Raw genomic sequence first — 115,343 nt, 5'->3', positions numbered from 1 at the left:
TGAGCCCTACGACCAGGCCGCTCCCACCGCGCAGCCCAGCTACACCTCCCGGAACGTAGCTCCCCGGGCCGAGATGCCGGCGATCGACCCGAGCGACGTGGACGACGAACCCGCCTGGGTGGTCGAGCCCCCGGCGGCGTCCGTCATGGTTCCGGTCACCATCTCGGCGCCGATCTCGGAGAGCGCCGAAGTGGCGCAGGTGTCGTTCCAGGAACTGCTGGGCCGTCCCGGGTCCGACCAGCAGTCGTCCCGAAACCGCTTGGGTCAGGGTGGTCAGGCCCGGCACTCAGGCCGATCCAGCGCTTCGAGCCAGACCAGCGCTTCGAGCCAGACCAGCGCTTCGAGCCAGACCAGCCCTTCTGGCCAGACCGGCTCTTCGCGACAGGCCGGTGCTTCGGGACCGGCCAGCACGTCAAGGCGGCCCGGCCGCTCTGATCAGGTCTTCGACCAGGCAGCTGATATCGGCCAGGTCGCCGCCGCGACCCCGAAAAACAGTTCTGGTGGGACGGGCGGTTCCAACGGGACAGGTACCTCCAGCGAACCAGGCAGTTCCGGCCGAACCCGCCCGGCGGGTGCCCCAGCGCAGACCCGTCGCTCCGGCCCGGTGGACAGCTCCAGCCAGGCAGACACTTCAGACCGGGCAAGCGGTTCAGCCCAGGCAAGGCGCTCGGGCGAGGGAAACAGCTCGGGTCAAGTAGACGGTTCTGGCCAGGTAAAGGAGTCGGTTCAGGGAAGTGGTTCGGCTCAGGGACGTGGTTCAGGCCTGGCAAGTGGTTCGGGCCTGGCAAGTGGTTCGGGCCAGGGAAGTGGTTCGGGCCAGGCAGGCAGCCCGGGGCCGGTACAGGGTTCGGGTCAGGCCAGAGATACGGGCCCGGTAGGTGACTCACGTCAGCCGGGCAGTTCTGAGCAGGCCGGTAGTTCGGACCAGGCGAGTCAGCCGGGCCGGACCGCCGCGGCCTACAGCCAGGCCGACCTCGACCAAGCCCTGCTGAGACGGGCCAATCTCGAGCGGGCCGACCTGGACCAGCATCTGGAACAGCGTGGGTCGGATGACGAAGCAACGGATCCCGAGTCCACGCTCACCACCACCGATCTTGACGCGGCACGGCTGAGCGCCAGGGTCGCGGCAAGACGTCGGGCGCGCAGCATGACGGTGCTTCTGGTCTCGACAATGGGAGCCTGGGTCTTCGCCTTGGTGGGACCGGTGCCCCTCTTCGTTCCGATCGCTGTGACTCTCCTGCTGGCGGCCAACGGTGTCGCTTCGCGTACGGCCGCCGTGCGTAGCCGGGAGACGCTCACCATGCTCGCCGCGCACCTGTACGCCGCCGAGATGGCCCGCGAGCACGCAGAGCGCCGCCGCCAGACCGCGGCCCGACTGCGCGCCCGGGCGGAGGCTGAGGCAGAGGCCACCAAGCCGGTGCCTGAGCGGGTGGCCCGTCGCAACGCCGCGGTCACCGGCGACACCTGGGACCCGGTACCAGTACCGAAGCCCACCTACCAGCTCAAGCCCGCGGTGCACCGTAGGCCACCTCCGCCCCTGGAAGAGCCGGTGGAGAAGCCGCAGACACCGGCCGCCTCCGACCAGTCGCGCAGCACTATGCCGCGACGGGCAGCCGACATCGAGCGCATCCTCAAGCTCGACGAAAACCCGGAACGTCCTCGCGCGGTCAACGAGTAGTTCCCTGCAATGGGGCGCCGGGCGCCGTAACGGATCGAGTCGCGGAGGCTGCCCCATCGCGGTGGCCGTTCTGGGTCCGGCCAGGAAAGCGCACTGAGCAAGCACACCCGGCGGTGGATCGACAGGCCGATGAATAACAGCCCTGACCGGATCAGCGCTCTCATGAATTCTTCGTGAGGGTCGGCTCGGACGTCGAGGACGCCTTGGCAGCAATGACTTTCATAGGCATAACTATCTCCGGGTTCCGGTTCGCAGGATGACTGGTTCGCACGATGACTGCTTTGTGCGGCTGTAGATGCGGTGATGCTGCTCAGAAGGGCGGCTCGCCCGGGTCTTTTTCCTGGACTTCGGATGCAGGACGAACGCGGGGATCGACGCGCATCAGTTCCATCTCCCAATCCTCCTGACGAAGGCGGTCCCGGGTGGCGCGGTCGGGTTCGCCAGGTAGCGGTTCGGGAATCTCGATGTGTTGCTGACCCAGGCGACTACGCCATTCGATGGTTCCTTCTGGGTACGGCTCGTCGGGGCGGGTCAGACGCAAGGTCCAGGCGGCGTGTGTCTTGAGGCGATGATGGAAGCGGCACAGCGGAACAAGGTTGCAGGGGCAAGACTTTCCGCCCTGGGCGAAGGGAGTGGCATGGTCGACGTCGCATTGTGCGGCGTCGCGGCCACAGCCGGGGTGGACGCATTGCTGGAAGCGTCCCAGGACTTTGTCGATGACCGTCTGACGTGGTTTGTAGCGAGGTGAGGTCTCGGTGCAGTGGGCTTGATCGCCCGGTCCGTGAGCGTGCTGACCGAGAGTCCCGTTGACCGGGATGACGGTGACCTGGCCGGCTTGACGGGCGATCTCCCGGGCGAGGTCGGCGGAAATAGCACCGAAACGCTTGAGCTCGCCGGGCAGATCGTTGGCTCCTCGCAGGGTGTCGGCGCTGACGGTGACGACGAGGTGGGGCTTGCGGCCCTGCTGGCTGGGCAGCGATGGCGGCAGCCACCAACCGATAACGGCCAGGTTGTCCGTCGTGGCAGGGTCGGACGATTGCGAGACATCGGAGGGATTCGCCCCGTCGGACACGGTAGGCGGAACCGATGAGGTCGAGGCGTGAGGAGGAATCGGGGCATCGGACATGGCCTGAGCATCCGAAGGTTCCCGATCATTGGATGAGTGCGGGTGATTGGCCGCACTGGTTGCGTCCGAGAGGCTCCGATTGTCAGACAAGTTCGCTCTACCTGACCGGTCCTGGGCGTCTTGCTCATGAGTGGAGCCTGACGTACTGGTGGCGCCCGACCTATTGGTGGCGTCTGGCCTGCTCGTGGGGCCTGAAGAGTGTGCTCGGCCAGAGCTGCTCGGTGCGCCTGCCCTCGCGGATCCGTTGGACGGGTTTGCTTCACCGGACGAATTCGGTGCTCCAGAAAAAGTCCGGTTGGTAGGAGAAGCCTGCGTTCCCGATCCCGTTGCATTCCCGGAGGGAGCTCCATGTCCGGAAGGGGTCGCTTGCTTGGAGGGGATCGGGGCGTCGGGGTGGTCGTGTGGCACGACGCGACCACTGAAAGTGCTGAAGGTGTCGGTGGGGTCGGGTGGTAGGGGGATGAAGGGCAGGGGGTGGTTGTGGTGGATGGCATGGAAGATGGCTATGAGTGCGTCGGCTCGGCGCTCTTGGTGGGTGCGGGGGTCGGGGGTTCCGGCGCGGCGTGAGTAGTTGCGGCAGGCGTCGGCCAGGGCGTCCAGGACGGAGTGGATGAGCATGACGTGCTCGGCTGAGAGGGTGGCTTGGAGTTGGCCCATGCCGTCGGGTAGCGGGCTGGCGTAGACGCAGCGTTCTTTCATGCGCGCTTCACGACGCTTGCGGGCGGCTTCGGGGTCGACCTTCTGGATCTCCTGCTGGGCGATGTCTCGTGCCTGGCGTTGGTTCTTGCCGGCCAGACGGGCGGCCAGGGCTTTTTGGACGGCGTTCCAGGCGGGGGTGCCGGGTTGCAGGGCGATGCGCATCTGGGTGTTGACCGAGACCGCGGCCCGCCAGTCCAGGTTGCCTTCGCGGACCAGGGCCAGGATCAGTGGCAGGTCTTCGCAGATCTCGATGGAGTCCCCGACTCGTTCCATGGCGTCGCGGTTGCTCAGGCCGAGGTTCAGGGCGATCTCACTGCCGACCAGCTCGATGCCGTCGAGCGCGTCGTAGGAGGTGTTCGACGGGGTGCTCCGCGCCGCGAGAATGACCGCCCGGTGGAGGCATTCGGCCTGGGTTGCGTCGAGGTTCCGTTTGATCCGCTCGGACGCTGCGACGGATCCCAGGCAGACGCTCTCCGAACCCGTTGACCAGGAAGAGCTTTTGATGGCCTGATGCAGTTCGAGGGCGGACAGGGACCGGAGATCGACCTCCGGCCACGCCGACAGCAGAGCTTCTCCCATGACCGCGCCCCCGCACTCCTGGTTCGAACAGGTGTCCACAGCCTACGTCATTTTTGCGTAGGCAAGACCGCTCAAACCGGGAGTGACGCGTGAGGATTTCTGGGATGAGAGGTGGCTCGGGTGAATTGGAAAGAGTCATTTTGCAAGAGTTTTCGAGCTTGCGAAGCTGAGGCAAGAGTGCTGTAGTAGCCGGGACGGATTCGAACATACTTGCGAACGAGGCGGGATGCTCTGCTGAGGTGACTGGCTTGATCGGATGCTGACCGCTCGCTCGCTCGGCGGTGGCGGGACGGTGGGGTGAGGCCAGGGCTACGCGATGTCCCGCTGGCATCTGGGTTGCACTGAAGTCATTGTCAAAGCGTTAGATGCTCAGAGATTCGGCCGTATGTCCTTGCTAGTAAAATATTTTGAAAAATTTTATGTAAAATGTTTTAGTGAAATGGAATTGGAGGATTCTGATGATGGAAGGCACTCCTCGCCTGAATGGCTACCGGTCCGTTTCCTCTCATCTGTCGCTCCTGAGTGACCGGCAGGTTGGCGAGGTTGTGGCCGGGGCTACCCTGCTGGGGGCGGGTATCGGTGGCCGATGGGGGCGGGCGCGGATTCGGGGAACTATGGTCTTCATCAAAAGGGTCCCCATGACCGACCTGGAACTGCTGCCCGAGAACGTTCGATCGACTGCCAACCTCTTCGATCTGCCGATGTACTACCAGTACGGCATCGGGTCAGCGGGTTTCGGTGCCTGGCGCGAGCTGGCGGCCCACATCATCAGTACCACGTGGGTTATGACGAATCAGTTCTCAGGGTTTCCGCTGCTCTACCATTGGCGCGTCCTTCCGGACTCTGTTCCCCAGGACGTGGGGGCCGAGTTCGGTGGTATCGACGGTGCCGTCGCTCACTGGGAAGGGTCCGCGGCGGTGAGAGGGCGGTTGCAGGCCATCGCCGCCTCTACGCACAGCCTGGTGCTCTTCATGGAATACGTGCCGCAGACTCTCGCTACCTGGCTGGCTCACAATCCCGCGCCGCAGACCTGGGTGGAACAAGGCCTGGCGGAGGCAGCGGACTTCATGAGTGCCCACGGGATGGTCCATTTCGACGCTCATTTCCACAACGTCCTGACCGATGGCCGCAGCCTTTTCCTCGCCGATCTGGGTCTGGCGCTGAGCCGCGACTTCAATCTGACACCGCAGGAAAAGCATTTCCTGGCAAACCATCTGGACTACGACCGGCGCTACGTGATGAGCCACCTGTTGCTGTACCACTATCTTCCGGTTGCAAAAGTCGATGAGCCCACGGAGTTGCTACGTCGCTGGATCGCCGGGGAAGGGCGCAACGATGTCCCGCCGGAAGTGGCCGACCGCATCGACCTATATGCCCGTGACTCATTGGCACTGAGTGAGTTTCACCATCGTCTGTTACATCAGACCAAGCAGGCGCCGTACCTGCGGCGGGCGGGGGCCGTCTCGGGTGACAAAGAGGGCGATGGTGGAGACCAGACGTGAGCCGGATGAGGAGTGAGCCGGAGATGAAAGGTGAGCTGGAGATGAGAGGTGGGTCGGGGTGAGGGCTGGGCTGGGGGTGAAAGGTCGGCCGGGGTGAGGGCTGGGCTGGAGGTGAAAGGTGAGAGGTGAGAGGTGAAAGGTGAAAGGTGAAAGGTAGGCCGGGGCGGGAGCTGGGCCGGGGAGCGGAGGTGGGCTGGGGCTCAGGCTTCCAGGCTCACCCAAAGGGCCTGAGCCGGTTCCGGGCCACGGTTGACAATGCGGTGCGGCCGGGACGACAGGTAGGCAATCGAGTCGCCGGGGTTGAGGGTGTGCACGTCGCCGTCCAGCTCGACCGTGAGCTGGCCGGAGATCAGCACACCGACCTCGCGACCGTCGGAGTGCTCGGGCACCCCGGAGCTGGCGCCGCCCGGAACGTACTGCTGCACGGTCATCTCCACCCCGGCCCGCGGGTCGCGGTAGGCGATGCGGTGAACTCCGCCGGCTCCTGTGGTGGCCGTCATCTGCTCGTCGACGCGGGTGACGGGGGAGCGGGTGACCTCGTCACCGGGGCCGAACAGGTCGGACATGTGCACGCCCAGCGCGGTCGACACCGACACCAGGGTGCCCACCGATGCGCTGGCCAGGCCACGCTCCACCATGCTGAGCATCGAGACGCTGACCCCAGTGCGGTCGGCGAGCGATTTCAGCGTGAGGTTCTGCTGCTTGCGCAGCAGCCGGACGCGTGCGCCCATCATCCGGATGGTTCGTTCGGCCTCGAAACTGCCCGCCGGTCTGCTGGCCGGCACCGTGCGCGCCTGCGTGACCGACCTGACCGTTCCGGGAACCCCCGCGTCCGCCATTTTCGTGTCGTCCCATTTCTCGCAACGTTGTGGAAACCGGAAATTGTGGCTGGAACGACACGGATCGTGCCACATCCGTCCCCGTTGATGTTCTTTTCAAGGACACAGCCGGGCAACTTGCGCTCTGGGTAGGCAAATCGTCACTCAGCGCTAATAATTCCGGATCAAGCGTGAGCGATATGGAGGCAATCAAGCCGAAATTCATCGGATGAAAGGGTCATTCATGTCGAGCAAGGCGGACGACGGTTGGGCCACAAGTGGTGATCGACGTCCACTGCGGTGTACGTTCCGTGATGTCAGACCACTAACTGTGACCGATTAGCAACGGGACGCGGTTTCTGGCAGGGGAAGTCGCGGTACGGGTCTCGGAGCCCGACCGGAACGGGGGAGCGCATATGCGGAATCAGCGAGACAGATCTGATGTCAGGATGGTTCGCCGGAGGACTGGCTGCCTGGTGGCGGTCGGCCTGGCGGCCGGCTCGGTGTTCGCCGCCGGGGTGGGGCCGGCCTCGGCCTCCAGCCACCGCGAGGCGCCGCTGACGGCCGGCGACCCGAAGATCGACAACACGGATGTGTACGCGTTCGTCAGTCCGGACAAGAGCGACACGGTGACCCTGATCGGCACCTGGATCCCGTTCGAGGAGCCCAACGGAGGCCCGAACTTCTACCCGTTCCAGGACAACGCGCACTACGACATCAACATCGACAACGACGGTGACGCGGTCGCCGACCTGACCTACCGCTGGACCTTCACCACCGAAGACTCCCGCGGCACCGACACGTTCCTGTACGCGAACGGCCCGGTCACCTCGCTGGACGACGCGAACCTGCTGTTCAAGCAGACCTACACGCTGCAGAAGATCGTGGACGGCGACGTTGCCGGGGCCACCACGATCGCCTCCGGCCAGGCGGCGCCCTCGAACATCGGCAACTCGACGATCCCGAACTACGGCAAGCTGCGCACCTCCTCGTTCGAGACGGTCGACGGGGGTGGTCGCACCTTCGCGGGTCAGTCCGACGACCCGTTCTTCCTCGACCTGCGGGTCTTCGACCTGCTCTACGGCGGCAACCTGAAGAAGGTCGGCACCGACACCCTGGCCGGGTACAACGTCAACTCCATCGCCCTCCAGGTGCCCAAGTCGGCGCTGGCGATCAACGGTGACGCCACGAAGAACCCGGTGGTCGGCATCTGGAGCAGCACCGAGAAGCAGACCCTGACACTGACGCCGGGCCAGGCCGAGGCCAGCGGCGACTACGTGCAGGTCTCCCGGCTGGGTAACCCGCTGGTCAACGAGGTGGTCGTCCCGGCCGGGCTGAAGGACGCCTTCAACTCGATCAAGCCGGAGACCGACCACACCGTGACGCCGGTGGTGGATAAGGTGCTCGATCCCGAGCTGCCTCACCTGCTGAATGCGATCTACAAGCTCAAGATCCCGACCACGCCCCGCAACGACCTGGTCGAGATCTACCTCACCGGGATCGCCAAGAGCGCGCCGACGCTCGACGGCACGGCGCCGCCGATCCAGGCCGACCTGAACTCTCAGGTGCTGAACGGCGACGCGGACGCCACCAAGTTCGTCCCCTCCGAGATGCTGCGCCTGAACATGGGTGTGCCCTCGGCCAAGAACCCGAACCGGCTCGGCGTGATCGGCGGTGACTTCCAGGGCTTCCCGAACGGTCGCCGACTCACCGACGACGTCCTCGACATCTCGCTCCAGGCCGTGGCCGGTGCGGCGCAGTCCGGCAAGATCGTGGCTCCGCTGAAGGACGGCGACAAGGTCAACGCCAACGGTCAGAAGTTCGGCAAGGTCTTCCCGTACCTGCCGCTGCCGAACACGATGATGGCGAACGGCTGGAAGGCCAAGCAGGCGCAGATGGAGTCGGCTTCCGCGGTCGCGGCCCCGGGTGCGTCCGGCGGCCCCTCCGCCCAGGACCCGGCCTCGTCGCTCCTGGGCGGCCAGACCGGGCAGACCCTCGCGGGTGGGCTCGGGCTGCTGTTCGTCAGTGGCGGCGCTCTCGTGCTGGCCCGGGGGCGCAAGCTGCGCCCGGGTTCGCCGGCCCGGCGTCCCTCGGCTCAGCCGGCCTGATCCGCCCAACCTGGTGACGACCCGTTCGCTCACCCCGCTCATCGCCGCGGCCGCCGGGGTTCTCCTCCTGGCGGCCGCGGGGGTGTCCGTGCTGAGGGGCCCAGGCGATCCCGATGGCCCGGTCAGCCCGGCAAACCTCGAAAGCCCGGCAAATCTCGAAAGCCCGGCCGCCGCCCCGTTCGACGGATCACTCGCCGCGGCCGTCGCCCGCACCCAGGCCCATCTGCGGGAGTACCCGAAAGACGCGACCGGCTGGGCCACACTCGGCGCGGCCTACGTGCAGCAGGCCCGGATCAGCGGCGACCCCACCTACTACCCGAAGGCCGAGGGCGCGCTGAAGACGTCTCTGGCGCAACGGCCGCAGGAGAACGTCGCAGCGCAGACCGGTCTCGGAGCCCTGGCCAACGCCCGCCACGACTTCGCCCAGGCCCTCGACCGGGCCCACGAGGCCGAGAAGGCCGATCCGTTCGACGCCACCGCCCGAGGAGTGGAAGACGACGCGCTGACCCAGCTCGGCGACTACGCCGGTGCCCGTCAGGCGGCCCAGAAGATGCTGGACCTGGCGCCCGGCATCCCGTCGTTCACCCGGGCCTCGTACCACCTCGAGATGGCCGGCGACGTGAAGGCCGCCGAACAGGCGCTGGAGCGGGCCCTGTCCGAGGCCTCGCAGCCGGCCGACATTGCTTACTGCCGTCGCTATCTCGGCGAGCTGGCGTTCAACGAGGGAGACCCGGCCCAGGCCCTGCGGCACTATCGCGCGGGCCTGAAGGCCGATCCCACCGACGCCTCCCTGATCGCCGGCCGGGCCCGGGCGCTGGTCGCCACGGGTGACCTGGACGCCGCCCGCGCCGACTACATCACCGTGGTCGCCCGGCTGCCCCTGCCTCAGTACCTGCTGGAGTACGCCGAACTGCTCCAGCTGATGCACCGCCCCGACGAGGCCCAGCAGCAGTTCGCCCTGATCGACGCCCAGACCCGGCTCCAGGCGACCAACGGCGTGGTGGACGATTTGATGGCCTCCCAGGTCGCCGCCGACCACGGTTCGCCCGCCGAGGCGGTACGTCACGCCCGGGCCGAATGGTCGCGTCGCAAGAGCGTTCTGGTGGCCGACGCGCTGGCCTGGGCTCTGCACCGGGCCGGGAACGACCAGGAGGCCCAGCGGTACACCCAGATCGCAGGCCGGCTCGGCTGGCGGAACGCGACCTTCAGCTACCACCGCGGAATGATCGAGCTGGCTCTGGGTGACCGGACCGCCGCCCGCACCCATCTGGAACTGGCCCTGCGCATCAACCCGTACTTCTCACCGGCCGGGGCGCAGCAGGCGAGAAGCACCATCGAAAAGCTGAAATCACAGAACGGTGGACGATGAAACGCCTCCTGACGGTTCTCGCCACCGGCTTGCTCACGACCGTGCCGATCCTTCTCGGGGCCGGAGCGGCGCAGGCTCATCCCCTGGGCAATTTCACCGTGAATCACTACGACGGGCTGAGTATTTCGCCCGGAAAGATCGAGGATCGGGCGGTCGTCGACAGCGCCGAGATTCCGACGGTGCAAGAGCGGTCAATGGTGGACGCGGACCACGACGGAGTCGTGTCGGTCGCCGAACGCTCCGCCCACGCCGTCGGGTCGTGCGCGGAACTGGCCCGCGCGACCCGCGCCGAGGTGGGCGGAACGGCCGTGTCGTTCTTGGCGCGGCACAGCGGTTTCGACTATCGGCCCGGTGCCGCCGGACTGGAGACCAGCCGGCTGGAGTGCACCCTGGAGGCCGATCTCCCGGCCCTGACCGGGTCGACCCGGATCGAGTTCCGGAACACTTACCGCTCCGACCGGGTCGGCTGGCGTGAGATCACAGCCACGGCCGGGAACGGCGCGCGACTGGCCGCCTCCTCGGTGCCGGCCGCGACGGTCAGCCAGGAGCTGCGGGCCTATCCCAACGACCTGCTCAGCTCGCCCCTCTCCCTGACCACCGCCTCACTGGAGGTGGTTCCGGGATCGGGAGTCGACGCGTCCTCTGCTGTTGATCTGCCGACCACCGGAATCCTGGGCCGCTGGACCGGTGCGCTCAGCCACCGCTTCGATGAGCTGGCTGCCACCCGCCACCTGACCCCGGCAGTGGGACTGCTCGCCGTGCTGCTGTCCCTGCTGCTCGGCGCCTCCCACGCGGCCCTGCCCGGACACGGAAAGACCGTGATCGCCGCCTATCTCGCCGGCCGCAACGGCACCGTGCGCGACGCCCTCACCGTCGGCCTGACCGTGACGATCACCCACACCGCGGGCGTGATCGTGCTCGGGCTCCTGCTCAGCGCAGCGGCGGCCGTCGCGGGCGAGACCGTGCTGGCCTACCTCGGCGTGGTCAGCGGGCTGCTGATCGCGGGCGTCGGCACCGGGCTTCTCGTGGGGGCGGTCCGGGCCCGGCGGTCAATGAAGGACGCGGACGGTCACGTCATCGACCTGACCGAACGTCCCGATCAGGGAGACGAACCCGGACACGGGCACGGCCACGGACACGGCCACCCCCCTGCCAACCCCGGTCGTGATCATCCGAACCTTCCCCGGCACGAGGTGAATGTGGGGAAGGTTCGTATGATCACGGAAGAAGTGGCGGTGGTGGTCCCCGAGATTGAGCACGGACATGGCCACGGACATGGCCACGGCCACGGCCACGGCCACGGTCATGGGCACGGCCACGGGTTTTTCGAGCTCTCCACCGCCTCCCGCACCCCCCTCGGCCGGATGACCCTGATCGGCATGGGCGTGGCCGGTGGGCTCGTCCCGAGTCCGTCCGCGCTGGTCGTGCTGCTCGGCGCGATCGGGCTGGGGCGGACCTGGTTCGGCATCCTGCTGGTGATCGGTTACGGCGTGGGCATGGCCGGGCTGCTCACCGCGGTTGGGCTGCTCCTGGTGCGGTTCGCCGACCGGCTGCGTGACACCGAACGCAACAGTGCCCTGCTCAGGTTCCGGATTGCGGGAAACCTGGCAGGGCACTGGACGCGCTGGGCGCCGTGGGGAACGGCGTCCCTCGTTCTGGTGGTCGGTCTGGCTCTGACCGTGCGAGCCGCGGGACCCCTGATCTAGCTGGGGATCTTGCTCCGCAGAGTGGCCGCCGCAACCTCGGGCGCGATGTCGGTGGAGTAGGCCCCACCCATCTGCTCGGTACCGGCGATGTACTTCAGCTTGCTCTCGCTGCGGTTGGGCGGCGAGATCAGGAAGTGCAGGTGGGAGATGTCGTCCCAGCTCCCGTCCCAGCCGGCCACCGACGGGCTGCCGTTGGTGGGCGAGGAGAAGATGCCCAGCACGTACGGCAGCGGGAAACCGAACAGGTCGTCCAGGCCGGTGAAGACCCGGTGCAGCAGACGTGACAGGTCGGTGCGAGCCTCGTCGGAGACCGCGACCAGCGAGTGCGTGTGCTGCTTGGGAGAGATCCGCACCTCGTACGGGTAGCGGGCCCAGAACGGGACGTGGGCGATGAAGTGCTCGCCCTCGGCGATGATGCGGCGCCCGTCGTCCAGCTCGGCGGCGACCACGTCGCACTCCACGCAGCGACCGGTGCGCGTGCGGTACTCGGCCGCCTTCTTCAGCTTGCGCAGCGGGCGGGCCGGGATGTCGTCGTACGCGTAGATCTGGCCGTGCGGGTGGTGCAGGGTGACGCCGATGGCCTCACCGCGGTTCTCGAAGGGCAGCACGTAGGTGTGCCCCTCGGCGCCGAGCACCTGGTAGCGGTCGGCCCAGGCGTCGATCAGCAGACGGATGCGCTCGGCGCCCAGCTTGGCCAGCGTGGCGTTGTGGTCGGAGGAGTAGGCGATGACCTCGCAGCGGCCGGTCGCGGGCTCCACCTGATAAAGCTCGGTGCTCTCCACGTCGGGGGCCGGCGGGGTCGGGCTGAGAGCCGGGAAACGGTTGTCGAACACCGCGACCTCGTAGTCGGGGCGGCGGATCTCACCGTCCCACTCGTTCTTCGGGTCCGGGCACAGCGGGCACGCGTTCGCCGGCGGCAGGAAGGTGCGGTTCTGGCGGTGCGTGGCGAACGTGATCCACTCGCCGCTGGTGGGGTCGAAACGCCGTTCGCTCACTGCTCTTCACCGTCCTGCTCGACAGCTGCCGCCGCGTCAGCGGGCACCGAGGCCGGCGATCCGTAGTAATACGTGATGCGCCTGCCGTCGTCCATGGTCGTCTCGTCGCGGATCATCGCCACCGCAAACCCTCGCTAATCGCTGGTCCTGACTCTGCTGTCAAGACTCGAACATAATCTGTCATGACCGATCGGAAAGTGACAACAGATGCGTCACTCCTCCACCTCGTCGGCGCACTGCGCGACCAGGACCTCGGTCCCGGCCGCCCGGAACTGATCGATCGCGTCCCCTGCTGTGCGATCACTGGTGACCAGGTGCCCGATCTGGTCGGACGGCACCGTCTGCGCCATCGTCTCCAGGCCGATCTTGGTGTGGTCGGCCAGCACCACGATCTCCTCGGCCGCCGCGGCCATCGCCCGGTCCATCCCGGCCACCACCAGGTTGGGTGTCGACAGCCCGCGCTCCGGAGTGAGCCCGTTGCCCGACATGAACACCCGCCGTACCCGCATCCCGGCCAGGGCCTGCTCGGCCACCGACCCGACCAGCGCGTAGATCGACCCGCGCAGCGTGCCCCCGGTCATCACCACCTCGATGCCCCGGGAACGGGCCAGCTCCTGCGCCACCAGCACCGAGTTGGTCATCACGGTGAGCTCGCGGAACCCGGCCAGATGCCGTGCGAAGGCCTGCGTGGTGGTGCCGGCGCCGACGCAGATCGCGTCACCCTCCTCCACCAGGCCCGCGGCCAGCGCCCCGATCGCGACCTTCTCCCGGGCCGCCACCACGGACTTCTCCGAGTAGCTGGGCTCGTGATTCAGGCCACCGGTGGAGACGGCGCCGCCGTGCCGCCGGTCGAGCAGCCCCTGCGACTCCAGCAGCCGCAGGTCACGGCGCACCGTCACCTCGGAACTGCCCACGACCCGGGCGAGTTCACGCAGGGAGACCGCGCCGTTGGCCCGGACCAGCTCGAGAATCTTCTGGCGGCGCTCGTCGGCGAACATCCGGCGAGCATAGACCGGACAGGTGGAAGAACGGTCCTAAGTGATCAGAAGGGGCTTCAACCCGATCAGCATCCGGTTCAAGAGCAGTCATAATCTGGTGTAGCCCGAGCTCGTGGGCCACGATGTGGGCCCGAGCAGAACCGTGCCCGTTGACCGTGCACCCGTCGCCGAAGGCGTGTCGTGACCCAGAACAATGATGTCGAACCCACTCAGGCCGTCGCCGCCGCCTTCGCCGACCTCTACGGAACCGCTCCGCAGGGCATCTGGTCTTCACCCGGCCGGGTGAACCTGATCGGTGAGCACACCGACTACAACAACGGCTTCGTGATGCCCTGCGCGATCCCCGACCGGGTCACCGTCGGTGCCTCGAAGACCGAGGGCCGGGTGCTGCGCGTCGCCTCCGCCCAGCAGGAGGGCACGGCGCAGATCGACCTGGACCAGCTCGAGCCGGGTTCGGCCGAGGGCTGGGTCGCCTACGTCGCCGGTGTCGCCTGGGCGTTGCAGAGCAAGGGCTTCGCCCTGCCGGGGGCCGACCTGTTCCTGGACGGCCGGGTGCCGCTGGGCGCGGGCCTGTCCTCGTCCGCCGCGCTGGAGTGTGCCGTCGCGATCGCGCTGGTCGACCTGGCCGAGCTGTCCGACCCGCCGCAGGGCCTGGCCCTGGCGCAGCTCGCGCAGTTCGCCGAGAACGAGTACGTGGGCGCCAAGACCGGTCTGCTCGACCAGGCCGCCTCCATCCTCTGCACCGAGGGTCACGCCCTGCTCTTCGATGTGCAGGAGCTCAGCACCCAGCAGGTCCCGTTCGACCTGGCTTCCGCGGGCCTGTCCCTGGTCGTGATGGACACCCGGGTCGCGCACAGCCACGCCGGTGGCGAGTACGGCGACCGCCGCCGGTCGTGCGAGCAGGCCGCCGCCGAGCTCGGCGTGCCCGCGCTGCGCCAGGCGACCGTCGCCGACCTGGACCGGCTGACCGACCCGGTGCTGAAGAAGCGCGCCCGCCACATCGTCACCGAGAACGACCGGGTGGTGGCCGCCGGCCAGGCGATGAGTAACGACGACTGGACCACGTTCGGCCGTCTGATGGTCGAGTCGCACGCCTCGATGCGCGACGACTTCGAGATCACCTGCGAGGAGATCGACGTGACCGTGGAGGTCGCGCTGGCCAACGGGGCCGTCGGCTCGCGGATGACCGGTGGCGGTTTCGGTGGTTCGGCGATCGCGCTGGTGCCGGTCGAGAAGGTGACCGCGCTGGGTGACGCCGTTCTCGCCACCTTCGCCGAGAAGGGCTGGGTCACGCCGATCATCCGCGTGATGGAGCCCTCCCGGGGCGCGGGCCGCGACCAGTAGGTCAGCAGGTCGGCAGGTCAGCAGGCCGACTGGGCACTTCTCGTTGCCCGGACGGGCAAAAGGCACCTCACCGAAAGGGTAGGTGTCTTTTGTCCGTTTTCCTGATGTGCTGACGCCACGGCGAAGGGAGCTCGCATGCGTCAGCAGTCATTCCGGAGAGCCACATTCAAACGGGGGACGTCGGTCACGGCAGCGGTCGTCCTCGTGGTGGGCACGTTGCTGGCGGGTGGGGCCGGACCGGCCTCGGCCGCCGCCGTCTGGGAACCCAAGACCCCACCGATGACCACCCCGTGGACCGACCAGGTGTCCACCGACAAACCCCTGCCCGAGTACCCGCGTCCTCAATTGACCCGTGCGCAGTGGCAGAACCTCAACGGGATCTGGGACTTCGAGGTCACCCCGAGCAGCCGCACCACCCCGCCGGACAGTTTCAGCGAGAAGATCCGCGTGCCCTTCGTGGCCGAATCGGCGCTGTCGGGCATCCAGCGGCGCATCACCGGTGACGACAGGCTCTGGTATCAGAGGACGTTCGTGGTTCCCTCGGGCTGGCAGGACCGGGTGCGGCTGAACTTCGACGGTGTCGACAACCGCACCGACGTCTGGGTGAACGGCACCAAGGCCGGTGCCACGCACGACGGTGGCTATGACGCCTTCGGGTACGACATCACCGGCCTGCTCAAGGCCGGGGACAACACGCTGACCGTCGGGGTCTGGGACCCGGGCAACGCGGGTACGCAGGCCGTGGGCAAGCAGGAACTGCAGAGCGTGCAGCCGGAGACCGGTGGCGGCATTTTCTACACCTCTGCCTCCGGTATCTGGCAGACGGTCTGGCTGGAGCCGGTCAATGCCACGCACATCACCAAGGTCGACCTGACCCCCGATCTAACGTCGTCCACGCTGAAGGTCAAGGCGGCGGTCACGGGCCAGGGGACGTCGGTGGTCACCGTCTCCTCGAACGGCCAGAAAGTGGTCAGCGCGAGTGGGGCGGCCGGGCAGACCATTTCGCTGAAGATTCCGAAGCCTCACCTCTGGACGCCGGACGACCCCTTCCTCTACGACGTCAAGGTGGAGCTGCGCAAGGGGCAGAACACTGTCGACACGGTGGGCTCGTACGCCGGTATGCGCTCGATCGCGGTGAAGCAGGTCGACGGCAAGCAGCGACTCGTGCTCAACGGCGACTTCCTCTTTCAGTCGGGCACTCTCGACCAGGGCTACTGGCCCGACGGGATCTACACGGCGCCCACCGACGAGGCCCTGAAGTACGACCTGGAGCTGCTGAAGTCGACCGGCTTCAACATGGTGCGCAAGCACATCAAGGTCGAACCGCAGCGCTGGTACTACTGGGCCGACCGGCTGGGCCTGATGGTCTGGCAGGACATGCCCTCCATGCGCCCCGACTACAAGGCCGACGCGGCCGCGAAGGCGCAGTGGGAGAAGGAGTTCAAGGCGATCATCGACCAGCACCGCAGCTCCCCGTCGGTGGTGCTGTGGGTGGCGCAGAACGAGGGCTGGGGGCAGTACGACCAGGCCCGCATCGCCGACATGGTGAAGGCCTACGACCCGACCCGTCTCGTCGACAACATGAGCGGCGTGAACTGCTGCGGCGCGGTCGACGGCGGTAACGGCGACGTGCTCGACAACCACAACTACACCGGGCCCGGAACGGCCCGGCCGACGGCGACCCGCGCCGGGGTGGTCGGTGAGTTCGGTGGTCTGGGCCTGAAGGTCGCCGGGCACGAATGGTTCCCGGGCGGTGGCTTCAGCTACGAGGACCAGGGCACGGCGGACCGCCTGAACCGCCGTCTGGTCGGCCTGTGGACCCAGATGACCACGTCCGGCGTGCCGTCGGGACTCTCGGCCTCGGTCTACACCGAGACGACCGACGTGGAGAACGAGGTCAACGGTCTGGCCACCTACGACCGGCAGGTGGTCAAGGTGGACGTGGCCCGGCTGAAGGCGGCCAACGAGAAGCTGATCGCGGCGTCCCCCTCACCGGCTCCGGTCACGATCGAGAAGGGCAGGCACTCGATCCGGGTCACCACCGACGGGTTCGCCAACCGCTACATCCGGCACCGGGAAGGCCTCGGCTACACCGAGGTCGTCGAGACGGCCAGCTCCGACCTGCTCAAGCAGGACGCGACCTGGAACGTCGTGCCGGGTCTGGCCGACAGTTCCTGCTACTCGCTGGAGTCCGTCAACTATCCGGGAACCTACCTGCGACACCAGGCCTTCCGGGTGAAGCAGAACAAGAGTGACGGATCCGCGCTGTTCGCCGCCGATGCCACCTGGTGCGCGGAGAAGGGCACCAACGGGGTGAAACTGAGCTCCTGGAACTATCCCGGACAGTACCTGCGGCACTACAACGCCGAACTCTGGCTGGCCACCCCGGGCGGGAACTCGGCCTACGACGCCGATCCCTCGTTCGACGCCGACACCACCTGGGCCGTGGAAGCCCCCTGGGCCCCTTAACCGCACAATCCTGCTCGTGATCATGCAAAACCTCCCCGGAATTCTAGAACTCTGAGAGTGGGAGTTCTAGAACGCTGGGGAGGTTTTGCATGATCACGGCGGGTTGAAGGGGCGCATCGCTCGCAGTCAGCGATCTTGCTGCGGACGGGCTACGACTCAACTCTCCCCGTCCATCCCTCTAGAACCGGGCCGCGGCAACCGAGTGTGACTGAACCGGGGCACTTTCCCGGAACGGTCGACCCGCGGCCGGGTTCTACGGTGGGGGTGTGGGATGTCGTCGTCTCGCTCCTGGGGGACAACGGCACCCTGGCCGGCCAGGGTGCTGGTCGTCGTGCTCCTGGCCTGGGTGCTGATCCCGCTCACGGCCCAGCGCAGCGACGCCTTCGCCGGCATCGTGATAGCCGGCGCCTACGGCGGCCGGGACCTGGGCAGCGCGGCCAGCCCGGCGAACACGATCTACTCCCAGGCCAGTTATCCCGCCACCCCCAGCGCGAACCAGGGGTCGGTGGGCGGCCTGACCACCCTCGGGGCCATGAGCAGCACAGCCACGGCCGACCCCCTGACCGACACCGCCTCCTCGACCGCCAACTCCGGTGGTCTGTCCGTCGCGGGCGTTCTCAGCCTGGCCGCGGCCTCGGCGACGTGCACAGCGACACCGAGCGGGGCCACCGCCACCGTCCAGGCATCAGGGCTGACCCTGCTCGGGCTCCCGGTGAACACCGTCCCGGCCGGCAACATCCCGCCGAACACGACGATTCAGCAGACGGACCTCTTCGGCCAGAACACCGGCTACATCACGTTCAACGAGCAGACCTACACCACCTCGGGCGGCCAGTACTACATGGTCACCAATGCGGTGCACGTGGTGAACAAGACCACGGCCGGAGTGGTCACCGGCAATATCGAGCTGGCCCACGTGGAGTGCGGAACCACCGCCCCGATCACCCCGGTCATCAGCTCGATCGCCCCGAACCAGGGCCCGGGGACCGGCGGTACCACGGTGACCGTCACCGGCATCAACCTGTTCGCCATCACCAGCGTGACGTTCGGCGCGGCGAACGCCACGAGCTACGCGATGAACGTCAGTCGGACGACCCTGACCGCCGTGGCCCCGGCCGGCACCGGCATTGCCAGCATCCGGATCACCAACGTGGCCGGCACCTCGGCCGACACGGCGACGGACGACTTCTCCTACATCCCCAAACCCACCGTCACGGCCGTAAATCCGGTCATCGGGCCGACCGCGGGGGGAACCTCTGCCGTCATCACCGGGACGAACCTGGCAACCGCGACGGGGGTGAAGTTCGGGGCGAACACCGCAACCAGCTTCGTCGTGAACAGCAACACGCAGATCACGGCGGTGGCCCCGGCCCGCTCGGCGGGGCAGATCGACATCACGGTGACGGCGGTGGGCGGCACCTCGGACGCCGTGACGGCCGACCAGTACACCTACGTCGCCCCGCCCACGGTGACGAACGTGTCGCCCCCGACCGGGCCGCTCACCGCCGGTACGAACGTCACGGTCACCGGTACCGACTTCACCGGGGTCACGGCCGTGCGGTTCGGCGCCACGAACGCCGTCAGCTACACCGTCAACAGCGCCACCCAGCTCACCGCGGTCGCTCCCGCCGGCAGTGTGGGGCCGGTCGATGTCACCGTGACGGCCGTCGGCGGCGCCTCGGCCACCGGCTCCGCCGACCTCTACACCTACGCCGCGGTGCCGACCGTGACCGCCGTGGTGCCGTCCTCCGGACCCACCTCGGCGGGCACCAGCGTCGTCATCACCGGCACGGCCCTGACCGGCGCGACCGCGGTGAAGTTCGGGACCACCGCCGCGACCGGCTTCACGGTGAACTCCGCCACCCAGATCACCGCGACCGCCCCGGCCGGTACCGCGGGCCCGGCCGACGTCACCGTGACCACACCGGGCGGCACCTCCCCGGTCTCCGCCGCCGACCAGTACACCTACGTGACCGCGCCCGCCGTGACGTCCATCAGTCCCACCCGGGGCCCGCTCGCCGGGGGCACCACGGTGGTGATCACCGGCACCACCCTGGGCGGGGCGTCGGCCGTGCGGTTCGGTGCCCTGAACGCGACCTCGTTCGTGCCGAACAGCCCCACGCAGATCACCGCCGTGGCCCCGGCCGGGGCCGCCGGCACCGTCGACGTGACCGTGACGACCGTGGGCGGAACCTCGGCCACCTCGTCCGCCGGCCGGTTCACCTACGTCGCCGCCCCGGCGGTCACGAACGTCTCGCCCCCTGCGGGCCCGATCGCGGGCGGCACCGGCGTGACCGTGACGGGCACGGATTTCACCGGCGCCACGAGTGTGACCTTCGGCGGCACGGCCGCCACCTCGGTCACGGTCAGCAGCGACACCCAGATGGTCGTCACCGCCCCGGCCCGCACCGCGGGCACCGTGGACATCGTCGTGACGGCCCCCGGCGGCGTCTCGGCGACCAGCAGCGCCGACCAGTTCACCTACTACAACGCCCCCACGGTGACCGCGCTCTCCCCGGCCTCCGGCCCCACCACGGCGGGTGCCAGTGTGGTCGTCACCGGTACCGGCCTGACCGGGGCGACGGCGGTGAAGTTCGGGGCCGGCACCGCGAGCAGCTTCGTCGTCACCAGTTCCACGCAGATCACCGCGGTGGCACCCTCCGGGAGCGTGGGCCCGGTCGACGTCACGGTGACCACGCCCGGCGGCATCTCGGCCCTTACCCCGGCCGACCGGTACACCTACCTCGCGGCGCCGACCGTCTCGGCGGTGAGCCCCGGACGGGGACCGCTCGGCGGGGGCAACTCGGTGGTGATCGCCGGCGCGAACCTGACCGGCGCGTCCGTGGTGAGGTTCGGTACGTCGAACGCCGCGTCGTTCACGGTGAACAGTGCCACCCAGATCACCGCCGTGGCCCCGGCCGGCTCGCTGGGCCCGGTCGACGTGACCGTGACCACCCTGGGCGGCACCTCGCCCACGTCGTCGGCCGGCCAGTACAGCTACGTGGCAGCGCCCACGGTGACGGCCGTCTCGCCCACCACCGGCAGCACCACGGGCGGAACCACCGTCACCGTGACCGGAACGGGCTTCACCGGCGCATCCTCCGTGTCGTTCGGCGGTACCCCGGCCACCGGCGTCATCACGGTCAGCTCCGACACCCAGATCACCGCCGTCTCCCCGGCCCACGCGGCGGGCCCGGTCGACGTGACCGTGACCGCCCCGGGCGGGGTCTCGGCCACCAGCGCCGCCGACCGGTTCACCTTCGTCGCCCCGCCCGCCGTGACCGGCCTGAACCCGAGCGGCGGCGCGGCCATCGGCAGCCTGACCCAGGTGGTCACCATCACCGGAACGGGTTTCACCGGGGCCACCAGCGTGACCTTCGACGGCTACCCGACCATCCAGATCCTCAGCGTGACCCCGACCCAGATCCAGATCCGCGGTATCCCACCGCATCCCACCGGACAGGTGCACGTCCAGGTCACCAACCCCTACGGCACGAGCGATGCCATCCCCGCCGACCTGTACACCTACCAGGGTCTGCCCACGCTGACCTCGATCTCGCCGGCCAGTGGGCCGACGGCCGGGGGCAACACCGTGGTGCTGACCGGCACCGGGTTCCTGACCACCACCGACGTCTCGTTCGGGGCGAACGCGGCCACCTACACGGTGAACTCGGACAGCCAGATCACCGCGACCGTACCCGCCGGATCGGCCGGGGCCGTGAACGTGGTGGTCAGCACGCTCTACGGGCTCACCGGGGGTTCGAGCCCGTTGCAGTACACCTACGTCGTGGCGCCTGCGGTGACCTCGGTCTCGCCTGTCGCCGGTCCGGTGGGCGGGGGCACGGTGGTCACGATCAACGGCACCGGATTCAGCGGGGCGACCGGGGTTTCGTTCGGTGGGGTGGCGGCTACCGGGGTGTCGGTCAGTTCTGGCTCGCTGATCACGGTTTTCGCTCCGGCTCAGGCGGCCGGGCCGGTGGACGTCACGGTCACCACGGTCGGTGGAACTTCGGCTGTGGTGGCGGGAGACGTTTACACCTACGTTGCTGCCCCGGTGGTGACTGCTGTCGCGCCTTCGGCCGGACCGGTGAGTGGGGGCACTACCGTGGTGGTCACGGGTATCGGCTTCACCGGTGCTTCCTCCGTGTCGTTCGGCTCGACTGCTGCCACCTCGTTCACGGTCGACTCGGGCACGCGAATCACCGCCGTTGCCCCCGCCGGAACTGCTGGAGCAGTGGACGTTCGGGTCACCACGGTCGGTGGAACCTCGGGTGTGGTGGGGGGAGACGTCTACACCTACGTCGCCGCCCCGACCGTCACCTTGGTCGCTCCTTCGGCCGGACCGCTGGCCGGCGGCTCCACCGTCGTGGTGACGGGTACCGGATTCACTGGGGCTTCGGCGGTTTCGTTCGGGTCGGGGTCGGCCACCTCCTACGTGGTCAACTCGGCGACCCAGATTACTGCCGTGGCTCCCCCCGGATCCGCCGGAACAGTGGACGTCCGGGTCACCGCGGTCGGCGGCACCTCTGCCGTGGTGGTCGCCGATCGGTTCAGCTACCAGGCCGCACCCGCCATCACGGGGCTTTCGCCCACGCACGGGCCCGTCGGTGGCGGGACCCTGGTGTCCATCACCGGATCCAGCTTCACCGGCGCGACCACGGTGACGTTCGACGGGATCGCGGCGGCCGGGGTGATCGCGGTCAGCACTGACACGCTGATCATCGCCCAGGCTCCCGCCCACGTCGCGGGCCCGGTCTCCGTGGTGGTGACGGCGCCGGGCGGGACCTCGGCGGCGGCCGGCTTCCTGTATGTCGGCACACCAGTCGTTTCCGGTCTGTCACCGCTGAACGGGCCGATCGCGGGCGGCACCTCGGTCGTCATCACCGGGACGGGGTTCACCACCGGGTCCGGGGCGACGGCCGTGCAGTTCGGTGGAACGAACGCTTCGACGTATACGGTGAACAGCGATACCCAGATCACGGCTGTGACCCCGCCGCACGGGGCCGGGGCGGCCGGGGTCACGGTCACGACCGCTGACGGCGGTACCTCGGCACCCGGTACCTTCACCTACATTCCCGTGCCCACCGTCACCGGGATCTCGCCCGCCCAGGGGCCGGAGGCGGGCGGCATCAGCGTGATCGTCGGCGGAACCGGTTTCACCACGGCCAGTTCCGTGCGCTTCGACGGGAATTCGGCCTCCTTCACGGTGGACTCGGACACCCGGATCACCGCCGTCGCCCCGGCCGGTACCGGCCGGGCCGACGTCACGGTGACCACGGTCGGCGGGGCCTCGGCCACCGGCGCGGTCGATCGGTTCCGGTACGTGGGGACGCCCACCCTGACCTCGGTGAGCCCCACCAGTGGTCCGGTGGCCGGGGGAACATCGGTGACGATCACCGGCACGCAGTTCTACGGCGTCACCGGGGTGTCGTTCGGTGGTGTCGCGGCGACGTCGTACACCGTGGTGGGGCCGACGCAGATCACCGCCACCACCCCGGCGGGTAGTGCGGGGCCGGTGGATGTTCGGGTGACCACCGGTGATGGGGGGACTTCTTCGGCCGGAACATCATTCATTTACGTTGCCGACCCGGTCGTCGCGTCACTCCTGCCGGCCGGCGGTGCTACTGGCGGCGGCGCCGTCGTCGTCATCAGTGGTTCCGGGTTCAGCGGGGCGACAGCCGTGCGTTTCGGCTCGGTCCCGGCCGCGTCGTTCACCGTCAGCAGCGGCTCGCAGATCACCGCGGTGAGCCCGGCCGGTGCGGTCGGGACGGTCGACGTGACCGTGGTGGGCCCGTACGTGACCTCAGCCACCTCGTCCTCTGATCGATTCACCTACGCCGCCGGACCCACCCTGACCGGCGTGACCCCCTCGGCCGGGCCGCTGGCCGGTGGCACGGTGGTGAGCATCGCCGGAACCGGCTTCACCCTGACCTCGACCGTGACCGTCGGGGGCAACGCGGCCACCTCGGTGCAGTACGTGTCGCCGGCCCAGCTGTCGGCCGTGGTGCCGGCGGGCAGCGCCGGTCCGGCCGACGTGGTGGTGGCCACACCGTACGGTCAGGATTCGCTGACCGGTGGATACGTCTACTGCACAGCGCCTTCGGTCTCGGCCCTGACCCCGGACGCCGGCCCGGAGTCCGGCGGTACCGTCGTCACGATCACCGGCACCGGGTTCACCGATGCCACCCAGGTGCGGTTCGGGTCGTCCGTGGCCACCTTCACCGTCTCCACGGACACCCGGATCACCGCCACCGCTCCGGCCGGTACCGGCAGTGTTGATGTGACGGTGACTGGGCCGGGCGGTGTTTCGGTTCTCTCGGTGGCCGATCGCTTCCGTTATGCGCCGGTGCCGGTGGTCACGTCGCTGTCTCCTGTTTTCGGGCCGACCGCGGGTGGAACGACGCTGACCCTGACCGGTACCGGCCTGACGGATGTCAGTTCGTTAGCGGTGGGCGGTAGTTCAGTTTCTTTTACCGTGGTCAGTGATTCCGTCGTCACTCTGGTTACTCCGCCCGGGTTGCCGGGGAACGCGGCCGTGGTGGTGACGACGGCGGGTGGAACGTCCGCGCCGATCTCGTTCCGTTATGCGGATGCTCCATCGGTGAGCGGTCTTTCGCCGGATGCCGGGCCGCTCGGTGGCGGTACCGCGGTAACGGTCACCGGTACCGATTTCGCCCCGGGCTCGACGGTGACGTTCGGGGGCGTTGCTGCTGTCGTGCAGTACGTGAGCCCGACGCAGCTGATCGCGGACTCGCCGGCGCGGGGGTCGGCGGGAGCTGTGAACGTGGTGGTGGCAACGGCCTACGGAACCTCCGCCACCGGAAATCTTTTCACCTATAAAGTTTCTCCGACTTTCAGTGGGGTCTCGCCGGGTGCCGGTCCGGAGGCCGGGGGAACGCTGGTCACCGTTGACGGGTCTGGATTTACCGGGGCTTCGAATGTTTCGTTCGGTGGGGTTGCCGGGACCGGTCTGACGGTCAGTAGTGATACGCGGATCACTGTCTTCGCTCCGGCTGGTTCGGGGATTGTGGACGTGGTGGTCACCGCTCCTGGTGGAGTTTCGGCCGTGTCGGTGGCTGGCCGGTATCGGTATGCGCCGGTTCCCGTTGTTACCCGAGTGAACCCTTCGTCGGGTCCTCTGTCCGGCGGGACTTCGTTCACTGTCACGGGTTCCGGGTTCTCGGCCGCTACGGATGTCACCGTGGACGGTGTTTCCGTCGGATTCAGCCTGGTCGACGGCTCGACGCTCACCCTGACCACGCCCTCTCATGCGGCCGGGTCGGTGCCGGTGGTGGTAGTGACGCCGGGTGGGACCTCGGCTCCCGTCACCTTCACCTACGTCAACGCCCCGACCGTGACCGCCCTGACGCCGGATGCCGGGCCGCTGAGCGGCGGTACCGCGGTGACCGTGTCCGGTACCGGATTCACCCTGGCCTCCACCGTGGCGTTCGGCGGGGCGGCGGCTGCCTCGGTGCAGTTCATCAGCCCGTCCCAGCTCATTGCGGTATTGCCCGTCCGCGGTTCGGCGGGTGGGGTGAATGTCGTCGTCACCACGGCCTACGGGTCTTCGGGGCCGGGGAACACCTTTACCTACACCGATGCCCCGACCATCTCGTCCGTCTCTCCGGGAGCCGGGCCTCTCTCGGGTGGCACCACGGTCACCCTTGCGGGTTCCGGGCTGACCGGGGCTTCGGGGGTGACCTTCGACGGGGTGGCGGCCGTCTCGTACACGGTGAACAGCGACGCTTCGATCACCGCGGTCGCTCCGGCGGGTTCCCCGGGTAATGCCGTGGTGCGGGTGACGACCGTGGGTGGTTCCAGTACCGGTGTCTTCCGCTATGCGAATGTGCCGATCGTTTCCGGGGTCTCGCCGGTCGCCGGGCCGGAGGCCGGCGGAACGCTGGTCACGGTCGACGGTTCGGGCTTCTTCGGCGCGACGGTCGTGCGCTTCGGGGCGGTCGCGGCCTCGGGCTTCACCGTCAGCAGTGATTCCCGGATCTCCGTGTTCGCGCCACCCGGAACCGGGACCGTTGACGTCGTGGTGACGGCTCCCGGCGGAGTCTCCGCGTCGTCCTCTGCTGATCGTTACCGCTACGCCCCGGTGCCCTCGATCGGCACCGCGGCCCCGGACACCGGACCGCTTGCCGGCGGTACCGTGGTCACACTCTCGGGCAGCGGGTTCATCGGGACGACGGGCCTCACCATCGGCGGCGTCCCCGTGGTGTTCACCGTGCTGAACGACTCGACGATCACCTTCACCACCCCGCCGGGGTCGGCCGGTTCCGCGGACATCGTCGTGACCACGCCGGGCGGAGTCAGCGCGCCGGTGATGTTCACCTACGCCGATATCCCCTCCGTCCATGGCGTTTCACCGGACGAAGGGCCGATTGCCGGGGGCGCGATCGTCACGATCACCGGTACCGGGTTCGGTGGCGCCACGGCTGTCGCATTCGGTGGAGTGCCTGCCACCGGGTTCGCGGTGATGAGCCCCACCCAGATCACCGCGACCAGCCCGGCCCAGGCCGTGGGCGTGGTCGACGTGCGGGTGACCGGGCCGGGCGGAACCACCGCGACCAGCAGCGGCGACCGGTTCACCTATCGTGCGGTTCCGGTCATCGGTGCGCTCTCGCCCAGCTCCGGGCCGGTGACCGGTGGTACCCCGGTTACATTGTCGGGCAGCGGGTTTGACGGTGCGACCAGTGTGAGGGTCGGGGGAGTGGCCGTGCCGTTCAGCGTGGCCGACGACTTCACCATCGCCTTCACCACTCCGGCGGGCACCGGTGCGGCCGCGGTGATCATCTCGACCGCCGGTGGATCGGCCGGTTCCATCTTTACTTTCGCGGCCGCTCCGACCGTCACGGCCCTCGCTCCGGCGGCCGGTCCGCTCTCCGGCGGGACGTCGGTGACCATTGACGGCACCGGGTTCACGCTCGCGTCCACGGTCGCCTTCGGTGCCCAGCCGGCCGCGTCCGTCCAGTTCGTCGGTCCGACCCGGCTCGTGGCCGCTGCGCCCGCAGTGCCGTCGGCGTCCACCGTCAGCGTGGTCGTGACCACCGCCTACGGCAATTCCGGCGCCGTCAGCGACTTCATCTACACCGACGTTCCGGTGATCACGGGCGTTCAGCCCGCATCGGGCCCGTTGAACGGGGGGAATACGGTAGTGATCAGTGGTTTCGACTTCAACAGCGCCACCGGGGTCAGCTTCGGCCCGGTGGCGGCAGTGAGTTATTCGGTCATCAGTGACACCGAGATCTCGGCCGTGGCGCCCGCCCAGGGGGCCGGGCCGGTGGACGTGTTGATCAGCGGAACCGGTGGCACATCACCGATCACGATCGGCGGCCGCTACCTCTACCTGGCCGTGCCGGTGGTCTCGAGCCTGGCTCCGGATGCCGGCCCGACCGCCGGGGGCACCGGCGTCACGATCACCGGCACCGGCTTCACCAATAGCTCACAGGTGACATTCGACGGCACGCCCGCCGGTTCGGTGCAGTTCGTCTCGGCCACCGAGCTGGTCGCGACCAGTCCCGCGCACCCGGCTGGAATTGTGGACGTCGTGGTCACCACGGCGGGCGGGTCATCGTTGCTGGGTGGGGCTTTCGAGTACCAGGTCGCACCGGTCCTGAGCGGTGTGGCGCCGTCCTCGGGGCCGTTGGCCGGGGGGACCACCGTGACCCTGTCGGGTTCCGGTTTCACCCCGGCGTCGACGGTGAGGTTCGGTTCCCTACCGGCCTCGGTGCAGTACGTCTCGGCGAACCGCCTGGACGTGGTCAGCCCGGCGGGTTCCGCGGGGGCGGTGAACGTGGTGGTCACGACGGCGGGTGGTGACTCCGCGCCGGAGATCTTCAGCTACCTGGACATCCCGGGAATCAGCAGCGTGACACCGGCTTCCGGACCGCTGGCCGGTGGTTCCGTGGTGACCGTGCGCGGTTCGGGCTTCACCGGCGCGACCGCCCTGCGGTTCGGGGCGCTGTCCGCGACGAACTGGACGGTCAGCAACGACACCACGATCACGGCGGTGGGGCCCACCCCCCCGACCGGCGGCCCGGTGAACGTGACCGTGACGGCTCCCGGGGGACCGACACCGGCGACGTCCACCAGCACCTACGCCTACGTGGCCGCACCCGTCCTGACCGGGGTGACCCGTGTGAGCGGACCGGTGACCGGCGGCACCTCGGTGACGATCCGCGGTGCCGGTCTCACCGGCGCGACCAAGGTGCTCATCGGTGGGGTGGCGGTCACTTTCACCGTTCAGGACGACACGACGATCACGGCCGTCACCCCACCGGGATCCTCGGGTGCGGCCGATGTCGTGGTGACCACCGTCGGAGGTGACTCCGCGCCGGGAACCTTCACCTACGTCCCGGTGCCCCTGATCGTGACGCTCTCGCCGGACGCCGGCCCGACCGCGGGCGGAACCACCCTGACCATCAATGGTTCCGGCCTGGCCGGGGGCACCGTGACCGTGGACGGCGCGAGTGTCACACCGGACTCGGTGACCGATTCGTCCATCATTCTCCGCACTCCCGCCCACCCGGCCGGGACGGTGACCGTGCGGGTGGCGACCGCCGGAGGGGCGGCGGACAGCCAGTTCACCTACGTGGCGCCGCAATCCACGCCGGTGCTGTCGTCGGTCGACCCGGCGAGCGGGCCGGAGGCGGGCGGAAATACGGTCACGCTGACCGGGGTGGGATTCACCGGGGCCACCGAGGTGAAGTTCGGCGCCGGGCCGGCGAGTTTCACGGTGGTCGACGACTCCACGGTCACGGCTGTGGTCCCGGCCGGAATTGCCGGTGCGGTGCTGGTTTCCGTGACCACGCCGAACGGTACGACCGGTGGGACGGTGAGCTACTCCTACGTGGAGCCGCCGGTGGCGCCGACCGTCACCGGGGTGACACCGGCCTTCGGGCCGGTTGCCGGCGGCACGCCGATCACCATCACCGGAACCGGTTTCGACGCGGACACCACGGTGACGTTCGACGGTGTGCCGGGTTCCGGGGTGGTGGTCGGGGCCTCGACGACCCGCCTGTTCCGGGCCCTGCCGAGCGGGATCCGGGCCGCCTCGTCCACCTCGCTGACGGTACTGACTCCCGCGCACGCCGAGGGACCGGCCGCGGTCACCGTGACGAACACGGCCGGAAGCGCAGACGCGGAAATTGATTTCACCTACGTTCCGCCGCTGCTGGAGGCCACGATCAGTCTCGAGGTGGAGGTGAACGCGGCCACGGCCGTGGCTCCGCAGGGCTCGTTGTCCGCGGGCCTGAAGGTGCTGGCGTGCTCGATCCCGAACCGGGGCGCCAGCTCGGTCGCCGCCAGTGCGGCCTTCTGCCGCTACACCGCCCCGGACCAGGCGGGCACCGACGCCTTCACGATGCAGATCACCGATGCGATCGGGCAGACCGCGACGCAGGCCGTGCGGATCACGGTGGTCGAGAACGATCCCGGTGGGCAAGGTACCGGCGGGGGTGGGGGAAACGACGGCGGCGGCACCGGATCGGGTGGTGGCGGCGGTAATGACAACAGCGGTGGGTCGGGCAGCGGCAAACCGGGTAGTGGGGGAGGTTCGGGATCCGGTGGTGGCGGGGGCAACGACACCCCCGGCCGTGGGGACCCGACGATCGGCGTCCCCACGCCGACCACGTCGCCCGTCTCCCCGGTCCCGACCACATCCCCCGTACCCGAAGCCGCGACCCCGAGCCCGACCCCGGCCCCCACGGTGTTCAACGGGGCCCTGCCCAAGAGCCTGCTGATCCCGCTGATCATCGGCATCGGCGCCCTGCTGGTAGCGGTGCTGGCGGCGAGCACCTGGTACCTGTGGTGGCCCTGGCTGCTCCTGCTCCTGGCCCGTCGCCGGCGGCGGAAAAACGACGACTAGGGCGAGGCAGGGCCCCTCCTTCCTTCCGCTAGTTCCTCAGGTCCAGGTAGCGGGCTGTGAACTCGTTGGTGAACTTGCCGGCCGGGTCGGTGCGGTGCACCAGTTCCTCGAAGTCGGCCAGGCGCGGGTAGAGGGCGCGAATTCGGTCGCGGCCCAGGCCGAACACCTTGCCCCAGTGCGGGCGGGCGTCGAAGTTGGACAGGGCTCCCTCCAGCGCGGCGAGGGCGGGCGTCACCTTGCTCATGTCGTCGACCCAGGTGAAGTGCAGGGCCACGGTGGTGCGTCCGTAGCAGGGGCTGAGCCACAGGTCGTCACCCGCGATCGTGCGGATCTCGGCCACCTGGAGGGCGTCCGCGAACTGCGCCGACACCGCGTGCACGGCGGCCAGCGCGGCCCCGGCCTGCTCGACGGGCAGCAGGTACTCGGACTGCACCTCGTCACCGCGAGAGGGCGTGAACTCGAACCGGAAGTGCGGCAGTCGCTCGTGCCAGGGGCCGGGCACGCCGAGCTGCTGGGTGGCGTTCTGCGTGGGCATGCCGACGATCGGGTGGCGGGGCGAATCCGCCAGGGCGGCGCCGAAATAGCCGGCCGGGGGCTCGGGGGCCGAGGCCAGCTGCTTGCGCCAGAGCATGTCGATCACCGGGCGGCGCCAGTGGGTGAAGGCGCTGACGCTGTAGGCGCTGCCCATGATCTCGTCGAAGTCCGCGATCAGGGCGTCCAGCGGCAGGTCGTCGTACACGTACTGGCGCACGTCGAAGGTGGGCTGGGCCTTCAGGGTCAGTGCCGTCACCACCCCGGCCAGCCCCATCGCGATGACCGAACCGTGGAAGTCCTGGTCGCCGGTGTCGAGCGTGCGCAGTTCACCGTCCGGCCCGATCAGCTCGATCCCGATCACCCCGGCGGCCAGGCAGGGATTACCCGTACCCGAACCGTGGGTCCCCGTGGCCGCGGCCCCGGCCACCGAGATGTGCGGCAGCGATCCGGTGTTGTGCAGGGCCAGCCCGGCGGCGTGCAGGGCGGGCATCACGTGGGCGAAGCGGGCGCTGGCCGTGACCCGGGCACTGGAGGTGGCGGTGTCGACGTCCACGCTCAGCGGCAGGTCCTCGAGGCTGAGCAGGAGCCCGTCCGTGGCCGCGACCTCGCTGAACGAGTGGCCGCTCCCGAGCACCCGCACCCGGGGAGCCCCGGCGACGAGCTCCTGCACCTGCTCCACCCGGTCGGCCCGCACGTAGCGTTCCGGGGTGAAGACCACGTTCCCGGCCCAGTTGGTCAGCGTCATGCCGCGTTCCTCTCGATCCCTGCCACAACCGCGTGGCGCTGGGAGCGATCCTGCCACCCGTCCGGCCGGGCTCCTAGGACGGACCCCTAACTGGTCATAGCCGCTTCAGCCCTTCGAGGATCAGCATGAGGAGCCGTGGGTCACGTTCCTGGGCCGTGGTGCCCGCGGTCAGATAGTTGTTGTCCAGGAGGTCGTTGATGATGGTCTTGGCCACCGCCATCGGCAGGCCCGAGTAGGCCGCCACCTCGGCGACCGACATCGGGTTCCGGCACAGCGCCAGCACCTTGTGGTACTCGGCGTCCGGCACCTGCGGGTCGTTCAGGCCGGCGGTGGTCTCGAGCATGAGGAAGAGGTCCAGCTCGCGGTGGCTGGGCCGGGTGCGGCCCCGGACCACCGAGAACGGCCGCACCAGCTTGCCCCCGGCGTCGTCCATCCAGACGAATTCGTCATCGTCCACGGATCACGTTTCCTGCACGCCGCTCGGGGTGGCGGAAGCGCGGAAGAGCTGCGCCTGGGACACGCCCGGCATCTGGATGGCACCACTGTTCATCATCGGAAAACCACCGGTGGGAGGGCTGATCGGGGTCGGGGGCCCGACCAGCACGGACGTCGGCAGCAGCACCACGGCGATCGTGCCGCCGTAGGAGAGCGACTCCCGCAGGGTGATCCGGATGTCGTGACGGCTCGCCAGCCGGCCCACGACGAACAGGCCGAGCCGGGTGTCGGACGACAGGGCCACGTCGCCGAAGTCCGGGACCTCGATCAGCTGACGGTTCAGCTGCTCCCGCTGGTCGGCGCTCATGCCCAGGCCGCGGTCCTCGATCTCGACCACCATGCCCTTGCCGACCATCTCGCCGCTCACCTCCACGGTGGATCCGGGAGGTCCGAAACTGGTGGCGTTGTCGATGAGTTCGGCCAGGATGTGGATGACGTCGGCGGCCCGGTCGGAGGCGATGGAGACGTCCGGGATCCGGCGGGCCACCACCTGCTCGTAGTTGATCGTCTCGCCGGTCGCTCCCCGCACCACGTCGATCAGCGGCACCGGGCGGCTCCAGCGCCGGCCGGGCTGCTTGCCGCCCAGGATGACCAGGTTCTCGGCGTGCCGCCGGGCCCGGGTGGCCAGGTGATCCAGCTGGAAGAGCAGTTTCAGGTGGACCGGGTCCTCGACGTGCTCCTGGGCCTGGTCGAGGAGCTTCAGCTGCTGGTAGGCGATGCCCTGGGTCCGGCGGGCGATGTTCAGGAACACGTCACGCGTACCGGCCCGGGACTTCGCCTCCTCCGCCGCCGCCCGCACGGCCATATCCTGCGCCTCGTTGAAGGCCTGCGCCACTTCACCGATCTCGTCGTCACCGTGGCGCAGCGGCGAGATCGTGGTGCCCGGTTCCTTGCCGTGGCGCAACAGCTCGACGGCTTCCGGCAGCTTGCTGCCGGCCATCCGCCGGGTGTCGTCACGCAGGTTCCGCAGCCGCTGCGCCACCCGCCCCGACATCTGCACCGCCACCAGCACCACGAGAAGCCCCGCCATCAGCAGGATCGCGCCGACCGTCCAGGCCCGCACCTCCTCGTCGTGCACGGTCGTCGCGCTGCGGTCGGCCGCGTTCTGGGCGTGCTGCCCGTAGAGCGAGGCGAGCTGCTCACCGACCTGGGCCACAGCTGCCCGCCACTGGTCGAGCGTGACCGGGGACCAGTTCTTCGGGAGCTTGCTCCCCTCGGCCAGTTGCCGGCTCAGCGCCGTCTGGGTCTGGTCGAGCAGCCGCCAGTTCGCGCCGCTCATCAGGGTCTGCAACTGGGCGCGCTCGCTGTCGCCGAGCACTTCGCCCAGGGAGGCCAGCTGGGAGTGGTACGCGCCGAAGCGCTGCTGGAAGTCCGCGGCCAGGGTGTCCGGCAGGTTTCCGCCGAGCATCGCCACCTCGGTGAGACTCGTGCTGCGCCAGAGCGACTCGGCCCCGTAGAAGAGGTCGACCGAGGTCAGCTGGTCGTAGGCGGAGGGAGCGTTCGGGGCCTCCTGGGTGGCGGTGCGCAGACTGGCGCCGAACGCGGATATCACCTGACCGTAGGCCAGGTAGGTGGTGGGGATGTCGACCTGGCCGGAGTCGACCCCGGCCCGCAGCTTGGTCATCTGGTCGCCCTGCTGAGTCAGCGCGCCCATCTGGCGTTGCACGGAGGTGGAGTCGGAATTCGTGATCAGCGGGCCGATCACGGCAGCCAGGTCGGTCAGGGAGGTGTCCACCTGCTGCCGGGCCCCGTCGAGCCCGGCCCGTTGACCGCCGGCCAGGAGGGTCATCGACAGGCGGCGCTCCTCCTGGAGGCCGAGGATGGCCTGGGCCGCCGGTGCGGAGGCGTCCGACACCGACTTCTGCAGGGAACTACTGTTCCGGGCGTCGACGGCGAGGTAGCCCGTGACGGTCAGCGCTACCGCGATCAGGGTGATCGAGGGAACCAGCACGATGGCGAGCAACTGCCGCCGGATCGTGGGACGGCGGTGCGCGAGCAGTCGAACCATGAGGCAGCCTCTCGGGAAGCAGTGCGGCGGATCCGGCACGTCAAGTGCCTCGTGGTGCGGGGGTAAACCCCTTGTCCGCCCATGATGTTGCCGCAGCCGACTTAACCGATATGGAACGCATTGTTACAAAATGTGATTGGCAAGAGGTCTGCACGAAAAGTCCAACTTTGAATTTCTGTCTTGATTTACCGATCGGGTCACGGTAGGAGTCGGTGCTCGGGCAACGCTGTGTGATGTTTCAAGTACGCCTCTCGTAATGTTTTGAACCAGTTCGAGCCTCTGTCGCGTGATGGGAGAAAGGACCGGCGAACGACGCGGAGGGTGCTCGATGGAGGTCTCGCGATGAGCCGGGCGCAGGTAGCCCCGTACCTGGTCGAGGTCGCGCCGGTGCCCCGGGTCAGTCAGGTGCGGATCGTGCTGGTCGCGGCCGACCCGCTGAGTCAGGCCGGGGTGGAGGGCATGCTCGCGGAGCATCCTCGTCTGCGCCTGGTGCCGGTCTCCCGGGCCGGCGACGCCCACCTGATCGTGCTGGTCGCGCCCCGGCCGGATCCGCAGATCGCCGACGTCGTCCGCGCCGCCACCCGGGCCCGGCCGCTGCCGGTCCTGGCGGTGCTCGACACGCCGGGCGACGAGGCCCAGGAACGACTGTCCGCGCTGGGTGTGGTGGCCTGCCTCTGGCGCAGCGACATCTCCGCCCAGCGACTGGTCGCGGAGATCACCGACGTCCACGCCCTCGTCACGCACCCGGTCTCGCACCGGCGACTGGCGGCCCGGCTGGTGCACGACCTGGACGAGCACCGCCGTCTGCACGCCCCGGACGCGGCCGAAAGTGCCCCGCACGGGCGTGAGGCCGATGTGCTGAGACTACTCGCCGAAGGGCTTGCCATCCCCGAGATTGCCCGACGCCTGCAATATTCCGAGCGCACGGTGCAGAAGACACTGTTCGCGGTCACTTCCCGGTTGCGTCTGCGCAACCGTACCCAGGCCATGGCCTACGCCTGGCGAAAGGGCGTTCTGTGATACCCACCCCGAGCGGCACCATCACCCCGGCCCCGGGCACGTCGCTGCTGCGCATCAGTGTGCTGGCGGCTGATCAGCTCGACGAGGCCGGTGTGGTCAACCTGGTCGGCCGGCGGTCCGAGCTGATCCTGCAACCGATGAACCGTCTGGCCGAGGCGGATGTGCTGGTGGTGGTCGCCAACGCCCTCTCCGCCCAGTTGCTGCGCCAGATCCGCGATCTGGTGGCCGGTCGGGACCTGCCGATCGCCACGATCATCGAGCGTTTCGGTGAGGTCGACCTGCTCACGGCGGTGGAAGTGGGCCTGCGCGGCGTGCTCTGGCGCTCCCAGGTCACCTCCAACCGGTTCACCGCGCTGATCCGCACGATCTCCACCGGTGACAGCGACCTGCCCCGCGAGGTACAGAGCCGTCTGGTGCGCGACATGGCCGAGCTCCAGCGGGTGGTGCTGATCCCTCGCGGCCTCACCCCGTCGGGCCTGGAACGCCGTGAGGTAGAGGTGCTCGCCCTGATCGCCGACGGCCTCGACACTGCCGAGATTGCCGAGCGCATGCAGTATTCCGAGCGCACGGTGAAGAACATCCTGTCCGGCGTGATGGCCCGGCTGGGCCTGCGCAATCGATCCCACGCCGTGGCCTACGCACTGAGGGCCGGTCTGCTCTAGCAGCCGTCCTGCAGCGCGACCTTCACGTAACCCAGGGTCTGGCGCACGTACTGGTAGGTCCAGTTCAGGGGGCGAATGCTCAGCGGCGCCTCGATCATCAGCAAAGTGCCCGGGTAGCAACGGTCCACGATCGACCGGGTGCGGCTGATGTGATACTTGGCCGCCACCACGCCCACCCGGTCCCAGTCGTTCTCCTGCGCCAGGCGCCCCAGTTCGCGGGCCTCCCCCCGGGTGGTCATCGGGTCGGGGCGGAAGCAGATCAGCTGATAATCGGTCGGTTTCGAGGCACACAGATCGTGCACCGGCTGGAAATCCGGATCGTCTGTGGGGTACGGGTCGGACACGATCAGCACCGATGCCCCGCCCTGCTCCACCAGTTGCTGTGCGTAGAGGGCCGTCTCGGTGCGCCCGCCGAGGGCCAGGATCGCGTCGACCGTCTCACCGTCCGCCAGCGTGTCGGTGTGCGGGAACGAGTACAGCCGCCCGCCGGTCGGCACGATCACCAGCACCGCCACCACGAGGAAGATCGCCAGTCGCCGGGGCCAGCGGCGCGCGGGCAGACTGGTCACGGCGCCGCGAGGGGCGGTCATCTCCGGCCGGTGGTTTTCAGACATACGACCGCGCCACCCGCGCCGCCTGCTCTCCGTACGACGCCCCGAACAACACCGCATGCACCAGCAACGGGTGCACCTGGTGCAGGGACACGCGGTCCCTCCAGCCGTCCGCCGAAGGTGCTGTCTCCTGGTATCCGTCGATCACGATCTCCAGATGGGGCAGGCCGAACAGGGTGAGCATGGCCAGATCGGTCTCCGGGTGACCACCGTGGGCGGCGGGATCGATGACCACGGTGCCCGCCGACGTCCACAATATGTTGCCCGACCACAGATCTCCATGCAGCCGGGCGGGTTTCGCTTCCGGGCCGATGAGGGCCGGGTCGCCTTCGCGCAGTCGGTCGCAGAGCTTGAGGACGAGGTTGAGCCCGCTCCCACTCAGCCCTCCGGAAGCCTCCGCGGCGCGCGCGAAGGGCTCCACGCGGCAGCGCGCGTAGAAGTCACCCCAGTGCGGCGGGGGTTGGGTGAGGTGGTGCAGGGGCAGCGTGGCGATGAACCCGTCGGCGACACCGGGAGGCGCGCACCCGTGGTGCGGTGCCCCCGCGCCGTGTGTGAGGGCGAGCCGGCGGCCGAACTCGCGGGCCGCCTCGGGTGTCGGGCTCACAGTGGGGTAGCGGGGCAGAACAATGGACGAGTCGGTCACCTCGAGTACGTCGGCCACCGGGGTACCACCGGACGGGGTGGCTTCGCCGAGCCAGCGCAGCCCGGCCGCCTCGACCGGGTAGAAACCGGCCGGCGCGTTCGGGTCCTGCTTGGTGAAGACCATTTAGGCGGGGTGCCCCTGACGCTCGTCGAGGTAGTCGACGATGCCGTCGACCGCGGCCTCGATCTGCTCGATCATCTCGACGAACTCGGAGTTCTCGGCGCTGCGGTCGTAGTACGGGTCGGGCACGTCGATGCGCCGGTCGTCTTCGGGCACGTCTTCCAGGTCGAAGTCGAACGAGCGCAGCAGCCGGATCTTCGCCGCCGACTCCGCGTCGGGCGCCATCGCGTGCAGCTGCCGGAAGTGGCCGCGGTCGAGGGCGACGATCAGGTCGCGCTCGGCGAACAGACCCTCGTGGAACTGCTGGGCCACGTGCTCGCTGCCGTCGTACCCGGCCCGCTTCAGCGCCCACACCGCGCGCTCGTCGGCGCCGTCACCCACGTGATAGCTGTCGAGACCCGTCGAGTCGACCTGCGCGGCCAGCCCGGCGTCATGGATGCGGGCCCGTGCGATCACCTCGGCCGAGGGAGAACGGCAGATGTTGCCCGTGCAGACAAAACAGATCCGGTACGGCGCCATGTCCGCCATTCTCCCTCAACTCTCTCCCGGCCCTCCCGTGACCCGTGGCCCGGTCAGATCGCCGACTCGGACTCCGGGAACAGCCGCGCCAGCAGGTCCGACAGGGTGATGACCCCGACGAACTGGCCGCCGTCCGTCACCGTGGCCAGGTGACTGCGGGTCTCCCGCATCTGGTTCATCGCCTGGAACACCTTGGTCTGCGCCGGCAGCGCGTACACCGGGCGGGCCAGGGACTGCGCGGGGGCGTCGTCCGGGGCCAGCAGGGTGTCGCGCACGTGCACCACGGCGTTCATCGTGGCGCCCTCACCGATCAGGATCCGCAGGTGGCCCGACGACAGGGAGGCCTCCCGCACGGCCCGCACGTCGGCGTCCGGCAGCACGCTGGTCGTGCCCCCGTCACGTCGCACCAGGTCCCCCACGGTCAGGGTCTCCAGGTGCAGGGCGTTGTTCAGCCGGTCCGAGTACCCCGCCTCGAGCGACCCGACACTGGCCGAGTGCTCGACCAGGCTGCGCAGCGCCGCCGGGTCGCGGCCCGAGGCGACCTGCTCGGCCGGGTCGACGTTCACCTGGCTCAGGCACCAGTTGGCGATCGCGTTCAGCCCGTTCAGCAGCGGCCGGGTGAGCGCCATGAACGCCCGCATCGGCAGGGCCAGCAGCACGGCCGAGGTCTCCGGGTGCGCGATCGCCCACGACTTCGGCGCCATCTCACCCACCACCAGGTGCAGGAAGGTGACGATGATCAGGGCCAGCCCGAAGCCGGCCACGTCGGCGGGCAGCTCACCCATGCCCCAGTGCTCGAACAGCGGGGTGAGCCAGTGGTGCACGGCCGGTTTGGTGACCGCGCCGAGGGCCAGGGTGCAGGCCGTGATGCCCAGCTGCGAACCGGCCAGCAGCACGGTCAGCTCACTCGAGCTGCGCAGCGCGGCCCGGGCCGAACGGCTCGACGTGGCCAGGTCTTCGAGCCGGTGGCGGCGGGCGGCCAGCAGGGCGAACTCGATCGCCACGAAGAAGGCGGACAGGGCGATCAGCGCGAAGGTCACCGCCACGACCACGAACGGGTTGCTCATGCCTCCACCTCCTCGTCGGTCTTCTGCTCGTCGATGCGCAGGCGGAGCTCGGCCGGGACGTGCCGCTCCACCCGCATCACCTCCGCGGACATCACGAAGACGGGTGGGTCGCCGTCCAGGGCCAGCAGGGCCGGGTCGGTGGGCAGTTCCACCTCGACCACCGTGCCCACCCCGGGCAGCGAACCGTGGCGGGCGATGACCAGCCCGGCCAGGGTCTCGAAGTCGCCCCTCGGAAGTTCGCTGTCCACGGCCCGTTCCGCCTCGTCCAGCGGAGTGGAACCGGGCAGCAGCCAGGTGCCGTCGTCGGCCCGCGGGGGCCGGAGACGCTTGCCCGAATCCGCCGGGTCGTGCTCGTCGGTGATCTCACCGACCAGTTCTTCGGCCAGGTCCTCGGACGTGATCAGGCCGGCGAAACCGCCCCACTCGTCCAGCACGCAGGCCAGCTGGGCCCGCTTGGTCACCAGCAGTCGCAGCAGGGAGGTCAGCGGCATGGTGGTCGGCACCAGGGTGGCGGGGCGCATGATGTCCGTCGCCGTTCCCGGGTGGTCGGGCTTCAGCGTCAGCACGTCCTGCAGGTGCACGACGCCGAGCACGGCGTCGTCCGGGCCCAGTACCGGGTAGCGGCTGTGCCCCGTGCTCATCAGCTCACGCACCCGGGTCAGCGGGTCGTCCGAGTGCACCACCCCGACGGCGGTGCGCGGGATCATCGCGTGCTGCACATCTTGCTGCGGGAAGTCGAGAATGCGGTCGAGCAGCAGCGACAGCTCCTGGGGCAGGTCACCGCTCTGCGCCGACTCGGCCACGATGTGCTCCAGGTCGCGGGCCGTGGCCGAGTGCTCCACGTCGTGCGCCGGCTCGATGCCCAGCACCTTCAGCAGGGCGTTCGAGGACTTGTCGAAGATCTGGATCAGCCAGCCGAAGACGGTCAGGTAGGCGCTGGTCGAGCCGGCCAGCCAGAGGGCGACCGGGTCGGGCCGGGCGATGGCCAGGTTCTTCGGGAACAGCTCACCGAAGATCATCTGCACGGCGGTGGAGAACAGCAGGGCCAGAACGGTGCCGATCGCGATGCCGACACCGGTGGGAACCCCGACACCGCCGAGGGCCTCACCCAGGGCCTCACCGATCAGCGGCTCGGCCACGTAACCGACGAGCAGGCCGGTGACGGTGATGCCCAGCTGGGCGCCCGACAACATGAACGACGTGCGCTGCGTGACCTTCAGGGCCCGCTCGGCCGCCGTGTCACCGGCATCCGCCCGGGCCCTCAGGGCCGACCGGTCCACCGCCATGTACGCGAATTCCTGCGCCACGAAGTATCCGGTGACGGCAGTGATCGCCAGCACCACCAGTACACCCAGGAGCAGGGACAGGACCCACATCAGTTCGTTCCCCCCTTCACCGCGTCAGGATCGGCACAGTTCCGGGGGCATGGATAGTCGTGGTCGTCCATCGCTCGCTCTCTGGGGGGTATCTGTCTCCCGGGCACAACGTGTCGCTGCGGGTCTGGGTTCCCGGCCTGCTCATACCGGATCCTCGGCAGCTCGGGCCCCGGTGTGAACCGGGCCCGTGAACCGGCGCTCGCGGAGCATCCCGATCAGGCCCGGGGCCCCGGTGGTGGAACTCCCGTCCCGGCGCCCCGTCGCAGCGGTTCGAGATGGTCTCCACCGCCGCGAACATCGGCGGCCCAGACCCTCACCGCGAAGCTGCCCGCCGACGTGATGGTGCTGCCGGCCGGGGTCGGGGCGCTGAACCGCCGTCGGCCCTGAGCGGGCCCGGGAATGTCAGGACCTAGGCTGTCGTCCTTTCACGCCAAGGAGGCTGTAGGGATGTCCGTCGTTGTCGTCGGCAGTGTGAATCTTGACCATGTGGTTCGCGCGCCCCGGATCCCCGGGCCGGGGGAGACCATCCTCGGCACCGACGTCGCCGAGCACCCGGGCGGCAAGGGCGCCAACCAGGCCGTCGGGGCAGGTCGCAGCGGCGCGGAGACAGTTTTCGTCGGAGCCTTGGGGGACGACGCGGCGGCTGCGCGCCTGCTGTCGGAATTGCGCGGGGCCGGTGTCCGGACCCGCACCCGCACGGCCTCCGTCCCGACCGGCACGGCCTGGATCACGGTCGGCGACGACGGCGAGAACGTCATCATCGTGGTGCCCGGCGCCAACGCGTCCATCACCGCACTCACCGACCCGGAACGCGAGATCGTCGCCTCGGCGAAGATTCTGCTGATGCAGCAGGAGATCCCGGAGAGCTCGATGGTGGACGCGGCCCGCACGTCCCAGGGGCTGGTCCTCCTCAACGCGGCCCCCACCCGGGAGGTCTCTCCCGATCTGCTCGTGCTTCTCGACGTCCTCATCGTCAACGAGCACGAGGCCGCCGACCTCAACGGCGCTCCCGCCCCCGCCCCCGAACTGATCACCCGTCTGCTGGAACAGGTTCCGGCCGTGGTGCTGACCCTGGGCGCCGAGGGCTCCCTGATCGCGGTACGGGGCAGCGAACCGGTCGCGATCCCCGCCCACCGGGTCCGCGCCGTCGACACTACCGGAGCCGGCGACGCGTTCTGCGGCGCGCTCGCGGCCGAGCTCGACCGCTCCGACCCCGCTGGCGACCTGCTCGAACGCCTCACCGCCGCAGCCCGTTTCGCCACCTCGGTGAGTGCCCTGGCCGTTCAGCGGCCCGGTGCGGCCAGCGGTATCCCGACCCGCGACGAGGTGCTGAAGGCCTACCCCGCCGGACAGGGCTGAGGGCTGGACACTGCTCCGGGTACGTGCTTCCCTGGTCCGTAGGGCCACTTCGACGTGGCTCCCGGACGAGGGGTGCCGTACCCGGAGCGCGACAAGACGGCATCTGGAGGCTCGTCGTGTCGTGGCTCGTGCTCTGTCTCTCCGGTGTCCTCGAGGCCGTCTGGGCCACGGCCCTGGGCCGTTCCGAGGGATTCACCAAACCCCTTCCCACCGTGGTGTTCGCGGTCGCCATCCTCGCCAGCACGGCCGGGCTGGGCGTGGCGATGCGCTCCCTTCCGGTCGGCACGTCCTACGCCGTCTGGGTGGGCATCGGCGCCGTCCTGACCGTGGGGTACTCCATGGCCTCGGGCGAAGAACCGGTGTCGACGGTGAAGATTCTGCTGCTGCTCATGATCGTCGGCGGCGTGGTCGGCCTGAAGCTGGCCCACTAGGGCCTGTCCAGTACCACCACGATTCCTATGGCAAGGTCGCAACCGACCACCCAGTAACAGGTTTCGGCCAGCAGCTGGCGGTGGTGCAGCACTGACCGGGTCAGCACGAGAGACGCCAGGCCCGCGGTGACCAGTGGCGCGACGACCAGGCCCGCCGTGAGCAGGGCCGCGTCGAGCAGCTCGTCACCGCGGGCCCGGTCGTCCGCGGTGAGCAGGACGATCACCTCCAGGGTCACGGTGAGGGCCAGGGTGCCGACGGCCAGCAGGCCGGCCCGGAGGGCGTCGATGTACCGCCGGTAGCGCACGAGCCGGCGAGCTGTCCCCGTCTTGTTCACACGTCACCCTCAATCCCGCCGTGACCAGCTTTGATAGCGCTCAGTTTATGGTGCGTCACGGGGTGTTTCGACAAGGGCGGGGGCAGGGACGCGGCACTGCGGGCGTCCGGACCGTTCCACGCTCGCCAACCGCTGGTGGTCCGGAATCGTCCATTCGTCGCGCTTGGGCTACCGTTCGTCGTGCGGTGACCAAATCGTTGTCACTTCAGCCACATCCGTTCCGGTTTCAGAGTCGCCGAAAGACCTGGATGGCGCGGGACTAGTTAACGGTCACAAATGCGCAGCTCAGAGTGCAGTACCGGTTACAACACGAAGAGCTTTGCCCCTTTTGAGCTGCGGTTCAGTGCTTGCCAAAGGCTGCGCGCAAGGGCCGAAAGGAGTCCTTGACAGCGATGTGGCGTGTACCTCAAGCTCTCACCCCAGCGAGCGTTGTTAACGTTCACAATCTTGGTGTTTGAGTACGTCGAAGGAGACGACCATGACAGCGGTACCGCTGTTCGACGATCCGGCGGCTGTTGCCGTCGGCGTCGGCCCCGGAACCCTGTCGCGGGGCAACCGTCCGCACACCGTGGTCGAGTGCGTTCTCCCCGGTGTGAACGTCCCCGCCGCCCGTACCCCGAAAGCCGCGGCAGCTGATCCGCTGTTCCGTGAGCACACCGCGCCGCAGGACCACTTCGCGCGCGGTGGCAACGACGTACCGAAGAGATTGACGGCTCTGCGGCACCAGGTGCGCGCCGGGCAGATTGCTGGGAAGCCGTGACCATCACCGAAGACATCCGCTCCACGATCTCCTCCGTCCGCGAAGAGGTCGCCGCCCTGCACGCCGAACTGCCGGCCAACGGCCTGGTGGTCTGGACCGCCGGCAACGTGTCGGCCCGCGTGCCCGATGCCGACCTGCTCGTGATCAAGCCCTCGGGCGTGCGCTACGACGAGCTCGGCGCGGAGTCGATGGTGGTGGTCGACTTCGACGGGAACCTGGTCGAGGGCAACCACTCCCCGTCGTCCGACACCGCCGCGCACGCCTACGTGTACAAGCACATGGCGCACGTCAACGGCGTGGTGCACACGCACTCGACCTACGCCACGGCCTGGGCGGCCCGGCGCGAGTCGATCCCGTGCGTGCTGACGATGATGGCGGACGAGTTCGGCGGCGACATCCCGGTCGGCCCGTTCGCGCTGATCGGCGACGACTCGATCGGCCGCGGCATCGTCGAGACGCTGACCGGCCACAACTCCCCGGCCGTCCTGATGGCCCAGCACGGCCCGTTCACGATCGGCAAGAGCGCCAAGGCTGCGGTCAAGGCCGCGGTGATGCTGGAAGAGGTCGCGCGCACCGTGCACATCGCTCGCACGCTCGGCCCGGTGAACCGCCTCGACCAGACCGACATCGACAGCCTCTACGCCCGCTACCAGAACGTCTACGGCCGCTGACCGCGTCGGTCCCTGGGGCGTCCATCGTCGTCCCAGGGGCCTTCGCATCCTGTGATCGGCCTGCGTGACAAGGATTCTTGATATGACGACAACGACCAACCGCACCATCTGGTTCCTCACGGGCAGCCAGAACCTCTACGGCGACGACGTGCTCGACCAGGTCGCCTCCCAGTCGCAGACCATCGCCCGGGCGCTGAACGACGCGGCCGAGGTCCCGGTCGAGATCGTCTGGAAGCCGGTCCTGAAGGACTCGTCCTCGATCCGCCGCCTGATGCTCGAGGCCAACGCCGACGACAGCGTCATCGGCCTGATCGCCTGGATGCACACGTTCTCCCCGGCCAAGATGTGGATCTCCGGCCTGGACGCGCTCGACAAGCCCCTGCTGCACCTGCACACCCAGGCGAACGAGGGCCTGCCCTGGGCGCAGATCGACATGGACTTCATGAACCTGAACCAGGCCGCCCACGGCGACCGCGAGTTCGGTTACATCCAGACCCGTCTCGGCACCCCGCGCAAGACCGTCGCCGGCCACGTCAGCTCGCCGCGCACGCTGGCGAAGGTCGGGGTCTGGGCGCACGCCGCGGCCGGCCGCCACGCCATGCGCACCTTGCGCCTGGCCCGGTTCGGCGACAACATGCGGAACGTCGCGGTGACCGAGGGCGACAAGGTCGAGGCCGAGCTGAAGTTCGGTACCTCGGTGAACACCTACGGTGTCAACGACCTGGTCGAGGTCGTGGACGCGGTGGACGACGCGGCGATCACCGCGCTGGTCGCGGAGTACGAAGACCTCTACGACGTGGCCCCCGAGCTGCGGGTGGGTGGCGAGCGGCACGAGTCGCTGCGCTACGGCGCCCGCATCGAGGTCGGGCTGCGGACCTTCCTGGCCGAGGGTGACTTCAAGGCCTTCACCACGAACTTCGAAGACCTCGGCGGTCTGCGCCAGCTGCCCGGCCTGGCCGTGCAGCGGCTGATGGCTGACGGCTTCGGCTTCGGAGGCGAAGGCGACTGGAAGACCTCGGTCCTCCTCCACACCCTGAAGGCGACGGCGCAGGGCCTGCCCGGCGGCACGTCGTTCATGGAGGACTACACCTACCACCTGGTGCCTGGCCAGGAGCTCATTCTCGGTGCGCACATGCTCGAGGTCTGCCCGAGCATCGCCGTCGGCAAGCCGAGGATCGAGATCCATCCGCTGGGTATCGGAGGCCGTGAGGACCCGGTGCGCATGGTGTTCGACGCCGCGCCGGGCGAGGCGGTCACGATCGGTATCGCCGACATGGGCGACCGGTTCCGGTTCGTCGCCAACCAGATCGAGGTTGTCGAACCACTGGAAGCACTACCGAACCTCCCCGTTGCCCGGGCCGTCTGGAAGCCCCAGCCGGACCTGGCGACGTCCGCCGAGGCCTGGCTCACCGCCGGTGGCCCGCACCACACGGTGCTGTCCACGGCTCTCACCGGTGAGCACCTCGGCGACCTCGCGGACATGCTCGAGACCGAGCTCGCACTGATCGACGCCTCGACCGACGTCCGTTCGTTCGGCCGTGAACTGAGGTGGAACCAGGCGTACTACCGCCTGGCGCAAGGCTTCTGACGTAACGCTCCCCTGTATCACAAACTGCCCGGCGGCCAAGGATGGCCGTCTCAGAGCACCGGAGAGAACAGATGCAACGCAGCAGAGTTACCCGGATCGTCGCCGGCTTCACCCTGATGGCGGCCCTGGCCGCCTGTGGGTCGGCCGAGAAGACCGGTGGAGACGCTCCCAAGGCGGGCGAGGACGTCAAGGGCTCGCTGGTCGGCGTGACCATGCCGACCCGGTCGTCCGAGCGCTGGATCAATGACGGTGACAACGTCAAGGCCGCGCTCGAGAAGCTCGGTTACAAGGTCAGCCTCGAGTACGCCGAGGACAAGATCCCGACCCAGGTCGAGCAGATCGAGAACCAGATCGCCCAGGGCGCCCGTGTTCTCATCGTCGCCGCGATCGACGGCACCGCGCTGACCACGCAGCTGGAGTCGGCCAAGGAGCAGGGCATCAAGGTCATCTCCTATGACCGCCTGATCCGTGACACCGACGCTGTCGACTACTACGCCAGCTTCGACAACTACAAGGTCGGCGTCCAGCAGGCCACCTCCCTCCTCGTGGGCCTCGGCCTGAAGAAGGAGGACGGTTCCGACGGCGACGCCAAGGGCCCGTTCAACATCGAGCTGTTCGCCGGTTCGCCCGACGACAACAACGCCACGTTCTTCTACAACGGCGCGATGGACACCCTGAAGCCGTACCTCGACGACAAGACCCTCGTGGTCCAGAGCGGCGAGACGGACTTCAAGACGGTCGCCACCCTCCAGTGGAAGCCGGAGACCGCTCAGGCCCGCATGGAGAACGTCATCACCAAGGCGTACAAGGGCGACACCAAGGTTGACGGTGTGCTGTCCCCGTACGACGGCATGAGCATCGGCATCCTCTCGGCCCTGAGCAGCGCCGGTTACGGCAAGGGTGACCCCTTCCCGATCGTCACCGGCCAGGACGCCGAGGAGGCGTCGGTCAAGTCGATCATCAAGGGTGAGCAGTACGCGACCATCTACAAGGACACGCGTGAGCTCGCCGACGTCGCCGTGAACATGGCCGACAAGGTGATGAAGGGCGAAGAGCCCGAGGTGAACAACACCAAGGACTACGACAACGGCAAGAAGGTCGTGCCGTCGCAGCTCCTTGAGCCGGTCATCGTCTACAAGGACAACTACGAGAAGGTTCTCGTGGAATCGGGCTACTACAAAGAGTCTGACCTCAAGTAGCTGATACCCCCAGCTGCCGGTCCGCCCACAGGCCAGCCCTTCCGGTCGGTGGGCGGACCGGCGCATCCCTCTTGAGGAGCGCGGATGCCCAGCAATATCCTTGAAATGCGTAACATCACGAAGACCTTCCCGGGCGTGAAGGCGCTGCAGAACGTCACTTTCACGGTGGCGGAGGGCGAGATCCACGCCATCTGCGGTGAGAACGGCGCCGGGAAGTCCACCCTGATGAAGGTTCTGTCGGGGGTCTACCCGTTCGGTGAGTACGAAGGCGACATCGTCTTCGAAGGCAAGACTTGCGAGTTCTCCGGTATCCGGGACAGCGAAGAGCGCGGAATCGTCATCATCCACCAGGAACTCGCGCTGGTGCCGGAGCTGTCGATCGCCGAGAACATCTTCCTGGGCAACGAGACGGCCAAGCGGGGCCTGATCAACTGGGACGAGACGAACGCGCGCGCAGCGAAACTGCTGAAGCGCGTCGGACTGGACGAGAACCCCACCACCAAGATCATCGAGCTCGGTGTGGGTAAGCAGCAGCTCGTCGAGATCGCCAAGGCGATGTCGAAGAAGGTGCGCATGCTCATCCTCGACGAGCCCACCGCGGCTCTCAACGATGACGACTCCGCGCACCTGCTCGACCTGCTACGCGGCCTGCGTGACGAGGGCATCACCTGTGTGATCATCTCGCACAAGCTGAACGAGATCAAAGCGATTTCCGACCAGGTCACGATCATCCGTGACGGTCAGACGATCGACACCCTGCACATGAAGCGTGACGAGGTCACCGAAGACCGGATCATCTCGCTGATGGTCGGCCGCTCGCTCGAGAACCGTTACCCCGATCGCGATCCCAGCATCGAGATCGGTGAAGAGGTTCTGCGGATCGAGAACTGGACCGTACACAGCCCGACCCAGCGTGGTCGGGTGCTGATCCGGAACGCCAACCTGAACCTGCGCAAGGGCGAGGTTGTCGGCCTGGCCGGTCTGATGGGCGCCGGTCGCACCGAGCTCGCCATGAGCGTGTTCGGTCGCAGCTACGGCACGAACATCAGCGGTCAGCTCTACAAGTTCGGCAAGCCGATCGAGGCGAAGAACGTTCAGCAGGCCATTGCGCACGGCCTCGCCTACGCCACCGAGGACCGGAAGCGCTACGGCCTCAACCTGATCGACAACATCCAGCGGAACGTCTCCGCCGCGGCCCTGGGCAAGCTGGCCAAGGCCGGCTGGGTCGACGACAACCAGGAACTGTCCGTCGCCGAGGGATTCCGCAAGAGCCTGCGGATCAAGGCGCCCACCGTGGCCTCGATCACCGGCAAGCTCAGTGGTGGTAACCAGCAGAAGGTCGTGCTGGCCAAGTGGATCTACACCAACCCCGACGTGCTGATCCTCGACGAGCCGACGCGCGGTATCGACGTCGGTGCCAAGTACGAGATCTACCAGATCATCAACCAGCTTGCGGCGGAGGGAAAGGCGATCCTGGTGATCTCCTCCGAGCTGCCTGAGCTGCTGGGTATCTGCGACCGGATCTACACCCTCTCGGAGGGGCGGATCACCGGTGAGGTGCCCCGTGAAAAAGCCAACCAGGAGCTGCTCATGCAGTACATGACCAGAGGGCAGGAGTGAGCCACGATGGCCAGCACTGATTCCTCCTCCAAGCCCGACACCGAGAAGCCCGACGAGGTCACCTCCGAGGGAACACCGGTCACGGAGCCCACGGACGAGGTCACCACGAAGGTCACCCCGAAGGCCTCGGACGCCGTCACGGCCGAGGAACCGGTCAAGGTCGACGAGCCGGTCAAGACTGAGGACGCGGTCAGGACTGAGGACGCGGTCACGGTCGACGGGCCGGTCAAGACCGGGGACGCGGTCACGACGGACGACGCGGTCAAGACTGAGGACGCGGTCAAGACTGAGGACGCGGTCAAGGTCGAGGAGCCCGCGAAGGTCGAGGAGCCCGCCCTGGTGGCGGCTTCCACGTCATCCGCCCCGGCGCCCAAGGCCCCGGCTCCGGCCCCGAAGTCTCCGGCCGCCGCGCGCAGCCGGTTCTCGTTCAACGCGAACAGCCTGCGCCAGAACGGCATCTACATCGCGTTCGCGCTGATCGTGGTGCTCTTCGCGATTCTGACCGGCGGCGACCTGCTGCAGCCGCAGAACCTGTCGAACATCATCGTGCAGAAGAGCTACATCCTGATCCTGGCGATCGGGATGATCCTGATCATCATCGCGGGTCACATCGACCTGTCGGTGGGATCGGTGCTCGGTGCGACCGGTGCCTTCTCCGCCGTACTCATGGTCAATCATGATGTGCACTGGGCGATCGCGATCCCGCTCACCCTGCTGATGGGTGCTCTGATCGGCGCCTGGCAGGGCTACTGGGTGGCCTACTTCGGCATCCCGGCCTTCATCGTCACCCTGGCCGGCATGCTCGTCTTCCGGGCACTCACCCTGGTGATCCTCGGTAACCAGGGCATCGGCCCGTTCCCGGACACGGTTCGGGACATGGCCAACGGTTTCACCCCGGGCTGGCTCGGGAACGTCGCTCTGGGCTCGCTCGGTGGCGCCGACGTGATCACTCTGCTCGTCGGTGTGGCCCTGGTCGTCACGATCGTCTGGACGCAGTGGCGGGGCCGCACGGCGCGTCAGAAGCTCGGCCAGAGCGTCGAGTCGATGACCGTGTTCCTGCTCAAGATCATCGCGCCGTCCGTGGTGCTGATGTTCGTCATCGTGCAGCTCGCCCGGTTCAAGAACCTGCCGTGGGTGCTGCTCCTGCTCGGCGCGCTGGTCATCATCTACTCGCTGATCACCGCCCGGGCCGTGTTCGGCCGTCACATCTACGCCATCGGTGGCAACCTCAACGCCGCAACACTTTCCGGTGTCAAGGTCAAGTCGGTGACGTTCTGGCTGTTCGTCAACATGGGTGTGCTGTCCGCCGTCGCGGGCATCATCTTCTCCGGCCGTCTGAACCTGGCCGGCCCGACCGCCGGTAACAGCTTCGAGCTGGACGCCATCGCGGCTGCCTTCATCGGTGGTGCGGCTGTGCAGGGTGGTGTCGGCAAGGTGATCGGCGCCATCACCGGTGGTCTGATCATGGCCGTCATCGACAACGGCATGTCCCTGCTGGGCGCCGGTAGCGAGCAGGTCATGCTGGTCAAGGGTCTGGTACTGCTCGCCGCGGTCGCCTTCGACGTCTGGACCAAGCGTCGGGCGGGTGCTAGCTCACGCTAGCCAGTTCCGAAGTTTCGGGTTGAACCCCTGGCCCGTGGCGCCGTTCCGGCGTCCGGGCCGGGGTTCCTCCTCCCCACGAGCGATCCCGCGCGTGAATCCCACGACGTTAGGATCAGATTCATGACTCCTCCGTCCCGGGCGTCGGCCCAGGCCGGCAGTGATCCAGGGAACTCCGGCAGTCCGGGCAGTGTGGGGCAACGTAAACGGCCCGGGATGCACGACGTCGCCAAGCTCGCAGGGGTGTCTCACCAGACCGTCTCGCGAGTGCTCAACGGTAGCGACGGCGTCAGTTCCCGCACTCGTGCCGTCGTTCTGGCCGCCATCGACGAACTGGGTTATCGCCCGAACTCGGCGGCCCGCACACTCGTGACCGGCCGGTCGAAAGTGCTCGGCCTGGTCACCATCGGAGGCGCGCTCTACGGGCCGATGTCGATGCTCTACGGCGTCGAAGCGGCTGCCCGTGAAGAAGGCTACATCCTCACCGTGGTGAACGTCGGCTGGGGGGAGGGTGGTTCGGTCGAGAGAGCCGTCACCCGCCTGGAACGCCAGGGCGTCGAGGGCATCGTCGTGGTGGCACCTCTCACCTCGGTGGGGGAGTCGCTTGCCACGATGGCCCGGCATCTTCCCCTGGTCGCGGTCGAGAGTTCGCTGAAAAGCTCACTGCCGGTGATCTCGGTGGACCAGATCGCCGGGGCCCGGCTCGCCACGGAACATCTGCTGGGCCTCGGGCACAGCACGGTGTGGCACGTCTCCGGTCCCGGTCACTTCTACGAGGCCCAGGACCGGGTGGCCGGCTGGACCGCGGCGCTCGAGGATGCCGGGGCGGAAGTTCCGCCTCTGCTGCACGGTGACTGGAGTGCGGCGACGGGGTATGACGCCGGTCAGATCCTGAGCCGCATGCGCGACGTCACCGCGGTGTTCGTGGCCAACGACTCGATGGCCGTCGGCGTGCTGCGCGCGCTGCGGGAGAACGGCCGCGACCTGCCGGGCGACATCAGCGTGGTCGGTTTCGACGACATTCCCGAGGCCGGGTACTTCAGCCCGCCCCTCACCACCGTGCGCCAGCCGTTCGAAGAGGTCGGCCGGCGCAGTCTCAAGGCCCTGCTGGCGCAGATCGAGACCGGCGTGGGTGAACCCGCCGGCCGCACGGTCATCGGGCCGGAACTGGTGATCCGCGAGAGCACCGCGGCCCCCCGGCACTGAAGTCCTGAGGTCTGGCACGAACATAGGAGCGCGGTCCCTCCCCCGTTAGCAGGGACCGCGCCCCGGTGTCGTGCGCCGCTGCCCCTTCGGCGCCGGGCCCACCCGCAGGGCGTCCGGCATCCGCGATCTGGGGCGGTGCCGGGGACGGGTGGCGCATCTCCAGTAAGCCGGGCCGCGCCCAATCGGACAATCCGTCTTATGTGGACATCAAGGGTGTCCCCTTGAACCGGTCCCACCCGGAACCGGCGCACCACGTCCTGCAACTCCTAGGACGGGGCGTCCAGGGCCACCGCGGCGGTGATGGTGTTCCGGCCGGTGCTGATGTGGTTGATGACCTCGGAGATCTCCCCGATGGCGGCCACCGCCGCGGAGGCGTCCGTCTGGATGGCCCGCACTTTGATGGCCTGCACCTGGTGGACGATGTCCTCGGTGGTCTCGTGGGCCAGTGAGGAGTTGATCTTCCGCTACTGGATCCGGAAGGCGTCGAGCTGACGGCGCTCTCGCTTGGTCGGCCGGCCCGCCCCGCGGTCGCGCACGGCGACGTGCACGATCTCCTCCTTCGGTGGGGGAGCGGGCGTGAGGTCCTCGAAACAGGTCACGGCCACGGCCGCCCCCACCCGCTTCTGGATCAGCTTGAGCACGATCGCGATGCGCTCACCGCCGGGCGTGATGGCCTCCACCTTGTCGCCCACGCGCACCACCGTCGACGGTTTCGCCTTGTGCCCGTTGACCGACACGTGCCCGCCGCGGCAGGCGGTCGAGGCCGCCGACCGGGTCTTGAACAGCCGCACGGACGAGACCCAGACGTCCAGTCGCACCTCTGCCACATCCACGTGCCCAGCCTACGGGTGGTCTTCCTCCTAGGCATTTGTGCTAGGTTTTCCGCCCATTAGTCCGATACGGCATATATAGGTCAGCCCGAAGACCGCCATTTCGTATGGGATTTTCCTGAACGCTTGATCCGATCATCGGCGATGAAGGGTGTCCATTGACGAGCCCAGCGCGATCTCCTCGTCGTTCCCCGTCCCCGTGGCTGGTCGGGGCGCTGGTCGCGGGAGCCGCGGCCTGGGCCCGCCACCGCGGTGCGATCTCCTGGCCTCCGGCGCCGGCCTCCACGTTCGGTGCCCACGCCGCTCCCGCTCTCACGTCGGCCCCGGATCTCTCGCCGTCACGTCTCGCCGAGATCGAGGCCACGGCCGCCTTCGACCGGCAGCGCCTGGCTCAGATGCAGCACGAACTGGAACATCTGGTGAAGGTGCGGTTGCCCGCGGCCCTCGCCGGCCGGGACGTGCCGGGGGCCCGGTACACCGCGGATCTGCTGCCGGAGGCCTCGACCTCGATCGACGACCTGATCTCCCAGGTGACCTCGGCCCTGGTCGAGCGTGAGGAGTCGCGGCGCCTGGCCCTGGTCGAACTGGCCGGGCGGGTGCAGACCTCGGCCCACCGCATCCAGCAGGCGATGAGCGGTCTGGCCGAGCAGCACCCGGGCGACCCGGCCCTGCTCGAGACCACGATGCGCGTCGACCACGCCGCCACCCAGCAGGCCCGCCACGCCCAGAGCGTGAAGGTGCTGTGTGACGAGTGGCCCGGCCAGCAGTGGCCCGCCGCGCTGGCCCTGGTCGACGTGGTGCGCGCCGCCTCGGGTCGCATCGTCGCCTTCAGCCGGGTGCAGGTGACCGGCGACCAGACCGCGGCTGTCGTCCCGTCCGTCGTCGAGCCGCTCATCCACCTGGTGGCCGAGCTGCTGGCCAACGCCACCGAGTACTCCGCGCCCTCCGCCCCGGTCACCGTGGCGGTGCGCGGCGTGCAGCGCGGCGCCGTGATCGAGATCGACGACAGCGGTTTCGGTCTCGACGAGTACCGCCTGGCCGAGGCCCGGGAGATCGTCTCCGGCCGCCGTCCGCTCGGCGTCGGTGACGTCGGCGAGATCCCGCAGACCGGCTTCGCCGTCGTCGGGCGCTTCGCCCGCCGTCACGGTTTCACCGTCGACCTGGGCATCTCGCCCTACGGCGGGGTGCGGGCCGTGGTGCTGGTTCCCGCCACCCTGGTGGAGACGGTCGAACTGCCGGCCCCCGCGTCCGTCCGTGATCCGGAACCCACGACGGAAGCCGCGCTGGAACCCACGACGGAAGCCGCACCGCCCGCCGCTGCGGACCTCATCGACACCCGCGTCGACCCACCGGCCGACCCCACGCCCCCGGATGGGCTGGACGGTTCGGAAGTACGCCTGCCGCAACGACGTTCGGCCCGGCGTAAAGACGCGGGCCGTCCCGGAGGAGAAACTGCGGCCGGCCGACCCCGGCCCGTGGTCCCGTCCGCCCCCGAGGTCGCCCCCGAAGAGGCCGGCGACTGGATGGAGCGGTTCTTCGAGGGGTCCCAGCCGATCCCGGTGACCCCCGCCGCTCCGGCCGGTGCCGAACCGGCGGAGAACCTGTCGCCGGCACCCACGAGCACCCCGACCACGCATGACTCCGATCTCGGGGGGAACGTGAAACCCTCGACCGCCGGGAAGGACGCCGCCCAGGGATGAGCGACTCGCAGAACTACGGACAGCAGGATCGCGGCTGGATGATCGCCGAGGTGAGCATCGTCCCGGGCGTGCGAGACGTCGTGGTCTTCAGCGTGGACGGCCTGCTCCTGGCCGGCTCACCGGGCCTCGCGCGCGACCGGGCCGAGCGACTGGCCGCGACCTGTTCCGGGCTCCAGTCGCTGGGGCGTGCCCTCGGCCACGAGTTCGGCACCGGCGACGGCCTCGTACGCCACCAGATGATCGAGTTCGACGGTGGTTTCCTGTTCCTGCGCAGCGCCGACGGGGCCCATCTGGCCGTCGTCGCCGACCCGGTGGTCGACCCCCGCCAGGTGGCCCGCGCGATGCAGGCGCAGGTGCTCAAGATCGGTGCCGCGAACCTCAGCAGTCCGGCCCGCCAGGAACCCGTCCAGTGACGAGGTCTGGGGAACCGGACTTCTGCGCGCGGGCCCTGCGTCCCTACGTCATCACCCGGGGCCGGGCCCGCGCCACCCGCAACACCGTCGGGGTGGAGACCCTGCTCATCGCACCCGATCCCACCCGGGAGCTGCCGGTCACGGCCTCCCGGGAGGAGCGGGCCCTGGTGCAGATGTGCGCCCGCCTGATCTCCCTGGTCGAGGCCTCGGCCCATCTCGACCTACCGGTGAGCCTGGTCGGCGTGCTGGCCTCCGACCTCATCGACGCCGGATACCTCTCGGCCCGCTCGGGCACCCCGAAGCAGGCCGCTCCCGACTCCCAGCTCCTGTTGGAGGTGCTGCATGGACTCCGCGGGTTCCGCTGACCGGTATCTGCCCGACACCGTCACCCGCTCCGCGAAGATCCTCGTCGTCGGTGCGTTCGGCGTCGGCAAGACCACCCTTGTCGGCTCGGTCAGCGAGATCACCCCGCTGCGCACCGAGGAGGTGATGACCGAGGCCAGCGTCGGCGTGGACGATCTGCGCGGCCGCAGCGACAAGCGCACCACCACCGTCGCGATGGACTTCGGCCGGATCACGATCAACGCCGAACTGGTGCTCTACCTGTTCGGCGCGCCCGGCCAGCGGCGGTTCTGGGACCTCTGGACCGACCTCGCCGTGGGCGCCATCGGGGTGCTGGTGATGGTCGACGTGCGGCGGCTGGAAGAGAGTTTCGACGTCCTGGAGCAGCTGGAGGAACGGGACCTGCCGTTCGCGGTGGCGGTCAACCGCTTCCCCGACAGCCCGGACGTCACGCTGGACGAGGTCGGGGCCGCACTCGACCTGCTGCCCGGCACCCCGGTCGTCGACTGCGACGCCCGCGACCGTAAGTCGTCCGCCGGTGCCCTGCTCGCCCTGGTCGAGTACGTCGCCGCCCACGATCCGCGTTCCTCCCAGGAGTACGCCACGTGACCACGTCCCCGCCGCCCGGCTGCCCGGCCCACGCGCACACGCCCCTGATCGAGGCCACCGGTGCGCCCGACCACCGCGTCGTCTTCCGCCGTCTGCGCGACGAGCACGGCCCGGTGGTGAAGGTCGAGCTGGAGCCGGGCGTGCCGGCCTGGCTGGTGATGGGCTATCGCGAGCTGCTCACGGTCACCCGCGACGAACGCCTGTTCAGCCACGACGCCCGCAACTGGCGCGACCTGAACGACGGTGTGGTGGCACCGGACTCGGGTCTGCTGCCGATGATGGGCTGGCGTCCCAACCTCTTCCAGGCCGACGGCGAGGAACACCGCCGGCTGCGCCGCCCCGTCGACGAGGCGGTCGCGGGCATCGACCAGCGGGCGATCCGCCGCGAGGTGGAGGAGATGTGCGCCGACCTGATCGCCGGGTTCTCCGAGCGCGGTGCGGCCGACCTGATCTCCGAGTACGCCCAGGTGATCCCCACCCTGGCCCTGGCCAGCCTGTTCGGGCTCGACCGGGAGGGCGGCCAGGAGCTGCGCCGCGCCCTGATCGCGTTGTTCGGCAGCCAGACCGACTCGCAGCTCGGTGACCGCGCGTTCGACCAGATCCTCGTCGACCTGGTGCAGAGCCGTCAGGACGGCCCGGCCCGGGGCGACGTCACCAGCGTGATCGTGCGGCACGAGTCGATGACGAGCCTCGAGGAACGCGTGCAGTCGCTGGTCCCGCTGATCGGGGCCGGCAACGAGACGATGACCTCGTGGATCGCGCACACGCTGCGCCTGCTGCTCACCGACCCGCGGTTCTCGGCCCAGCTGCGCGGCGGCAGCCTGGGGGTGGACGACGCCCTGGACGAGGCGCTCTGGCGGGAACCCCCGATGAACGTCATGCCCGCTCGTTACGCCCTGCACGACACCGAACTCGGCGGCCAGAAGATTCTGAAGGGTGACGTGGTGGTGCTCGGGCTGGGCGCCGTCGTCGACGACCCGGTGATGCAGACCGGCCACGGCCCGTTCGCCGAACCGGGCAACCGCGCCCACCTGGCCTTCGCCGCCGGACCGCACTCCTGCCCGGCCCGGGTGCCGGCCCGGGTGATCGTGCGCACGGCGGTCGGAACCGTGCTGAACCTGCTGCCCGACATGCGCCTGAGCATTCCCGCGGAAGAACTCACCTGGTTCCCCTCCCCCTGGACCCGGGTTCCCACGGCCCTGCCGGTCGAGTTCTCCACGGTGGCCCTGGGCGCACCACTGGCCCGTACCTGATCGAGCTCACGGAAGAGCCCGGACCACCGAGGAATTCACCCTTGCCAGGAGGCCACTGTGTCCGAAACCGTTCCCTTGATCGAACTCGACCCGGCCGGCCGTGACCACCAGGGCGAGGCGGCCCGCCTACGGGAACTCGGCCCGGTGGTGCGGGTCAGGCTCCCCGGCGACGTGATCGCCTGGAGCATCGCCGACCACGCGTTGCTCACCGAGGTGATCAACGACCACCGGTTCAGCAAGAACTGGCAGAACTGGAACGACATCAAGTCCGGGCACGTGGGCGACGACTGGCCGCTGATCGGCATGGTCAAGGTGACGAACATGCTCACCGCCGACGGCTCCGAGCACCGCCGTCTGCGCAAGCTGGTCACCGGCACGCTCACCCCGCGCCGGGTCGAGGCGCTGCGCCCGCGCGTCGAGGAGATCGTCACCCGCCTGCTCGACGAGCTGCCCGGCCACGTCGACGAGGACGGGGTGGTCGACTTCCGCAAGTACTACTCCGACGTGGTGCCGGTACTGGTGATCTCCGAGCTGATGGGTCTGCCCGAGGAGTCCCGGCCCGCTCTGAAGGCGTTCATGGACAACGTCTTCCGGTCCGACCTCACCCCCGGGCAGGTGCTGGCCAACCAGATGGGCCTGTACCAGCTGCTGGCGGGCCAGGTGCAGTACCGGCGCGACAACCCGGGTGCCGATCTGACCAGCGCCCTGATCGCGACCCAGGCCGAAGACCCGCAGGCCGTGAGCGACGAGGAACTGGTCGGCACCCTGCTGATCATGCTCGGCGCCGGCCAGGAGACCACGGTCGCCCTGATCACCAACGCCGTGCGGGCCCTGTGCACCCACCCCGACCAGCGGAAGATCGCGGTGTCCGGAGGGCCCCGGGAATGGGCCGGGGTGGTCGAGGAGACGCTGCGGTGGGACGCGCCGATCGGCAACTTCCCGTTCCGCTATCCCCTGGAAGACGTCGAGATCGCCGGGGTCACGATCCCGAAGGGCGAGGCCGTCATGGCGCCCTACAGCGCCGTCGGCCGCGACGAGAAGCAGCACGGTGCCGACGCCGGCGAGTTCGACATCACCCGGGAACAGCGCCGGAACCTGGCCTTCGGCGGGGGCGCGCACGTCTGCGTGGGCGCCGCGCTCGGCCGGATGGAGGGAAACATCGCGATCCCCGCGGTGTTCGAGCGGTTCCCGGGTATCGAACTGGCCGTGGACGAGAACGACCTGATCCCGATCCCGTCGCTGTTCTCGAACAGCTCGTCCACCCTTCCCGTGCGCCTCAGGCAGTTCTGACGCAGCGCACCACACCCGACGTCAGGTCCCGGTAGTTCGAGTACCCGTCGTCGTAGTTCAGCGCCCAGCGTGAACCCTCCTCCGGGGCAGCCCGGTTCGCGGCCCAGTACCAGCCGCGGGCCGGGGTGTCGGGGAAGGCCTTCCGGTTGATCGCCGGGCCGACCAGTGACTCGTCGACCAGCGTGGCGAGCTCCTGAACCCCCGGCAGACGCCACTTCTCACCGCCCAGGGCGAGGTTCGAGCAGTAGCCGGAGGCCTTCGGGGCGGCCATCGCGCTCGAGCTGCTGCGCTGCCAGACCAGCCCGGTCATCGGGTCTTTCACCTGACCGTCGGCGATCGTGTACTTCGCCGCGCCGGAGCCGCCGGCGGACTGCACGCAGCGCACCGAGAACTTGCCCGACTCCTCGGCCGCGTTGCTGGTCAGTCCCTCGAAGAAGTTCACGATCCAGGCGAAGGCCGGATCGTGCTCCGTGGCCCACGGGGACGACGTCCAGAAGAAGGCCACGGGGGTGTCGGGGAAGGCCTTGGTGTCGATCGCCGGGCCGGAGCGGGTGGTGTCGATCAGCGAGGTCAGCTCGACCCGGGTCGGCACGCTCCAGTCACCGTCCGCGAGCTTCAGGTTCTTGCAGTAACTCTGGGCACCCGCATAGGTGTAGGAGTTCGCCGCGCTCGAGCGCTGCCAGACCAGACAGGTCACCTCGTCCACCACCGTGCCGTCCTGGCGCACCGTGTAGCGGTGCTGGTCCGGTAGCCCCTCACCGGAGTTCGGCATGGTCCAGCCGGCCCACACCGCGTCGGGGGCGCCCGTGCGGGCGCAGCGGTCGGTGGCCACTGCTTTCTTGCGAATGGACGTTTTCGTCGGTTCGGGTGTCGGGCTCACCGAGGTGGCGGCCGAGGTCGTGGCCGGTGCCGGGGTGGGGGAGATCGTCGACATCGCGGCGCTCACGGCCGTGGTGTCACGGGGCACCTCCTGCCGCACCGGCGGTGTCTGGCTCACGTCGTAGAGGAAGCCACCGACGAAGAGCAGCAGGGTGGCGGCGGTGGTCACGGTGGCGACCCGCCCGGCCCAGCGCACGGTGCTCCAGGCAGTGTGGTCCCCGGGCAGGTCGTGCCGGGGGTCGTCGGGGTTGTCGGGGTCGGCGGTGGAGGCGGCCACCAGTTCGGCGTCCTCCCACTGCTCCGCCGTCAGCAGGCCCTTCTCCACCAGCGCGGCGATGAGCGCGGCGGGCAGCGGCAGCAGCTGCAGCCCGGCGATCAGCCGTGAGGTCGGGACCTGGTGCTCGGCCTCCCGCAGGCACACCACGCAGGTGCGCACATGCTTGGTGATCCGCTTGCGCCACAGCGTGTTCGGATCGCCGTCCCAGTCGGTGACGATCGCGGCCAGGCCCTCGCAGAGCGGTCGGCGTTCCAGCGCGACCACCGCGACCCGGCACTGCTCCAGCTGTTCCCGCATGCGTTGCAGACGCACCGCGGTGTGGGCCTCGCCCAGGTCCAGCGAGGCGGCGATCTCGGTGCGGGTGATCCGCCCGGCGCACTCCTCCCACCAGAGGGCGAGCAGCGCGCGGTGCTCCTGGTCGAGCCATTGACCGGCCCGCACCAGATCCCGGTGCTGACCCTTGAGGTCCAGCCAGAGCACGGCGAGATCCTCGAACTCCAGAGAGATCTCGCCGCGCCCACCGACGTCCACAAGCCAGTCGTCGCTCACCGGAGCGGGCACCTCGGTGACGGGACGACGGAAGTGATCACCGATCTGGTGCACGGTGATGGTCACGAGCCACGACCGGAAACTGGCCGGGCTCTCCAGACCGGGCAGGTCGCGCACGACGCGCAGCAGGACTTCCTGTGTCACGTCGTCCACGTCGGCCGGCCGGCTCACCGACCGGCCGACGAGGTTGTAGACGAGAGGAACGTACCGGGCCAGGAGTTCCCGAAGGGCGTCGTGATCACCGGCCTGGGCATCGCGCACCAGACCCGGTTCGTCCTCTTGCATGGTCTTTTCCCTTGTGAGGCTTACTTCTGGAGGGCGTAGCTCAGGTGCGGCGGCTGGTTGTAGGCGGTGTTCTGCCAGGCCAGCGCCACCCGGTACATCGAGTCCTGGGTGAGGGTGACCAGGCGGGTGGAGGTCTCGATCGGCGTGCTGAAGATGCGCAGTGCGGTGTCGTCCGACTCCGGCAGAATCACTTCCTCACGCCAGTCACCGAGGATGTCGCCCGAGAGGGACGGCGTGGCCTTGGTGCTGTTGTTGGAGTGAACGCCCGAGGCGGTCAGCAGACGGGTCTCGCCGGTCGGCGTCCACTTGCTGATCTTGTTGCTGTCGAGCAGCTCGCGGGAGAGGTCGCCGTCCCACCACACCAGGAAGTTGGTGGAGCTGGGCTTGGAGCCGATCTTGGTGCCGCTGGTGTTGCGCACACCGTCGACGCTGGACGACCACTGCTCGGCGCCCGGGCTGCCCGCGTAGATGTCTTCCGCCACGCCGCGACCGGTGTCGCAGCCGCAGCTGGCCGACTTGCTGATGATCGCGCCGGTGGCCGCGTCGGCGATGAAGTCGGCCGGGCCGCTGTTCTTCTCCTCGCGGACCTTGAACACCTCGAGGCCGGCGCGGGTCGGGATCAGGTCACCCACGTGCAGGGTGTCGCCGTGGCCCAGCTTCGTCGTCCACAGGCCCTTGCCGGTGTCGTCGAGAGCCATCGAGCCGTAGATGATCTCGTCCTTGCCGTCGCTGTCCACGTCGGCCACGGAGAGCTGGTGATTGCCCTGACCCGCCCAGTTGGCCGGCGTGGTCTGCTTGCTCGAGTCGAACTGCCAGCGCTGGGTGAGCTTTCCGCCCTTGTAGTCCCAGGCCGTGACGACCGAGCGGGTGTAGTAACCGCGCGCCTCGATCAGGCTGGGCGTGCTGCCGCTGAGGTAGGCGGTGCCGGCCAGGAAGCGGTCGACGCGGTTGCCGTAACTGTCACCCCAGCTGGAGACCGTGCCGCGGGCGGGCGTGTAGTCGACGGTCGAGGCGGCGGCGCCGGTCTGGCCGTTGAACATGGTCAGGTACTCGGGACCGGTGAGGATGTAACCGCTGCTGTTGCGGTAGTCGGCGCTCGAGCTGCCGATCACCGTGCCCTTGCCGTCCTTGGTGCCGTCGGCCGTCTTCATCGCGACCTCGGCCTTGCCGTCACCGTCGTAGTCGTAGGCCTGGAACTGTGTGTAGTGCGCGCCGGCCCGGATGTTCCTGCCCAGGTCGATGCGCCACAGCTGGGTTCCGTCGAGCTCGTACGCGTCCACGTAGACGTTGCCCGTGTAGCCCGACTGGGAGTTGTCCTTGGAGTTGGTCGGGTCCCACTTGAGCACGATCTCGAACTCGCCGTCGCCGTCCAGGTCGGCCACCGAGGCGTCGTTGGCTGTGTAGGTGTACGCGACACCGTCCTTGGTGGTCCCGCCGGCCGGCTTCTTCAGCGGCACCCGCAGCGACCCGTCCGACAGGTTTCGCACCGTTGCCGTCTCCGAGCCGGTCTTCACCGTATAGGTGGCCGTGGCCGCAGCGCCCTTGTCCAGGTAGTTCGTGGAACCGGTGATACCCGACTTGACCAGCGTGCCGTTGCGGTAGACGTCGAACGACGCGGTCTTGGAGTCGGTGGCCAGGAGCCGCCAGCTGACCAGGTTCCCGGTGCTGGAGTGCACGCTGATCGCGCCCCGGCCCAGTGTCTCCAGCTGGTGCCCGGCGACGGTCACCTTAGTGGCGGCAGCGGAAATGGAGGACGAGGTGGAGGCTGCGGTGGTCGTGCTCGGGGAGCGCCCGACGGCGAAACTGGTGCCGGCGGCTGCGAGGCTGCCGGTCACGGCGATCCCGGCGGCGATCGCGACGGTGCGGCGCCGGTTGGGGTGACGACGTTGGCTCACGGGATTCCTTCTCTCACCGATCATCGGTTGCCACCCGGGGGCGGACGTACGGAATCACCCCGGGCAGTGATGCTGCCGGGGAGAACTTTTCGATTCCGTGGGGTGGCGTCGTGAATCCTCGTCAGCTTGATATGGCCTGTCAAACACCGAAAAGGTTGCCCGGGAACAGGTCATGGGCAGGTCCGGGGAGTGTCAAGAATGCGTTGGTGGCGATGAACCCGATGCGTGCATAACGTAAATCCGGGGGAAGATTTCCCACCGGCCCGGGCAACCTTTCGACCGCTCGTGCCCCAGCCTGGCTGATTGCCCCGGCCTGCGGATCCGAATCGGTCCCTGATCTGCGCGCGGTCACGTCGGGTGCCGGATGGGTCACCGGGGGTTGCGGGATTTCGGCCCCGAAGTGTCACCAGGGGTACGCCAGGCTCATTGCCTGGTCAAGGCCCCTTTAAATGATCGTTGTCGGCTTGAGATCGGTGGCCTGGACTGAGAACGATGGTGCCTGTCCGGCCCGATCCGCCGGTCACTCCATCCCTGACAGGAGTGCTTCACCATGCGCAAAAAGATCGTCCTCCCGCTGGCGACGACGGTCACGGCCCTGGCCGGCGTGGCTCTCGCCGGCCCGGCCAGTGCTCACGGTTACATCTCGTCCCCACCCAGCCGGCAGGCCCTGTGTGCCGGTGGCGCCGTCGCCGACTGCGGCCCGATCCAGTACGAGCCGCAGAGCGTGGAGGCCCCCAAGGGGTCGAAGAAGTGCAGCGGGGGCAATGCGAACTTCGCTGTGCTGGACGACGAGTCGCGCCACTGGCCGGCCACCGACGTCCGTGGCGACGTCACCTTCAACTGGACCCTCACCGCGCGGCACTCGACGAGTACCTGGGTGTACTACGTCGACGGTCAGCAGGTGGCCTCGTTCGACGACAAGGGGGCCAAGCCCAACGCGACGGTCTCGCACGACGTCGACCTCAGTGACTACTCCGGAGAGCACACAGTTCTCGCGGTCTGGAACATCGCCGACACCGTCAATGCCTTCTACAACTGCGTCGACGTGAACATCGGCGGCTCGGGCGGGGGTTCGACCGCACCCACCCCGAAACCCACCTCGACATCTACCCCGACGCCGGACAGGACCACCACCGCGCCCTCAGCACCGGTGCCCACTGCTACTGCTACTGCTACTGCTACTGCCACTGCCACTGCCACCAAGACGCCCACCGAGACCGGGATGCCGGCCGACGGGTCGGCGTGGAAGGACTGGACCTGGTACGACCGCGGCGACACGGTGACCTACGAGGGTGTGACCTACGAGTGCCGCCAGTCGCACACCACCCTGCCGGGCTGGGAGCCCTCCGCGGTGCTCGCGCTGTGGCTGCCGAAGTGAGGCGTCCGGCGCGGGATTCGACGGTGGCCACACTGGTGGCCGGGTGCGCGTTGCTGCTCGGGGGATGCGGCGCGCTGGACGGCGTCACGATCAGCACGGGCCCGGGCCCGGCGTCGATCTCTTCGGGTGGGCACGCGGCGCCCGCCACGGCGCCGGCCACCGAGTCCGGTGACGGAGGGGAGACCGGGCACAACGCCGCCGACGTGATGTTCCTGCAGATGATGGTCGCGCGGGAGGTGGAGACGGCGAAGCTGGCGGCCCTGGCCGGCGAGGGCACCCTGTCGAAGGAGGCCGAGGCGCTGATCGAGGCCATCAGCACCACGGAGAACGACGAGCGGGCGGAGATGTCGGGCTGGCTCAGGGCCTGGGGTGAGCCGCTCGAGGCCGGAGGCGACCTGCACGCCGAGCACGGTGGGGTCAGCACGCTGACCAAGGCCGACATCAAGGCCCTGAAGTCGGCCTCCGGCAGCACGTTCCAGACCACGTTCCTGAACCTGCTGCTCGCCCAGCAGGGCAACGGGGCCGAGATCGCCCAGTACGGCACCGGGAACGGTGAGAACGGCGGGGTGCTCGAACTGGCCGGGCGGATCGACGAGTCCCGGTCGGCCCAGGTGCAGCAGATGCTGAAGCTGCTGTCGGACGCGTCCTGACCTGAGCCGGTGACTGCGGGCCGGCGCTGGTTTCTGCTGCTCAGCAGGTGCCGGCGTCGGCCCAGGCCGTACCCCGGGTGCTCGGGTTGTCGCTGATCGTGCTGCGGGTCGCGCGCCAGACGCGGCCGTTGAACGTCACCTCGTCGTCGGGTAGATAGGTGGCTGCGGCGCTGTAGGCGTCGGGGCAGGTGGAACGGACCTGCTGCCAGATCACCAGGCCGCCCGCGATCACGGCCACGGTGACGATGGAGGCAAGGAGGCCCCGGCGGGTTGTCATCGGGCGCACGTGTCCTTTCGGCGGTGAAAGAAGAATGGCCGCACCGAAAAGCACCGGTCCGGCGGATGGGCGCTGAAAGCTACCACGCGGCTGGTGCCGGTCCGGCGGATCACCTGGCATTTTCCGGCCGGACATCGAACCGAATTCTGCGCCAGGTGTCGGTTTATCGGAACCCTAGGTAATAGCCGGGCCCGGATCTCTCGATTTGGTGACGTCCCGTGATCTTGGGGCGTGGCGCTTTTCGATGGATAACCCCTAAAGGTCAGACGTTTCGACGAGCCGGCCGAGCATGCGCAGACCGAGCCGGCTCATCCCCGGGTTGCTCGTCGCGTAGTACCAGCCCAGGCCCATGGCCTGCTCGAAGGCCCAGGCCCGGCTGCGTTCCCAGGTCAGGTCGTCGCAGTCCAGGCCCGCGCGCAGGATCGGCCGGGTCTGCGCGCTCAGCAGGCTCCAGGCGGAGATCAGGTCAAGTGCGGGATCGGCCGGTCCAAGACCACCGACGTCGAGCACCCCGGTGAGCCGCCCTTCCGGCGAGACCAGAACATTCCCGGGAATCAGGTCACCGTGATTCATGATGTCGGGCGCGGTTCTCGGTAATTCCCGCCAGAATTCCCAACGCCGCCGCCACGAGGGCACATCGAGAATGTCGCCGCTCTTCGCGAAGCACTTCTCCATCCAGTCGTCGTGGTCAGGAAGATTCCCGCCGCGCCCGGATCCGGTGAATTCCCGCCCGCCGGTGTCGATGCCGCGCAGATCCCGGACGAGTTCGACCAGATCCTCGGCGAACCCGACGCTGCCGGAGGGGTCGGCCTCGCTCGCAGTGCACCCGTCGACCCAGGTCTGCACCGCCCACGGCAGGGGATACCCCCATCCCGGCTCCCCCTGGGCAAGCTGCTGAGAAACCCGGAACCGGATGTGCTCAGCTATTTTCCGCGCAGCCTCGGCCTCCTGGGCAAACCCCTCCGCAATCTCCTGCGGGTCGCCGGGCCGTAACGGAAACCGCGCCGCCAGCCCGTCCCCGATCCGGAAGACGGCATTGACGGTGCCCTCCGTCGACAACCGCCGCACGGGCAACCCCGCCCACCGGGGAAACTGCGACGAGACCAGCCCCGAGACCTGGGCCGCTTCAATGGCGATCTGATCCGTGTGCACCCCACGATCCTGCCGCCCCCACCCCCTTTTTGTGTGGGGGGCCGCCTCCTCCTTGTTCGTGATCATGCAAAACCTCCCCGGAGTTCTAGAACTCTCGCCGCCAGAGTTCTAGAACTCCGGGGAGGTTTTGCATGATCACGGATGGGGGTTTGGGGGTTGACCGTTCCGTGGCCATGGACGTGGTCGAGGCCGTGCGATGCGTGAGCCGGAAGTCTGATCACGAATCGAGAAGTCCGGGTCGCGGTCATCGACTAGCGTCGTGGCGTGATCGGGGAGCAGCGCGCTGTCATGGAACGATGCTCCCCGAGGTAGGCCGACCGATCGGGAGACTCGATGAGCAGGGCAGCCCAGCCCCCGCAGGAGCACGTCGCCGACAGCCACGAGATCATCCGGGTGCACGGCGCCCGGGTGAACAACCTCAAGGACATCAGTGTCGAGCTGCCCAAGCGGCGTCTGACCGTGTTCACCGGCGTGTCCGGATCGGGCAAGAGTTCCCTGGTGTTCGGCACGATCGCCGCCGAGTCGCAGCGCCTGATCAACGAGACCTACTCCAGCTTCGTGCAGGGTTTCATGCCCTCGCTGGCCCGGCCCGACGTGGATGTGCTCGAGGGCCTGACCACGGCGATCATCGTCGACCAGCAGCGCATGGGGGCCGATCCGCGCTCCACCGTCGGCACCGCCACCGATGCGCACGCCATGCTGCGCATCCTGTTCAGCCGTCTGGGGAAGCCCTACATCGGTGGCCCGGGCGCCTTCTCGTTCAACGTCGCCTCGGCGTCGGGCAGTGGCGCGGTCACGGTCGAGCGGGGTGCCGCCACCCGGGCCGCGAAGGCGACCTTCACCCGGGTCGGCGGGATGTGCCCGCGTTGCGAGGGCCGGGGATCGGTCAGCGACATCGATCTGACTCAGCTCTATGACGACGAGAAGTCCTTGAGCGAAGGACCCTTCACCATCCCCGGCTACAGCATGGACGGCTGGTACGGCCGGATCTTCATCGGCAGCGGATACTTCGACCCGGACAAGCCGATCAAGAAGTTCGGCAAGCGGGAGATGCATGACCTGCTCTACCGGGAGCCGACGAAGATCAAGGTCGAGGGCATCAACCTGACCTACGAGGGCCTGATCCCGAAGCTCCAGAAGTCGTTGCTGTCCAAGGACGTCGACGCGATGCAGCCGCACATCCGCGCGTTCGTCGAGCGCGCCGTCACCTTCGCCACCTGCCCGGAGTGCGACGGTACCCGGCTGGCCGAGGGCGCCCGCTCGGTGAAGATCAAGGGCATCAGCATTGCCGACGCCGCGACGATGCAGATCAGCGATCTGGCGGTGTGGGTCAGCGGGCTGACGGAGCCGAGTGTGGCCCCGTTGCTCGGCAAGCTGCGGCACACGCTCGACTCGTTCGTCGAGATCGGGCTGGGCTACCTCAGCCTGGACCGCCCGTCCGGCACCCTCTCGGGCGGAGAATCGCAGCGCACCAAAATGATCCGGCATCTCGGATCGGCGCTCACCGACGTCACCTACGTGTTCGACGAGCCCACGATCGGCCTGCATCCGCACGACATCGAGCGGATGAACAAGCTGCTGATCGAGCTGCGCGACAAGGGCAACACCGTGCTGGTGGTGGAGCACAAGCCGGAGGCCATCGCGATCGCCGACCACGTGGTCGACCTCGGCCCGCGCGCCGGAACCGCCGGTGGTCAGGTTGTTTACGAAGGCACGGTGGAGGGTCTGCGGAGCAGTGACACGCTCACCGGCCGGCACCTCGACGACCGTTCCACGCTGAAGGAGACCGTGCGGGAGGCTTCCGAGGTTCTCCAGATCCGCGGTGCCGATGCCAACAACCTCAAAATGGTGGACGTCGATGTCCCCCTGGGTGTGCTGGTGGTGGTCACCGGGGTGGCCGGGTCGGGCAAGAGCTCACTCATTCACGGCTCGGTGGCGCCATTGGACGACGTGGTCGCCATCGACCAGAGCGCGATCCGTGGGTCGCGGCGCAGCAACCCGGCCACCTACAGTGGTGTGCTGGAACCCATCCGCAAGGCCTTCGCCAAGGCCAACGGGGTGAAACCGGCTCTCTTCAGTTCCAATTCGGAGGGTGCCTGCCCCGTCTGCAACGGCAACGGGGTGATCTACACCGACCTGGCGATGATGGCCGGCGTTGCCACACCGTGCGACGAGTGCGAGGGCCGCCGCTTCCAGGCGTCCGTGCTCGAGTACCGGCTGGGAGGTCGCAACATCAGCGAGGTGCTCACCCTGCCGGTAACCGAGGCGGAACGGTTCTTCGCCGAGGGCGAGGCGAAACTGCCCGCTGCGCACAAGATCCTGGACCGGATGGTCGACGTCGGCCTGGGCTACCTCACGCTCGGCCAGCCGCTCACCACGCTGTCGGGCGGCGAGCGCCAGCGGCTGAAACTGGCCGTGCACATGGGCGAGAAGGGCGGCGTCTACGTGCTCGACGAGCCCACCACCGGTCTGCACCTGGCCGACGTGGAGCAGTTGCTCGGCCTGCTCGACCGTCTCGTCGACGCGGGCAAGTCGGTGATCGTCATCGAGCACCACCAGGCCGTGATGGCCCACGCCGACTGGATCATCGACCTCGGCCCGGGCGCCGGTCATGACGGGGGCGCCGTCGTGTTCGAGGGCACCCCGGCCGACCTGGTGGCCGGCAGATCCACCCTGACCGGACTGCACCTGGCCGAGTACGTCGGGGCCTGAAGCCTTCTCAGGGTTCTTTGTCGGCGCGGCCCAGCACCGCGAGAGCCTGGTCGTAAATGTCGTTGCCGTCGATCCGGGCCCGTTCGGCCAGTTCCCGGTGCCCTTCGTCGGGGGTCAGGCCCCGGTCGAGCAGGAAGCCGATGGCCTGATTGATCGTGCGCAGCCGTTCGGTGGGCATCTTCGGTGGTCCGGTGATCGGGGGGTCGTCAGTGAGCAGGTGGGCCGCGGCGTCCAGGTCGCCGTCGATCACCAGCCAGTCGATTTTGCCCGTGGACGAGGCGAAGCCGCCGAGCGGGAGGGGGGTCAGGTGGCTGTACTCGGAGGGGGTCTCGGCGAGGAGGACGATCTGGTGAACGGGCTGCCCGGGGCCGGTGGCGGCGATCTGGGCGCGCAGCGAGGAACGCACCGTGGTGGCCCCGGTGCGGAGCCGGTCGTCGAGCGCGTAGAACGGCGGCTCCTGGCCGAGGCTGATGATCACCGCGACACAGGACGAACTCGAGGCCACGGCGGAGCGCACGAGATCGCGGAACTGCAGCACGAGGTCTGCACCGCTGAGCTCGGCGAGTTCGGTCAGCCGGGTCACGGTGTCGTCGGCCAGATCCATAAATTGCTCTTCCCGAGGCACGGTGGGTGCCTATTACCGGGCCGGCACCGCGGAGCACGCCGAGCCCGGTCTGTTTGCGGCGACGGGCAGGAGTGGTGCCCGTGTTCGTTCTGTATGGGAGGGGCTATTCCGGGTTCTTCCGACGGGCGCGGGCCCGGGCGAGCGCCTGGACCACGATCTGGGTGGCGAGTTCGCCGATGTCGATGCCGTCCTGCGTACTCCTCTGCCGAAGAGTCTCGTACGCCTCGTCGGCTGTCTTCCCGGTCCGGCTCATCAGGATGCCGACGGCCCGATCGATGGTCGTCCGGGCGGTCATGGCCTGCTCCAGCTGGGCCGCCACCCGCCGGCTCTCCTCCAGGAGGAGAGCCTGGGACGCCGTGACGGCCGCCGGCCGGGCGAAGGCCTCGCCGATGAAGGCCGACTGCTCGTCGAAGGCGTTGTGCGCGCGGCCGTAGACGTTCAGGGCCCCGACCGGCTGACCGGCGATGAGCAGGGGCAGTGACAGGGCACTGTGCACGCCCAGCCGGCCCGCCTGCGGCCCGAAGCTCGGCCAGCGTGACTCGCCGTCGAGCGATCCGGAACGCTGGGTGGACCGTGACTGTACGGCGAGCAGACACGGACCCTCACCGATGCCGTACTGCACGGCATCGACCGCGCGCACGAGCTCGTTGCTGGCCACGATCGTGTCGGGACCCTGGCGTTCCAGCACCGTGACACCGGCACCGTCGGCCCCCGGGATGGCGGAGACGGCGAACGTGGCCACCTGGAGCAGGGTCTGCGTCAACGGCTGGGTGCCGGTCAGGATCCGGGCCAGCCCGGCCACGCTGTCCTGCAGGTCCCGTTCGGGATCTGCTGTCATGTCGTCTCGTTCCCCTAGGGCCGGTTCTGCCTTGCTCCGGTGGCCGGCCGTCGATGCAGGTCTCCTGAGGAGACCGTAGTCCTATCAGTCACCCCGTGCCGCCGGGCCCGGGATTCTCAGCCGGGCCCGGGCCCGGGACATGGCCTGATCGACGACCTGGGCGGCGACCTCGCTGAGCTTGACGTGGTCCTGCTGGCTCTGGCGCCGCAGAACCTCGAACGCCTCGTCCGGGGTCTTGCCCGTGCGGCTCAGGACGATCCCGATGGCCTGGTCGATGGTCGCCCGGCTGGTGAGAGCCTGTTGAAGCTGAGCCGTCATCCGGCGGCTCTCTTCCAGGAGAAGGGCGTGCGAGGCGGTGACGGCCGCAGGCCGGGAGAACTTCTCGCCGATCGCCACCGACCGCTCGTCGAAGGCGTTCCGCTCGTGGGAGTAGATGTTCAGGGCTCCGACCACCTGATCGGAGAGCAGCAGGGGCACGGACAGGGCACTGTGCACGCCCATCCGCCCGGCCTGGGGCCCGAAGCGGGGCCAGCGGGCCTCCTCGCCGCCGAGCGACCCGGACCACTGGGTGGTGCGTGTCTGCACGGCGAGCAGGCAGGGACCCTCGCCGACGCCGTACTGCACGGCGTCGACCTCTTCCACGAATCCCGCGCTGGCGACGACGGTGTCGGGACGGCTCTGCTCGAGCAGCGTCAGCCCGGCACCGCCGGCCCCCGGAACGGCCATGACCGCGAGCGAAGCCACGTGCTGCAGTGTCGCGGTCAGGGGCTGGGCGCCGGTCAGGGCCCCGGCCAGGGCGGCCAGGCTTTCCCGGAGGTCGTCCTCGGGATCGTGGGTCATCGTGCGGGGCTCCCTACTCCGTCTCGGACTGGTGCAGAGATTTCAGGTGCCGGATGGCGTCGTCGGTGAGAACGGCCGTGATCGAAACGGCGGCGTACCCTTCAGCGCCCGGGAGCGGAACGGCCGGGCCTACGGCCCGGTTCAGCCGGGTGAGCAGTTCGCTCAGCGGTGACCAGCCGGAAACTCCCAGGCAGACCACGCCGATTCGGGTGCTACCGATCCTGCACAGGGTATCTCCCCGGCGGACGGCCTGGGTGAGCCGTTTCAGGTAGTGGGGCAGCAGGAGTTCGGTGAGCTTGTGCTCCAGGGGGGTGTCGTCCGGGGTCCTGACGAGCCCGACCACCAGCAGGGCGCCCTGCGTGGTGGTCTGGTCCTGCTGGTCCGGGGAATCGTCGCGCCGGTGGGCCGGGGAGGTGGGCAGGGCCATCTCGCCACGGGGTGGGGACAGCAGGGGGCCAAGGAAGGTGGTGGACATGTCGTCTCCGGAGCCAATGACACAAAGGGTCCCCGGCATTGGCGAATGCGCCCGAGGCACGGGGATTTCCCAGCGCTCTCGGCCCGGAGTGGCTGTGGCCCAGCACACACACCATAGATGATCAGCAACTGCTACGTCACCCTGAGTGGTGAAAATGGTCAGAGTGTGATCCCTGGCTACATCGTTCAGCCATCGAGGTGCTGGGTGAGGAAGAGGGCTGCCCGGTCCAGGGCGGCACCGGCCTCGTCCAGTACGTCGGTGAAGGCCTGGAACACGTGCGGTACGCCCGCGACGACGTCGAGCACCACGTCCACCCCGGCGGCCCGCGCCCGCTCCGCGACCCGGGTGGAGTCGTCGAGCAGCACCTCATTCGTGCCGGCCTGCAGCAGGAGCGGCGGCAGTCCGGTGAGGTCGCCCACGATCGCCGGGCTCAGCAGTTCCTGCTTCGGGTCCTGCCCGTTCGGGTACAGGGCTTTCATTGGGACCAGGTCGTTGCGGGTGAAGATCGGGTCGATGCCCGCCTTCGTGGTCATGCTGTCGCCGCTCATCGTGAAGTCCAGTCCCGGCGAGAAGGCCACGACGGCCGCCGGCTGGGGTAGTCCGGCGGCGCGGGCGGCCAGGCAGGTGCTGACGGCCAGACCGCCACCCGCCGAGTCGCCGGCGAAGGCGATGGACGACGCCTCCTCGCCGCGCTCGAGCAGTTCGCGGTAGGCGGCCGGACCGTCGTCGACCGCGGCCGGGAACGGGTGCTCCGGGGCCAGCCGGTAGTCCACCGACAGGGCCCGGATTCCGTTGCGCACCAACAGGTTCGCGGTGAGGCCGAGCGCGGTCGCGGGGGATCCGACCACCCACGAGCCGCCGTGGAAGTACAGGATCGTGCCCGGCCGGCTCCCGCCCTCGGGGGTCGACCGGCTGGAGACGCTCGGCTGGGTGCGGCGGGTGCCCAATCCGGCCGACCGGCGCTCGTCCCTGCTGGAGGTGACGGAGGCGGGGGAGGAGATGGTGGACCGGTCCCGTCAGATCTCCCAGGAACGACTGGACGAGCTGCTCGGCCTGGGTGGGCCCGAGCTGTCCCGGCCGGGTGAGGTTTTCTCCGGCCTGCGGCACCGGCTCGAGCGGGACGGGATCGGCAAGCCCGTCGGCTAGGCCCGGCCCAAGAACGGGACCATGATCTCCAGCAGCTCTCGCGGGCGGTCCAGCGGGAGGATGTGGCCACCGTCCGGGATCCGGAAGGCCTGTAGATCGTCGGCCAGGGGCCGCACCTGGTTCGCCGTCGCCTCGCCGACCGTGGCCCCGCCGATTACCGCGGTGGGTACGGTCAGACGCCGCTTCGACGCGAGATCGGCTATCAGGGAAGCATTCCCGGGCATGGCCCGGTAGTGTTCGAAACCACCCCGCAAACCCTCGGTGCCGCTGTAGGCGCGCACGAACGCGTCTTCAATGTGTGCCGGCAGGCCGCGTCCCAGTGTGCCCGAACGGTAGAACCAGTTCAGGTACTCGGCCTCGTGGCCGGGCAGCACGGTCTCGGCCAGGCCGGGCACCCGGTGGAAGCCGAACCACCACGGGGGCGCGAAATTCTCGGCCCCGGGCAGGGTTCCGATCAGGCCCTCGGTCAGCACCAGGCGGCTGACCCGGCCGGGATCGCGCAGGGCCGTGAAGAAGGCGATCGGTGCGCCCAGATCGATGCCCACCAGGTGCGCCGTGCGTAACCCGTGGGCATCGAGAAGGGAGAGCACATCGTCCGCCAGCGTGTTCAGGTCGTACCCGCCGGCCGGGCGGTCGCTGTCGCCCAGGCCCCGCAGGTCCGGGGCGAGCACCTGGTGGCGCCCGGCGAGCTCCGGGATCACCTCGCTCCAGACCCGCCAGGTGTGCGGCCAGCCGTGCAGCAGCACGACCGGCTCGCCCGAGCCCTCCACCGTCACGTTGATCTCGATGCCGTTCACCGGGATGCGCACAAGAGTCTCCTCGTCAGGGGCGGTTACCATCAGAGACCAGCACACCGTAGGAGACCGGGGTTGCCAAGAAGGCACTTCCGGGGAAGGTGGTGAGCCCGGTGAAACCACGGGGTGACCTGTTCAGTCCGCTCTGCCCGACACGTCATCTGCTCGACCGGATCGGCGACAAGTGGACGTCGATGATCGTGAAGGTGCTCGCCGAGGCCCATCCGGCCGAGGTGCGTTTCGCGGAACTGCGCCGCCGGGTGCCGGGGGTCTCGCAGAAGATGCTCTCGGTGACGCTGCGCGGCCTGGTGCGCGACGGACTGGTGACCCGCCGGGTGGAGGCCACCGTGCCGCCGAGCGTGCACTACGGCCTCACGGCGCGCGGTCTCTCGCTCGACGGTCCGCTGGCGGTGCTGCGGGATTGGGCCGAGACGAACATGCGCGAGATCGACGACCACGGCCAGGCCTGGGACGCTGCGAACTCTTAGGTCTTCGTCATGGACAGGTAGAGCCGGCGCGTCGGCACCGGTGCGGGCAGCGGCTGCGCGTGCTCGGCCGACAGCGACTGCAGGAAGTAGGCCGTCAGGCGGCGCCAGGCGCCCGGCGCCTGATCGATCGTGTGGCTGATCACCCCGGCGTTGGCCATGAGCATCAGCGGCATGTCGTTGGGCACGAAGTCGGCGCGGAGCTTGCCCGCGGCCTGGGCGCGTCGCGTAAGGGCGTCGAAAGTTCGGTAGGCGCGGGCCCGTTCGGCCTCGAACGCGGGTGCGGCGGGGAAGCTGCCGATCAGGACCTGGGAGAAGCCCCGGTCGCTGGCCTGTAGCTCGAACACCTCGGTGACGCACTGCTGGAAGCCCTGCCACGGATCGGGCCGGGCGGCGGCGGCCTCGGTGATGTCGGCGTAGCGGCGCATCCGGTCGCTGAACACCGTGGCGATCAGCTCGTCGCGGTGGGCGAAGTTGCGCAGCGTGGTGGCGATGCCCACGCCGGCGCGACGGGCGATCTCGTTCATCGACGCGTCCAGGCCCAGGTCGGCGAAGGCCAGGGCGGCGGCGGAGATGATCCGCTCCCGGTTGCGTACGGCGTCTGCCCTCGTCACGGAAACAGATTACCGGGGTCCGGAATATCTGGATAGGCCACTCCAGTTATGCTCGCCATCATCAACTGGAGTGGCCACTCCAGATCGCCGCCACCTCGTCCGTGAAGGAACCCGCCTGATGTTCATCGCCACCGCAGTCGTCTCGGTGCTCCTCGCCGTTCTCCTGATCGCCTCTTCCTACGGCAAGTTCACCCGCGGCGAGATGGGGCTCAAGGTCTCCCGCACGGTCGGCTGGCCGGAGAACCTGCTCTGGGTGCTCGGTCTGCTCGAGGTGGCCGGTGCCGCGGGCCTGGTCATCGGCCTGTCCTGGTGGCCGCTCGGGGTCGCCGCCGGGATCGGCGTGGTGCTCTACTTCGCCGGCGCCGTGATCGCGCACATCCGCAGCGGCGACCCGGAGTGGCAGCCGGCGGTCGTGATCGGCCTGATCGCGGTCGTGGCCGTGGTGCTGCGGGTGCTCAGCGCCTGACCGGAAACGGCCGAATCATGCTTCGACGAGGCATGATTCGGCCGTAGCGACGTCAGCGGAGGTCTTCGGGCACGGTCGGCTGGGTCGTCCGCTCGAAGGGCTCCGCCAGCAGGGCCCGGATCGTGGCGGCGTCGGTGTCGGCCCCGAACAGGGAGGTACCCGGCTGCAGTCGCACGCCCTGGGCGAGCGGGCCCACCTCGACCGGGTCGAAACCCAGGTCGTCCACCAGAGAAGCGACGGTACGCACGTCGTCCTCCAGGTCGCCCGCCAGCGCGATCGCCTTGCGGTCGGGGCTGCCGGCGGGCCGCGAACCGCCCTCCAGGTCGTGATAGCCCATGTGATTGAAGGCTTTCACCACCCTGGAGGTGGGCAGGTACGCCTGCACGACCTCACTGGAGGTGGTGCGCGGGTCGGTGAGGTCGTCCCGCACCCCGTCCACCTCCCACCAGTAGTTCATGGCGTCCACGACCAGCTTGCCGCGCAACGCGTCTGCCGGAACGGTCCGGTACTTGCCCAGAGGCAGGGCCAGCACGGCGATCTCGGCGCGCCGGGCCACCTCTTCCGAGGTGGCCGCCTGGGCGCCGGGCGCGAGGACACCGACGATGAGCGAGATCTTCGCCGGGTCGCCCGACCCGGAGATGAGCACCTCGTAGCCGGCCGCGACGGCCAGGCGGGCCAGCACGGTGCCGACCTTCCCGGCGCCCAGGATGCCGATGGTGGTCATTGTCCTAGCCTTCCAGCATGTCGCGGACCATGGGGACGACCTTGGTGCCATAAAGCTCCACGGTGCGGGAGCGGGCGCTCGCCGGCAGCGGGCCACCGGTGTAGGTCAGGTCGAAACGGCCCACGCCGAGCGCCTTGACGGAGGCGGCGATGCGGCGGGCGACGGTCTCGGGGGAGCCCAGGTAGAGGGAACCGCCCTCGACCTCGGACTCGAACTGGGCCCGGGTCACGGGCGGCCAGCCCCGGTCGGCGCCGATCTTGTCGCGCCCGGCCTTGTACGGGCCGTAGTACAGCTCCTTGGCCTGCTCGTCGGTGTCGGCGATGAAGCCGTGCGAGTGCATACCGACGGGGTGGGCGGTGGTGCCGAGCTCCTGCGCCGCCCTCTGGTACAGGTCGACGTAGGGCGCGAACCGCTCGGCCGGGCCCCCGATGATGGCGAGCATCAGCTTGAGGCCGTACTGCGCGGTGCGCACGACCGACTGCGGGGAGCCGCCGACGCCGACCCAGGTGTCCAGGCGGCCCTCGGTCTTCGGGAACACGTCGGCGTTCTTCAGGGCGGGGCGCGTGGTGCCGCTCCAGTCGACCGGCTTCTCGTCGAGGAGCTTCACGAACAGGTCGAGCTTCTCCTCGAACAGCACGTCGTAGTCGGCGAGGTCGTAGCCGAACAGGGGGAAGGACTCGGTGAAGGAGCCCCGCCCGAGGATCGCCTGCGCGCGTCCGTTGCTGAGCGCGTCGACGGTGGCGAACCGCTGGAACACGCGCACCGGGTCGTCGGAGCTGAGCACGGTCACGGCGGTGGCCAGCTTGATCCGCTCGGTGCGGGTCGCGATGCCGGCCAGCAGCGTCTCCGGGCTGGAGATCGCGTACTCGGAGCGGTGGTGCTCGCCGAGCGCGATGACGTCCACGCCGGTCTGGTCGGCGATGACCGCCTCGTCGAGGACCTGCCGGATCGCCGCGGCCTGGGAGACCAGGACCCCACGGTCGTCCACCGGCACCTCGCCGAAGGTGTCGAGACCCATGACGAGCTCGCTCATGACGCTGTCCTCCTGATGATTGAGTAATCAACTACATTGTGGCCGACGCACTCAACCATGGCTACGGCGGGGTTATGCCCGGGGGCCGAACGGGTGGATCACGGGGCTGACTGCGGCTCCGGCGGGCCCCTTGGCCGAAAAACGGGGGCCGGTTTGGCTCAGGGCCGACCGGGTGACGCCGAAGGATGCAGGAGATCCAGGCAGGGGTCCGCCCTCTTTGAGTGGAGCAGTGAGTGTTCAAGCGATCGCCCAAGAACTCGGCCGTGTCGGTCCAGCAGTCGGCCCGCGAGGCGCACGCGGATGTCGTGGCTGTTACCGACATGGTGATCAAGCTTGGTCAGGCGAGCACCCCTGAGCAGGCGGTCAAGACCTCGCTCGAGGTCGTGCGTCAGCACTTCGGATGGGCTTACGGGTCCTACTGGGTGCGTGACGCCACGGCTGAGGTGTTGCGGTTCGCGCTGGACAGCGGCGACGTCGGCCCGGAGTTCAAGTCGGTCACGCTGGAGGCGTCCTTCGCCGAGGGTGTCGGCCTCTCCGGCCGGGCCTGGCGGCAGCGTGACCTGGTGTTCGTCGAGGACCTCGGCACCATGACCGACTGCGTCCGCGCTCCCATCGCGATGAAACAGGGTGTGCGGAGCGGTATCTGCTTTCCCCTGTTCGAGCAGGGTGACGTGGTCGGCACGATGGACTTCTTCACCAACGAGGTGCTGACTCTGTCCGAGGACCGTCTGGCGGTGCTGCGGTCGATCGGCGTGCTGGTCTCGTCGGCCCTGGAGCGTCTGCACGAGGCCGTGCGTCAGGAGAAGGCGGCCCAGGACGTCGATCTGGTCTCCACGGTCATCCGGGAGCTGACCACCGCCACCAGCGACGACGATGCCCTGCGGGTGGCGATGGAGGCCGTCCGGCGTGACTTCGACTGGCAGTACGGCTCGTTCTGGCGCCTGGACGAGGAGGCGCAGGTGCTGCGATTCGCGAAGGAGTCCGGCGACGTCAACTCGGAGTTCCGCGACGTGACCATGTCGGCGTCGTTCGCCCAGGGCATCGGGCTCTCGGGCCGGGCCTGGGCCCGCAACGACTTCGTCTTCGTCGAGGACCTCGGCGAGCTGACCGACTGCGTTCGGAGTCCGGCCGCGCAACGAGCCGGAGTGAAATCGGGTGTCTGTCTCCCGATCACGGTCAACGGCCGGTTCATCGGCACCATCGACTTCTTCGCCACCCGCACCCTGATCATGGCCAAGAGCCGCGAGATGGCGCTGCGCAACACCGCCTTCCTGATCGGTCAGGCGATGGAGCGGTTCGGCGCCAGTCGGCAGCTGAAGAGCGCCGGTGCGCGGCTGATGGAGTCGATCGGCGAGGTGGAGCGCAACGTCGTCTCCGCCTCCGAGGTCGCCTCGCGGGGCGGTCAGCTCACCGAGGAGGCCAACACCCAGGTCGCCGCGCTCGGGCAGGCCAGCGCCGAGATCAACAAGGTGGTGCAGGACATCCAGACCATCGCCGCGCAGACCAAGCTGCTGGCGCTGAACGCCACCATCGAGGCCGCGCGGGCGGGTCAGTCGGGCAAGGGGTTCGCGGTCGTCGCCGAGGAGGTCAAGGACCTCTCGGGCGAGACCGAGCGGGCCACGACCAACGTCAGCGAGCGGGTCAACACCATCCAGAACCGGGTGCAGGCCGTCATCAGCTCGCTGGCCGACATCCACCACGCCGTCGACGAGATCAACCAGACCCAGCAACTGATCCAGGGCGTTCTCAGCGACCAGGCCAACATGACCCGCACCATCCTCGAATGACCTGTCCCTGAATCTTCCGACCTTTCAGGCCCGACGACCCGCCGGCCCTGTTCTCCGACTCCCGACCCTGAAGGGCGAAAAAATACATGACCCCCGCAAGCACGAAGACCGATTCGGTCAAGGGAAAGTCGGCCAAGAAGGCGGACAAGTCCAAGGCGAAGGCCAAGGGGTCGAAATCGGTTCCCGGCCCGCGGCGGGCACCGGAGCAGGCGCCGGAGCAGCAGGCTCCGGACCAGCAGCGGGCCAACGCGGCGTGGCAGCGGCTGGAGGAGGGTAACCAGCGCTGGGCCAGCGGTCTCAGTGGGGCGGCGCTCTCCCGCACCCCCGAGCGCCGGGCGAGCCTCGTGCAGGGGCAGGCCCCGTTCGCGATGGTGCTCGGCTGCGCCGACTCCCGGCTGCCCACCGAGCTGCTGTTCGACCAGGGCCTGGGGGACATCTTCGTGGTCCGCACCGCCGGTCACGCGGTCGACGACGCCGTGCTCGGATCGGTCGAGTACGCCGTGGCCGTGCTCGGGGTCGACCTGGTGGTCGTGCTCGGTCACGACAGCTGCGGCGCGGTGGCGGCCACCGCCAAGACCCTCGGTCAGGGCACGGTGCCCGGCGGCTACATCCGCGACATCGTGGAGCGCCTGTCCTGCGACATCGCCAGCGGCCAGCAGTCCGGCCTGACCAGCCTCGACGACCTGTCCCGCCACCACGCCCGCTCCACCGCGGAGCTCCTGCAGAATCGATCCGGCATCGTGCGAGACGCCGTGGAGAAGAACGGCCTCGGGATCGTTGCCGCCACCTACGAGCTGGGTAGCGGCCTGGTGCGGTCGGTTCCCGCCTCCTGAGTCCCGAACAGAATGAGGGACGCCCCACACACCCAGGTGTGTGGGGCGTCCCTCATTCTGGGGTTCGGTTCAGGACAGCGCGGACAGCCGCTGATCCACGCCCATCGCGACATCGGTGGGGGAGTACCCCTTCGCCGCGAACTCGAACACGGTGCCGCTGAGTTCCTGCCGCACAGCGGCCTTCGCGGTGGCGTCGCCGCCCGCGATCGCCGCTTCCACGCGGTCGAACAGGTCGTCGACCTGGCGGGTGTCGAAACCGCGCGCGACCACAGGGAATCTCTTAGCCATGGGGCGGAGTGTAGCTGCGGCGGCATAGGCGGAGGAAGTAGTGAACGGCATCGCTCCGGAGCTGCTTCGTCCCCGGTTCAGGCGCCGATGACGAGTTTCGGACGAAGGACGCCGGTGGTCTCCTCGGCAAAGGAAGCGGCCTTCCAGAGATGGTGGGCCAGCTCCCGGGTCTGGTGTGGTGTCATCTCGAAGAGCGCGCCCAGAGTGATCCGAGGTGCGCTCGCCCGGATGCTGACCGGCACGGCCGTCAGATCGAAATCGATGCGCTGGGCCACGCGGACCGATACCTCGTCCCCGGTGACGGCCACGACGCCGATCGTCCGCTCATGATCGATGGCCTCCTCGTCGACGACAGAAGTAGTTACCCAGCGATGCCCCTGGGGGTGCTGAATCTGGCGCATGACGGAAAGTCCTCCCGCGGAAGAAGCTATGGAGCCGGACGGCCCGGCGCTTCCCCGTTGCGGCTCCGCCCGGGAAGGGGCGGGGCGACGCCGGGCCGTCCTTCCGGCCGGCCCATCGGTCCCGATGGTTGCCGGCCTGCGTCCTACGATGCCGAGAGGGCTCTGAATCTGTCACTGTCCCATCAGGTGCCGCACCGCACGGGACGTCTTTCGCGATACGGATCCTTCTGCGCCCAATGGGGGAAATCGCGATTTTCGCCTACGCTTGATCGGCATGACGGGGATGGGAACGGGGGGCGCTGTCGAGGCAGCGGCCGTAGCGAGAAGGGTCGGGAGTGCGCGTCGAGCGCTGTCCCGGCATCTGGAGAAGGTCCGCCTGGACTCGGGGAAGACCTACGAACAACTGGCCGGGATGGGGCTGGCCCGGCGTTCCTCGTGGGACCGCTGGCGCAAGCGCCAGGCTCTGCCGAAAGATTCGACCGTGGCCTGGATCTGCCAGAAGCTCGGGGTCGAGCGGGAGCTGGCCGACCGCATGATCGATCTGGCGACCCGGGCGCATGACGGGGCCCGGCCCACCTGGTACGAGCAGGAGATCGGCAGCCTAGGGTATACGCCGGGCTTCACGACGATGCTCGAGCTCGAAGAAATCGCCTGCCGCATCCGTATCTTCGCGCCGATCCTGGTTCCGGGGCTGTTGCAGACGGCGGCCTACCAGCGGGCGATCTTCGAAGTAGCTCCGGGGCTCACGACCAGGAACGCCGAACGGCAGGCCGACGTGCGGGCCGGGCGGCAGGCCGTTCGCGAAGCGCAGAGAAAACGCTGTATCGCTGTGCTTTCGGAGGCGGCCCTTCAGCTTCAGGTCGGTGGGTCGGAAGTGATGGAAGAACAAATTGCGTACCTCCTGGCCCAGCATGCGACCGACCACACGGACGTCCTTGTCCGGCCTGCTTCGGCTGGTGCGCATCCCGGCGGGCGAGGAGAGTTCACCCTGCTCAATTTCCCGGTGGAGGCGTCGGAGCCCCCGTTCTCCTATGCCGAGGGCTACCAGGGAGCCGAGTGCAGTGAAGATCCTCAAGTGCTTTCCGACTTCGAGGAGCGGTGGGGCATCATTATGAGTAATTCTGTCCCGATCAAGGAGTTCGTGACGTGACCATGATGGATACCCCCTGGGTCAAGGCGACCGCCAGCGATGCGAACGGCAACTGCGTCGAGATGCGTCGTCATCGGGGCGCGATCGAGATCCGCGACACCAAGGACCGAGGTGAAGGGCCGACCCTGACCCTGGCTCCGCGGGCGATCGCCTCGTGGCTGGAAGGCGCTCGCCGGGGCGAGTTCACTCACCTCGCGAACCGCTGACCCGGCTCTTCGGCGAGCTGAGGGCTTACGGTCTTGCATCTGACCATGGAGGTCGTACCGTCGTTAAAACGGCAGTTAGAGCTCTAAAAGTTGTTTTAAGCGAGGTCGGGTGAAGAAGGCCAGGTCGTATCTACCGACCACCGAGCATGCTCTGGCGGCGTTCGGTGCGCAGATTGCCGTGGCCAGGCGTGAGCGTGGCTGGACGGCTGCCGACCTGGCCGAGCGGCTGGGGGTAAGCGCTCCGTTGGTCGGCAAGATCGAGCGCGGGGTTCCGGGCACCGCCATCGGCACTGTGTTCGAGGCCGCCGTGCTCTGCGGGGTCCCGCTGTTCAGCGTCGACCCAGCCGATCTGGAAGACCTGGCCATTGGCGAACGCCGGCGACTCGCTCTCCTGCCTGCCCGGATCCGCCGCGAAAGGGTCCAGATCAGTGACGACTTCTAGGTCCCGGGAGTAGCTCTTCGTCTGGGTGTGGTTGCCGGGTGCGACTGAACCGGTCGTCGCCGGCTCTGTGAACCGGAGCGGGGCGACGTTTCAAGGGCAGGAAGTGCTGCTGTTCACCTACGCGCGCAGCTATCGCGAGCGGGAGCGCGCGATCTCCCTGTTCGGCTCCGAACTACCCATAGGGACCGGCACTTTCGATCCCACAGGCAGTGGCTGGCCCCCTGCTGATGCGCTCGGGAGGCGCCGCAGTCCTCTGCCGATGCATAGCTGTCTGCGAGACGCTGCTCCGGATGCGTGGGGGCGGAGGGTCATCAACCTCAGGCTGGCGGGCAATCCGGAAGCTGAGCTCTCCGAGTTGACCTACCTGGCCGGCAGCGGGAGCGACCGTATCGGGGCCTTGGACTTCCAGGATTCGCCGACCCGGTATGAGCATCGTGGAGAGGGAGCCACACTCGATCAGCTCATCGAGGCCGCCGAGTTGATCGAAGCTGGACAGAGCCTGCCTGAAGGGCTTCTCGCGGCGGCTGGACACGGCACGTCCATCGGAGGTGCCCGTCCCAAGGCCTTGCTGTCGGACGGGGATCGACATCTGATCGCCAAGTTCTCCTCGACCACCGACACGCGACCGGTGGTCAAGGCCGAGGCCGCTTCCATGCTGATGGCGGCCCGGGTCGGTGTCGATGTCGCCCCAGTCGCCCTGCGAACGGTCAATGGCAAGGATGTGCTTCTCGTCGAGCGCTTCGACAGGCCCGGGAATGGCACCCGGCGCCTGGTCCTGTCAGCACTGACGGTCCTCGGCCTGTCCGAGATGGAGTCACGGCACAGTAGCTACGCCGAGATCGCCCGCGTGGTGCGGGCCGGTGCGTGGACGGCGCCCGACGACACCTTGCAAGAGCTGTACCTACGTCTCGTGTTCAACGTCTGTGTCGGCAATACGGATGACCATCTGCGCAACCATGCTGTCTTCTGGGACGGGGCGAACGCGACACTCACGCCGGCTTACGATCTCGCCCCACAGCCCCGCTCCACACAGGTCGCCACGCATGCCATCGGGATCACCTCGAACGGAGAGAGAGCGAGCCAGCTGCGTCTCTGTCGTCAGGTCGCACCGGAGTTCCATCTGAGCTCTTCCGACGCGGACGACATCATCGATCACACCGTCTCGACGATTGAGAAGACCTGGGACGAGGTAAGCGACGAGGCGCTACTGACCGGTGCCGAGAGGGCGAGTCTGTGGGGCCGTGAATTTCTCAACCCATACATCTTCTACGACAACGCCTGAGCCGCAGGACGCTCGGCTTCCGGTCAGGGGGCCTGCTGCTTCTCCCGCTTCTCCTTCTTCCACGACTCGTAGCCGCTCCAGAAGGCCAGGCCCGCCGTGGTGGCGGTCACGACGACCACGAGCCAGCTCCAGATGTTCGCGTCGGAGCTTCCGCTCAGCAGGTCGCTGAGGCGTACGACCGTCAGCACCGCGAAGAACGCGCCGAAGCCGAGAGTTACCTGAGCTGACATCTTGTCTGCCCTTCATGGGTGCGGTGCTGTACAAAGCCGTCAGGGGCGGCTTCCCGAGAGTGGGAAACCGCCCCTGACCTGCGGTGGAGCTATAGGGATTTGAACCCTAGACCCCCTCGATGCGAACGAGGTGCGCTACCAGACTGCGCTATAGCCCCAACGAGAAAAGACTAGCACCGCCGGACCCGATGCTCCGAATCGGCCTTCAGTGGGCTGGGACGGAGGCCTCTGACCAGCGATGTCAGCGGTGAGGGCGGTGATCTACCAGGCGGCGCATCTTGCCCACCGAGCGCTCGATGGTGTGCGGATCCATCACATCGACCTCGATCGAGACACCGATCCGGGCCTTCACCAGCCGGCGCAGGGCCTCGCCCGCGGTGGTGGCGGCCTGCGGGGTGCTGTTCTCGCGGCGTTCCACACGCACCGTCAGTGAGTCGAGGTGGCCGCGCCGGTCGAGCACGCACTGGAAGTGGGGGCTGAGGGCGGGCAGGCCGAGGATCAGCTCCTCCAGCTGGCTCGGGAAGAGGTTCACGCCGCGCAGGATGATCATGTCGTCGCTGCGGCCGGTGATCTTCTCCAGGCGGCGCATCGTGCGGGCGGTGCCGGGCAGCAGGCGGGTGAGGTCACGCGTGCGGTAGCGGACGACCGGCATGGCCTGCTTGGTCAGCGAGGTGAGGACCAGCTCGCCCTCGGCGCCGTCGGGCAGCACGTCACCGGTGACGGGGTCGACCACCTCGGGGTAGAAGTGGTCCTCCCAGACGTGCAGCCCGTCCTTGGTCTCGACGCACTCGCTGGCCACGCCGGGCCCGATCACCTCGGACAGGCCGTAGATGTCCACGGCGTGCAGGTCGAGCCGCTGCTCCATCTCGCGGCGCAGCTCGTTGGTCCACGGCTCGGCGCCGAAGATCCCGATCTTCAGCGAGGTGGAGCGGGGCCGGATGCCCTGACGTTCCATCTCGTCGATCACGTTGAGCATGTACGAGGGGGTCACCATGATGATGTCGGGCCGGAAGTCCTGGATCAGCTGCACCTGACGCTCGGTCATGCCGCCGGAGACCGGGACGACGGTGCAGCCCAGCCGTTCGGCCCCGGCGTGCGCTCCCAGACCGCCGGTGAACAGCCCGTAGCCGTAGGCGTTGTGCAGCACCATGCCGCGCCGGCCGCCCGCGGCGCGGATCGAGCGGGCCACCACGTCCGCCCACATGCCCAGGTCGTCCTTCGTGTACCCGACCACCGTGGGGCGTCCCGTGGTGCCGCTCGACGCATGCACGCGCACGACGTCCTCCCGGGGCACCGCGAACATCCCGAAGGGATAGTTCCGCCGCAGGTCCTCCTTCGTGGTGAACGGCAGTCTGGCCAGGTCGGAGAGCTCGTGCAGGTCGTCGGGATGCGCGCCCACCGCCTCGAACGCGGCCCGGTAGTGGGCCACGTGGTCGTAGGCGTGACGCATACTCCACCGCAGACGCCCGATCTGCAGGGCCCTGAGCTCGTCCACCGAGGCGGTCTCGATCGCCTCGAGGTCGCCATTGCGGGGACTCAGATCCAGCATGTGGGTTCCTCCATCACAACTCCGGGGCCCGTGCCTGATTTCGAGGGTTACATCCGGTGGCAGCCGGACCTCGGTCGCAGGTACGGAGTTCTTGACGTAGCGCCGAACGGGAGGCCGCGCAGCTCCGGCTCTCCCGCGTCGGGCACGGGGAATCATCGGGTGATCACCAGAAGCATCCGATCGCTGCCCCGCGGGGAAGAAAGTGATCCTTGCCGGGGTCACAGGCCCGGTCTTCGGTCCCGGCCGGTCGCGGGAACTGGTACGAATGGTGGCGTTTGTTCCGTGTGGTCTGTGGCGAGGGGCGAAGTCGTGTACCCGTTGGAAGCGTCCGATCCGGACTCGGTCGGTCCGTACCGTCTCGCCGGGCGTCTGGGGCAGGGCGGTATGGGCCGCGTCTATCTCGGGCGTACCGCCGGGGGCCGCCCGGTCGCGGTCAAAGTGATCGCCGGAGAATTCGAGCGTCACCCGGAGAGCCTGGCCCGCTTCCGGCGGGAGGTGGAGATCCTCGGCACGGTGCGTAACGCCTTCACCGCGGCGCTGATCGATTCCGGCGTGCAGCGGGCGCCGTACTGGCTGGCGACGGAGTACGTTCCGGGGCCGACGCTTTCCGCGGTGATCGAGGAACACGGGGCGCTGGACCCGGACGTCTGCCGGGGGCTGTTCGCGGCCCTGGCCGAAGGGCTGGCCGACATCCACGCACATCGCGTGTCTCATCGGGACCTGAAGCCGCAGAACATCATCCTCTCCGTCACCGGTCCGCAGCTGATCGACTTCGGGATCGCCCGGGACCCGGATCAGCCGGGTGTCACGCAGGTCGGCATGGCGATCGGCACGCCGGGATACACCGCCCCGGAGGCGCTGTCCGGTCACGAGACCGGACCGGCGGCCGACATCTTCGCGCTGGGCGCCACGATGGCGGCGGCCGCGACGGGCAGAGCTCCCTACGGCCGGGGCAGCGGTTTCATGATCAGTCAGCGCAGCCTGAGCGGCGACGTCGACGTGGACGGGGTACCCGGGGATCTCGCCGCCCTGATCAGGGCCTGCAGCGCCGCCGAACCCGGCTCGCGACCCGGCGCCGGGCAGATCGTGGCGCATTGCCGACCGGAGACATCGCTGATCGAGAACCCTTCCTACCAGAGCCTTCTTGCTTCCATTCCGTCCTCGTCCGGAGCTCCTGCCCAGGTGCCCGCCCGCGTCCCGGAATACACGCCGGATTACGGGCCGGACCGCACCGAGGTGATGGCTCCCGCGGCGATGCCGTACGACCGGGCCCCCCGGGCCGCCTCCCCCTCCGAGGACTGGCGGCAGACCCGTTCCCGGCCGGCGGAGTTCGAGGAGCCGAGCAGCTGGTTCCGGAACGGCCCGCTGATGGCGGTCGGCGCGGTGCTGCTGGTCATCGTCGGAGTGGTTGCCGCGATGAACCTGGTCGGTGGCAAGGAGCCGGACCTGACCCCGGTCGCGATCTCGACGCCGGACGCGGCGGCCGCCGAGGAGACGGCGGCCGAGGAGACGGCCCCGGTCGAGGAGACCGCGGAGGCCGAGGCCGAGGAAGCCGCGCGGGAGAAGGCGGCGCGGGAGAAGGCGGAGAAGCGGAAGGCGGCCCGGCAGAAGGCGAGGGAGCAGCGGGCCGCCGAGCTGAAGGCCCAGGCGGAGGCCAAGCAGAAGGCCATGCAGACCCTGACCGGCCCGGGCGATGTGTGCGTGGCGGTCCCGGGCACGCGGACGAACGGTGATCTGCCCACGATGCAGCCCTGCGACGGGTCACCGGCGCAGCGCTGGAGCTACACGGCCGAGGGGGCCCTGTCGGCGCAGGGTATGTGCCTCGACGTGGGAGCGGGTGATGTGAGCAACGGTCACCAGGTCCAGGTCTGGGGCTGTAACAGCACGCCGGCCCAGATCTTCCAGGCGAACGGGGACGACGGGTACGGGCACAGCATGCTGCAGAACGCGGCGTCGGGACGTTGCCTGACCACGCCGACCGACGTGCCGCAGAGTGGTGCCGCACTGATGCTCTGGGACTGCGCGGGCAATCAGAACCAGTCCTGGCGTATTCCGTAGGTTGTAGCGTGCGGGTCCGGGAACATCCCCTGGGTGGACGTCCGTCCCGACCCGGTCTGTGGAGGTCACCATGATGGTCATCGAGTTCGTAGCCCCGCAGGATGACGTCGTCGCCGAGGTCACGGCCCTCGTCAACGAGGTGTACGAGGCCGGTGAGAAGGGCATCTGGGCCGACGGCACACCCCGCACCGACCCCGCGCAGATCCGGTCGTTCATGGAGGCCGGCGAGATCGCCGTCGCCCACCGTGACGGAGTGTTCGTGGGATCGGTCCGCGTGCAGCAGCTCCCGACCGGCGAGGCCGAGTTCGGCATGCTCGCCGCTCACCCGGCGCACCGCGGCACGGGCATCGGCAGTGAGCTGATGACCTTCGCCGAGACCTGGGCCCGGGAGCGGGGCCTGAGCACCATGCAGCTGGAGGTGCTCTTCCCGACCGAGTGGGAGCACCCGGACAAGGCCTTCCTGCGCGCCTGGTACCTGCGCGCCGGCTACGAACTGGTGCGCACGGGCGACTTCGCCACCGACTACCCGGCCCTGGCCCCCCGTCTGGCCACCCCGTGCGACTACCTGATCTTCCACAAGCACCTGGAGGACGGGCGTCAGAGGTAGCGGACGCCCGTCAGCTCTTCGGATGCGGCCCAGAGCCGCTGTCCCACGGCCGGATCGGTGGCTTCCGGGCTGAGGCGGGCGTGCGTCACCCGACCCCGCGTCTCCCAGAGCCGGGCCGGGCCGAAGAACTGGCCACCCTGCACGCCCGGGTCGGTCGCGGCACATAGCTGCGGCCGGGCTCCCTGCTCCACCGGCTGGGTGGCCAGCAGCCCGATCCACGAGAGGACGCGGCCGGGGCGGCCGAGGTGTTCCCACGCCCGCGGGGTCAGGTTGGTACGGGTGAGACCGGGATGGGCCAGCACGCTGATGACCGGCGACCCCGCAGCCTCCAGACGGCGATGCAGTTCGAGGCCGAAGACCGTGGTGGCGAGCTTGGACCGGCCGTAGGCGGGGGAGGCCCGGAAGTCACGCTCGGACATCAGGTCGTCGAAGTCCAGGTGGGCGGTCTTGTGGGTGATCGAGCTCAGGTTCACCACCCGCGCTCCCGGCCGCAGGGTGCCCAGCAGCAGACCGGTCAGGGCGAAGTGGCCCAGCAGGTTGGTGCCGATCTGTAGCTCGAAGCCGTCGGCCGTGGTGCGGCGCTCGCCGAGCAGCACCACCCCGGCGTTGTTGACCAGCAGGTCGATCGCCGGGTGGTCAGCGGTCAGGCCCTGCGCGAAGGCCCGCACCGAGGCCAGGGAGGCCAGGTCGAGCTCGCGGACCTCGACATCCCCGCCGATCCGGCGCGCGGCCTCCTCACCGGCCCGGAGATTACGCACGGCGAGCACCACGTGGGCACCGTGCCGGGCCAGCTCAGTGGCGGTGACCAGGCCGACACCCGAGTTCGCGCCGGTCACGACGGCGATGCGGCCGTGCTGGCCGGGAATGCTTTCTGCGGTCCATCCGGACATCTGCTGCTCCTCAGAGGGGGGAGCTGACGACGTTAGGAGGGGCGCCGGCGCATTCGCTCGCACTCGGTCACCTAGGTCCACGAGACCTACCCGCCGACCCGGTCCCGGCCGCAGACTGGCGGGATGAGCCATCCGTACGCCCAGGAACTCGGCGACTTCCTGAGGGCCCGCCGCAACCGGCTGCACCCGCACGACGTCGGCCTGGAACCGGGCGGGCGGCGCAAGGTGAGCGGTCTGCGCCGCGAGGAACTGGCCCTGCTCGCCGGGCTGAGCACCGACTACTACCAGCGCATGGAGCAGGGCCGGGAGGTGCGCCCGTCCGACGACGTGCTGGATGCGCTCGCCGGTGCGCTCGGCCTGGACGACGAGGAACGCCGGCACCTGTTCGGCCTGGCCCACGCGGCCCGCCGCCCGGTGCCCACCCACCCGGACCGGGGCCCGGAGCACGTCCCGGAGAGCACCCGGCGACTGCTGCGGCTGATGGACACCCCGGCGCTCGTGCTCGGCCGGCACCTGGACCTGCTCGCCTGGAACCCGATGGCCCAGGCGCTGTTCGGCGATCCGGCCGACCACGCACCCGACCGGCTCAATATGCTCCTGCTGCTGTTCGACCACACCCTGACCCGGGAACGGACCTGCCCGGGCTGGGAACAGCAGGCCCTCGACTACATCGCCATGATGCGCTCCGCCGTCGGCTCCGATCCCACACATCCCCGCGCCACCGCGATCGTCGGCGAACTGAGCATCCGCAGCGACGACTTCCGGCGGCTGTGGGCCCGGCACGACGTGCGCGAGTCGGTCAGCGGCACCAAGACCTTCCGGGTGCCCGAGGTCGGCGACATCGCACTGGACTGGGACACCTACCCGCTGCCGGGAAATCCGGGGCCGGTGATGCTCGTCTTCACCGCGGAACCGGGCAGCGCCGACGCCGACCGTCTGCAGCTCCTGGCCACGTTGAAGGTGACCAGAACTAGCCGAAGGTCAGCGCCAGCAGCACCAGGTTGAGCCCGACGATGAGCACGCACGCGGCCGAGGCGGCGAGGGTCGTCCAGGGGCCGTTGCGGTTCGGTCCCATCACCGACCGGCTCGAGGTGAGCACGAGCAGGGGGATCAGGGCGAAGGGGATGCCGAACGACAGCACCACCTGCGAGTAGATCAGGGCGGTGGTCGGGTCGGCGCCCAGGGCCAGCACGATCACGGCGGGCACGGCCGTGATCAGGCGGCGGGCCAGTACCGGGATGTCCCAGGCGAGCAGCCCACCCATGATCACACCCCCGGCGTAGCCGCCCACCGCGGTGGAGGCCAGGCCGGAGAACAGCAGGGCCACGGCGAAGAACAGGGCCGCCAGCGGGCCCAGGGTGTGGCCGAGCGCGGCGTGCACGCCCTCGATGGATGTCATGTCGCCGGCCCCGGAGAGCGCGGTCGCCCCGAGCAGCAAAAGGGCCAGGTTCACCGCGCCGGCCGCCAGGAGAGCCACGCCGACATCGGTGCGGGTGGCGGTCAGCAGGGTGGGAAGTCGCTCGGGAGAGACCTTTCCGTGCCGGTCGGCCGCCAGGGCGGAGTGCGCGTAGATCGCGTGGGGCATCACCGTGGCGCCGAGCATGCCGACCGCCAGCAGCAGACTGTCGGTGCCCTCGAGCCGGGGCACCAGGCCGGAGAACACGCCGGGAGCCGACGGCGGGGCGAACACCAGGCCCACCGTGAAGCCGAGGAACACCACGCACAGCATGGCCACTACGATGCGGTGGAAGTTGCGGGACGAGCCGAGGATCAGCACCGACACGGCCGTGGTGATCAGCGCACCCGGGAGCAACGGCACACCGAACAGCAGCGACAGGGCCAGTGCGCCGCCGACGATCTCGGCGAGGTCCGTGGCCATGGCCACCACCTCGGCCTGGACCCAGTACGCGATCCGCCAGCCGCCCGAGAGCTTCTCCCGCAGCACGGCGGGCAGCGACCGGCCGGTGACGATCCCGAGCTTGGCCGAGAGGAACTGCAGCAGAGCCGCGATCAGGTTGGCCCCGACGACCACCCAGACCAGGAGATATCCGTACGTGGCCCCGGCCGCGGTGTTGGTCGCCACGTTGCCGGGATCGACGTAGGCGGCGGACGCCACGAGGGCCGGGCCGAGGAGCGCCGCAACGCTCCTCAGGCCCGGCCTCGCCACTGCGGGCGCGCTCAGAAGTCCCAGTCCTCGTCCTCGGTGTTGACCGCCTTGCCGATCACGTACGACGAGCCGGAACCCGAGAAGAAGTCGTGGTTCTCGTCCGCGTTGGGCGAGAGCGCCGACAGGATCGCCGGGTTCACGTCGGTCTCGTCCTTCGGGAACAGGGCCTCGTAACCGAGGTTCATCAGGGCCTTGTTCGCGTTGTACCGCAGGAACTTCTTGACGTCCTCGGTCAGGCCGAGCGGGTCGTAGAGGTCCTGCGTGTACTCGACCTCGTTCTCGTACAGCTCGAACAGCAGCGAGAACGTGTAGTCCTTCAGTTCGTCCCGCTCGGCCGGCGAGACGAGCTCCAGGCCCTTCTGGAACTTGTACCCGATGTAGTACCCGTGCACGGCCTCGTCCCGGATGATCAGGCGAATCAGGTCGGCCGTGTTCGTCAGCTTCGCCCGGCTCGACCAGAACATCGGCGCGTAGAAGCCGGAGTAGAACAGGAACGACTCGAGCATGGTCGAGGCGACCTTGCGCTTCAGCGGGTCGTCACCGTTGTAGTAGCCCAGCACGATCTCGGCCTTGCGCTGCAGCGAAGGGTTCTCCTCCGACCAGCGGAACGCCTCGTCGATCTCCGGCGTGGAGATCAGCGTGGAGAAGATCGAGGAGTACGACCGCGCGTGCACCGACTCCATGAACGCGATGTTCGTGTAGACGGCTTCCTCGTGCGGCGTCAGCGAGTCCGGGATCAGGCTGACCGCGCCGACCGTGCCCTGGATCGTGTCGAGCAGCGTCAGGCCGGTGAAAACCCGTGTCGTCATCTGCTTCTCGACGTCTGTGAGGGTGGCCCAGGACTGGATGTCGTTCGACAGCGGCACCTTCTCCGGAAGCCAGAAGTTTCCGGTGAGCCGGTCCCAGACCTCCAGGTCCTTCTCGTCCTGCAGCTTGTTCCAGTTGATCGCAGAGACGCGATTGATCAGCTTGACCATGATGACAATCCCCTCAAACTCAGAGCATGCACGAGACGCAGCCCTCGACCTCGGTGCCTTCGAGCGCCAGCTGGCGCAGGCGGATGTAGTACAGCGTCTTGATGCCCTTACGCCACGCGTAGATCTGCGCCTTGTTGATGTCCCGGGTGCTGGCCGTGTCCTTGAAGAACAGCGTCAGCGAAAGACCCTGGTCGACGTGCTGAGTCGCCTCGGCGTAGGTGTCGACGATCTTCTCGTAGCCGATCTCGTAGGCGTCCTGGTAGTACTCCAGGTTGTCGTTCGTCATGAACGGCGCCGGGTAGTACACGCGACCGAGCTTGCCTTCCTTGCGGATCTCGATCTTCGACACGATCGGGTGGATCGAGGAGGTCGAGTTGTTGATGTACGAGATCGAGCCGGTCGGCGGCACGGCCTGGAGGTTCTGGTTGTAGAGGCCGAACTCGCGCACCGACTCGGCGAGCATCCGCCAGTCCTCCGGCGAGGGAATGGTGACACCGGCGTCCTCGAACAACTGCTTGACCCGGGGAGTGCGCGGCGCCCAGGTCTTTTCGGTGTACTTGGTGAAGTACGAACCGTCGGCGTACTTCGAGTCCTCGAAGCCGACGAAACGCGTGTCGCGCTCCCGGGCCAGCAGGTTCGACGCCCGGATGGCGTGGTAGGCCACCGTGTAGAAGTAGATGTTCGTGAAGTCCAGGCCCTCGTCCGAGCCGTAGAAGATGCGCTCGCGGGCCAGATAGCCGTGCAGGTTCATCTGCCCCAGGCCGATGGCGTGCCCGCCGGCGTTGGCGCGCTTGATCGAGGGCACCGACTCGATGGACGTCTGGTCGGAGACCGCGGTCAGCGCCCGGATCGCCGTCTCGACGGTGCGGCCGAAGTCGGGGGAGTCCATCGCCGTCGCGATGTTCATCGAGCCCAGGTTGCAGGAGATGTCGCGGCCGACGTAGTCGTAGGACAGGTCGGTGTTGAACGTCGACGGCGTGGAGACCTGGAGGATCTCCGAGCACAGGTTGGAGTGGGTGATGCGGCCCTTGATCGGGTTGGCCGCGTTCGCCGTGTCCTCGAAAAGGATGTACGGGTAACCCGACTCGAACTGCAGCTCGGCCAGCGTCTGGAAGAAGTCGCGGGCGTTGATCTTCTTCTTGCGGATGGCGCCGTTGTCGACCATCTCGCGGTACTTCTCGCTCACGCTGATGTCGGCGAACGGCACCCCGTAGACGCGCTCCACGTCGTACGGCGAGAACAGGTACATGTCCTCGTTCTTCTTCGCCAGCTCGAACGTGATGTCCGGGATCACGACGCCCAGCGAGAGTGTCTTGATCCGGATCTTCTCGTCCGCGTTCTCCCGCTTGGTGTCAAGGAACTGCATGATGTCGGGGTGGTGGGCGTGCAGGTACACCGCACCCGCGCCCTGACGCGCCCCGAGCTGGTTGGCGTAGGAGAAGGAGTCTTCGAGCAGCTTCATCACGGGAATGACACCGGACGACTGGTTCTCGATGTGCTTGATCGGCGCGCCGTACTCGCGCACGTTCGACAGCAGCAGGGCCACACCGCCGCCGCGCTTGCTCAGCTGCAGCGAGGAGTTGATGCCCCGGGCGATCGACTCCATGTTGTCCTCGATGCGCAGGAGGAAACACGAGACGGGCTCACCCCGCTGGGCCTTACCCAGGTTGAGGAAGGTCGGGGTGGCCGGCTGGAAACGGCCGGTGATGATCTCGTCCACCAATTGGAGCGCGAACGTCTCGTCACCCGAGGCCAGCGTGAGCGCGACCATCGAGACCCGGTCCTCGAAACGCTCCAGGTAACGCTTGCCGTCAAAGGTCTTCAGCGTGTAGGAGGTGTAGTACTTGAACGCGCCGAGGAAGGTCGGGAACCGGAACTTCTTCGAATAGGCGTGCTTGTACAGCCGTTTGATGAATGCCCGGTCGTACTGGTCGAGCACCGCGCCTTCGTAGTACTTGTTCTCGACCAGGTAGTCGAGCTTCTCGTCCAGGTCGTGGAAGAAGACCGTGTTCTGGTTGACGTGCTGCAGGAAGTACTGCCGCGCCGCCTCCCGGTCCTTCTCGAACTGAATCTCGCCCTGCGGACCGTAGAGATTCAGCATCGCGTTCAGGGAGTGGTAGTCCATACCCACTTCCAGAACGTCCGTCATACCGACTGTCGCTGCCAAAATCGTTCCAATCCATCTCGGACGCGTGAGACGTCCTCTGCTGTTCCCATGAGTTCGAAGGCGTACAGGTAAGGCACCTGGCACTTCGCCGCGATGATGTCACCGGCGATGCAGTAGGCCTCACCGAAATTCGTGTTACCGGCGGCAATCACGCCCCGGATGAGCGAACGGTTGCCCTCGTCGTTGAGGAACCGGACCACCTGACGGGGCACGGCTCCACCCTCGTTGCCCCCACCGTACGTCGGTACCACCAGAACGTACGGGTCGCTCACGTGCAGGAAGGGGTCGGTGGGACGGAGGGGAATCCGTTCCGCGGCGACATCCAGCTTCTGCACGAAGCGGTGCGTGTTGTCGGAGGCGCTGGAGAAATAGACCAGCGAGGTCATCCGATCAGACAGTCTGCGCCACCAGGGCCTTGATCCGGTCGGGGCGGTAGCCCGACCAGTGGTCGTCGCCGGCGATCACGACGGGAGCCTGCAGGTAACCCAGCGACATGACGTGGTCGCGGGCCGCGTCGTCCTGCGTGATGTCAACGACCTGGTACTCCAGGTCAGTCTTCGCCAGCGCCCGGTACGTTGCGTCGCATTGAACGCAGGAAGGCTTGCTGTAAACAGTGATAGTCATCTCGCACATCCCGATCTTCGAGAACCTCGTGCGCGGTGGAGAGCCCGGGTGAACACAGACCGGCCCCAACGGGCAGCCTGAAGTCATCCGGTTCCGTCCCTCGCGGCACCTCGGACGCACACACCACGATGGGTGCGCGCATTGCTGGCAGGTCTTCGGACTCGCAGGCATGCGCCGTGAGCGCACCTACTGACCGTCGCTTCCCAGGTCCGCAATCGCGGGCCCAGTGCTGTCTGACGGTGGTCGTTCCCACTCACCGCTGCGGGGCAGTCCCGGATTTCCACCGGCTTCCCTCTTGCGACGCCCTCCCTGGCTGGAAGGGCGAACCAGCAACAGGCAGCACCATATGCCGTAGGTGGGGGTGCCCGCGACAACTAGATCTAGTAGGCGTGTCGGCGTGCTGTCCGGACAGGGAGAAATCTGGACCCCACGTGATCAAGCGGCATCAGGGCGCTACCGATGCATCTGCAGTCCCACTGAAGGGGCTGATCGGGTGGGGCCGTCGGCGGGGGAGCGCAAACGTGGGCAAACGCCGTCGGACCCGAGCGGTGCTCTGCTCAGCCCTGCTGGTCGCGGCCTGTTCGACCTCCAGCGGCTACGTCTGGTCGCAGGCAGCCCCCGGGACTCTGATTCCCGGGACTCCCGTGACGACCGCGACACCGGGCCCGACGGCGTCGCCCGGAAAAGTGATGAAGAAGATTTCCGGCAGTGGACGCGCACGGCTGGCCTTCGCCGGCGACGTCCACTTCCAGGGGGCGATCTTCTGACGGACGCGGGGGCGAGCGTCGTGGTCGGCAGTCACGCCCATGTCCTGGAGCCGTCGGTGCAGCGGGGCCGTACGGCTGTTCATTACGGCCTCGGTAATTTCGTGTTCTACGCCGATGGCGGCGCGGGTGCGCAGACCGGTGTTTACGGCGTGGTGGTCGATCGTCGGGGCGTGGTCGAGACCTCCTGGCGTCCGGCAAGAATTAATGGTGGACGTCCACAACTGCTGAGCGGTCGGGTCGCCGATGCGGCGGGGCGGGAACAAAGAGCCCTGGCCGTGCACTGTGGATTGGCCTGAGGATTGAGCTTGCTTGATTAACGGGGAGGTTTTGCCTGATCACGTTTTCCTGGTCGTGATCAGGCAAGACCTCCCCGGGTTCAGTTACCCCTGAAGTCGGGCTTGCTCTTGGACACGAAGGCCGTGACCGCCTCGGCATGATCGGCGGTCAGGGCCAGGCGGGCCTGGGCCTGGGCCTCGTGGTGCAGCACCGTCGACAAGGGGGCCGTGCTCAGGAGGTGCTTGGTCTCGGCGTAGGCCCGGGTGGGGCCGGCCGCCAGCTTCGCGGCCAGGGCCCGGGCCCTTTCCTGAACCTCGGGCCCCGGCACCACCTGCCCGGCGATGCCCCACGTCACCGCCTGGGCCGGGGTGAAGGGCTCTCCCAGCAGCAGGAGTTCTTTCGCCCGGGACTCGCCCACCGAACCGGGCAGGGTCAGGGAAAGGCCGGTGTCGCAGGTAAATCCGATGGCGGTGAAGGCTGTGGCCAGGTGGGCGTCGTCGGCGAACACCCGCAGGTCGCAGGCCAGGGCCAGCGCCAGCCCGGCTCCTACGCACGTTCCCTGCACCGCGGCGATCACCGGCTTGGGCATGCTGGCCAGGGCCTTGACGATCGGGGCGTAGTCGGCCTCCACCGTGTCGGTGGCGTGCGCCGGGTCGGCCTTCAGCAGCGCGGCGTGCTCGGCGAGGTCCTGGCCGCTGCAGAAGGATCCGCCGGCGCCGGTCAGCACCACGGCGCGCACGTCGGGTGCCGCCGCGACCGATTCGAGGGCCGTGCGGAGCGACTTCTTGGCCTCCGTGTCGAGGGCGTTGCGACGTTTCGGCCGGTCGATCGTGAGAACTGCTACCGCACCGTCTCGTTCGACGATCATCGGGCCTCCTTCGCCACCAGCGTCAGCACGTCGTAGGTGGCCACCGGGTCGCCGTTCTGGTTGGTGACCACCGCGTCCCACCGCACCTCGCCGTAGTCGGCACTGTTGCGGGGCGTGATCTGCTTCACCGTGAGCTGCACGCAGATCGCGTCGCCGGCCTTCACCGGGGTGAGGAACCGCAGGCCGTCGACGCCGAAGTTGGCCAGCACCGGGCCCGGGGCCGGGTCGACGAACAGGCCGGCGGCCAGCGACACCACGAGGTAGCCGTGGGCCACGATGCCGCCGAAGAGCGGGTTCCGCTGCGCCGCCCGCGCATCGGTGTGGGCGTAGAAGGTGTCACCGGTGAACTCGGCGAAATGCTCGATGTCGTCGAGGGTGACGGTGCGGGCGGCCGTGGAGATGCTGTGCCCGATCTCCAGTTCGGCGAGCGAGTAGCGGAAGGGGTGCTGTTCCGGGGTGATCCGCGTCGAGCCCGGGGTCCAGCGGCCGGTGACCGCCGTGAGCAGGTCGGGGGAGGACTGGATCGCCGTGCGCTGCAGATGGCCGAGCACACCCCGGACGCCGCCGAGTTCCTCACCACCGCCCGCGCGTCCCGGGCCGCCGTGCACGAGCATCGGCAGCGGGGAACCGTGGCCCGTGGACTCCCGGGCGTCGTCGCGGTCGAGCACGAGGATGCGGCCGTGCCACGGGGCCAGGCCCAGCACCAGGTGGCGGGCGACCTCCGGGGAGTGCGTGATCACCGACCCGGCCAGGCTGCCCCGGCCCCGGGCCGCCAGGGCCACGGCCTCGTCGAGCGACTCGTAGGTGAGCACCGTGCTGACCGGGCCGAAGGGCTCCACCTCGTGCGGCTGGGGCGCTCCCGGGTGGGCCCGCAACAGGAGGGGCGAGACAAAGGCACCCCGGGCGTCCCCGATTGGCCGTGAAGGGTCACCGAAGACCACTTCCGCCCCGGCCCGTAGGGCCTCCACCGCCTTGAGTACCTCGTCCCTCTGCCCGATGCTCGCCAGGGCGCCCATCCGGACCTGCGGATCGCGGGGATCGCCCACCCGGACCTTCGCCAGGCGTTCCGCGATGGCGTCCGAAACACTCGCTGCCATAAGGGAAGGGACGATCACCCGGCGGATGGCCGTGCATTTCTGCCCGGCCTTGACCGTCATCTCGGTGACGACGCCCTTCACGAACAGATCGAACTCCGGGTCGGAACCGGTCACGTCGGGCCCGAGCACCGAGCAGTTCAGCGAGTCGGCCTCGACCCCCAGGTGCACGCCCGCGTCGAGTACGTGGGGGTGGCGGCGCAGGATGCCCGCGGTGTGGGCGGAGCCGGTGAAGGCGACCGAGTCGTGCACGCCCAGCTCGTCGAGCAGGGAACCGGCGCTGCCCGCGACCAGTTGCAGCGAACCCGGCGGCAGGATGCCCGAGGCAATGATCAGTCGCACCGCGCGCTCGGCCAGATAGGCCGTCTGGCTCGCGGGTTTCACGATCGTGGGCAGGCCGGCCAGGAAGGCCGGGGCGAGCTTCTCGAGCATGCCCCAGACCGGGAAGTTGAAGGCATTGATCTGGACGGTGACGCCCGGCCGGGAGGTGTAGATGTGCTGGCCGACGAAAGTGCCCTGCTGACCGAGGGTCTCCAGGGCGCCGTCGAACACGATGGTGTCGTTCGGCAGCTCCCGCACGCCCTTGCTCGCGTAACTGAACAGCGTGCCGATGCCACCGTCGACGTCCACCGCCGTGTCGCGGGTGGTCGCGCCCGTATGCAGGCTCAGGTCGTACAGCTCCGGCTTGTGCTCGTTCAGATGCTGCGCCAGCGTCTTCAGCAGCTTGGCCCGCTGATGGAAGGTGAGGGCCCGCACGGCCGGTCCGCCGACCTCGCGCGCGTGGGTCACCATCGCCGCGTAGTCGAGCCCACGGGCGCAGATGCGGGCGACCTCGTCACCGGTGGTCGCGTCGAGCAGGGGGTCACCGTCGTCATCGGCCCGGAACCAATGCCCCGCGACGTAGCTCTCCAGCAGCGTGGTCACGCCAGATCCTCTCGACAGCGTTGTCCAGATGTCTTTTTCGCCATGCCGTTGCGCTTCTGCCCGACTCGTGTCACGTTAATACAGACCGATCGGTAAGTAAATGATGGAGGCGACGATGCCCGGCCAGGCCGACCATCAGGCGCACTTCGACGAGGTGATCGCCCGTCACGACCGCATCGAACCGCGCGACTGGATGCCCGATGCCTACCGGCGCACCCTGGTGCGGCAGATCGCCCAGCACGCCCACTCCGAGATCATCGGGATGCAGCCGGAGGGTAACTGGATCAGCCGGGCGCCCTCGTTGCGCCGCAAGGCGATCCTGCTGGCCAAGGTGCAGGACGAGGCCGGCCACGGGCTGTACCTCTACTCCGCGGCCGAGACGCTGGGAGTCTCCCGGGACGACCTGGTCGCGATGCTCCTGAGCGGGAAGCAGAAGTACTCGTCCATCTTCAATTACCCCACGCTGAGCTACGCGGACGTCGGCACGATCGGCTGGCTGGTCGACGGCGCGGCCATCTGCAACCAGGTGCCGCTGTGCCGCACCTCGTACGGGCCGTACGGGCGCGCGATGATCCGGATCTGCAAGGAGGAGTCGTTCCACCAGCGGCAGGGGTACGAACTGCTGATGACGATGATGCGCGGTACCCCGGAGCAGCGGGACATGGTGCAGGAGTCGGTGAATCGGTTCTGGTGGCCCTCCCTGATGATGTTCGGGCCACCGGACGAAAGTTCGCCCAACACCGAGCGGTCGATGGCGTGGGGCATCAAGCGGAACTCGAACGACGACCTGCGGCAGAAGTTCGTCGACATGACCGTGCCGCAGGCGCAGGCACTGGGGGTGAGCCTGCCCGACCCGTCGCTGACCTGGAACGCCGACCGTGGGCAGCACGATTTCGGGCAGCCTGACTGGGACGAGCTGTTCGCCGTGATCCGCGGTGACGGTCCCTGCAACACCCAGCGTCTCGCGCATCGCCGCCGGGCTCACGAAGACGGCGCGTGGGTGCGGGAGGCGGCCTCCGCGTTCGCCGCCCAGGAAGAGCCCGGGCATGGGTGAATGGCCGCTGTACGAGGTCTTCGTGCGGAGTAAGCGCGGGCTGAACCATGTGCACGTCGGCTCGCTGCATGCCGCCGACGACGAGGCGGCCCTGCGCAACGCCCGGGACGTGTACACCCGGCGCAATGAGGGCGTGAGCATCTGGGTGGTGCGTTCCGACGCGATCACGGCCTCCAGTCCCGACGAGAAGGACTCCCTGTTCGACCCGAGCGGCGACAAGGTCTACCGGCACCCGACCTTCTACACGATTCCCGGTAGCGTCCCGCACCTGTGAGGAAGCTTCATGAATGACGATCTGTTCGGCGGGGATTCGTCGCAGTGGGCGTTCGGCACGGATTTCGAGGATCCGCTGGCCGGGGTCGACACCACCATGGTGGACGACGTGGTCGCCGACGATCTGGCGCTCTACTGCCTGGGTCTCGCCGATGATGCGCTGATCATGTCGCAGCGTCTGTCCGAATGGTGCAGCCGCGCGCCGGAGATGGAAGACGATGTGGCGCTGGCCAACCTGGCGCTCGACCTGCTCGGCCAGGCCCGGCTGCTGCTGGCCCGCGCCGCCGCGGCCTCCCCGTCCGTCGTCCCGGTTCTTCCTGAGGGGTCCCCGGTCCCGCCCGAAGACGCCCTGGCCTTCTTCCGCTCCGCCGGCCAGTTCCGCAACGTGCGCCTCGCCGAGGTGCCGGGAGGCGACTTCGCCCACGTCATCGTCCGTCTGCTGCTCTTCTCGGTGGCCCGTCGGGAGCTGCTGGAGCGGCTTCGCGGAAGCCGGGACCAGGTGCTTGCCGCCGTGGCCGCGCGGGGCGTGAAAGAGGTTTCCTATCATCGGGACTGGTCGGCGCGGTGGTTCCTCGTACTGGCCCGCGGGACGGGGGAGTCGCGGCGCCGGCTGATCTCCGCCCTCGACGAACTGTGGCCGTACCAGGCCGAACTGGTGCGGTGTGGTGCTGTCGATCTCGCCCTGGCCGACGCGGGCGTGGGTGTCGATCCGACGACGTACGCCGGAGCGGTGGACGCCGTGCTCGGGGAAGTTTTCGCCACCAGTGGGGTGGAGCGGCCCTCACGGGGTCCGCTCGCCGGTGTCGGTGGTCGTCTCGGCCGGGACGGGGTGCACACCGAGGCGCTGAGTCTGCTGCTGGCCGAGATGCAGGTCGTCGCGCGGGCGCATCCGAGGGGGCGTTGGTGACGTCGCCTGCCGAGGTGGCGGCCGGGGTGACCGATCCGGAGATGCCGATGCTCACGCTCCTGGATCTCGGCGTTCTGCGGTCGGTCGAGATGGAGGACGACGTGGTCGTCGCATCGATCACGCCCACCTATCTGGGGTGCCCGGCGATGGCGACGATGCGGGACGATCTGGTCCACCGGCTGAACGATGCGGGTTTCGGGCGGGTCGAGGTGCGGGTGCAGCTCGATCCACCGTGGTCGAGCGACTGGATCACCGATCGGGGCCGCCGGGCGCTCCGGGAGAACGGGCTCTCGGAGCCCGGGAACGTCGGCCGTTCTGTGGGACTTTCGCTCGGACCCACCCGGCGGAACCTGTACTGCCCCCGCTGCGGATCACCCCGGACCCGGCTGCTCTCCGAGTTCGGGGCCACGGCCTGCAAGGCGCTGTACCGCTGCGATGAGTGCCTCGAGCCCTTCGAGCACGTGAAGGAGATCTGATGGCCGGGTTCCACGGGCTGCGGGTGCGGGGTGTGGGGCAGCTGTGTGACGATGCCGCGGCGGTCACGTTCGACGTACCTCCCTCGCTGAAAGAGACTTTCGCCTTCCGGGCCGGACAGTCTGTGACCCTGCGCCGGATGGTCGACGGTGTGGACCACCGCCGCTCGTACTCGATCTGCTCGGCGGTGGGTGAACCTCTGCGGATCGGGGTGCGGGAGATCCCGGACGGAATGTTCTCGTCCTGGCTCGTGCGTCAGGTGCGGCCCGGGGACCAGATCGAGGTGTCTCCGCCGGCCGGGTCCTGGCGTGCCGATCCGGGACCGGGGGAGCGTCATCTCTGTATCGCCGCCGGATCCGGTATCACACCGATGCTTTCGGTGGCATCGACGGTGTTGCGGCATCCGGGCGCCCAGGTGTCGCTGCTCTACGGCAACCGCACCAGCCGCACGGTGATGTTCGCGGAGGAGCTGGCCGACCTGAAGAATGCGCACGGGTCCCAGGTGCAGATCGTTCATGTGCTCAGCCGTGAACCCCGCGACGTGGAACTGTTCTCCGGACGCCTCGACGCGGAACGGGTGCGCCGCCTGCTCACCGAACTCGTGCCGGTGGAGAACTTCGACCAGATCTGGCTGTGCGGTCCGCTGGAACTGGTGGAGTCGTCCCGTAAGGTACTGGCTTCTCTCGGGGTTGCCGCCGGCAAGATTCACGTCGAGCTGTTCTACGCGGATGCCCCGCCGCCGCCACCTCTTCGGGCCTGCGCGGTTCCGGAGGGGGCTACCACGGAACTGACCACTGTGCTCGACGGTCTTCGCTCGACCGCCGTGGTCTCGCGGGATGTCGCGATTCTGGACGGTGCTCAGGCGACCCGGGCCGATCTGCCGTTCGCCTGCAAGGGCGGCGTGTGCGGGACCTGCCGGGCGGTGGTGCGGGAGGGGGAGGTGGACATGCGGCGTAACTACGCCCTCGAACCGGCCGAGGTGGAGGCCGGTTTCGTGCTGACCTGTCAGAGTTTTCCGGTGAGTGACGGGGTGACGGTGGACTTCGATGCGTGAGCTCGAGGTGGCGGAGCGGAGTGTGGCCGCCATGCTGGCCGGTGACCGGGCCAGTGCTGCGCTCGGGATGCGGCTGGAGTCGGTGGCGCCGGGGCGGGCCGTCATGTCCATGCTGGTGCGCCCGGACATGACCAACGGTTATCAGATCTGTCACGGCGGGCTGATCGCCGCGGTCGCCGATACCGCGTTCGCCGCCGCCTGCAACACCTACGGGGATGTGACGGTGGCGGCCGGATTCGACATCACCTTCCTCGAATCCGCGCGACTGGGAGATCATCTCGAGGCCCGGGCCGAAGAGCGGGCCCGGCGTGGAAGGTCCGGGGTCTACGACGTCACGGTGGTGCGCCGGGCCACCGCCGCCGCCTCCGAGACCGTCATCGCCGAGTTCCGCGGGCGCAGCCGGTCTCTCGGGAAACCGATCAGCGAGCCGATCAGCGAGCCGATCAGCGAGCCGATCAGCGAGCCGATCAGCGAGCCGATCAGCGAGCCGATCAGCGAGCCCTGAGCCCGTCGAAGGCCAGGTCGGTCACGGCGTCGGCCACCGTGCCGGGATCGTAGGTGCCGTCGGCGTGGTACCACTCGACCAGCGAGTTGACCATGCCGAAGAGCAGACGGCTGACCAGGCGGGGCGGGATGTCGGCGCGCAGCGAACCCTCCCGCGCGGCCTGGGCGACCAGTTCGGCGAGCTGGTCGTCGAGCCACCGCCGGCGTTGCAGCGCGGCCAGCTCGACCTCGCTGTTGCCCCGCACCCGCAGGAGCAACGTGACGCTGGACTGGTGCGCCATCAGCACCTCGACGCTGCGCCGCACCACCGACCGCAGCCGTTCGTAGGCGCTGAGGTCCGACGTGGGTTGCGTGGCCTCGGTGACGGCGGCGGTGAGTTCGTCGAGCGCGTCGTCGAGGGCGGCCGAGAGCAGCTGTTCCTTGCCGTCGACGTGGTGGTAGATCGCGGCCTTGGTCAGCCCGAGCTCCCTGGCCAGGTCGCCCATGCTCGTGGCGTCGTAGCCGCGCCGGTTGAACAGATCCACGGCCGTGCGCAGAATCGTGGCCTGGTCGTAGCCGGGCCGCCCCCGCCGCCGCGGTGTCGCGGGTTCGGGTACGGCGGCGCTGGTCACGGCGCCCAGCCTCTCACGAGGAAGGGTTCAAACCTCTCCGTGATCATGCAAAACCTCCCCGGTGTTCTAGAACTGTGGAGATGAGAGTTCTAGAACTCGGGGGAGGTTTTGCATGATCACGGCGGGGTTGTTGTTGGTGGTGCTTGCAGACGGGCCGCCTGCCGGGTGAGGTGGTCCCGCTCGGCGATGTTCGTGGCCTGCGTCGCGGCCCGGGCGTAGGCCGTTGCGGCGCCTTCCTTGTCACCGGAACGTTCCAGCAGGTGTCCCCGGACCGCGTGGAGCCGGTGGTGCCACGCGGGTAGGCGGGGTTCCACGGCCGAGAGCGAGGCCAGGCCGGCCTGGGGTCCGTCCACCTCGCCCACCGCCACGGCCCGGGAGAGGGCTGCGGCCGGGGTGTCGTGGATTGCCAGGAGTTCGTCGTACCAGGACAGGATCTGCGGCCAGTCGGTCTCTTCCGGGGTGGCGGCGTCGTCGTGGAGGGCCGCGATCGCGGCCTGCGCCTGGTACTCGCCCAGCCGGTCGGCGGCCAGGGCGGTCTGCAGGGCCAGCACCCCCTCTTCGATGCGGGCGGTGTTCCAGCGCGAACGGTCCTGGTGGTCGAGGGGTACCAGCGAACCGTTCGCGAGATACCGCGCCGGACGCCGGGCGTCGTGCAGCAGCATCAGGGCCAGTAACCCGAGCACCTCCGGTTCGGAACGCGAGGGGCGCACCAGCAGACGGGTCAGGCGGATGGCCTCGGCCACCAGGTCGACCGACCCGCGATGGCCCTCGTTGAAGATCAGGTACAGCACCCGCAGCACCAGGGCCAGGTCGCCGGGCGCTCCGAAACGCACGCCCGTCAGGGACTTCTTCGCCCGTGAGATACGCTGCGCCATAGTGCTTTCGGGTACCATGAAGGCCGTGGCGATCTGCTGGGTGGTCAGCCCGCCGACGGCTCGCAGGGTCAGGGCCACCGCCGAGGGTGGGCTCAGCGACTCGTGACAGCAGAGGAACAGCAGGCGCAGGGTGTCGTCGTTCTGCTCGGTCGGGCCCGGTTCGGGTTCCAGCGCCACGAGATCTTCACGCCGCCGCCGCGACACCTCCGAGCGGGTGCTGTCGACCAGGCGCCGGGAGGCCACGGTGATCAGCCAGGCCCGGGGGTTGTCGGGTTCGCCGGTCTCCGGCCACCGGGACCAGGCCTGTAGCAACGCTTCCTGCAAGGCGTCCTCGGCCGCCGCGAACGGGGTGCCGCGGCGGACGAGGACGGCCAGCACCTGCGGGGAGAGGTCCCGCAGGAGTTGTTCCACGATCAGTCCTCGGATCGGCGTCGGATCAGGCGTCGGCCGAGGGCGGATCCATCTCCAGGATCTGCCGCACCTCGATCCACTCGAACAACGGCTTGCCGTCCTTGGCCGGGGCGGAGGAGGCGCGGGCGGCGATCTCGACGGCCCGCTCCCGCGACTCGACGTCGACGAGGAACCAGCCGGCCACCAGCTCACCGGACTCCGGGTACGGGCCGTCGGTGACCACCGGGGCCTGGCCGGTGCCGCCGAACCGCGCGTAGGAGACCTCCGGCCCGATGGCCTGCGCGTCGACGAACTCGCCGCTCTCGCGCAGCTCGTCGGCGAGCTGGATCTGGAAGGCGATGTGCGCGTCCACGTCTTCCGGTGCCCACTCGGTCATCGGGACGTGGCTGGGCATCCGCTCGGGCCCGTGACCGTAGTGCTTGAGCAACAGGTACTTCGCCATGTCGATCTCCTTCGCCGGGTTCTCTGGAGAACGGCCATCCTGCCGTTCTCACCCCCTGGTCGGAGCCGTATCCGGGTTCTCGACACGGGTGACCAGCAAAATTGAGGACGCGTATGCGCACCGGTGCGCACACGCGTCCTCAATTTTCGTGATGGCTCTTATTCGATGATCGGACCCGCGGCGCGCTCCGGCTCGCTGCGCAGGCGCGAGTGCCGGTACCCGTAGGCGGCGTAGATGACGATGCCGACGATCAGCCAGACGATGAACCGGATCCAGGTCTGGGCCTCCAGCGTGGTCATCAGGTAGATCGCGAAGCCGATGCCGAGCAGCGGCAGCAGCGGGTTGAGGGGCACCCGATAGGCCCGGGGGAAGTCGGGCTGCTTGTACTTCAGGATGATCACACCGGTGTTGACCAGGACGAACGCGAACAGGGTGCCGATGTTGACCAGCTTGACGATCTCGCTCAGCGGCACCAGCGCGGCCAGGATCGCCACCAGCAGACCGAGCATGACCGTCAGCAGGGCCGGGGTGCCGAATCGCGGGCTGATGCGGGCCAGGCCCTTCGGTAGCAGACCGTCGCGGCACATCGAGTAGAAGATGCGGGTCTGGCCGAACAGGATCACCAGGCAGACGCTGGTGATGGCGACCAGGGCCCCGAACGAGAGCAGGGACGCGGCCCAGGTGATGCCCGCGCCGTCGTCGAGAGCGGCGGCCAGGGGGGCGTCGCTGCCGCTGAGCTGGTCGGCGCTGGCCAGGCCGACCGCACCGAGCGAGACCAGCACGTAGAACACGGTGACGATGGCCAGCGAGGCGAGGATGGCGATGGGCAGGTCGCGCTTGGGGTTGCGGGCCTCCTCGCTGCCGGTGGATATCGCGTCGAAACCGATGAAGGCGAAGAAGATCAGCGACGCGGCGCCGACCACCCCGTCGCGGCCCGCGGGGGCGAACGGGTGCAGGTTGCCGGACTTGAAGTTGGCGAAGGCGACGATGATGAAGAAGACCAGGATCGCCAGCTTGATGCCCACCATCACCAGGTTCACCCGGGCGCTCTCGCGTACGCCGAGCACCAGGACCAGGGTGATGGCGAGCACGATGAAGACCGCGGGTAGGTTCAGAATGCCGCCGTCCTCGGGCGATTTCGCGATGGCGTCGGGCATCTGCCAGCCGAAGGTGCTGTCCAGGAACTCGTTCCAGTTCCCGCCCCAGCCGACCGCGATACCCGCGACCGAGACCCCGTACTCCAGGATCAGGTCCCACCCGATGATCCAGGCCACCAGCTCGCCGAGGGTGGCGTAGGAGTAGGTGTAGGCGCTGCCCGAGACCGGGATGCTGGAGGCCAGCTCGGCGTAGGACAGGGCGGAGAACATGCAGGCCACGGCGGCCAGCGCGAACGAGAGCACGACCGCGGGGCCGGCCTTCCCGACGCCTTCGCCGATCACCACGAAGATGCCGGTGCCGATGGTGCCGCCGATGCCGAGCGCGGTCAGCTGGGTGGCGCCGACCGCCCGTTTCAGCTGGCCGTCACCGGATTCCGTTTCGGCGACCAGATTCTCGAGGGAGCGGCGCGTGGTCATGTGGGCGACGGGCGCCCGGGTGCTGTCGACGAGAGCGGTCAGGCGTGGGGGCAGGGCCATCAGGGCACCTCTTCCAGCCGGGGCCAGGGCGCGGCCGGGCGCCCTCCGCGGCGTCCCCCGCCCGTGACCGGGATTCAGAATTCAGTTCTAGGGAGCGCGTTAACCAGTAGTAAGCCCGTGGTGACGGATCCGCCACCGCAGAGTGGCCAGTGCGGACGAAAGGGACGGGATCGGGAGTCGTTCGGGCACTCGGAGTCGGGTGGGCACATGTCGGGTGGCCCTATGTCGGGTGGCCCTATGTCGGGTGGCCCTATGTCGGGTGGCCCTATGTCGGGTGGCCCTATGTCGGGTGGCCCTATGTCGGGTGGCCCTATGTCGGGTGGCCGCATGTCGGGTGGGCGCATGTCGGGTGGCCGCATGTCGGTAGCCACATGTCGGGTGGCCCTATGTCGGGTGAACGCATGTCGGGTGGGCACATGTCGGTGGGCACATGTCGGTGGGCACATCTTGGTGGGCACATGGAGTCGGCTCGCGGGTGGGGCGCAACGAATGCACCTGCTCTCACACCGGCCGCCGGCGCGATGGCCAGGGACATGCGCCGGGCTCGGTGGGGCCCTCGGTGGGGCCCTCGGTGGGGCCCTCGGTGCGGCTTTGCTCGCACGATCTATGGCAGAACGGCCGTCGCGTTGTGTACACCTGGTACACGCGGTACCGGATGTACCAGGTGTACACAACGGATACCCGCCGCCTCACGCGTCGGGCACCACCGGCCTGCCCGAAGCCGGCGACATTCGCGGTCACCGTCCTGGTGCCTGCCTCATGCGCCATCGCCTACCGCGGAGGCACCCGGTGGGCCGTCCGGCGGCGTCCGGTTTGAGTCACGGGCGTCCGGTTTGAGTCACGTAGGACCACGTAGGACCAGCTACGAGGGCTCGTAGCTCCGTGCGAGACTGCTGGGCATGAGTGTTCCGGCTGGCGGGTCGGTGGCTCGGGACCCCTCTGAGCTGGTGCTGGCCGCCCAGGCCGGAGACGTGGCTGCGCTGGGCACGCTGCTCGCCGAGCACCGCCCGGCCATGCTCGCGGTGGCGCTGAGCTTTCTGTCCGAGCCGGCCGACGCCGAGGATGCCGTGCAGGATGCCGCCCTGATCGCGCTGACCCGGATCGGCGACCTCCGGGACCCCCGGGCTGTCGGACCCTGGCTGAAGATGATTGTGCGCAACGGCTGTCGCATGCGCCTGCGGGCCCGGCCTCCGGTGGGTGGCATGCCTGACCTGGCGGCGGATCCCGAGAGTGATCCGGCCCGGCTGATCGAGCGGCACGTGGCCCGGGACTGGATCTGGCACGCGCTGGACCAGCTCTCCCCTCCGCTGAGGGTGGTGGTGCTGCTGCGGTACTTCACGCGCACCACCGGCTACGAGCAGATCGCGGCGTTGTGCGGGGTGCCGGTCGGCACCGTGCGCAGCCGGCTGAGCAAGGCCCGCGCGACGCTGGCCGGGCTGCTGCTGGCAACGGGCGAGTCGCGTTATCAGGGACCCGATCTGGAGACCTGGCAGCGGTACCGGGAGCTGTTCTCCGACCTGGCCGGCGGCACCCGCTCGATGGCTGGGCTGCATCAGGAACTCCACCCGCGGATGGAGACGGTCTGGGACTCCACCCGGCGCACGGTCGGTCTGGAACCGGTGGTGGGACTAATCGACCGCAGTGCCGGTGCCGGGGTCGGGCTGCGCGTGGTCAACCTGGTGGCCGGCCGGGACATCGTGGTCTGCGAGACGCAGACGCTGAACCCGGCGGAGAACCCGGACCACTGTCCGCCGGGCGTCGCGTGGCTGCTGCGTCTGGAGAACGGGCGGGCCGATCAGCTCCGGCTGTTCCACGAGCCGCGCGGGAAGACGGCCTGAAAACAGTTCCGCCGGTGAGCGAACTTTCCGGCGCTCTCCGCATCGTGTGGGTGATCCCCCGTTCCAGAAGATGCGGAAGGCTACACAGCGATGTCAGTCAGTGACACCACCTATGTTCTGATACCCGGCGCCTGGCAGGGCGGCTGGGCCTGGACCCCGGTCGCCCGGAGGCTGCGGGCGGCCGGTGCCCGAGCCGTCACGGTGACCCTTCCCGGGCTGGGCGACGGTGACGACCGCACCGGGCTGCGCTTGTCCGACGCGATCGACCACGTGGTCAGCACCGTGACGGAGCTGACGGAACCGGGGAGGCCGGTCACCCTGGTCGGCCACAGCTGGGGCGGCTACGTCGTCACCGGCGCCGCGCACCGGCTCGGCCGGGATACGGTCGACCGGGTCGTCTACTACAACGCCGTGGTGCCGGAACCCGGTACGGCCATGGTCGACGAGAACCAGGCCTATGCGGAGATGATCCGGGCCGCGATCGACGCCGCACCCGACGGCACCATCTCGGTCGTCCCCGAGCGGGTGCCGATACTCCTGCCCGATGCCACGCCGGATCTGAGCGACCTGTTCTTCGATCTGCTCGCGCCGCAGCCGGGTGCCTACTTCACCGACGCTCTCGAGGCGCCGCTGCTGACCGAGGTGGGCACCGACGTCCACTATCTGCTCAGTGAGAACGATCAGGCGCTGGCCCGGCCGGGCACCGAGTTCGCGGCCCGGCTGGGGCTCACTCCGGTGATGCTCACCGGCGGGCACCAGTCGATGCTGACCCACCCCGACGAGGTCACGGCCGCGTTGCTGAAGCTCTGAGGGTGCTGCTGGTGCCCTGAGGAGGTCAGGGCACCAGCGACTTCTCGTCGGGGGAGGAGAGGCTGAGCACCACGCCGGCCACGGCGGGGGAGGCGGCGATCTTCGCCTCCAGCGCCCGCAGCCGCACCGCCACGTGCGACTCCACGTCGTTCCCGTCCAGGTCCACGTCGCCGACCAGGGTGACCATGCGCGGCCCGATGATCTCGATGCGCAGGTAGGTGATGCGGCTGACCTCGGGCAGTTCCAGCAGGGCGCCGATCACCTGGGAACGCACCCGGGGATCGGCCTCCTGGCCGATGAGGAAGCTGCGGTTGCGCTGGATCAGCACGAGCGCGACCACACCCAGCACCAGGCCGACCAGGATCGAGCCGATCGCGTCGGGGATCGGTGACCCGGTGATCTGGTGCAGGCCCAGGGCCCCGGCCGCGATGAGGATGCCGACCAGAGCGGCGGAGTCCTCGAAGAACACGGCTCGCAGGGTGGGGTCGGACGTGGCCAGCACGTGCTCGAACACGTCGCGCTGCATCGAGGCGGCCTCGGGCCGGGCCTGACGCAGCGACTGCAGGAACGAGGTGCCCTCGAGCAGGAACGAGACGCCCAGCACGATGTAGCCGATGATGAAGTCGCCGGCCTCCTCCTGGGTGAAGAGCTCCTGCACGCCGTGGGTCACGGAGACCGCGGCCCCGGCGACGAACAGGCCCAGCGCCGCGAACATGGACCAGACGTAGGCCTCGCGGCCGAAACCGTGCGGATGCGTCTCGTCGGGGGCCCGGCCGGCCCGCCGGTTCGCGATCACCAGGAAGATCTCGTTGCCGGTGTCGGCCCAGGAGTGCGCCGCCTCGGCCACCATCGACGCCGAGCCGGTGAGCACCGCCGCGATCGATTTCGCTATCGCGATCACCAGATTCGCGGCGAAGGCGATGGCGACGGTAAGGGTGCTCTCGTTGCCGCCGTCGTCACCGGTGAGTTCCAGCGGGACGTGCACGATCGCCGTTTCGGGTACCTGGTCGCCGCGTGCGGGTAGGGACTCGTTCAGCGGATCACCAGGCATGAGGCCAGGTCTAACACGGTCTTCCGGAGCGCGCCCGTTCGCCGTGGAGGGCTGTGTTCCGGGTCTCAGGGGAAGGTTCGCATGATCACGACGGGTTGTGCTGCATGATCACGGAGTGAATTTGCTGGAGTCACGGACCTAACATTCTTGATCATCGATTGGCGGGGGCCGGGTACTGCCCTCTTGGTGCCCTTTGTCTCCCCGTACACGCTCCGGAGTCGTCAAATCTCCCGACTGATCTGCTGAAATTCTCCTGCGCAGGGTCGATGCACCCCTGGAGGATGGGTTGTAAAAGGACACGGTGACGAGATGCTGGCACCACCTCAATCCCACTCTGAACAGCAGACTCTCCCTATCCGTCATGAACAGTGACACTGAGTGGTGAAACTGTTTGAACTTGACGTCTCTTTAAGATTTAGACAATTGCGTGACTGCACCCTGTTACCTGCGCCAACTAGGCGTGGACGGTTCGGACGAGCCATATGACAGGGGAGTGGCAAGGCGTGCTGACCAAGAAGCGGGTTGTGGCGGCGACCGCACTGGTGGTTGTTGCTGCTGCAATCGGGACCGTGCCGGCGATCGCCGGCCAGGATCCGAAACCGGAAAGAACTGCGGTCGGGCCGGCCGTCTCCTGGACGAGCACGGACGGCGCCGCCTACATCTCCGACTACTCGGACATGCCCAAGAGCAAGAAGTGGCGCCGGGACCACAAGCACAGCACAGGTAACTGGCCCGGCCGCTGGCAGGACGAGGTCGGCCCGGAAGAGGTCGCGCCGGGGCAGACCGGCCCCAGCACCGCGACCTCCGAGTCGGTCATCCCTGCCCCGAGTGGCCCCTCCAGCACGACGGAATCGGGCTACACAGCGGGCAATTCGACCTCGTCCAGCAGTGCGACGGGCACCCCGAGCACGACGACGACCAGCGCCCCGACCGTGACGGCCACCGCGACGGGTACGGCAACCGGTACGGCGACCACGGGGGCGCCGACCTCGAGCGCGACGGCATCCGTTCCCGCGCTGTGCTCAACGCCCACTGCTACCGAAACCACCGCTCCGGCGGAGGGTTCCACCGAGGCGACCACGACGTCCACCAGTACCAAGACCACCGGCTCGAGCGACGGCAGCGCCATGAACCCGTGCTCGACGACGAACCGCTCGGGTCTGCCGTGGGGCGCCAGCGGCCTCTACATGGCGGGCAGCAGCGCCGCCAACGCCGAGGCCTTCGCGGCCTGGCGGGGTGCCCCGGTCGACGTGGTCGTGGACTGGCCCGCGCGCCAGACCTGGGACGACGTCATCAACCCGACCTGGATCTTCGACGCCTGGAAGGACACGCCCTACATGAAGGCGCTGGGTGTGGCGCCGATCCCGGAGGGCGACAGCAGTGCCACCATGGCGGGCTGTGCGGCCGGGCAGTACAACGACAAGTGGAAGCAGTTCGGCAAGAACTTCGCCGACAACGGCATGGGTGACTCGATCATCCGGCTCGGCTGGGAGTTCAACGGCAACTGGTACCTGTGGAGCGCCAGCAACCCGGGGCAGTTCGCGCAGTGCTGGCGTCAGATCGTCACCTCGGCGCGCACCACGGCTCCCGACCTGAAGTGGGACTGGACCGTGAACCGCGGTGTCAGTGCGGGTCTCGCCGACGCCACCCAGGCCTACCCGGGGGATGAGTTCGTCGACATCGTCGGTGTCGACTCCTACGACATGTGGCCCGGTGCAGCCAGCGACCAGACCTGGGACGAGCACCTCAACGGTGACTTCGGCCTGAAGTTCTGGGCCGACTTCGCCAAGAAGCACGGCAAGAAGATGAGTGTTCCGGAGTGGGGCTGCTACCCGGGCACCGCTCACGCCGGCAACAACGGCGGGGACAACGCCTTCTACATCGAGAAGATGGTCGAGTTCTTCACCAGCATGGGCTCGGACCTGGCCTACGAGGCCTACTTCAACGAGAACGCCTCGTACTACGCCGGAGCCATCTTCCAGCCCACGCAGATCCCGAAGGCGGCGGGTGAGTACCAGACCCTGATCGCCGCGGCCGACTCCGAGGAACCGGCGGAGACGACCAGTACCCCGTAGTAACCGGCACCACAAGAACGGCCGCACCCACTGCCCGGGGTGCGGCCGTTCGTCGTGGGGTGCCCGGGCCGCCGAACGGATTACCGGGGCCGGGTGAATCCGTGCCCGGCGTATCCGTTTACGGGGCGTTCGCCCGGAGCTCTTCTCCTAGCCTGGGGTCTTCACCGGGGGTTTCCGCGTGAAGGAGGTGCCAGCGGTGATCTTCACCATCGTGTGCCTGTTCGTCACGGCCGTGGCCGTGGTAACCGTGATCAGCCTGTATCGACGAGACGCCCGGAACAGCCGCCGCATCAGTGACGAGGGCAGCGAGTTCCTGGAAACCTTCGAGACCGCACCACCCCGGAGATCGGAGGATTAGGAGCGGGCGCCGATCGCGTGCTCCATCGCCAGCTGGTTCAGCCGCACGAACCCGAAACCGCGCTCGGCGACGGCGTCCACATCGAGGTCTTCGTAGGCGCTGGTGTCGGCGAGCAGGTCGGCCAGGGACTCACCCTCGGCCAGGGTCGGCTGCGAGAGCTCGAGCACGCCGGAGTACTCCAGCGCCTCCTGCACCTCGGGGTCGGCGCGGAACGCCTTGGCCCGCTCGGCGAGCAGGATGTAGCTGGACATGTTCGCGGCGGCCGAGTCCCACACACCCTGCTTGTCCTCGGTGCGTGAGGGCTTGTAGTCGAAGTGCCGGGGGCCGTCGTACGTCGGGCCGCCACCGGGAAAACCGTTCTCCAGCAGGTCGACCGTGGCGAACGCGGAGAACAGGTCGCCGTGGCCGAACACCAGGTCCTGGTCGAACTTGATGGTGCGCTGGCCGTTCAGGTCGATGTGGAAGAGCTTGCCCGCCCACAGGGCCTGCGCGATGCCGGTGGTGTAGTTCAGCCCGGCCATCTGCTCGTGGCCGACCTCCGGGTTGAGGCCCACGATGTCGCCGTGCTCCAGCTGGGCGATGAAACCCAGGGCGTGGCCCAGGGTCGGCAGCAGGATGTCGCCGCGCGGCTCGTTCGGCTTGGGCTCGATCGCGATGCGGAGGTCGTAGCCCTTCTCCTTGATGTAGGCGGCGACCGTGTCGATGCCCTCGGCGTAGCGGGCGTGGGCCGCGTTCAGGTCCTTGGCGCTGTCGTACTCGGCGCCCTCGCGGCCACCCCACATCACGAACGTGGTGGCGCCCAGCTCGGCGGCCAGGTCGACGTTGCGCACGACCTTGCGCAGGCCGTAGCGCCGCACCCGGCGGTCGTTGGACGTGAACGCGCCGTCCTTGAAGATCGGGTGGCTGAAGGTGTCGGTGGTGACCATCTCGACGGTGATGCCGGTGTCGGCCAGTGCGCCCTTGAACCGCTCCAGGATCTTCTCCCGGTCGAAGGCGCTGCTGCCGAACGGCACCACGTCGTCGTCGTGGAACGTGACGTGGGCGGCGCCGAGCTCGGCCAGCTTCGTCACCGACTCGACCGGGTCGAGCCACGGGCGGCTGGCGCTGCCGAACTGGTCCTGCGCACGCCATCCGACGGTCCAGAGCCCGAAGGAGAAACGGTCTGCGGGGATAGGGGTACGCGTCATCGCGGATCACTCCAGTTCGCTTCGCGGAAGCATTTAATCTACGCCGTGAATTTATCCATGGATGGGGATAGGGTCAAGACATGGCACCTCCGGTTGCGCCGGTCAGGCAGGACTGGATGCGCGAGCACAACCTCTCGCTCACGCTCTCCGCCGTGCTGGATGCCTCCGAGCCGGTGTCGCGGGCTCAGGTCGCCGCCCGCACCGGTCTCTCCCGGGCCGCGGTGACCAACCTCGTCGACCGTCTGGTGGAAGCCGGCCTGGTGCGTGAACTCGCACCCGTGGCGCTCCAGCGCGGCCGTCCGTCCGTTCCCCTGGTCCCCGTCGCCCGTACCGTCGCCGCGCTCGGTCTCGAGGTCAACGTCGACTACCTGGGGGTCCGGGCCGTCGACCTGACCGGTGAGGTGATCGCCGAGCAGGTGCTGCACGCCGACCTGCGCGGTTCCGAGCCGGCGGTGGTCGCTGCGCGGCTGGGGCGAGTGGCGGGGGAGGTGCGGGCCCGGGCGGTCGCGCTGGGGGCGCGCATCGCCGGTTCGACGCTGGCGCTGCCGGGCCTGCTCGACTCCTCGTCGGTGTTGCGTACCGCGCCCAACCTGGGCTGGCGCGACCTGGACGCGATCGGGCTGCTCCCCGCCGAACTGGTGGGCGGCGCCGTCGGTTTCACGGTCGCGAACGAGGCCGACCTGGCGGCCCGGGCGGAGATCCGGGCCCGCCGGCCGGACGACGGGAAGCCGAGCTTCTTCTACGTCTCCGGGGAGATCGGGATCGGTGGGGCGCGGGTGCTGGGCGGTGCCCTGAGTGCCGGGAGCCACGGCTGGGCCGGGGAGGTGGGGCATGTGGTGGTCGGTTCCTCGCCGACTTCGCTGACCCGTCTGGAAGATGTGGCCGGCCAGCGGGCCCTGATGCGGAACGCGCAACTGCCGGAGGGCGCACCCTTCAGCGATCTGGTGGAGGCGGTCACGCAGGGTGCCCCGCCGGCGGTGGCCGCGGTGCGGCAGGCCGGCCGGGCCCTGGGCATCGCGCTGGCCGCCGTGGCCCACATCTCCGACATCGACGAGGCGGTGCTGGGCGGCACCTTCGCGGCCCTCTTCGACACCGTGGCCGGGCCGGTCGAGGCCGCGCTGGCCGAGCTGGTGGTGTTCAGCGACTGGGTGCCGGTCGCCGTGACCCGGGCCCGGGCCGGTGATTACGCGGCCATGACCGGGGCGGCCCTCACCGTCATCGACCGTCTGGTGGCGCGGCCCAGCGTGTGGCCGACAGCGTCATGAGCACGCCGATCGCCGCCCCGCCGAGATTGAGCAGGACGTCGTCGGTGGACGTGACCCGGCCCTGACGATCGAGACACTGGTAGAGCTCGATGGCGAAGGAGAACCCGCCGCCGAGTGCGAGAACCGTCAGCAGGCGGCGCGACAGGAAGTACACCAGCGCCCCGACCGGGACGAACATCAGCAGGTTGCCGATGATCTCGGTGCCGGTGCGGTCGTACTCGCCGAATGTGCTGAAGGGCGCCCGGGCCCAGTACAGCCCGACCTGCGGATCGGTGCCCGGCAGGGTGAGGGCGAGGTCGCCCAGCACGACGAGGCCGAGCAGGAGCACCGGGGCCCGGGTGCTGCCGGCGCAGTGCCGGCGGCGCAGCAGGATTTCGAGCCTGATCAGGGCGACCAAGGCTGTGAAACCGGTGGAATGGGTGATCAGGCCGCGTACCACCCGGAAACTCTAGAGCCCGGGTGGGTGGCTGAGGACGGCGCCTGCTCAAGCGCCCGCGGCGCCACGTCGACCGTTCCGGCAGACAGGCAGGCCGGACAGAGGGGGCGCGGTGTCGGACACATCCGGGGTCGAGGACGAACTGGCGGAACTACGGAGCCAGGTGGAGGCCTACGGACGTGGGCAGGCCCGGGCCGAGTACGACCGCAGCGGCACCGTGATCGCGGTGAACGAGCAGTTCGCCGACCTGGTCGGCTACGCGCCCGTCGACCTGGTCGGGCGGCACCACAGTGCATTGGTGCCGGCCGAGGTGGTGCAGTCGCCGGAGTACGAGGAACTCTGGGAGGAGCTGCGGGCCGGCGGGAACCCGTACGGTGAGTTCCGTCGCGTCTGGCAGGGCAAGCGGGACCTGTGGATCCGCTCCACCTGGACCCCGGTGCGCAACGCGGCCGGCGACGTGGTGAAGGTGATCGAGTACGCGCTCGACATCACCGCCGCCAAGCGGGCCGCGGCCGACGCCGAGGGGAAGATCGCCGCGATCAGCCGCTCCCAGGCCGTGATCGAGTTCGACCTGAGCGGTGTGGTGATCGAGGCCAACGACAATTTCATGCAGGTCATGGGATACACCCGCGACGAGGTGATCGGCCGGCACCACCGCCTGTTCGTGGCGCCCGACGAGGCGCGGTCGGCCGCCTACCGGCAGTTCTGGCAGCGGCTCAGCGAGGGTGAGTTCGTCGCCGGGGAGTTCCACCGGGTGGGCAAGGGCGGCCGGGACGTCTGGTTGCAGGCCGTTTACAGCCCGATCCTCGACATTGACGGAAAGCCCTGGAAGGTGGTCAAGTTCGCCGTCGACGTGACGGACGCCAAGCGCCGCAACGCCGACTTCGAGGGCAAGGTGGCCGCGATCGACCGCTCGCAGGCGGTGATCGAGTTCGACCTGAACGGCATCGTCCAGGTCGCGAACGACAACTTCCTGCAGACGATGGGGTACGACCGCAGCGAGGTGGTGGGCAAGCACCACAGCATGTTCGTGCTTCCGGGTGAGGAGAAGTCCGAGGAGTACCAGAACTTCTGGCGGCGGCTGCGGGAGGGGGAGTTCATCTCCGGGGAGTTCCACCGGGTGGCCCGGGGCGGTCGCGACGTCTGGCTCCAGGCCATCTACAACCCGATCCTCGACATTGACGGAAAACCCTGGAAGGTCGTCAAGTTCGCGGTCGACATCACGGCGGCCAACGTTCGCAACGCCGACTTCGAGGGCAAGATCGATGCGATCAACCGGTCCCAGGCCGTGATCGAGTTCGACCTCGAGGGGGTGGTGCTCGCCGCGAACGGCGCCTTCTGCGACCTGCTGGGCTATCGCCTGGAGGAGATCGTGGGCCGCCACCACCGGCTCTTCGTGAAGCCGGAAGAGGCGAGCAGCGCTGGTTACCAGAGGTTCTGGGACCAGCTGGCGCGGGGTGAGTACGATTCCGGGGAGTATCTGCGGGTGGGCAAGGACGGGCGCGAGGTGTGGATCCGCGCCACCTACAACCCGATCCTGAATTCCGACGGAAAACCCTTCAAGGTGGTCAAGTTCGCCACCGACGTGACCGCCGAAAAGCTGCGCAACGCCGACTACGCCGGCCGGGTCGCGGCCCTCGACCGGGCCCAGGCGGTGATCGAGTTCGATCTCGAGGGCCGGATCCTCTCGGCGAACGACAACTTCCTCAAGACCGTCGGCTACACCCTGCGCGAGATCCTCGACCAGCACCACAGCATGTTCTGCAGTCCGGAGTACGTGACCTCCGAGGAGTACCGCGACTTCTGGCTGCGTCTGCAGCGCGGGGAGTTCCGGTCCGGCCGGTTCCACCGGGTGGGTAAGTACGGGCGCGACGTGTGGATCCAGGCCAGTTACAACCCGATCCTCGACCTGAGCGGTCAGCCGGTGAAGGTGATCAAGTACGCGTACGACATCACCGACCAGGTGCAGCTGGAGCAGCGGCTCAAGGCCAAGACCGAGGCCATGAGCATGGCGGTGCAGCAGCTCACCGAGTCGATCGAGGCGATCTCGATGAGCACCAAGGACGCCAGCCAGTGGTCCAGCTCCACGCAGGAGGACGCCGAGACCGGTTCGGCCGCCCTGCGGGAGTCGGTCG

101 protein-coding genes, 1 tRNA gene and 2 riboswitches (1 of these 104 running past the window's edge) are annotated in these 115,343 nt (G+C 68.6%); of the genes, 53 read left to right on the top strand and 49 right to left on the bottom strand.

All coding sequences use genetic code 11. The features are described from left to right. On the top strand, positions 1 to 1,678 hold the 3' portion of the coding sequence (locus LR393_RS22365; RefSeq protein WP_231486101.1) for a hypothetical protein. It extends 1,460 nt beyond the left edge of the window; 1,678 of the gene's 3,138 nt are visible here — the last part of the coding sequence; the start codon falls outside the window, past its left edge; its stop codon occupies positions 1,676 to 1,678. Between the two features lie 310 nt (positions 1,679 to 1,988). Here LR393_RS22365 and LR393_RS22360 read toward each other — a convergent pair whose 3' ends face one another. After that, the gene (locus tag LR393_RS22360) at positions 1,989 to 4,082 is read right to left on the bottom strand and encodes a DUF222 domain-containing protein (protein ID WP_231486100.1); all 2,094 of its coding nucleotides are present in this window, start codon (positions 4,080 to 4,082) and stop codon (positions 1,989 to 1,991) included. A gap of 458 nt (positions 4,083 to 4,540) precedes the next feature. Between LR393_RS22360 and LR393_RS22355 the strand changes: the two genes are divergently transcribed. After that, positions 4,541 to 5,584 (top strand): protein kinase family protein, encoded by a 1,044-nt coding sequence (locus LR393_RS22355; RefSeq protein WP_345718828.1) that lies wholly within the window; start codon positions 4,541 to 4,543, stop codon positions 5,582 to 5,584. Positions 5,585 to 5,784: 200 nt separating this feature from the next. On the opposite strand, the gene LR393_RS22350 is transcribed toward LR393_RS22355, so the two are convergent. Beyond that, entirely contained in the window at positions 5,785 to 6,423 is a 639-nt protein-coding gene (locus LR393_RS22350; protein WP_231486098.1) for a helix-turn-helix domain-containing protein, read from the bottom strand. Between the two features lie 428 nt (positions 6,424 to 6,851). Here LR393_RS22350 and LR393_RS22345 point away from each other — a divergent pair, with 428 nt between their 5' ends. Genes LR393_RS22345 through LR393_RS22335 form a run of 3 tightly spaced genes read left to right on the top strand, consistent with a single transcriptional unit; the run spans position 6,852 to position 11,585 of the window. Continuing rightward, positions 6,852 to 8,510 (top strand): DUF4331 domain-containing protein, encoded by a 1,659-nt coding sequence (locus LR393_RS22345; protein WP_231486097.1) that lies wholly within the window; start codon positions 6,852 to 6,854, stop codon positions 8,508 to 8,510. Between the two features lie 13 nt (positions 8,511 to 8,523). Next, the gene (locus LR393_RS22340; RefSeq protein ID WP_231486096.1) at positions 8,524 to 9,879 is read left to right on the top strand and encodes a tetratricopeptide repeat protein; all 1,356 of its coding nucleotides are present in this window, start codon (positions 8,524 to 8,526) and stop codon (positions 9,877 to 9,879) included. After that, positions 9,876 to 11,585 carry a hypothetical protein gene (locus tag LR393_RS22335; RefSeq protein ID WP_231486095.1) on the top strand — a complete coding sequence of 570 codons (1,710 nt, stop codon included), beginning with the start codon at positions 9,876 to 9,878 and terminating at the stop codon, positions 11,583 to 11,585. Before LR393_RS22340 ends, LR393_RS22335 begins: the two co-directional genes overlap by 4 nt. On the opposite strand, the gene galT is transcribed toward LR393_RS22335, so the two are convergent. From galT to LR393_RS22325, 3 genes are all read right to left on the bottom strand, one after another. Then, positions 11,582 to 12,580 (bottom strand): galactose-1-phosphate uridylyltransferase, encoded by a 999-nt coding sequence (gene galT / locus LR393_RS22330; RefSeq protein ID WP_231486094.1) that lies wholly within the window; start codon positions 12,578 to 12,580, stop codon positions 11,582 to 11,584. The genes LR393_RS22335 and galT overlap by 4 nt on opposite strands. Beyond that, on the bottom strand, positions 12,577 to 12,702 hold the full coding sequence (locus tag LR393_RS35590) for a hypothetical protein (protein WP_269327687.1): 126 nt from the start codon (positions 12,700 to 12,702) through the stop codon (positions 12,577 to 12,579). Before LR393_RS35590 ends, galT begins: the two co-directional genes overlap by 4 nt. 90 nt (positions 12,703 to 12,792) lie before the next feature. Continuing rightward, positions 12,793 to 13,578, bottom strand: a complete 786-nt coding sequence (locus LR393_RS22325) for a DeoR/GlpR family DNA-binding transcription regulator (protein ID WP_231486093.1) — start codon at positions 13,576 to 13,578, stop codon at positions 12,793 to 12,795. A 180-nt stretch (positions 13,579 to 13,758) separates the two neighbouring features. Between LR393_RS22325 and galK the strand changes: the two genes are divergently transcribed. From galK to LR393_RS22310, 3 genes are all read left to right on the top strand, one after another. After that, positions 13,759 to 14,922: a galactokinase gene (gene galK / locus LR393_RS22320; RefSeq protein ID WP_231486092.1), complete on the top strand. Its 1,164-nt coding sequence runs from the start codon at positions 13,759 to 13,761 to the stop codon at positions 14,920 to 14,922. 135 nt (positions 14,923 to 15,057) lie between these two features. Further along, positions 15,058 to 17,391 carry an AbfB domain-containing protein gene (locus LR393_RS22315; RefSeq protein ID WP_231486091.1) on the top strand — a complete coding sequence of 778 codons (2,334 nt, stop codon included), beginning with the start codon at positions 15,058 to 15,060 and terminating at the stop codon, positions 17,389 to 17,391. A 271-nt stretch (positions 17,392 to 17,662) separates the two neighbouring features. After that, positions 17,663 to 29,263: a beta strand repeat-containing protein gene (locus LR393_RS22310; RefSeq protein WP_231486090.1), complete on the top strand. Its 11,601-nt coding sequence runs from the start codon at positions 17,663 to 17,665 to the stop codon at positions 29,261 to 29,263. A 28-nt stretch (positions 29,264 to 29,291) separates the two neighbouring features. Here LR393_RS22310 and LR393_RS22305 read toward each other — a convergent pair whose 3' ends face one another. The 3 genes from LR393_RS22305 to LR393_RS22295 all read right to left on the bottom strand — a co-directional run bounded on the left by LR393_RS22305 (position 29,292) and on the right by LR393_RS22295 (position 33,045). Then, positions 29,292 to 30,542, bottom strand: coding sequence for a D-arabinono-1,4-lactone oxidase (locus LR393_RS22305; protein WP_231486089.1), 1,251 nt, complete (start codon positions 30,540 to 30,542; stop codon positions 29,292 to 29,294). 94 nt (positions 30,543 to 30,636) lie between these two features. Beyond that, positions 30,637 to 30,999, bottom strand: coding sequence for a DUF742 domain-containing protein (locus tag LR393_RS22300; RefSeq protein ID WP_231486088.1), 363 nt, complete (start codon positions 30,997 to 30,999; stop codon positions 30,637 to 30,639). Between the two features lie 3 nt (positions 31,000 to 31,002). Further along, positions 31,003 to 33,045, bottom strand: a complete 2,043-nt coding sequence (locus tag LR393_RS22295) for a sensor histidine kinase (RefSeq protein WP_231486087.1) — start codon at positions 33,043 to 33,045, stop codon at positions 31,003 to 31,005. A 342-nt stretch (positions 33,046 to 33,387) separates the two neighbouring features. On the opposite strand from LR393_RS22295, the gene LR393_RS22290 reads away from it, so the two are divergent. Together LR393_RS22290 and LR393_RS36570 are read left to right on the top strand one after the other, a co-directional pair. Beyond that, the gene (locus LR393_RS22290) at positions 33,388 to 34,065 is read left to right on the top strand and encodes a helix-turn-helix transcriptional regulator (protein WP_231486086.1); all 678 of its coding nucleotides are present in this window, start codon (positions 33,388 to 33,390) and stop codon (positions 34,063 to 34,065) included. Beyond that, positions 34,062 to 34,727: a helix-turn-helix transcriptional regulator gene (locus LR393_RS36570; protein WP_231486085.1), complete on the top strand. Its 666-nt coding sequence runs from the start codon at positions 34,062 to 34,064 to the stop codon at positions 34,725 to 34,727. The genes LR393_RS22290 and LR393_RS36570 overlap by 4 nt, the downstream gene beginning before the upstream one ends. Here the strand turns inward: LR393_RS36570 and LR393_RS22280 are convergent. Genes LR393_RS22280 through LR393_RS22260 form a run of 5 tightly spaced genes read right to left on the bottom strand, consistent with a single transcriptional unit; the run spans position 34,724 to position 39,066 of the window. Next, complete coding sequence (locus tag LR393_RS22280) at positions 34,724 to 35,317, bottom strand: YdcF family protein (RefSeq protein WP_231486084.1); 594 nt, start codon at positions 35,315 to 35,317, stop codon at positions 34,724 to 34,726. The genes LR393_RS36570 and LR393_RS22280 overlap by 4 nt on opposite strands. Positions 35,318 to 35,333: 16 nt before the next feature. Beyond that, the gene (locus tag LR393_RS22275) at positions 35,334 to 36,104 is read right to left on the bottom strand and encodes a fructosamine kinase family protein (RefSeq protein WP_231486083.1); all 771 of its coding nucleotides are present in this window, start codon (positions 36,102 to 36,104) and stop codon (positions 35,334 to 35,336) included. Next, entirely contained in the window at positions 36,105 to 36,620 is a 516-nt protein-coding gene (locus LR393_RS22270; RefSeq protein WP_231486082.1) for a low molecular weight protein-tyrosine-phosphatase, read from the bottom strand. Positions 36,621 to 36,673: 53 nt separating this feature from the next. Beyond that, complete coding sequence (locus LR393_RS22265) at positions 36,674 to 37,687, bottom strand: hemolysin family protein (RefSeq protein ID WP_231486081.1); 1,014 nt, start codon at positions 37,685 to 37,687, stop codon at positions 36,674 to 36,676. Next, entirely contained in the window at positions 37,684 to 39,066 is a 1,383-nt protein-coding gene (locus LR393_RS22260; protein ID WP_345718846.1) for a hemolysin family protein, read from the bottom strand. The genes LR393_RS22265 and LR393_RS22260 overlap by 4 nt, the downstream gene beginning before the upstream one ends. Positions 39,067 to 39,510: 444 nt before the next feature. Here LR393_RS22260 and LR393_RS22255 point away from each other — a divergent pair, with 444 nt between their 5' ends. Both LR393_RS22255 and LR393_RS22250 read left to right on the top strand, forming a co-directional pair. Continuing rightward, on the top strand, positions 39,511 to 40,422 hold the full coding sequence (locus LR393_RS22255) for a ribokinase (protein ID WP_231486079.1): 912 nt from the start codon (positions 39,511 to 39,513) through the stop codon (positions 40,420 to 40,422). 38 nt (positions 40,423 to 40,460) lie between these two features. Further along, a riboswitch (guanidine-III (ykkC-III) riboswitch) is annotated at positions 40,461 to 40,528 on the top strand. A gap of 10 nt (positions 40,529 to 40,538) precedes the next feature. Beyond that, entirely contained in the window at positions 40,539 to 40,853 is a 315-nt protein-coding gene (locus tag LR393_RS22250) for a DMT family transporter (protein ID WP_231486078.1), read from the top strand. On the opposite strand, the gene LR393_RS22245 is transcribed toward LR393_RS22250, so the two are convergent. Beyond that, the gene (locus tag LR393_RS22245; RefSeq protein WP_231486077.1) at positions 40,850 to 41,188 is read right to left on the bottom strand and encodes a hypothetical protein; all 339 of its coding nucleotides are present in this window, start codon (positions 41,186 to 41,188) and stop codon (positions 40,850 to 40,852) included. The two genes, LR393_RS22250 and LR393_RS22245, sit on opposite strands and share 4 nt — an antisense overlap. Before the next feature lie 478 nt (positions 41,189 to 41,666). On the opposite strand from LR393_RS22245, the gene LR393_RS22240 reads away from it, so the two are divergent. From LR393_RS22240 to LR393_RS22210, 7 genes are all read left to right on the top strand, one after another. Then, on the top strand, positions 41,667 to 41,948 hold the full coding sequence (locus tag LR393_RS22240) for a hypothetical protein (protein WP_231486076.1): 282 nt from the start codon (positions 41,667 to 41,669) through the stop codon (positions 41,946 to 41,948). Then, a complete protein-coding gene (locus LR393_RS22235; RefSeq protein WP_231486075.1) occupies positions 41,945 to 42,619 on the top strand; it encodes an L-ribulose-5-phosphate 4-epimerase in 675 nt (224 codons plus the stop codon). The genes LR393_RS22240 and LR393_RS22235 overlap by 4 nt, the downstream gene beginning before the upstream one ends. Before the next feature lie 82 nt (positions 42,620 to 42,701). Further along, positions 42,702 to 44,207 (top strand): L-arabinose isomerase, encoded by a 1,506-nt coding sequence (gene araA, locus LR393_RS22230; protein WP_231486074.1) that lies wholly within the window; start codon positions 42,702 to 42,704, stop codon positions 44,205 to 44,207. Between the two features lie 71 nt (positions 44,208 to 44,278). Continuing rightward, a complete protein-coding gene (gene chvE, locus LR393_RS22225) occupies positions 44,279 to 45,406 on the top strand; it encodes a multiple monosaccharide ABC transporter substrate-binding protein (protein ID WP_269327686.1) in 1,128 nt (375 codons plus the stop codon). 84 nt (positions 45,407 to 45,490) lie between these two features. Then, positions 45,491 to 47,026 (top strand): multiple monosaccharide ABC transporter ATP-binding protein, encoded by a 1,536-nt coding sequence (gene mmsA, locus LR393_RS22220; RefSeq protein WP_231486073.1) that lies wholly within the window; start codon positions 45,491 to 45,493, stop codon positions 47,024 to 47,026. Between the two features lie 339 nt (positions 47,027 to 47,365). Next, positions 47,366 to 48,628, top strand: coding sequence for a multiple monosaccharide ABC transporter permease (gene mmsB, locus LR393_RS22215; RefSeq protein WP_345718845.1), 1,263 nt, complete (start codon positions 47,366 to 47,368; stop codon positions 48,626 to 48,628). Positions 48,629 to 48,748: 120 nt separating this feature from the next. Then, positions 48,749 to 49,831 (top strand): LacI family DNA-binding transcriptional regulator, encoded by a 1,083-nt coding sequence (locus LR393_RS22210; protein WP_231486071.1) that lies wholly within the window; start codon positions 48,749 to 48,751, stop codon positions 49,829 to 49,831. A 266-nt stretch (positions 49,832 to 50,097) separates the two neighbouring features. On the opposite strand, the gene LR393_RS22205 is transcribed toward LR393_RS22210, so the two are convergent. Together LR393_RS22205 and LR393_RS22200 are read right to left on the bottom strand one after the other, a co-directional pair. After that, a complete protein-coding gene (locus LR393_RS22205) occupies positions 50,098 to 50,241 on the bottom strand; it encodes a hypothetical protein (protein ID WP_231486070.1) in 144 nt (47 codons plus the stop codon). A gap of 54 nt (positions 50,242 to 50,295) precedes the next feature. After that, complete coding sequence (locus LR393_RS22200) at positions 50,296 to 50,664, bottom strand: RNA-binding S4 domain-containing protein (protein WP_231486069.1); 369 nt, start codon at positions 50,662 to 50,664, stop codon at positions 50,296 to 50,298. 155 nt (positions 50,665 to 50,819) lie between these two features. On the opposite strand from LR393_RS22200, the gene LR393_RS22195 reads away from it, so the two are divergent. From LR393_RS22195 to LR393_RS22170, 6 genes are read left to right on the top strand one after another with little or no spacing between them, the layout of a single operon-like run. Continuing rightward, a complete protein-coding gene (locus LR393_RS22195) occupies positions 50,820 to 52,361 on the top strand; it encodes an ATP-binding protein (protein ID WP_231486068.1) in 1,542 nt (513 codons plus the stop codon). After that, a complete protein-coding gene (locus LR393_RS22190; RefSeq protein WP_231486067.1) occupies positions 52,358 to 52,774 on the top strand; it encodes a roadblock/LC7 domain-containing protein in 417 nt (138 codons plus the stop codon). The genes LR393_RS22195 and LR393_RS22190 overlap by 4 nt, the downstream gene beginning before the upstream one ends. Continuing rightward, a complete protein-coding gene (locus LR393_RS22185; RefSeq protein WP_231486066.1) occupies positions 52,771 to 53,139 on the top strand; it encodes a DUF742 domain-containing protein in 369 nt (122 codons plus the stop codon). Before LR393_RS22190 ends, LR393_RS22185 begins: the two co-directional genes overlap by 4 nt. Then, the gene (locus LR393_RS22180; RefSeq protein WP_231486065.1) at positions 53,117 to 53,725 is read left to right on the top strand and encodes a GTP-binding protein; all 609 of its coding nucleotides are present in this window, start codon (positions 53,117 to 53,119) and stop codon (positions 53,723 to 53,725) included. The genes LR393_RS22185 and LR393_RS22180 overlap by 23 nt, the downstream gene beginning before the upstream one ends. After that, a complete protein-coding gene (locus LR393_RS22175; RefSeq protein WP_231486064.1) occupies positions 53,722 to 54,978 on the top strand; it encodes a cytochrome P450 in 1,257 nt (418 codons plus the stop codon). The genes LR393_RS22180 and LR393_RS22175 overlap by 4 nt, the downstream gene beginning before the upstream one ends. Before the next feature lie 57 nt (positions 54,979 to 55,035). Continuing rightward, positions 55,036 to 56,268, top strand: coding sequence for a cytochrome P450 family protein (locus LR393_RS22170; protein WP_231486063.1), 1,233 nt, complete (start codon positions 55,036 to 55,038; stop codon positions 56,266 to 56,268). Here the strand turns inward: LR393_RS22170 and LR393_RS22165 are convergent. Further along, positions 56,255 to 58,258 (bottom strand): sigma-70 family RNA polymerase sigma factor, encoded by a 2,004-nt coding sequence (locus LR393_RS22165; protein WP_231486062.1) that lies wholly within the window; start codon positions 58,256 to 58,258, stop codon positions 56,255 to 56,257. The genes LR393_RS22170 and LR393_RS22165 overlap by 14 nt on opposite strands. Positions 58,259 to 58,278: 20 nt before the next feature. Beyond that, positions 58,279 to 60,177 carry a rhamnogalacturonan lyase gene (locus LR393_RS22160; protein ID WP_269327684.1) on the bottom strand — a complete coding sequence of 633 codons (1,899 nt, stop codon included), beginning with the start codon at positions 60,175 to 60,177 and terminating at the stop codon, positions 58,279 to 58,281. Between the two features lie 526 nt (positions 60,178 to 60,703). On the opposite strand from LR393_RS22160, the gene LR393_RS22155 reads away from it, so the two are divergent. Beyond that, positions 60,704 to 61,531: a lytic polysaccharide monooxygenase gene (locus LR393_RS22155; protein WP_231486060.1), complete on the top strand. Its 828-nt coding sequence runs from the start codon at positions 60,704 to 60,706 to the stop codon at positions 61,529 to 61,531. A gap of 23 nt (positions 61,532 to 61,554) precedes the next feature. Further along, positions 61,555 to 62,181, top strand: coding sequence for a DUF305 domain-containing protein (locus LR393_RS22150; protein WP_231486059.1), 627 nt, complete (start codon positions 61,555 to 61,557; stop codon positions 62,179 to 62,181). Positions 62,182 to 62,221: 40 nt separating this feature from the next. Here LR393_RS22150 and LR393_RS22145 read toward each other — a convergent pair whose 3' ends face one another. Further along, entirely contained in the window at positions 62,222 to 62,458 is a 237-nt protein-coding gene (locus LR393_RS22145; protein WP_231486058.1) for a hypothetical protein, read from the bottom strand. A gap of 255 nt (positions 62,459 to 62,713) precedes the next feature. Continuing rightward, a complete protein-coding gene (locus LR393_RS22140; RefSeq protein ID WP_231486057.1) occupies positions 62,714 to 63,610 on the bottom strand; it encodes an aminoglycoside phosphotransferase family protein in 897 nt (298 codons plus the stop codon). Positions 63,611 to 63,943: 333 nt separating this feature from the next. On the opposite strand from LR393_RS22140, the gene LR393_RS22135 reads away from it, so the two are divergent. Beyond that, positions 63,944 to 66,322, top strand: coding sequence for an ATP-binding cassette domain-containing protein (locus tag LR393_RS22135; RefSeq protein WP_231486056.1), 2,379 nt, complete (start codon positions 63,944 to 63,946; stop codon positions 66,320 to 66,322). Positions 66,323 to 66,329: 7 nt separating this feature from the next. Here the strand turns inward: LR393_RS22135 and LR393_RS22130 are convergent, their stop codons facing one another. The 6 genes from LR393_RS22130 to LR393_RS22100 all read right to left on the bottom strand — a co-directional run bounded on the left by LR393_RS22130 (position 66,330) and on the right by LR393_RS22100 (position 71,085). Then, positions 66,330 to 66,947, bottom strand: coding sequence for a hypothetical protein (locus LR393_RS22130; RefSeq protein WP_231486055.1), 618 nt, complete (start codon positions 66,945 to 66,947; stop codon positions 66,330 to 66,332). A gap of 103 nt (positions 66,948 to 67,050) precedes the next feature. Further along, positions 67,051 to 67,785, bottom strand: a complete 735-nt coding sequence (locus LR393_RS22125; RefSeq protein ID WP_231486054.1) for a GAF and ANTAR domain-containing protein — start codon at positions 67,783 to 67,785, stop codon at positions 67,051 to 67,053. An 84-nt stretch (positions 67,786 to 67,869) separates the two neighbouring features. Beyond that, entirely contained in the window at positions 67,870 to 68,625 is a 756-nt protein-coding gene (locus tag LR393_RS22120) for a GAF and ANTAR domain-containing protein (protein WP_231486053.1), read from the bottom strand. Positions 68,626 to 68,638: 13 nt separating this feature from the next. Further along, the gene (locus tag LR393_RS22115; RefSeq protein ID WP_231486052.1) at positions 68,639 to 69,100 is read right to left on the bottom strand and encodes a nucleotidyl cyclase domain-containing protein; all 462 of its coding nucleotides are present in this window, start codon (positions 69,098 to 69,100) and stop codon (positions 68,639 to 68,641) included. 185 nt (positions 69,101 to 69,285) lie between these two features. Continuing rightward, positions 69,286 to 70,101 carry an alpha/beta hydrolase gene (locus tag LR393_RS22110; protein WP_407937341.1) on the bottom strand — a complete coding sequence of 272 codons (816 nt, stop codon included), beginning with the start codon at positions 70,099 to 70,101 and terminating at the stop codon, positions 69,286 to 69,288. Between the two features lie 141 nt (positions 70,102 to 70,242). Beyond that, on the bottom strand, positions 70,243 to 71,085 hold the full coding sequence (locus LR393_RS22100; RefSeq protein ID WP_231486049.1) for an alpha/beta fold hydrolase: 843 nt from the start codon (positions 71,083 to 71,085) through the stop codon (positions 70,243 to 70,245). Between the two features lie 68 nt (positions 71,086 to 71,153). Here LR393_RS22100 and LR393_RS22095 point away from each other — a divergent pair, with 68 nt between their 5' ends. Then, complete coding sequence (locus tag LR393_RS22095; protein ID WP_231486048.1) at positions 71,154 to 71,528, top strand: winged helix-turn-helix transcriptional regulator; 375 nt, start codon at positions 71,154 to 71,156, stop codon at positions 71,526 to 71,528. Here the strand turns inward: LR393_RS22095 and LR393_RS22090 are convergent. After that, positions 71,525 to 72,139, bottom strand: a complete 615-nt coding sequence (locus tag LR393_RS22090; protein WP_231486047.1) for a TetR/AcrR family transcriptional regulator — start codon at positions 72,137 to 72,139, stop codon at positions 71,525 to 71,527. The genes LR393_RS22095 and LR393_RS22090 overlap by 4 nt on opposite strands. Before the next feature lie 118 nt (positions 72,140 to 72,257). Between LR393_RS22090 and LR393_RS22085 the strand changes: the two genes are divergently transcribed. Continuing rightward, a complete protein-coding gene (locus tag LR393_RS22085) occupies positions 72,258 to 72,605 on the top strand; it encodes a DoxX family protein (protein WP_231486046.1) in 348 nt (115 codons plus the stop codon). Positions 72,606 to 72,657: 52 nt separating this feature from the next. Here LR393_RS22085 and LR393_RS22080 read toward each other — a convergent pair whose 3' ends face one another. Next, positions 72,658 to 73,329, bottom strand: coding sequence for an NADPH-dependent F420 reductase (locus LR393_RS22080; protein ID WP_231486045.1), 672 nt, complete (start codon positions 73,327 to 73,329; stop codon positions 72,658 to 72,660). Positions 73,330 to 73,333: 4 nt separating this feature from the next. Beyond that, positions 73,334 to 74,362 (bottom strand): LLM class flavin-dependent oxidoreductase, encoded by a 1,029-nt coding sequence (locus tag LR393_RS22075; protein WP_231486044.1) that lies wholly within the window; start codon positions 74,360 to 74,362, stop codon positions 73,334 to 73,336. Between the two features lie 233 nt (positions 74,363 to 74,595). Here LR393_RS22075 and LR393_RS22070 point away from each other — a divergent pair, with 233 nt between their 5' ends. Both LR393_RS22070 and LR393_RS22065 read left to right on the top strand, forming a co-directional pair. Further along, on the top strand, positions 74,596 to 76,149 hold the full coding sequence (locus LR393_RS22070; protein ID WP_231486043.1) for a GAF domain-containing protein: 1,554 nt from the start codon (positions 74,596 to 74,598) through the stop codon (positions 76,147 to 76,149). 86 nt (positions 76,150 to 76,235) lie between these two features. Beyond that, positions 76,236 to 76,982, top strand: a complete 747-nt coding sequence (locus tag LR393_RS22065; RefSeq protein WP_231486042.1) for a carbonic anhydrase — start codon at positions 76,236 to 76,238, stop codon at positions 76,980 to 76,982. Between the two features lie 69 nt (positions 76,983 to 77,051). On the opposite strand, the gene LR393_RS22060 is transcribed toward LR393_RS22065, so the two are convergent. Together LR393_RS22060 and LR393_RS22055 are read right to left on the bottom strand one after the other, a co-directional pair. After that, positions 77,052 to 77,270 carry a DivIVA domain-containing protein gene (locus tag LR393_RS22060; protein ID WP_231486041.1) on the bottom strand — a complete coding sequence of 73 codons (219 nt, stop codon included), beginning with the start codon at positions 77,268 to 77,270 and terminating at the stop codon, positions 77,052 to 77,054. Positions 77,271 to 77,347: 77 nt separating this feature from the next. Then, complete coding sequence (locus LR393_RS22055; RefSeq protein WP_231486040.1) at positions 77,348 to 77,671, bottom strand: hypothetical protein; 324 nt, start codon at positions 77,669 to 77,671, stop codon at positions 77,348 to 77,350. Between the two features lie 274 nt (positions 77,672 to 77,945). Between LR393_RS22055 and LR393_RS22050 the strand changes: the two genes are divergently transcribed. The 4 genes from LR393_RS22050 to LR393_RS22035 all read left to right on the top strand — a co-directional run bounded on the left by LR393_RS22050 (position 77,946) and on the right by LR393_RS22035 (position 80,751). Then, positions 77,946 to 78,821 carry a DUF5753 domain-containing protein gene (locus LR393_RS22050; RefSeq protein ID WP_231486039.1) on the top strand — a complete coding sequence of 292 codons (876 nt, stop codon included), beginning with the start codon at positions 77,946 to 77,948 and terminating at the stop codon, positions 78,819 to 78,821. 2 nt (positions 78,822 to 78,823) lie between these two features. Next, entirely contained in the window at positions 78,824 to 79,027 is a 204-nt protein-coding gene (locus LR393_RS22045; RefSeq protein WP_231486173.1) for a DUF397 domain-containing protein, read from the top strand. Positions 79,028 to 79,136: 109 nt separating this feature from the next. Further along, the gene (locus tag LR393_RS22040) at positions 79,137 to 79,469 is read left to right on the top strand and encodes a helix-turn-helix domain-containing protein (RefSeq protein ID WP_231486038.1); all 333 of its coding nucleotides are present in this window, start codon (positions 79,137 to 79,139) and stop codon (positions 79,467 to 79,469) included. Between the two features lie 103 nt (positions 79,470 to 79,572). Continuing rightward, positions 79,573 to 80,751: a type II toxin-antitoxin system HipA family toxin gene (locus LR393_RS22035; protein ID WP_231486037.1), complete on the top strand. Its 1,179-nt coding sequence runs from the start codon at positions 79,573 to 79,575 to the stop codon at positions 80,749 to 80,751. A gap of 23 nt (positions 80,752 to 80,774) precedes the next feature. On the opposite strand, the gene LR393_RS22030 is transcribed toward LR393_RS22035, so the two are convergent. The 3 genes from LR393_RS22030 to paaK all read right to left on the bottom strand — a co-directional run bounded on the left by LR393_RS22030 (position 80,775) and on the right by paaK (position 82,530). Next, the gene (locus LR393_RS22030) at positions 80,775 to 80,981 is read right to left on the bottom strand and encodes a hypothetical protein (protein ID WP_231486036.1); all 207 of its coding nucleotides are present in this window, start codon (positions 80,979 to 80,981) and stop codon (positions 80,775 to 80,777) included. Positions 80,982 to 81,065: 84 nt separating this feature from the next. Next, a tRNA-Ala gene (locus LR393_RS22025) sits at positions 81,066 to 81,139 on the bottom strand. An 83-nt stretch (positions 81,140 to 81,222) separates the two neighbouring features. Next, positions 81,223 to 82,530, bottom strand: a complete 1,308-nt coding sequence (gene paaK / locus LR393_RS22020; RefSeq protein ID WP_231486035.1) for a phenylacetate--CoA ligase PaaK — start codon at positions 82,528 to 82,530, stop codon at positions 81,223 to 81,225. Positions 82,531 to 82,839: 309 nt separating this feature from the next. Here paaK and LR393_RS22015 point away from each other — a divergent pair, with 309 nt between their 5' ends. After that, positions 82,840 to 84,588, top strand: coding sequence for a serine/threonine protein kinase (locus tag LR393_RS22015; protein ID WP_231486034.1), 1,749 nt, complete (start codon positions 82,840 to 82,842; stop codon positions 84,586 to 84,588). Positions 84,589 to 84,658: 70 nt separating this feature from the next. Then, the gene (locus tag LR393_RS22010; RefSeq protein WP_231486033.1) at positions 84,659 to 85,195 is read left to right on the top strand and encodes a GNAT family N-acetyltransferase; all 537 of its coding nucleotides are present in this window, start codon (positions 84,659 to 84,661) and stop codon (positions 85,193 to 85,195) included. On the opposite strand, the gene LR393_RS22005 is transcribed toward LR393_RS22010, so the two are convergent. Further along, positions 85,186 to 86,085, bottom strand: a complete 900-nt coding sequence (locus LR393_RS22005) for an oxidoreductase (protein ID WP_231486032.1) — start codon at positions 86,083 to 86,085, stop codon at positions 85,186 to 85,188. The two genes, LR393_RS22010 and LR393_RS22005, sit on opposite strands and share 10 nt — an antisense overlap. A 123-nt stretch (positions 86,086 to 86,208) precedes the next feature. On the opposite strand from LR393_RS22005, the gene LR393_RS22000 reads away from it, so the two are divergent. Then, the gene (locus LR393_RS22000) at positions 86,209 to 87,090 is read left to right on the top strand and encodes a helix-turn-helix transcriptional regulator (RefSeq protein WP_231486031.1); all 882 of its coding nucleotides are present in this window, start codon (positions 86,209 to 86,211) and stop codon (positions 87,088 to 87,090) included. Here the strand turns inward: LR393_RS22000 and LR393_RS21995 are convergent. From LR393_RS21995 to nrdH, 5 genes are read right to left on the bottom strand one after another with little or no spacing between them, the layout of a single operon-like run. Beyond that, positions 87,056 to 88,252, bottom strand: a complete 1,197-nt coding sequence (locus LR393_RS21995) for an Nramp family divalent metal transporter (protein ID WP_231486030.1) — start codon at positions 88,250 to 88,252, stop codon at positions 87,056 to 87,058. The genes LR393_RS22000 and LR393_RS21995 overlap by 35 nt on opposite strands. An 11-nt stretch (positions 88,253 to 88,263) precedes the next feature. Further along, entirely contained in the window at positions 88,264 to 89,229 is a 966-nt protein-coding gene (nrdF, locus tag LR393_RS21990) for a class 1b ribonucleoside-diphosphate reductase subunit beta (RefSeq protein ID WP_231486029.1), read from the bottom strand. A 19-nt stretch (positions 89,230 to 89,248) separates the two neighbouring features. Continuing rightward, positions 89,249 to 91,378 (bottom strand): class 1b ribonucleoside-diphosphate reductase subunit alpha, encoded by a 2,130-nt coding sequence (gene nrdE / locus LR393_RS21985; protein WP_231486028.1) that lies wholly within the window; start codon positions 91,376 to 91,378, stop codon positions 89,249 to 89,251. Further along, positions 91,375 to 91,782 carry a class Ib ribonucleoside-diphosphate reductase assembly flavoprotein NrdI gene (gene nrdI, locus LR393_RS21980; RefSeq protein ID WP_231486027.1) on the bottom strand — a complete coding sequence of 136 codons (408 nt, stop codon included), beginning with the start codon at positions 91,780 to 91,782 and terminating at the stop codon, positions 91,375 to 91,377. Before nrdI ends, nrdE begins: the two co-directional genes overlap by 4 nt. 4 nt (positions 91,783 to 91,786) lie before the next feature. Further along, positions 91,787 to 92,020, bottom strand: coding sequence for a glutaredoxin-like protein NrdH (gene nrdH / locus LR393_RS21975; protein ID WP_231486026.1), 234 nt, complete (start codon positions 92,018 to 92,020; stop codon positions 91,787 to 91,789). A 129-nt stretch (positions 92,021 to 92,149) separates the two neighbouring features. Continuing rightward, positions 92,150 to 92,366, bottom strand: a riboswitch (cobalamin riboswitch). A gap of 175 nt (positions 92,367 to 92,541) precedes the next feature. Between nrdH and LR393_RS21970 the strand changes: the two genes are divergently transcribed. Both LR393_RS21970 and LR393_RS21965 read left to right on the top strand, forming a co-directional pair. Next, entirely contained in the window at positions 92,542 to 92,787 is a 246-nt protein-coding gene (locus LR393_RS21970) for a hypothetical protein (RefSeq protein WP_231486025.1), read from the top strand. Positions 92,788 to 92,807: 20 nt separating this feature from the next. Further along, positions 92,808 to 93,083 carry a metallophosphoesterase family protein gene (locus LR393_RS21965; protein ID WP_231486024.1) on the top strand — a complete coding sequence of 92 codons (276 nt, stop codon included), beginning with the start codon at positions 92,808 to 92,810 and terminating at the stop codon, positions 93,081 to 93,083. A gap of 80 nt (positions 93,084 to 93,163) precedes the next feature. On the opposite strand, the gene LR393_RS21960 is transcribed toward LR393_RS21965, so the two are convergent. Together LR393_RS21960 and paaZ are read right to left on the bottom strand one after the other, a co-directional pair. Continuing rightward, positions 93,164 to 93,931 (bottom strand): enoyl-CoA hydratase/isomerase family protein, encoded by a 768-nt coding sequence (locus LR393_RS21960; protein WP_231486023.1) that lies wholly within the window; start codon positions 93,929 to 93,931, stop codon positions 93,164 to 93,166. Continuing rightward, positions 93,928 to 95,949, bottom strand: coding sequence for a phenylacetic acid degradation bifunctional protein PaaZ (gene paaZ / locus LR393_RS21955; protein ID WP_231486022.1), 2,022 nt, complete (start codon positions 95,947 to 95,949; stop codon positions 93,928 to 93,930). The genes LR393_RS21960 and paaZ overlap by 4 nt, the downstream gene beginning before the upstream one ends. A gap of 115 nt (positions 95,950 to 96,064) precedes the next feature. Here paaZ and paaA point away from each other — a divergent pair, with 115 nt between their 5' ends. The 6 genes from paaA to paaI are packed head-to-tail and all read left to right on the top strand — an operon-like array spanning position 96,065 to position 100,216. Beyond that, positions 96,065 to 97,003, top strand: a complete 939-nt coding sequence (gene paaA, locus LR393_RS21950; protein WP_231486021.1) for a 1,2-phenylacetyl-CoA epoxidase subunit PaaA — start codon at positions 96,065 to 96,067, stop codon at positions 97,001 to 97,003. After that, entirely contained in the window at positions 96,996 to 97,277 is a 282-nt protein-coding gene (gene paaB / locus LR393_RS21945; RefSeq protein WP_231486020.1) for a 1,2-phenylacetyl-CoA epoxidase subunit PaaB, read from the top strand. Before paaA ends, paaB begins: the two co-directional genes overlap by 8 nt. Before the next feature lie 9 nt (positions 97,278 to 97,286). After that, positions 97,287 to 98,183, top strand: a complete 897-nt coding sequence (gene paaC / locus LR393_RS21940; RefSeq protein WP_231486019.1) for a 1,2-phenylacetyl-CoA epoxidase subunit PaaC — start codon at positions 97,287 to 97,289, stop codon at positions 98,181 to 98,183. After that, positions 98,180 to 98,659 carry a 1,2-phenylacetyl-CoA epoxidase subunit PaaD gene (paaD, locus tag LR393_RS21935; protein ID WP_231486018.1) on the top strand — a complete coding sequence of 160 codons (480 nt, stop codon included), beginning with the start codon at positions 98,180 to 98,182 and terminating at the stop codon, positions 98,657 to 98,659. The genes paaC and paaD overlap by 4 nt, the downstream gene beginning before the upstream one ends. Continuing rightward, positions 98,659 to 99,711, top strand: coding sequence for a 1,2-phenylacetyl-CoA epoxidase subunit PaaE (gene paaE / locus LR393_RS21930; RefSeq protein WP_231486017.1), 1,053 nt, complete (start codon positions 98,659 to 98,661; stop codon positions 99,709 to 99,711). Before paaD ends, paaE begins: the two co-directional genes overlap by 1 nt. Continuing rightward, positions 99,704 to 100,216 (top strand): hydroxyphenylacetyl-CoA thioesterase PaaI, encoded by a 513-nt coding sequence (gene paaI, locus LR393_RS21925; protein ID WP_231486016.1) that lies wholly within the window; start codon positions 99,704 to 99,706, stop codon positions 100,214 to 100,216. The genes paaE and paaI overlap by 8 nt, the downstream gene beginning before the upstream one ends. Here paaI and LR393_RS21920 read toward each other — a convergent pair. The 4 genes from LR393_RS21920 to LR393_RS21905 all read right to left on the bottom strand — a co-directional run bounded on the left by LR393_RS21920 (position 100,203) and on the right by LR393_RS21905 (position 104,188). Further along, entirely contained in the window at positions 100,203 to 100,826 is a 624-nt protein-coding gene (locus LR393_RS21920) for a TetR/AcrR family transcriptional regulator (RefSeq protein WP_231486015.1), read from the bottom strand. The two genes, paaI and LR393_RS21920, sit on opposite strands and share 14 nt — an antisense overlap. 116 nt (positions 100,827 to 100,942) lie before the next feature. Then, positions 100,943 to 102,115 carry an RNA polymerase sigma factor gene (locus LR393_RS21915; protein ID WP_345718844.1) on the bottom strand — a complete coding sequence of 391 codons (1,173 nt, stop codon included), beginning with the start codon at positions 102,113 to 102,115 and terminating at the stop codon, positions 100,943 to 100,945. Between the two features lie 22 nt (positions 102,116 to 102,137). After that, positions 102,138 to 102,554, bottom strand: a complete 417-nt coding sequence (locus tag LR393_RS21910; protein ID WP_231486013.1) for a YciI family protein — start codon at positions 102,552 to 102,554, stop codon at positions 102,138 to 102,140. 158 nt (positions 102,555 to 102,712) lie between these two features. After that, positions 102,713 to 104,188: an amino acid permease gene (locus LR393_RS21905; protein ID WP_231486012.1), complete on the bottom strand. Its 1,476-nt coding sequence runs from the start codon at positions 104,186 to 104,188 to the stop codon at positions 102,713 to 102,715. Between the two features lie 899 nt (positions 104,189 to 105,087). Between LR393_RS21905 and LR393_RS21900 the strand changes: the two genes are divergently transcribed. Together LR393_RS21900 and LR393_RS21895 are read left to right on the top strand one after the other, a co-directional pair. After that, positions 105,088 to 106,026, top strand: coding sequence for an RNA polymerase sigma factor (locus LR393_RS21900; RefSeq protein ID WP_231486011.1), 939 nt, complete (start codon positions 105,088 to 105,090; stop codon positions 106,024 to 106,026). Positions 106,027 to 106,116: 90 nt separating this feature from the next. Continuing rightward, positions 106,117 to 106,836, top strand: a complete 720-nt coding sequence (locus LR393_RS21895; protein ID WP_231486010.1) for an alpha/beta hydrolase — start codon at positions 106,117 to 106,119, stop codon at positions 106,834 to 106,836. Positions 106,837 to 106,861: 25 nt separating this feature from the next. Here the strand turns inward: LR393_RS21895 and LR393_RS21890 are convergent, their stop codons facing one another. Continuing rightward, the gene (locus tag LR393_RS21890; protein WP_231486009.1) at positions 106,862 to 107,887 is read right to left on the bottom strand and encodes a cation diffusion facilitator family transporter; all 1,026 of its coding nucleotides are present in this window, start codon (positions 107,885 to 107,887) and stop codon (positions 106,862 to 106,864) included. A gap of 503 nt (positions 107,888 to 108,390) precedes the next feature. Between LR393_RS21890 and LR393_RS21885 the strand changes: the two genes are divergently transcribed. Beyond that, positions 108,391 to 109,962, top strand: a complete 1,572-nt coding sequence (locus tag LR393_RS21885; protein ID WP_231486008.1) for a glycoside hydrolase family 26 protein — start codon at positions 108,391 to 108,393, stop codon at positions 109,960 to 109,962. Positions 109,963 to 110,140: 178 nt separating this feature from the next. After that, positions 110,141 to 110,320 carry a hypothetical protein gene (locus LR393_RS21880; RefSeq protein WP_231486007.1) on the top strand — a complete coding sequence of 60 codons (180 nt, stop codon included), beginning with the start codon at positions 110,141 to 110,143 and terminating at the stop codon, positions 110,318 to 110,320. Here LR393_RS21880 and xylA read toward each other — a convergent pair. Continuing rightward, entirely contained in the window at positions 110,317 to 111,507 is a 1,191-nt protein-coding gene (gene xylA / locus LR393_RS21875; protein WP_231486006.1) for a xylose isomerase, read from the bottom strand. The two genes, LR393_RS21880 and xylA, sit on opposite strands and share 4 nt — an antisense overlap. Positions 111,508 to 111,587: 80 nt before the next feature. Between xylA and LR393_RS21870 the strand changes: the two genes are divergently transcribed. Beyond that, positions 111,588 to 112,772: an ROK family transcriptional regulator gene (locus tag LR393_RS21870; protein WP_231486005.1), complete on the top strand. Its 1,185-nt coding sequence runs from the start codon at positions 111,588 to 111,590 to the stop codon at positions 112,770 to 112,772. On the opposite strand, the gene LR393_RS36565 is transcribed toward LR393_RS21870, so the two are convergent. Then, on the bottom strand, positions 112,723 to 113,211 hold the full coding sequence (locus LR393_RS36565; RefSeq protein ID WP_231486004.1) for a VanZ family protein: 489 nt from the start codon (positions 113,209 to 113,211) through the stop codon (positions 112,723 to 112,725). The genes LR393_RS21870 and LR393_RS36565 overlap by 50 nt on opposite strands. Before the next feature lie 109 nt (positions 113,212 to 113,320). On the opposite strand from LR393_RS36565, the gene LR393_RS21860 reads away from it, so the two are divergent. Then, positions 113,321 to 115,343: PAS domain-containing protein (locus tag LR393_RS21860; protein WP_231486003.1), on the top strand; the 2,023-nt coding region annotated here is incomplete at its 3' end.

The organism is Kineosporia mesophila, from assembly GCF_021129235.1.
In the GTDB taxonomy this organism is placed as follows: domain Bacteria; phylum Actinomycetota; class Actinomycetes; order Actinomycetales; family Kineosporiaceae; genus Kineosporia; species Kineosporia mesophila.
The sequence above is the reverse complement of the archived record's forward strand: the minus strand, read 5'-3'. Positions and strand labels throughout refer to the sequence as shown.

Coding starts and splice junctions, on each gene's coding strand:
- LR393_RS22050 (WP_231486039.1), top strand. CDS start 77,946: ATGACGGGGATGGGAACGGGGGGCGCTGTCGAGGCAGCGGCCGTAGCG.
- LR393_RS22290 (WP_231486086.1), top strand. CDS start 33,388: ATGAGCCGGGCGCAGGTAGCCCCGTACCTGGTCGAGGTCGCGCCGGTG.
- LR393_RS22000 (WP_231486031.1), top strand. CDS start 86,209: ATGAGCCATCCGTACGCCCAGGAACTCGGCGACTTCCTGAGGGCCCGC.
- chvE (WP_269327686.1), top strand. CDS start 44,279: ATGCAACGCAGCAGAGTTACCCGGATCGTCGCCGGCTTCACCCTGATG.
- LR393_RS22145 (WP_231486058.1), bottom strand. CDS start 62,458: ATGACAACCCGCCGGGGCCTCCTTGCCTCCATCGTCACCGTGGCCGTG.
- LR393_RS22010 (WP_231486033.1), top strand. CDS start 84,659: ATGATGGTCATCGAGTTCGTAGCCCCGCAGGATGACGTCGTCGCCGAG.
- LR393_RS22065 (WP_231486042.1), top strand. CDS start 76,236: ATGACCCCCGCAAGCACGAAGACCGATTCGGTCAAGGGAAAGTCGGCC.
- nrdE (WP_231486028.1), bottom strand. CDS start 91,378: ATGACGGACGTTCTGGAAGTGGGTATGGACTACCACTCCCTGAACGCG.
- LR393_RS22160 (WP_269327684.1), bottom strand. CDS start 60,177: ATGATCGGTGAGAGAAGGAATCCCGTGAGCCAACGTCGTCACCCCAAC.
- LR393_RS22075 (WP_231486044.1), bottom strand. CDS start 74,362: ATGAGCGAGCTCGTCATGGGTCTCGACACCTTCGGCGAGGTGCCGGTG.
- LR393_RS22115 (WP_231486052.1), bottom strand. CDS start 69,100: ATGTCCACCACCTTCCTTGGCCCCCTGCTGTCCCCACCCCGTGGCGAG.
- paaC (WP_231486019.1), top strand. CDS start 97,287: ATGAATGACGATCTGTTCGGCGGGGATTCGTCGCAGTGGGCGTTCGGC.
- LR393_RS21960 (WP_231486023.1), bottom strand. CDS start 93,931: ATGATCGTCGAACGAGACGGTGCGGTAGCAGTTCTCACGATCGACCGG.
- LR393_RS22120 (WP_231486053.1), bottom strand. CDS start 68,625: ATGACCCACGATCCCGAGGACGACCTCCGGGAAAGCCTGGCCGCCCTG.
- LR393_RS22030 (WP_231486036.1), bottom strand. CDS start 80,981: ATGTCAGCTCAGGTAACTCTCGGCTTCGGCGCGTTCTTCGCGGTGCTG.
- LR393_RS22135 (WP_231486056.1), top strand. CDS start 63,944: ATGAGCAGGGCAGCCCAGCCCCCGCAGGAGCACGTCGCCGACAGCCAC.
- araA (WP_231486074.1), top strand. CDS start 42,702: ATGACGACAACGACCAACCGCACCATCTGGTTCCTCACGGGCAGCCAG.
- LR393_RS22255 (WP_231486079.1), top strand. CDS start 39,511: ATGTCCGTCGTTGTCGTCGGCAGTGTGAATCTTGACCATGTGGTTCGC.
- paaI (WP_231486016.1), top strand. CDS start 99,704: ATGCGTGAGCTCGAGGTGGCGGAGCGGAGTGTGGCCGCCATGCTGGCC.
- LR393_RS22280 (WP_231486084.1), bottom strand. CDS start 35,317: ATGACCGCCCCTCGCGGCGCCGTGACCAGTCTGCCCGCGCGCCGCTGG.
- nrdH (WP_231486026.1), bottom strand. CDS start 92,020: ATGACTATCACTGTTTACAGCAAGCCTTCCTGCGTTCAATGCGACGCA.
- LR393_RS22325 (WP_231486093.1), bottom strand. CDS start 13,578: ATGTTCGCCGACGAGCGCCGCCAGAAGATTCTCGAGCTGGTCCGGGCC.
- LR393_RS22275 (WP_231486083.1), bottom strand. CDS start 36,104: ATGGTCTTCACCAAGCAGGACCCGAACGCGCCGGCCGGTTTCTACCCG.
- nrdF (WP_231486029.1), bottom strand. CDS start 89,229: ATGGTCAAGCTGATCAATCGCGTCTCTGCGATCAACTGGAACAAGCTG.
- LR393_RS22125 (WP_231486054.1), bottom strand. CDS start 67,785: ATGACAGCAGATCCCGAACGGGACCTGCAGGACAGCGTGGCCGGGCTG.
- LR393_RS21905 (WP_231486012.1), bottom strand. CDS start 104,188: ATGGCCCTGCCCCCACGCCTGACCGCTCTCGTCGACAGCACCCGGGCG.
- LR393_RS22265 (WP_231486081.1), bottom strand. CDS start 37,687: ATGAGCAACCCGTTCGTGGTCGTGGCGGTGACCTTCGCGCTGATCGCC.
- LR393_RS22310 (WP_231486090.1), top strand. CDS start 17,663: ATGTCGTCGTCTCGCTCCTGGGGGACAACGGCACCCTGGCCGGCCAGG.
- LR393_RS21910 (WP_231486013.1), bottom strand. CDS start 102,554: ATGGCGAAGTACCTGTTGCTCAAGCACTACGGTCACGGGCCCGAGCGG.
- LR393_RS22080 (WP_231486045.1), bottom strand. CDS start 73,329: ATGACCACCATCGGCATCCTGGGCGCCGGGAAGGTCGGCACCGTGCTG.
- paaE (WP_231486017.1), top strand. CDS start 98,659: ATGGCCGGGTTCCACGGGCTGCGGGTGCGGGGTGTGGGGCAGCTGTGT.
- paaK (WP_231486035.1), bottom strand. CDS start 82,530: ATGCTGGATCTGAGTCCCCGCAATGGCGACCTCGAGGCGATCGAGACC.
- mmsA (WP_231486073.1), top strand. CDS start 45,491: ATGCCCAGCAATATCCTTGAAATGCGTAACATCACGAAGACCTTCCCG.
- LR393_RS22295 (WP_231486087.1), bottom strand. CDS start 33,045: ATGGTTCGACTGCTCGCGCACCGCCGTCCCACGATCCGGCGGCAGTTG.
- LR393_RS22355 (WP_345718828.1), top strand. CDS start 4,541: ATGATGGAAGGCACTCCTCGCCTGAATGGCTACCGGTCCGTTTCCTCT.
- LR393_RS22350 (WP_231486098.1), bottom strand. CDS start 6,423: ATGGCGGACGCGGGGGTTCCCGGAACGGTCAGGTCGGTCACGCAGGCG.
- LR393_RS22210 (WP_231486071.1), top strand. CDS start 48,749: ATGACTCCTCCGTCCCGGGCGTCGGCCCAGGCCGGCAGTGATCCAGGG.
- LR393_RS22190 (WP_231486067.1), top strand. CDS start 52,358: ATGAGCGACTCGCAGAACTACGGACAGCAGGATCGCGGCTGGATGATC.
- LR393_RS22155 (WP_231486060.1), top strand. CDS start 60,704: ATGCGCAAAAAGATCGTCCTCCCGCTGGCGACGACGGTCACGGCCCTG.
- LR393_RS22360 (WP_231486100.1), bottom strand. CDS start 4,082: ATGGGAGAAGCTCTGCTGTCGGCGTGGCCGGAGGTCGATCTCCGGTCC.
- LR393_RS22060 (WP_231486041.1), bottom strand. CDS start 77,270: ATGGCTAAGAGATTCCCTGTGGTCGCGCGCGGTTTCGACACCCGCCAG.
- LR393_RS22005 (WP_231486032.1), bottom strand. CDS start 86,085: ATGTCCGGATGGACCGCAGAAAGCATTCCCGGCCAGCACGGCCGCATC.
- paaA (WP_231486021.1), top strand. CDS start 96,065: ATGCCCGGCCAGGCCGACCATCAGGCGCACTTCGACGAGGTGATCGCC.
- xylA (WP_231486006.1), bottom strand. CDS start 111,507: ATGACGCGTACCCCTATCCCCGCAGACCGTTTCTCCTTCGGGCTCTGG.
- LR393_RS21895 (WP_231486010.1), top strand. CDS start 106,117: ATGTCAGTCAGTGACACCACCTATGTTCTGATACCCGGCGCCTGGCAG.
- LR393_RS21900 (WP_231486011.1), top strand. CDS start 105,088: ATGAGTGTTCCGGCTGGCGGGTCGGTGGCTCGGGACCCCTCTGAGCTG.
- LR393_RS22315 (WP_231486091.1), top strand. CDS start 15,058: ATGCGTCAGCAGTCATTCCGGAGAGCCACATTCAAACGGGGGACGTCG.
- LR393_RS22305 (WP_231486089.1), bottom strand. CDS start 30,542: ATGACGCTGACCAACTGGGCCGGGAACGTGGTCTTCACCCCGGAACGC.
- LR393_RS22165 (WP_231486062.1), bottom strand. CDS start 58,258: ATGCAAGAGGACGAACCGGGTCTGGTGCGCGATGCCCAGGCCGGTGAT.
- LR393_RS22180 (WP_231486065.1), top strand. CDS start 53,117: ATGGACTCCGCGGGTTCCGCTGACCGGTATCTGCCCGACACCGTCACC.
- nrdI (WP_231486027.1), bottom strand. CDS start 91,782: ATGACCTCGCTGGTCTATTTCTCCAGCGCCTCCGACAACACGCACCGC.
- paaB (WP_231486020.1), top strand. CDS start 96,996: ATGGGTGAATGGCCGCTGTACGAGGTCTTCGTGCGGAGTAAGCGCGGG.
- LR393_RS22100 (WP_231486049.1), bottom strand. CDS start 71,085: ATGGTAACCGCCCCTGACGAGGAGACTCTTGTGCGCATCCCGGTGAAC.
- LR393_RS22335 (WP_231486095.1), top strand. CDS start 9,876: ATGAAACGCCTCCTGACGGTTCTCGCCACCGGCTTGCTCACGACCGTG.
- LR393_RS22085 (WP_231486046.1), top strand. CDS start 72,258: ATGTTCATCGCCACCGCAGTCGTCTCGGTGCTCCTCGCCGTTCTCCTG.
- LR393_RS22045 (WP_231486173.1), top strand. CDS start 78,824: ATGATGGATACCCCCTGGGTCAAGGCGACCGCCAGCGATGCGAACGGC.
- LR393_RS21870 (WP_231486005.1), top strand. CDS start 111,588: ATGGCACCTCCGGTTGCGCCGGTCAGGCAGGACTGGATGCGCGAGCAC.
- LR393_RS22270 (WP_231486082.1), bottom strand. CDS start 36,620: ATGGCGCCGTACCGGATCTGTTTTGTCTGCACGGGCAACATCTGCCGT.
- LR393_RS22240 (WP_231486076.1), top strand. CDS start 41,667: ATGACAGCGGTACCGCTGTTCGACGATCCGGCGGCTGTTGCCGTCGGC.
- LR393_RS22345 (WP_231486097.1), top strand. CDS start 6,852: ATGGTTCGCCGGAGGACTGGCTGCCTGGTGGCGGTCGGCCTGGCGGCC.
- LR393_RS22055 (WP_231486040.1), bottom strand. CDS start 77,671: ATGCGCCAGATTCAGCACCCCCAGGGGCATCGCTGGGTAACTACTTCT.
- LR393_RS21890 (WP_231486009.1), bottom strand. CDS start 107,887: ATGCCTGGTGATCCGCTGAACGAGTCCCTACCCGCACGCGGCGACCAG.